The 115,343-nt window shown below is 29.0% G+C and carries 108 protein-coding genes, 3 pseudogenes and 1 riboswitch (1 of these 112 running past the window's edge); of the genes and pseudogenes, 42 read left to right on the top strand and 69 right to left on the bottom strand.

The annotated features are described in order from the left end of the window. Nucleotides 1-287: 287 nt before the first annotated feature. On the top strand, nucleotides 288-995 hold the full coding sequence (locus CXF68_RS15895; protein ID WP_101046107.1) for a hypothetical protein: 708 nt from the start codon (nucleotides 288-290) through the stop codon (nucleotides 993-995). A gap of 152 nt (nucleotides 996-1,147) precedes the next feature. Here CXF68_RS15895 and CXF68_RS15890 read toward each other — a convergent pair whose 3' ends face one another. The 7 genes from CXF68_RS15890 to CXF68_RS15870 form a co-directional block, all read right to left on the bottom strand. Next, nucleotides 1,148-1,372: a DUF3052 family protein gene (locus CXF68_RS15890; protein WP_198553836.1), complete on the bottom strand. Its 225-nt coding sequence runs from the start codon at nucleotides 1,370-1,372 to the stop codon at nucleotides 1,148-1,150. 192 nt (nucleotides 1,373-1,564) lie between these two features. Then, nucleotides 1,565-1,909, bottom strand: coding sequence for a hypothetical protein (locus CXF68_RS15885; protein ID WP_101046105.1), 345 nt, complete (start codon nucleotides 1,907-1,909; stop codon nucleotides 1,565-1,567). A gap of 566 nt (nucleotides 1,910-2,475) precedes the next feature. Next, nucleotides 2,476-2,646, bottom strand: a complete 171-nt coding sequence (locus tag CXF68_RS20665; protein ID WP_157821967.1) for a hypothetical protein — start codon at nucleotides 2,644-2,646, stop codon at nucleotides 2,476-2,478. A gap of 16 nt (nucleotides 2,647-2,662) precedes the next feature. After that, nucleotides 2,663-2,815, bottom strand: coding sequence for a hypothetical protein (locus CXF68_RS20660; RefSeq protein WP_157821966.1), 153 nt, complete (start codon nucleotides 2,813-2,815; stop codon nucleotides 2,663-2,665). Nucleotides 2,816-3,378: 563 nt separating this feature from the next. Then, complete coding sequence (locus tag CXF68_RS15880) at nucleotides 3,379-3,618, bottom strand: Imm17 family immunity protein (RefSeq protein ID WP_101046104.1); 240 nt, start codon at nucleotides 3,616-3,618, stop codon at nucleotides 3,379-3,381. A 181-nt stretch (nucleotides 3,619-3,799) separates the two neighbouring features. After that, the gene (locus CXF68_RS15875; protein WP_101046103.1) at nucleotides 3,800-4,549 is read right to left on the bottom strand and encodes a LytTR family DNA-binding domain-containing protein; all 750 of its coding nucleotides are present in this window, start codon (nucleotides 4,547-4,549) and stop codon (nucleotides 3,800-3,802) included. Then, on the bottom strand, nucleotides 4,542-6,425 hold the full coding sequence (locus tag CXF68_RS15870; RefSeq protein WP_101046102.1) for a histidine kinase: 1,884 nt from the start codon (nucleotides 6,423-6,425) through the stop codon (nucleotides 4,542-4,544). Before CXF68_RS15870 ends, CXF68_RS15875 begins: the two co-directional genes overlap by 8 nt. Before the next feature lie 235 nt (nucleotides 6,426-6,660). On the opposite strand from CXF68_RS15870, the pseudogene CXF68_RS21050 reads away from it, so the two are divergent. Continuing rightward, nucleotides 6,661-6,876, top strand: a pseudogene (locus CXF68_RS21050) (IS110 family transposase); the annotation flags it as partial. 134 nt (nucleotides 6,877-7,010) lie between these two features. Here CXF68_RS21050 and CXF68_RS15860 read toward each other — a convergent pair. The 19 genes from CXF68_RS15860 to CXF68_RS15770 all read right to left on the bottom strand — a co-directional run bounded on the left by CXF68_RS15860 (nucleotide 7,011) and on the right by CXF68_RS15770 (nucleotide 21,534). Beyond that, nucleotides 7,011-8,003, bottom strand: coding sequence for an alpha/beta hydrolase (locus CXF68_RS15860; RefSeq protein ID WP_101046101.1), 993 nt, complete (start codon nucleotides 8,001-8,003; stop codon nucleotides 7,011-7,013). A gap of 82 nt (nucleotides 8,004-8,085) precedes the next feature. Then, complete coding sequence (locus CXF68_RS15855) at nucleotides 8,086-8,667, bottom strand: Crp/Fnr family transcriptional regulator (RefSeq protein WP_101046100.1); 582 nt, start codon at nucleotides 8,665-8,667, stop codon at nucleotides 8,086-8,088. Between the two features lie 593 nt (nucleotides 8,668-9,260). After that, nucleotides 9,261-9,992: a hypothetical protein gene (locus CXF68_RS15845; RefSeq protein ID WP_101046098.1), complete on the bottom strand. Its 732-nt coding sequence runs from the start codon at nucleotides 9,990-9,992 to the stop codon at nucleotides 9,261-9,263. Nucleotides 9,993-10,080: 88 nt separating this feature from the next. Then, nucleotides 10,081-10,515: a nuclear transport factor 2 family protein gene (locus CXF68_RS15840; RefSeq protein WP_157821964.1), complete on the bottom strand. Its 435-nt coding sequence runs from the start codon at nucleotides 10,513-10,515 to the stop codon at nucleotides 10,081-10,083. A gap of 139 nt (nucleotides 10,516-10,654) precedes the next feature. Beyond that, complete coding sequence (locus CXF68_RS15835; RefSeq protein WP_101046096.1) at nucleotides 10,655-11,005, bottom strand: DoxX family protein; 351 nt, start codon at nucleotides 11,003-11,005, stop codon at nucleotides 10,655-10,657. A gap of 77 nt (nucleotides 11,006-11,082) precedes the next feature. Next, a complete protein-coding gene (locus CXF68_RS15830; protein ID WP_157821963.1) occupies nucleotides 11,083-11,649 on the bottom strand; it encodes a Crp/Fnr family transcriptional regulator in 567 nt (188 codons plus the stop codon). Nucleotides 11,650-11,861: 212 nt separating this feature from the next. Beyond that, a complete protein-coding gene (locus CXF68_RS15825; RefSeq protein WP_101046094.1) occupies nucleotides 11,862-12,629 on the bottom strand; it encodes a hypothetical protein in 768 nt (255 codons plus the stop codon). Then, the gene (locus tag CXF68_RS15820) at nucleotides 12,610-13,431 is read right to left on the bottom strand and encodes a hypothetical protein (RefSeq protein ID WP_101046093.1); all 822 of its coding nucleotides are present in this window, start codon (nucleotides 13,429-13,431) and stop codon (nucleotides 12,610-12,612) included. Before CXF68_RS15820 ends, CXF68_RS15825 begins: the two co-directional genes overlap by 20 nt. 51 nt (nucleotides 13,432-13,482) lie before the next feature. Further along, nucleotides 13,483-14,154, bottom strand: a complete 672-nt coding sequence (locus CXF68_RS15815) for a hypothetical protein (protein ID WP_101046092.1) — start codon at nucleotides 14,152-14,154, stop codon at nucleotides 13,483-13,485. 225 nt (nucleotides 14,155-14,379) lie between these two features. After that, complete coding sequence (locus tag CXF68_RS15810) at nucleotides 14,380-15,099, bottom strand: hypothetical protein (protein WP_198553835.1); 720 nt, start codon at nucleotides 15,097-15,099, stop codon at nucleotides 14,380-14,382. Between the two features lie 185 nt (nucleotides 15,100-15,284). Beyond that, the gene (locus CXF68_RS15805; protein ID WP_101046091.1) at nucleotides 15,285-16,034 is read right to left on the bottom strand and encodes an AraC family transcriptional regulator; all 750 of its coding nucleotides are present in this window, start codon (nucleotides 16,032-16,034) and stop codon (nucleotides 15,285-15,287) included. Between the two features lie 66 nt (nucleotides 16,035-16,100). Beyond that, on the bottom strand, nucleotides 16,101-17,048 hold the full coding sequence (locus CXF68_RS15800) for a hypothetical protein (RefSeq protein ID WP_101046090.1): 948 nt from the start codon (nucleotides 17,046-17,048) through the stop codon (nucleotides 16,101-16,103). Between the two features lie 221 nt (nucleotides 17,049-17,269). Then, the gene (locus tag CXF68_RS21120; RefSeq protein WP_157821962.1) at nucleotides 17,270-17,395 is read right to left on the bottom strand and encodes a hypothetical protein; all 126 of its coding nucleotides are present in this window, start codon (nucleotides 17,393-17,395) and stop codon (nucleotides 17,270-17,272) included. Nucleotides 17,396-18,017: 622 nt separating this feature from the next. Further along, nucleotides 18,018-18,167 (bottom strand): hypothetical protein, encoded by a 150-nt coding sequence (locus CXF68_RS20650; RefSeq protein WP_157821961.1) that lies wholly within the window; start codon nucleotides 18,165-18,167, stop codon nucleotides 18,018-18,020. 214 nt (nucleotides 18,168-18,381) lie between these two features. Beyond that, a complete protein-coding gene (locus tag CXF68_RS15790) occupies nucleotides 18,382-18,576 on the bottom strand; it encodes a hypothetical protein (protein ID WP_101046088.1) in 195 nt (64 codons plus the stop codon). A gap of 30 nt (nucleotides 18,577-18,606) precedes the next feature. Next, on the bottom strand, nucleotides 18,607-19,131 hold the full coding sequence (locus CXF68_RS15785) for a hypothetical protein (RefSeq protein WP_198553834.1): 525 nt from the start codon (nucleotides 19,129-19,131) through the stop codon (nucleotides 18,607-18,609). 32 nt (nucleotides 19,132-19,163) lie between these two features. Continuing rightward, nucleotides 19,164-19,880 (bottom strand): M23 family metallopeptidase, encoded by a 717-nt coding sequence (locus tag CXF68_RS15780; protein WP_101046086.1) that lies wholly within the window; start codon nucleotides 19,878-19,880, stop codon nucleotides 19,164-19,166. Between the two features lie 2 nt (nucleotides 19,881-19,882). Then, nucleotides 19,883-20,590 (bottom strand): hypothetical protein, encoded by a 708-nt coding sequence (locus CXF68_RS15775; RefSeq protein WP_157821959.1) that lies wholly within the window; start codon nucleotides 20,588-20,590, stop codon nucleotides 19,883-19,885. A 62-nt stretch (nucleotides 20,591-20,652) separates the two neighbouring features. Beyond that, the gene (locus tag CXF68_RS15770; RefSeq protein ID WP_157821958.1) at nucleotides 20,653-21,534 is read right to left on the bottom strand and encodes an alpha/beta hydrolase; all 882 of its coding nucleotides are present in this window, start codon (nucleotides 21,532-21,534) and stop codon (nucleotides 20,653-20,655) included. A 131-nt stretch (nucleotides 21,535-21,665) separates the two neighbouring features. On the opposite strand from CXF68_RS15770, the gene CXF68_RS15765 reads away from it, so the two are divergent. Together CXF68_RS15765 and CXF68_RS15760 are read left to right on the top strand one after the other, a co-directional pair. Then, complete coding sequence (locus tag CXF68_RS15765; RefSeq protein ID WP_101046083.1) at nucleotides 21,666-22,697, top strand: sensor histidine kinase; 1,032 nt, start codon at nucleotides 21,666-21,668, stop codon at nucleotides 22,695-22,697. A 7-nt stretch (nucleotides 22,698-22,704) separates the two neighbouring features. Then, nucleotides 22,705-23,379, top strand: coding sequence for a LytTR family DNA-binding domain-containing protein (locus tag CXF68_RS15760; protein ID WP_101046082.1), 675 nt, complete (start codon nucleotides 22,705-22,707; stop codon nucleotides 23,377-23,379). 149 nt (nucleotides 23,380-23,528) lie between these two features. Here CXF68_RS15760 and CXF68_RS15755 read toward each other — a convergent pair whose 3' ends face one another. The 13 genes and pseudogenes from CXF68_RS15755 to CXF68_RS15690 all read right to left on the bottom strand — a co-directional run bounded on the left by CXF68_RS15755 (nucleotide 23,529) and on the right by CXF68_RS15690 (nucleotide 36,506). Next, nucleotides 23,529-23,918, bottom strand: coding sequence for a nuclear transport factor 2 family protein (locus tag CXF68_RS15755; RefSeq protein ID WP_101046081.1), 390 nt, complete (start codon nucleotides 23,916-23,918; stop codon nucleotides 23,529-23,531). Nucleotides 23,919-23,994: 76 nt separating this feature from the next. Then, nucleotides 23,995-24,555, bottom strand: a complete 561-nt coding sequence (locus CXF68_RS15750; RefSeq protein ID WP_101046080.1) for a Crp/Fnr family transcriptional regulator — start codon at nucleotides 24,553-24,555, stop codon at nucleotides 23,995-23,997. Between the two features lie 57 nt (nucleotides 24,556-24,612). Then, a complete protein-coding gene (locus CXF68_RS15745; protein WP_101046079.1) occupies nucleotides 24,613-25,068 on the bottom strand; it encodes an IS3 family transposase in 456 nt (151 codons plus the stop codon). 395 nt (nucleotides 25,069-25,463) lie between these two features. Then, nucleotides 25,464-25,835, bottom strand: a complete 372-nt coding sequence (locus CXF68_RS15740; RefSeq protein ID WP_101046078.1) for a transposase — start codon at nucleotides 25,833-25,835, stop codon at nucleotides 25,464-25,466. Nucleotides 25,836-26,280: 445 nt separating this feature from the next. Beyond that, nucleotides 26,281-26,592 (bottom strand): hypothetical protein, encoded by a 312-nt coding sequence (locus CXF68_RS15735; protein WP_101046077.1) that lies wholly within the window; start codon nucleotides 26,590-26,592, stop codon nucleotides 26,281-26,283. 7 nt (nucleotides 26,593-26,599) lie between these two features. After that, nucleotides 26,600-27,828, bottom strand: a pseudogene (locus CXF68_RS15725) (alkaline phosphatase family protein). A 180-nt stretch (nucleotides 27,829-28,008) separates the two neighbouring features. Next, nucleotides 28,009-28,863 (bottom strand): CPBP family intramembrane glutamic endopeptidase, encoded by an 855-nt coding sequence (locus CXF68_RS15720; RefSeq protein WP_101046074.1) that lies wholly within the window; start codon nucleotides 28,861-28,863, stop codon nucleotides 28,009-28,011. 220 nt (nucleotides 28,864-29,083) lie between these two features. Further along, nucleotides 29,084-30,130: an NAD(P)-dependent alcohol dehydrogenase gene (locus CXF68_RS15715; RefSeq protein ID WP_101046073.1), complete on the bottom strand. Its 1,047-nt coding sequence runs from the start codon at nucleotides 30,128-30,130 to the stop codon at nucleotides 29,084-29,086. A 60-nt stretch (nucleotides 30,131-30,190) separates the two neighbouring features. Further along, nucleotides 30,191-31,036 carry an AraC family transcriptional regulator gene (locus CXF68_RS15710; RefSeq protein WP_101046072.1) on the bottom strand — a complete coding sequence of 282 codons (846 nt, stop codon included), beginning with the start codon at nucleotides 31,034-31,036 and terminating at the stop codon, nucleotides 30,191-30,193. Nucleotides 31,037-31,457: 421 nt separating this feature from the next. Then, nucleotides 31,458-32,009 carry a hypothetical protein gene (locus CXF68_RS15705; RefSeq protein WP_101046071.1) on the bottom strand — a complete coding sequence of 184 codons (552 nt, stop codon included), beginning with the start codon at nucleotides 32,007-32,009 and terminating at the stop codon, nucleotides 31,458-31,460. Between the two features lie 7 nt (nucleotides 32,010-32,016). Then, a complete protein-coding gene (locus CXF68_RS15700; RefSeq protein ID WP_232771671.1) occupies nucleotides 32,017-32,736 on the bottom strand; it encodes a DUF4249 domain-containing protein in 720 nt (239 codons plus the stop codon). A gap of 121 nt (nucleotides 32,737-32,857) precedes the next feature. Beyond that, a complete protein-coding gene (locus CXF68_RS15695; protein WP_101046069.1) occupies nucleotides 32,858-35,266 on the bottom strand; it encodes a TonB-dependent receptor in 2,409 nt (802 codons plus the stop codon). Between the two features lie 109 nt (nucleotides 35,267-35,375). Continuing rightward, nucleotides 35,376-36,506 (bottom strand): AraC family transcriptional regulator, encoded by a 1,131-nt coding sequence (locus CXF68_RS15690; RefSeq protein WP_101046068.1) that lies wholly within the window; start codon nucleotides 36,504-36,506, stop codon nucleotides 35,376-35,378. Nucleotides 36,507-36,879: 373 nt separating this feature from the next. Between CXF68_RS15690 and CXF68_RS21045 the strand changes: the two are divergent. Continuing rightward, nucleotides 36,880-37,101: pseudogene (locus CXF68_RS21045) on the top strand (IS110 family transposase); the annotation flags it as partial. Between the two features lie 129 nt (nucleotides 37,102-37,230). Here the strand turns inward: CXF68_RS21045 and CXF68_RS15680 are convergent. The 8 genes from CXF68_RS15680 to CXF68_RS15645 all read right to left on the bottom strand — a co-directional run bounded on the left by CXF68_RS15680 (nucleotide 37,231) and on the right by CXF68_RS15645 (nucleotide 44,512). Next, entirely contained in the window at nucleotides 37,231-38,286 is a 1,056-nt protein-coding gene (locus CXF68_RS15680; RefSeq protein ID WP_101046067.1) for a serine hydrolase, read from the bottom strand. Between the two features lie 206 nt (nucleotides 38,287-38,492). Then, nucleotides 38,493-39,401, bottom strand: coding sequence for a hypothetical protein (locus CXF68_RS15675; RefSeq protein ID WP_157821957.1), 909 nt, complete (start codon nucleotides 39,399-39,401; stop codon nucleotides 38,493-38,495). Nucleotides 39,402-39,878: 477 nt separating this feature from the next. Then, nucleotides 39,879-40,493: a hypothetical protein gene (locus CXF68_RS15670; RefSeq protein ID WP_101046065.1), complete on the bottom strand. Its 615-nt coding sequence runs from the start codon at nucleotides 40,491-40,493 to the stop codon at nucleotides 39,879-39,881. A gap of 64 nt (nucleotides 40,494-40,557) precedes the next feature. After that, nucleotides 40,558-41,676 carry an ABC transporter substrate-binding protein gene (locus CXF68_RS15665; protein WP_101046064.1) on the bottom strand — a complete coding sequence of 373 codons (1,119 nt, stop codon included), beginning with the start codon at nucleotides 41,674-41,676 and terminating at the stop codon, nucleotides 40,558-40,560. 4 nt (nucleotides 41,677-41,680) lie between these two features. Continuing rightward, nucleotides 41,681-42,208: an alpha-ribazole phosphatase gene (gene cobC, locus CXF68_RS15660; protein ID WP_101046063.1), complete on the bottom strand. Its 528-nt coding sequence runs from the start codon at nucleotides 42,206-42,208 to the stop codon at nucleotides 41,681-41,683. Then, a complete protein-coding gene (locus CXF68_RS15655) occupies nucleotides 42,193-42,960 on the bottom strand; it encodes an adenosylcobinamide-GDP ribazoletransferase (protein WP_101046062.1) in 768 nt (255 codons plus the stop codon). The genes cobC and CXF68_RS15655 overlap by 16 nt, the downstream gene beginning before the upstream one ends. A gap of 3 nt (nucleotides 42,961-42,963) precedes the next feature. Further along, entirely contained in the window at nucleotides 42,964-44,004 is a 1,041-nt protein-coding gene (gene cobT / locus CXF68_RS15650) for a nicotinate-nucleotide--dimethylbenzimidazole phosphoribosyltransferase (RefSeq protein ID WP_101046061.1), read from the bottom strand. Nucleotides 44,005-44,008: 4 nt separating this feature from the next. Next, nucleotides 44,009-44,512 carry a bifunctional adenosylcobinamide kinase/adenosylcobinamide-phosphate guanylyltransferase gene (locus CXF68_RS15645; protein ID WP_101046060.1) on the bottom strand — a complete coding sequence of 168 codons (504 nt, stop codon included), beginning with the start codon at nucleotides 44,510-44,512 and terminating at the stop codon, nucleotides 44,009-44,011. A 100-nt stretch (nucleotides 44,513-44,612) separates the two neighbouring features. Here CXF68_RS15645 and CXF68_RS15640 point away from each other — a divergent pair, with 100 nt between their 5' ends. The 3 genes from CXF68_RS15640 (at nucleotide 44,613) to CXF68_RS15630 (ending at nucleotide 48,719) form a co-directional block, all read left to right on the top strand. Continuing rightward, the gene (locus tag CXF68_RS15640) at nucleotides 44,613-45,551 is read left to right on the top strand and encodes an ABC transporter substrate-binding protein (RefSeq protein WP_232771670.1); all 939 of its coding nucleotides are present in this window, start codon (nucleotides 44,613-44,615) and stop codon (nucleotides 45,549-45,551) included. Nucleotides 45,552-45,562: 11 nt separating this feature from the next. Beyond that, a riboswitch (cobalamin riboswitch) is annotated at nucleotides 45,563-45,758 on the top strand. 29 nt (nucleotides 45,759-45,787) lie between these two features. Beyond that, complete coding sequence (locus CXF68_RS15635; protein ID WP_101046058.1) at nucleotides 45,788-47,659, top strand: TonB-dependent siderophore receptor; 1,872 nt, start codon at nucleotides 45,788-45,790, stop codon at nucleotides 47,657-47,659. A gap of 4 nt (nucleotides 47,660-47,663) precedes the next feature. After that, nucleotides 47,664-48,719 (top strand): YncE family protein, encoded by a 1,056-nt coding sequence (locus tag CXF68_RS15630; protein WP_101046057.1) that lies wholly within the window; start codon nucleotides 47,664-47,666, stop codon nucleotides 48,717-48,719. An 89-nt stretch (nucleotides 48,720-48,808) separates the two neighbouring features. On the opposite strand, the gene CXF68_RS15625 is transcribed toward CXF68_RS15630, so the two are convergent. Further along, nucleotides 48,809-49,222, bottom strand: a complete 414-nt coding sequence (locus tag CXF68_RS15625) for a thiol-disulfide oxidoreductase DCC family protein (protein ID WP_101046056.1) — start codon at nucleotides 49,220-49,222, stop codon at nucleotides 48,809-48,811. Between the two features lie 148 nt (nucleotides 49,223-49,370). Here CXF68_RS15625 and CXF68_RS15620 point away from each other — a divergent pair, with 148 nt between their 5' ends. The 6 genes from CXF68_RS15620 (at nucleotide 49,371) to CXF68_RS15595 (ending at nucleotide 55,409) form a co-directional block, all read left to right on the top strand. Further along, nucleotides 49,371-50,081 (top strand): ABC transporter ATP-binding protein, encoded by a 711-nt coding sequence (locus CXF68_RS15620; protein WP_101046055.1) that lies wholly within the window; start codon nucleotides 49,371-49,373, stop codon nucleotides 50,079-50,081. 2 nt (nucleotides 50,082-50,083) lie between these two features. Next, nucleotides 50,084-51,313, top strand: a complete 1,230-nt coding sequence (locus tag CXF68_RS15615) for an ABC transporter permease (RefSeq protein WP_101046054.1) — start codon at nucleotides 50,084-50,086, stop codon at nucleotides 51,311-51,313. A gap of 2 nt (nucleotides 51,314-51,315) precedes the next feature. Further along, on the top strand, nucleotides 51,316-52,557 hold the full coding sequence (locus CXF68_RS15610; protein WP_101046053.1) for an ABC transporter permease: 1,242 nt from the start codon (nucleotides 51,316-51,318) through the stop codon (nucleotides 52,555-52,557). A gap of 15 nt (nucleotides 52,558-52,572) precedes the next feature. Further along, complete coding sequence (locus CXF68_RS15605; RefSeq protein WP_101046052.1) at nucleotides 52,573-53,685, top strand: efflux RND transporter periplasmic adaptor subunit; 1,113 nt, start codon at nucleotides 52,573-52,575, stop codon at nucleotides 53,683-53,685. A 150-nt stretch (nucleotides 53,686-53,835) separates the two neighbouring features. Next, nucleotides 53,836-54,900: a hypothetical protein gene (locus CXF68_RS15600; RefSeq protein WP_101046051.1), complete on the top strand. Its 1,065-nt coding sequence runs from the start codon at nucleotides 53,836-53,838 to the stop codon at nucleotides 54,898-54,900. Nucleotides 54,901-54,995: 95 nt separating this feature from the next. Then, the gene (locus CXF68_RS15595; RefSeq protein ID WP_101046050.1) at nucleotides 54,996-55,409 is read left to right on the top strand and encodes a hypothetical protein; all 414 of its coding nucleotides are present in this window, start codon (nucleotides 54,996-54,998) and stop codon (nucleotides 55,407-55,409) included. Nucleotides 55,410-55,486: 77 nt separating this feature from the next. Here the strand turns inward: CXF68_RS15595 and gcvT are convergent, their stop codons facing one another. Then, a complete protein-coding gene (gcvT, locus tag CXF68_RS15590; protein WP_101046049.1) occupies nucleotides 55,487-56,569 on the bottom strand; it encodes a glycine cleavage system aminomethyltransferase GcvT in 1,083 nt (360 codons plus the stop codon). A 163-nt stretch (nucleotides 56,570-56,732) separates the two neighbouring features. On the opposite strand from gcvT, the gene CXF68_RS15585 reads away from it, so the two are divergent. The 3 genes from CXF68_RS15585 to CXF68_RS15575 are packed head-to-tail and all read left to right on the top strand — an operon-like array spanning nucleotide 56,733 to nucleotide 59,149. After that, nucleotides 56,733-58,355, top strand: a complete 1,623-nt coding sequence (locus tag CXF68_RS15585) for an aminopeptidase P family protein (RefSeq protein ID WP_101046048.1) — start codon at nucleotides 56,733-56,735, stop codon at nucleotides 58,353-58,355. Beyond that, complete coding sequence (locus CXF68_RS15580) at nucleotides 58,355-58,900, top strand: TlpA disulfide reductase family protein (protein ID WP_101046047.1); 546 nt, start codon at nucleotides 58,355-58,357, stop codon at nucleotides 58,898-58,900. Before CXF68_RS15585 ends, CXF68_RS15580 begins: the two co-directional genes overlap by 1 nt. Nucleotides 58,901-58,930: 30 nt before the next feature. Further along, nucleotides 58,931-59,149: a VF530 family DNA-binding protein gene (locus tag CXF68_RS15575; protein WP_101046046.1), complete on the top strand. Its 219-nt coding sequence runs from the start codon at nucleotides 58,931-58,933 to the stop codon at nucleotides 59,147-59,149. A 153-nt stretch (nucleotides 59,150-59,302) separates the two neighbouring features. Here the strand turns inward: CXF68_RS15575 and CXF68_RS15570 are convergent, their stop codons facing one another. Further along, on the bottom strand, nucleotides 59,303-60,157 hold the full coding sequence (locus CXF68_RS15570; RefSeq protein WP_101046045.1) for an alpha/beta fold hydrolase: 855 nt from the start codon (nucleotides 60,155-60,157) through the stop codon (nucleotides 59,303-59,305). A 144-nt stretch (nucleotides 60,158-60,301) separates the two neighbouring features. Here CXF68_RS15570 and CXF68_RS15565 point away from each other — a divergent pair, with 144 nt between their 5' ends. Next, the gene (locus CXF68_RS15565) at nucleotides 60,302-60,898 is read left to right on the top strand and encodes a hypothetical protein (RefSeq protein ID WP_198553833.1); all 597 of its coding nucleotides are present in this window, start codon (nucleotides 60,302-60,304) and stop codon (nucleotides 60,896-60,898) included. Between the two features lie 11 nt (nucleotides 60,899-60,909). Then, nucleotides 60,910-63,354, top strand: a complete 2,445-nt coding sequence (priA, locus tag CXF68_RS15560; protein ID WP_101046043.1) for a primosomal protein N' — start codon at nucleotides 60,910-60,912, stop codon at nucleotides 63,352-63,354. A gap of 127 nt (nucleotides 63,355-63,481) precedes the next feature. On the opposite strand, the gene hutI is transcribed toward priA, so the two are convergent. Beyond that, nucleotides 63,482-64,720, bottom strand: coding sequence for an imidazolonepropionase (gene hutI / locus CXF68_RS15555; protein ID WP_101046042.1), 1,239 nt, complete (start codon nucleotides 64,718-64,720; stop codon nucleotides 63,482-63,484). Nucleotides 64,721-64,768: 48 nt separating this feature from the next. Between hutI and CXF68_RS15550 the strand changes: the two genes are divergently transcribed. Continuing rightward, nucleotides 64,769-65,194, top strand: coding sequence for a DUF3995 domain-containing protein (locus CXF68_RS15550; RefSeq protein ID WP_101046041.1), 426 nt, complete (start codon nucleotides 64,769-64,771; stop codon nucleotides 65,192-65,194). Nucleotides 65,195-65,330: 136 nt separating this feature from the next. Next, nucleotides 65,331-65,765 (top strand): hypothetical protein, encoded by a 435-nt coding sequence (locus tag CXF68_RS15545; protein ID WP_101046040.1) that lies wholly within the window; start codon nucleotides 65,331-65,333, stop codon nucleotides 65,763-65,765. Nucleotides 65,766-66,175: 410 nt separating this feature from the next. On the opposite strand, the gene CXF68_RS15540 is transcribed toward CXF68_RS15545, so the two are convergent. The 4 genes from CXF68_RS15540 to CXF68_RS15525 all read right to left on the bottom strand — a co-directional run bounded on the left by CXF68_RS15540 (nucleotide 66,176) and on the right by CXF68_RS15525 (nucleotide 70,685). Continuing rightward, complete coding sequence (locus CXF68_RS15540) at nucleotides 66,176-68,413, bottom strand: M1 family metallopeptidase (protein ID WP_101046039.1); 2,238 nt, start codon at nucleotides 68,411-68,413, stop codon at nucleotides 66,176-66,178. Nucleotides 68,414-68,600: 187 nt separating this feature from the next. Further along, entirely contained in the window at nucleotides 68,601-69,146 is a 546-nt protein-coding gene (locus tag CXF68_RS15535; protein ID WP_101046038.1) for an RsmD family RNA methyltransferase, read from the bottom strand. Beyond that, complete coding sequence (locus tag CXF68_RS15530) at nucleotides 69,146-69,967, bottom strand: DUF3822 family protein (RefSeq protein ID WP_101046037.1); 822 nt, start codon at nucleotides 69,965-69,967, stop codon at nucleotides 69,146-69,148. The genes CXF68_RS15535 and CXF68_RS15530 overlap by 1 nt, the downstream gene beginning before the upstream one ends. Next, complete coding sequence (locus CXF68_RS15525) at nucleotides 69,951-70,685, bottom strand: hypothetical protein (protein ID WP_101046036.1); 735 nt, start codon at nucleotides 70,683-70,685, stop codon at nucleotides 69,951-69,953. Before CXF68_RS15525 ends, CXF68_RS15530 begins: the two co-directional genes overlap by 17 nt. 102 nt (nucleotides 70,686-70,787) lie before the next feature. On the opposite strand from CXF68_RS15525, the gene CXF68_RS15520 reads away from it, so the two are divergent. After that, complete coding sequence (locus CXF68_RS15520; protein WP_101046035.1) at nucleotides 70,788-72,215, top strand: ATP-dependent RecD-like DNA helicase; 1,428 nt, start codon at nucleotides 70,788-70,790, stop codon at nucleotides 72,213-72,215. 158 nt (nucleotides 72,216-72,373) lie between these two features. Here CXF68_RS15520 and CXF68_RS15515 read toward each other — a convergent pair whose 3' ends face one another. Then, nucleotides 72,374-72,667, bottom strand: a complete 294-nt coding sequence (locus CXF68_RS15515; protein ID WP_101046034.1) for a LytTR family DNA-binding domain-containing protein — start codon at nucleotides 72,665-72,667, stop codon at nucleotides 72,374-72,376. A gap of 7 nt (nucleotides 72,668-72,674) precedes the next feature. Then, complete coding sequence (locus CXF68_RS15510) at nucleotides 72,675-73,112, bottom strand: response regulator (RefSeq protein ID WP_101046033.1); 438 nt, start codon at nucleotides 73,110-73,112, stop codon at nucleotides 72,675-72,677. 217 nt (nucleotides 73,113-73,329) lie between these two features. On the opposite strand from CXF68_RS15510, the gene CXF68_RS15505 reads away from it, so the two are divergent. The 11 genes from CXF68_RS15505 to CXF68_RS15455 all read left to right on the top strand — a co-directional run bounded on the left by CXF68_RS15505 (nucleotide 73,330) and on the right by CXF68_RS15455 (nucleotide 86,798). After that, complete coding sequence (locus CXF68_RS15505) at nucleotides 73,330-73,986, top strand: hypothetical protein (protein WP_101046032.1); 657 nt, start codon at nucleotides 73,330-73,332, stop codon at nucleotides 73,984-73,986. Nucleotides 73,987-74,343: 357 nt separating this feature from the next. Beyond that, nucleotides 74,344-74,829: a putative adhesin gene (locus tag CXF68_RS15500; protein WP_101046031.1), complete on the top strand. Its 486-nt coding sequence runs from the start codon at nucleotides 74,344-74,346 to the stop codon at nucleotides 74,827-74,829. Nucleotides 74,830-74,938: 109 nt separating this feature from the next. After that, on the top strand, nucleotides 74,939-75,550 hold the full coding sequence (locus tag CXF68_RS15495; protein ID WP_101046030.1) for a hypothetical protein: 612 nt from the start codon (nucleotides 74,939-74,941) through the stop codon (nucleotides 75,548-75,550). A 262-nt stretch (nucleotides 75,551-75,812) separates the two neighbouring features. Then, nucleotides 75,813-76,427, top strand: coding sequence for a hypothetical protein (locus tag CXF68_RS15490; RefSeq protein WP_101046029.1), 615 nt, complete (start codon nucleotides 75,813-75,815; stop codon nucleotides 76,425-76,427). A gap of 184 nt (nucleotides 76,428-76,611) precedes the next feature. Next, entirely contained in the window at nucleotides 76,612-79,461 is a 2,850-nt protein-coding gene (locus CXF68_RS15485) for a hypothetical protein (protein WP_101046028.1), read from the top strand. Then, on the top strand, nucleotides 79,461-80,129 hold the full coding sequence (locus CXF68_RS15480) for a tail fiber protein (protein WP_101046027.1): 669 nt from the start codon (nucleotides 79,461-79,463) through the stop codon (nucleotides 80,127-80,129). Before CXF68_RS15485 ends, CXF68_RS15480 begins: the two co-directional genes overlap by 1 nt. Continuing rightward, nucleotides 80,119-82,269 (top strand): glycosyltransferase family 2 protein, encoded by a 2,151-nt coding sequence (locus CXF68_RS15475; RefSeq protein ID WP_198553832.1) that lies wholly within the window; start codon nucleotides 80,119-80,121, stop codon nucleotides 82,267-82,269. Before CXF68_RS15480 ends, CXF68_RS15475 begins: the two co-directional genes overlap by 11 nt. A 74-nt stretch (nucleotides 82,270-82,343) precedes the next feature. Next, on the top strand, nucleotides 82,344-83,018 hold the full coding sequence (locus tag CXF68_RS15470) for a hypothetical protein (RefSeq protein WP_101046025.1): 675 nt from the start codon (nucleotides 82,344-82,346) through the stop codon (nucleotides 83,016-83,018). Between the two features lie 99 nt (nucleotides 83,019-83,117). Then, nucleotides 83,118-83,405, top strand: a complete 288-nt coding sequence (locus tag CXF68_RS15465; protein WP_101046024.1) for a YciI family protein — start codon at nucleotides 83,118-83,120, stop codon at nucleotides 83,403-83,405. 186 nt (nucleotides 83,406-83,591) lie between these two features. Next, nucleotides 83,592-84,155: a hypothetical protein gene (locus tag CXF68_RS15460; protein ID WP_101046023.1), complete on the top strand. Its 564-nt coding sequence runs from the start codon at nucleotides 83,592-83,594 to the stop codon at nucleotides 84,153-84,155. Between the two features lie 141 nt (nucleotides 84,156-84,296). Then, nucleotides 84,297-86,798 carry a PIG-L family deacetylase gene (locus CXF68_RS15455; protein WP_101046022.1) on the top strand — a complete coding sequence of 834 codons (2,502 nt, stop codon included), beginning with the start codon at nucleotides 84,297-84,299 and terminating at the stop codon, nucleotides 86,796-86,798. 280 nt (nucleotides 86,799-87,078) lie between these two features. Here the strand turns inward: CXF68_RS15455 and CXF68_RS15450 are convergent, their stop codons facing one another. The 4 genes from CXF68_RS15450 to CXF68_RS15435 form a co-directional block, all read right to left on the bottom strand. After that, nucleotides 87,079-88,695, bottom strand: coding sequence for a class I SAM-dependent methyltransferase (locus CXF68_RS15450; RefSeq protein ID WP_101046021.1), 1,617 nt, complete (start codon nucleotides 88,693-88,695; stop codon nucleotides 87,079-87,081). Between the two features lie 236 nt (nucleotides 88,696-88,931). Next, complete coding sequence (locus CXF68_RS15445; RefSeq protein WP_101046020.1) at nucleotides 88,932-90,023, bottom strand: M42 family metallopeptidase; 1,092 nt, start codon at nucleotides 90,021-90,023, stop codon at nucleotides 88,932-88,934. Nucleotides 90,024-90,043: 20 nt separating this feature from the next. Beyond that, nucleotides 90,044-90,868 (bottom strand): 1-acyl-sn-glycerol-3-phosphate acyltransferase, encoded by an 825-nt coding sequence (locus CXF68_RS15440; RefSeq protein ID WP_101046019.1) that lies wholly within the window; start codon nucleotides 90,866-90,868, stop codon nucleotides 90,044-90,046. A gap of 52 nt (nucleotides 90,869-90,920) precedes the next feature. Then, on the bottom strand, nucleotides 90,921-91,550 hold the full coding sequence (locus CXF68_RS15435) for a CoA pyrophosphatase (protein ID WP_101046018.1): 630 nt from the start codon (nucleotides 91,548-91,550) through the stop codon (nucleotides 90,921-90,923). Nucleotides 91,551-91,654: 104 nt separating this feature from the next. On the opposite strand from CXF68_RS15435, the gene CXF68_RS15430 reads away from it, so the two are divergent. Beyond that, nucleotides 91,655-91,951: a hypothetical protein gene (locus CXF68_RS15430; RefSeq protein WP_101046017.1), complete on the top strand. Its 297-nt coding sequence runs from the start codon at nucleotides 91,655-91,657 to the stop codon at nucleotides 91,949-91,951. A 61-nt stretch (nucleotides 91,952-92,012) separates the two neighbouring features. On the opposite strand, the gene CXF68_RS15425 is transcribed toward CXF68_RS15430, so the two are convergent. Beyond that, nucleotides 92,013-94,580: an endonuclease gene (locus CXF68_RS15425; RefSeq protein ID WP_101046016.1), complete on the bottom strand. Its 2,568-nt coding sequence runs from the start codon at nucleotides 94,578-94,580 to the stop codon at nucleotides 92,013-92,015. Nucleotides 94,581-94,742: 162 nt separating this feature from the next. On the opposite strand from CXF68_RS15425, the gene pheT reads away from it, so the two are divergent. From pheT to CXF68_RS15400, 5 genes are all read left to right on the top strand, one after another. Then, nucleotides 94,743-97,169, top strand: a complete 2,427-nt coding sequence (gene pheT / locus CXF68_RS15420) for a phenylalanine--tRNA ligase subunit beta (protein WP_101046015.1) — start codon at nucleotides 94,743-94,745, stop codon at nucleotides 97,167-97,169. Nucleotides 97,170-97,255: 86 nt separating this feature from the next. Beyond that, nucleotides 97,256-98,293, top strand: a complete 1,038-nt coding sequence (locus CXF68_RS15415) for a quinone-dependent dihydroorotate dehydrogenase (RefSeq protein WP_101046014.1) — start codon at nucleotides 97,256-97,258, stop codon at nucleotides 98,291-98,293. A gap of 72 nt (nucleotides 98,294-98,365) precedes the next feature. After that, the gene (locus tag CXF68_RS15410) at nucleotides 98,366-98,980 is read left to right on the top strand and encodes a LysE family translocator (protein WP_101046013.1); all 615 of its coding nucleotides are present in this window, start codon (nucleotides 98,366-98,368) and stop codon (nucleotides 98,978-98,980) included. Nucleotides 98,981-99,150: 170 nt separating this feature from the next. Then, entirely contained in the window at nucleotides 99,151-100,464 is a 1,314-nt protein-coding gene (locus CXF68_RS15405) for a DEAD/DEAH box helicase (protein ID WP_101046012.1), read from the top strand. 46 nt (nucleotides 100,465-100,510) lie between these two features. Further along, nucleotides 100,511-101,821 carry a short-chain dehydrogenase gene (locus CXF68_RS15400; RefSeq protein WP_101046011.1) on the top strand — a complete coding sequence of 437 codons (1,311 nt, stop codon included), beginning with the start codon at nucleotides 100,511-100,513 and terminating at the stop codon, nucleotides 101,819-101,821. 73 nt (nucleotides 101,822-101,894) lie between these two features. Here CXF68_RS15400 and CXF68_RS15395 read toward each other — a convergent pair whose 3' ends face one another. After that, nucleotides 101,895-102,842: a tRNA-dihydrouridine synthase gene (locus CXF68_RS15395; RefSeq protein WP_101046010.1), complete on the bottom strand. Its 948-nt coding sequence runs from the start codon at nucleotides 102,840-102,842 to the stop codon at nucleotides 101,895-101,897. A 326-nt stretch (nucleotides 102,843-103,168) separates the two neighbouring features. On the opposite strand from CXF68_RS15395, the gene CXF68_RS15390 reads away from it, so the two are divergent. Both CXF68_RS15390 and pbpC read left to right on the top strand, forming a co-directional pair. Then, nucleotides 103,169-104,266, top strand: coding sequence for a hypothetical protein (locus tag CXF68_RS15390; RefSeq protein WP_101046009.1), 1,098 nt, complete (start codon nucleotides 103,169-103,171; stop codon nucleotides 104,264-104,266). A 236-nt stretch (nucleotides 104,267-104,502) separates the two neighbouring features. Further along, on the top strand, nucleotides 104,503-106,851 hold the full coding sequence (gene pbpC, locus CXF68_RS15385; RefSeq protein ID WP_101046008.1) for a penicillin-binding protein 1C: 2,349 nt from the start codon (nucleotides 104,503-104,505) through the stop codon (nucleotides 106,849-106,851). 54 nt (nucleotides 106,852-106,905) lie between these two features. Here pbpC and CXF68_RS15380 read toward each other — a convergent pair whose 3' ends face one another. The 6 genes from CXF68_RS15380 to dnaX all read right to left on the bottom strand — a co-directional run bounded on the left by CXF68_RS15380 (nucleotide 106,906) and on the right by dnaX (nucleotide 114,279). Beyond that, nucleotides 106,906-107,394: a GDYXXLXY domain-containing protein gene (locus tag CXF68_RS15380; protein WP_101046007.1), complete on the bottom strand. Its 489-nt coding sequence runs from the start codon at nucleotides 107,392-107,394 to the stop codon at nucleotides 106,906-106,908. Continuing rightward, nucleotides 107,381-108,457, bottom strand: a complete 1,077-nt coding sequence (locus tag CXF68_RS15375) for a DUF4401 domain-containing protein (RefSeq protein WP_101046006.1) — start codon at nucleotides 108,455-108,457, stop codon at nucleotides 107,381-107,383. The genes CXF68_RS15380 and CXF68_RS15375 overlap by 14 nt, the downstream gene beginning before the upstream one ends. Then, a complete protein-coding gene (locus CXF68_RS15370) occupies nucleotides 108,445-109,395 on the bottom strand; it encodes a DUF2157 domain-containing protein (RefSeq protein ID WP_101046005.1) in 951 nt (316 codons plus the stop codon). The genes CXF68_RS15375 and CXF68_RS15370 overlap by 13 nt, the downstream gene beginning before the upstream one ends. Before the next feature lie 61 nt (nucleotides 109,396-109,456). Next, the gene (locus CXF68_RS15365; RefSeq protein WP_101046004.1) at nucleotides 109,457-111,661 is read right to left on the bottom strand and encodes a SulP family inorganic anion transporter; all 2,205 of its coding nucleotides are present in this window, start codon (nucleotides 111,659-111,661) and stop codon (nucleotides 109,457-109,459) included. Next, entirely contained in the window at nucleotides 111,662-112,495 is an 834-nt protein-coding gene (locus CXF68_RS15360) for a universal stress protein (protein WP_101046003.1), read from the bottom strand. 74 nt (nucleotides 112,496-112,569) lie between these two features. Then, nucleotides 112,570-114,279 carry a DNA polymerase III subunit gamma/tau gene (gene dnaX, locus CXF68_RS15355; RefSeq protein ID WP_101046002.1) on the bottom strand — a complete coding sequence of 570 codons (1,710 nt, stop codon included), beginning with the start codon at nucleotides 114,277-114,279 and terminating at the stop codon, nucleotides 112,570-112,572. A 124-nt stretch (nucleotides 114,280-114,403) separates the two neighbouring features. Here dnaX and CXF68_RS15350 point away from each other — a divergent pair, with 124 nt between their 5' ends. Beyond that, a protein-coding gene (locus CXF68_RS15350) for a hypothetical protein (protein WP_101046001.1) crosses the window boundary here: on the top strand, nucleotides 114,404-115,343 show its 5' portion. The gene runs 173 nt beyond the window's last position; only the first 940 of its 1,113 coding nucleotides appear in the window; it begins with the start codon at nucleotides 114,404-114,406; its stop codon lies beyond the right edge, outside the window.

Below are 115,343 nucleotides of genomic sequence, written 5' to 3'. Positions count from 1 at the left end.
TCTTTTTTATTACGCAATTTTATTAATGCATAAAGTTTTAATTCTTTATAGCAACGAAAGAATTAGTTAAGCTAATTTATAAAAATAATCAAGCTAAATTTTAAGTGCAACAAAATAACTGCCTAAAATATGATTAAAAAAATATTTAGCAAGAGTAAAGTAGGGGGAGATATAATGAAATATCTGTTTTAAGTTTAACTAAAATAATTAGTAACTCTGAAAAATGACTAGTAATATTTTTTTATATTAGTGTTGTAATTTTCTAACCTTAATGTCTTAAAAATAAAATGCCTATAACTAGATCAGAAAGTGGTGCAAACTTAAATAATTGGGTAGTTAATTTAGGTGATGGTAATTATGCTGCTCCAAGTGAAAATCCTGTAAGTATAGCAGACATTAAAACTGTTAATCGCACTAAAAAATCTACTCTTAAGGCAAATGTTCTTAATAGAATAATTATGGCACATAATATTACTTATCATAAAATAGTTGATCCTATAGCTATGACGAATACTCATGTGGCTATTTATAAAATGAAAATTCCTTATGTAATTAGTACATCAAATGTTGATTTTAATGGGCAAACAGTTGAAGGTGGTCTTTTTGTATGGGATGGACTTTCGACTCAATTAGATTATGGTTTGGCTTTTCAATGGGTTATTAATCCGTTTGATGTTGATTATAAGAAAATCAGGTATTGGGATGGTAGTAGTTGGCAGTCTTTAGGTGTTAGTTTAGCACCAGATAATAAATATCATACGATTGAGTTTTATTTGGATATTCCAAATTCAGAGGCGTATTTGAAAATAGATAATATTACTTATCCTCAAAATGTATTTTCAGAAACTCCAAAAATTGGGTTTGGTATTACTGTAGATGCGCGGTTTCAAGCAGAAACGATAAGTATATTTCCTCCTGAAACAGGAACAATTCCTTCTCAAAAAGTAAATTTTAAAGATTGGAGTTGGGAGTGGTCTAATGATATTATAATTTAATTAACCAACATCTATTAATGTATTACAAAAATAAGTAATGATTACATAAAAGGTTTAAGCTAAAAGTACTGCATGAGATTACTTTGAGCTTATGATAATAATGAAATAAATAATTGTTTGGTTTTTACTTCAGTTCTTTGTTATTCGCTTTTTTACCTATCTTTTAATCTATAAACAAATTTATGCCCACTCCAATTTTTATCAATTGACGTAACTTTTGTGTCTACTAATCCATTGTTAAGCCCATATTTCATAATCATAAACTTGTCTAATTCAGTCTCTATTTTAGAGGGTTTTTTAGGCCAACTAATCCATAATACTCCGTTCTTTTTCAAGTTTGATTTTGCAATTTTATACAAACTATCTAACTCCTTCACTGTTTTAACAAATATGTGAATAAACTCAAATTGCTGCTTATTTATTATTTCGTATATCACAACATTTGACGGAAAATCAAAAAAAAATCAAGATATTTTTTAGGTTGATTTAACACCATAATTTTAGAATCGTTCCTAATTCCAAGTTTTTTATAAAGAGGCGTTGGGGTTTTATTCTCACTCATTATAAACTTAATTACTGTTTAAAATTAATAATAATACGATTGTAATAACTGAGATAAATGTACCAACTTTAATATACCAAAGCGTAAATATTGAAATTAGAAGTCCAAAAACAAAAGCCCAATTTTGATAACTCCATAATACGTAAACAAAAATGAACCAACTTACACCTAAAAGGATAAATAAGGGACCTAATTTAAATACATTAATTTTAAGTTTATAAAAGGTATTTGCCCAAGGACCAGGTTTTTCAGGGCCAATATATTTTCCTTTTATTATTACGTGAAAACCATCCATCATCATAAATAAACCATTTGCAAAGGCAATAATTGTTATTATTATTTTTAGTGTCATATTTATTTTGTTATTTTCATTCTAAAGTCAAGTCTACCATAATCTCTGTTTTCACCTCGTATTAAATACGATGCAAGGGTATTTTTCTTCTTTTTTGGAAGTTATCACAGTACCCGTTACAATCAACGTATCACTTACCTTTTTTTTAATAGGTAAACGTTGTATACGTTTCTAAAACCGTATTGGTTTGAATTTGATTGTTAATACTGTGTTGATACCAAACCATTAAACCAATCAAGAGTCCTACAAAGAGGGAAAGGACTATTGTAAATTTAAAAAAAATATTTAATTAGTTTCATTTTTTAATATTTATTGATAAATTGGTATTACAACTTTTTGAGTGATTTATTTAGTTCATCTTTCTTTCCCGAAAACTTATGATTTGTTTCAAATTCGGTTGGTTTAAAATCATAATGAATGTCGGTCAATTTTCTTGCAATTTTTTTTGCTTGCTCTGGATTTACCCTCTGGTATTTTGTACCACATAAAATTAAAAGGCTGCTTTTTTTGTTTAATTCATTTACCCTATAAATAACAGAACGTTTTTTTTATTCTTGGTTTTTATTTTATTTATAATCAGGTATTAGTTTGGCACACATATTTGTTTCCATCTCTGGTCTATCTTTAATTAATGAAAATAGATCTGTGAGGCCATTTCCAATAACAGCTGTGGTTATTAAAATTGATTTTTGAAGTGCTAAATATGTCATCATTCCACCTCTAGACCAATCAAGCATTCCTATTCTAGTAGGGTCAGCTTTTTTTAACTTCTTTAACGGTTTGGATTAAATACAGTACATCATTAATATCTTTGGCTCCAAATTCATCATTTTCTCTGTAGCAACGGGCAATTACTACATATCCTTCTTTTACTAATTTTAAAAAATCTAGTAAACTATAAAGCATTTTAGCTTTTGCTATTTTTCCAACTTCTTTATTTTCAACTCTGTTAAAAATGATGACAGGGAATTCACCTTTTTTTTAGGTTCTGCAATAATTCCATTTATAAACTATTAAATAAAAATTTACGTTGTTTAAATGTATTTATTAATCGTTCTTAGATATTTTTTCCAAATTGAGGGTGTTTCTGAAAACTGAAATAACTTTTTAGATGAATCTGTCCGTTTTTTAATTTTTTTGTCTAAAACGGTATTGGTAAAGGATTCTTTAAATTGATATAAGGGGTGTAATTCGTTTAAACGTTTTCATAAATTCTTATATATTTTATATAAGACGGTTAAGTTTCTTTTTATTTTAAACACTAAGATTAAACATTTTATTCCAAATAGCATAAAAGTATCATATTTACTTGTTGAAATATGATGTTTTATATATAAATTTAATTACTTTTTTTAGGCTTAAATGTTTTTTAAGAGCATACTATGGTAGTTATACCATAGTATTTATTGTGAATGCTCTTAATCACTACTTATAATAGTTGTATATACTTAGTGAAATTTGTATAATAATTAATGTCTTCTTCCTAATTTTAGTGGAATATCGATAATACCTAACATATTAAGTAAGCCAATACTAAAAAGAGCTACAGCAATAATAATGTATATTATTTTTGTTGTTTTAATACCAAAAATATTCACTAGTCTTTTGGCTTTTCTGCTATTAAAGAAAAAATCCCACTCAAAATGAACTCCACAATAGGTAAATACACCTATGAGCATAAAAATAATGTTAATGGTTGTGTCTGACATAATTCGATTGTTATAAAAGTTGCATTTCAACAACTTTAATTTAGTTTGACTGCAAACTACAACCTTCATTTTTTATTAATAGAAACCAATTAATAAGTGCAGGATATAAATTGATATTCGTTAAAAATGGGATGATTAAAAGTAAGAAAAGTATGTGTTAAAAGACAAGGTTCTGTTCTTATTAAGAAGTCGAAATGTTTTTAATTTTATTGATCTGTTCTATTACTTTTTTATACTTACGTGTTGCAATAATGGCTTCTATATTATTAGTTAATATAATTGTTGCTTTATTAATACTCTGTATGTGGGTCTTATTTATTAGATACGATTGGTGTGTTCTAATAAAGCCAAATGTTAGCAATATTTTCTCGTAATATTTTAGATGTTTAGAAGCTAATATTGTTTTATCTGTACTAAGTATTTTGGTGTAAGCTCCATTAGATTCTAGTAAAATAATGTTGTTTACATTTAAATAGTAAATATTATTATGGGTTTTAACAATTATTGTTTTTTCTTCATTTTTTTTGTACTTATCAACTAATGAAAGTAAAGAATTATTCGTTTTATTTTCATCGATTTTCTGAATTGCATGCTTAATTGCTATTTCTAGTTCTATTGGGTCAATAGGCTTTAATATATAATCTACGGCACTAAATTTAATAGCATCAATGGCATATTGACTATTTCCGGTGGTAAAGATTACTTGAAATTTTATCTCTTGTAATTCTCTTAATAAATCTAAACTAATACCATCTTCAAGTTCAATATCAAGAAAAATTAAATCGACTGAATTACGTTCTAAAAATTCTTTAGTTTCTTTTATGGTTGAGAATATAGCAATGACTTTAAAATTAGGAAACAATAACTTTAATAGTTTCTGTAAAACTTGCTGTGCGTTAAATTCATCTTCTATAATTACTATTTTATACATAATTACTTAATCTTAATGAGAACCCAACTTGAGTTCCCCCTTTAGCGTTTGTTTTTTTTATAAAAAATGTTTTCTCTTCACCATAGCCACGTAATGTTAGTCGTGCACGCAATATATCTAAAGCATGTTCTTTTCCATCATTATTTATAGGGGTATAACCAACCCCATTATCGTCAACAATAAAATGAATTTGTTTATTGGTTTGTTGTATTGATATTTGTACAAATCCGTTATTTTTACTTTTCAAACCGTGTTCAATTGCATTTTCTATAAGTGGCTGCAATAGCATTGGAGGTATTAAAGTTTCTTTTTGTTTAATCTCTTTGGCAATATGAACATCATAATTTAATTTATCTCCAAAGCGCACTTTTTGCATTTCTAAATAATTAATTAAAGAACTGATGTCATCACTAAGGTTTATAGTCTCTTTATTTGTAAAATTAAAATTTTCTCTTATCAACTTTGAAAATCGAGAAATATAACTAGCTGTTTTTAAAGGCGTATTATCTAATACTGTGTTTTGTATAGCTGTTAGCACATTAGATATAAAGTGAGGGTTCATTTGTGAGCGTAAAATGGTCAGCTTTAATCTTTCTCTTTCTTTTTCTGTTTTAAGTAGCGTTTTTTTATGATACTGTATAAATAATAATATAGCTAATAGTAAAATAGCTAATATGCTAAATAAAATTACTTTGAAACGATAATGTAAACCCTCAGACTTTAATCGTTTATTATGCTCTTGTTCAAGGCGAAGTTCCTTCTCGTTTTGATTCTTTTTTGATTCAAAAAGTTCTTCTTGGTTTTTTAGCATTTGTTTAAAATCAAGGATTTTAGCTTTGTGAATCTTCTTTTGCACTGAATCTAATTGTAATGCGTAATAATGTGCTTTAGTTATGTTTTTTTTAGCAAAAGCTTCCATCATTTGTTGGCGAGAAAGATTTTCCATCTTTTTATATTGCTCTTTATTATAGTTGTTATTACTTATTTCTATATAATAACTATTAGCTAAATCGTGTTTACCTATAGATGTATAAATGCGAGCAAGATTTTCTAAAGCGCTATTCCAATTATTAGGATACAATCTTTTAATTTTCGCTGATTTTTTATAATAGAGAATGGCTTTTTCAAAGTGCAATATACTATCAGTCTTATTATATAAACCTTCGTAATTTCGAGCCAAATTGTTATAAGATTGAGAAATAGCTAGTTGGTCATTTAAATTTTCACTTAAAAGTAGTGCCTTATTATTGAAACGACTTGCCTTTCTGTAGAGTGTATTCTTTTGGTAAATTACGGCCAAATTATTATATAATCTAGATAATACTATTGTGTCTTTCAACTTTTCGTATGTTTCTATAGATTTTTCTAATTGATTTAAGGCCATTACTTTGTCGCCTTGTTTAAAATAAATGTAAGAAAAGTATTCTTGTGCTTCAGCCAATAGTACCAAGTCATGTTTTTTGTTAGCTATTTCTTTTACCTTGAGTAATTGTGTAGTGGCTTTTGTATATTGTTCTTTATCGCAATATGCTGTAGATAAATTTAAACGAGATTTTACTTCCCATTTATAGTTGTCCTTAAATAAAGGTATCGCTTTCAAATGCATAATAATTGAAGTGTCATAGATATGGTTATGACTATTATAAATTCCTTTTAGGAGGAATTTTCTTCCTTTATCAAAAGAACTAAAAACTTTGATTTTAAGTAAACTATCTAGTTTTTGATTCGTATATTCTGAAGGTTGCTCGTTTATTAATTTTATAACTTCTTCATAGGTGTCATCTGAAAAACTCTGACAGTATAATGGAGATATTACCATGAATATAGATAGGAATATTATATTTTTTTTTAAGTTGTTTAATGTGGCTAACCTCATGCTTGTAAATAAATAGATGTGTTTTATTTTAGATTTTGTATAATTTGGTTCTATTTTTTGTAATGGTATTGAGATAAGAATTTGGTTAAATAAGTATTCAATTTTCTTCAGGAAGGTAGAGATGCTACATTGTACATAATACCTTATGTTCGCAATTTAATAAAAATGTTAAATTTAAGAGATATAAATCAGAAAGAATAAAAGAGAGAATTAAGGTTAATGTATATGGTGAAGTATTGGTAATAGAAAGTTACGGAGTCTCTTATGTTCATTTAATGCATGCAAACATAATAAAGCATATAGAGATATTTATGAGCGTATTGTAAAAAAAGGAAAGAGTAAAAAACTAGCTTTAATAGCCGTTTCAAACAAGTTAATCAAACAAAGTTTTGCTATTTCAAAACCGGGTTTTCCTTATGATGAAAAGTATGTTTCCGTTTTGTCAAAATAAGTAGTGTTTATCTAAAAAATAAAAGCTCAAAGTACCAAGTAGTAGCATTTTGAGCCTAGAATAATATTGTATAAATTTAATTAATAATTTGTTTGGTTTTTATCTCAGTTCTTTGGTATGCGTCCGTTTTTATGTTAATTATTGATAAGTGAAGTTATTTGTGAAATTGCAAATTTTGCTTCCTTTAAGTTTTGTAACAAAATCCAAATATGAAACATCTTTGGGTACTCAAAGTAATTTAGTGAGAAATTAGATTCCTTAGCCTTGCTTTTTAATTTCCTGACATCTGCACAGAGTATATCATGTGTTCCTACAAAAATCGAAACTTTTGGCAAGCCTGTCAGATCACCATAGATAGGACTTACTTTGTAATCATCTAATTCCACCTGCCCTGCATATCCTGCTCCAGCTAATTGAAGTCCTTTTATTCCAAGTATTTTATCATTTTCATCAACGGCTAAAATGTCTGGATTACTCATAGTTACATCCAACCATGGTGCAAGTAAGATTAACTGCTCAGGTTGTGGTTTGTTTTCTTCTTGCAATGACATTGCAAAACCTAATGCTAAACCACCTCCTGCTGATTCTCCCAACAGAATTATATTTTTTGAACTATACTTCTCGATTAATTCGTTATAAATCTCAGTAACGTATTCAAAAACTTGATAGCATGTTGCCGCTGGTGCTAATGGGTAATTCGGTATAACAATGGTTGCATTCGTATTGTTTATTATTGTTTCCGCAAACGACCAATTGTATTTGGAAATATTATAATAATATGCACCGCCATGTAAATAGAGAATAACCTTTTCTGAAACATTTTCTTTTGGTTTTAAAGTCCAAATTTGCCTTCCTTTTTTGTTAGTCTCATCGATCTCAAAATTCTTTTGTATTGATTTAGGTATCTTGACTGGCTCTTGATTTAACTTATTCTTTCTAATATTTTTTTCAATAATTTTTTTTACACCAAAAATCCCTGCCATTTTTTGGAAAAACTGAGATTTGAAACTTACTTTTTCTGAATGAATATATGTCTTTGAAGAGTCTGTCATTTGTTGGCTATTTACTATTGAAGAGAAACTTAAATTGATTGATAAAATGATTAATAATAGAGTAAAATTTTTCATGATTCTTGAATTATTTTTTAGTTGATACCACAATAGTAATCACAATGAATTTTTTAAACGTTCACTAAAGTTAACGCCAGCATTATTTTTTATGGTCTAATAATCTTTTCCGAATTCTACTTAAAGATTGTGGTTTCATACCTAGATAGCTGGCAATTTGATGATGAGGAACTCTGCTAAAAAGGTCAGGCTTTGATTTACATAAATTCAAGTACCTTTTTTCGGGTGAGGAAGAAATAAATTGACTCCATTCTTCTTTGGATTGGTTTAATTTACCGATTGCAATGTTTTGAAAAACATCATCAAGTCGGGGCATTAATAGTCGTAATTCCTCTTCAAATACTTGTCCACTTATTGTTAATACACAATCTTCTGCGCATTCCAAATAATATTTCGAAGGAGTACCATCTTTAGAAGGTGGGGTTAATGTTTCTCTTTCTGTGTAGAAGCCTATCGATTTTTCGTTTCCATCTTTTAATAAATATTCTCTTATACAACCTTCAACCACCATGTAACAATTCTTAGGAATTTGCCCTTCCTTCAATAATATTTCACATTTTTTAAATTCCTTAACTACCGTTTTTTCAACAATTAATGTAACCTCATCTTTGGTGAGAATTGGGAATTTGCTAATGAGGATTCTTATTTTTTCTTTTGGATTCAAGGTGTTGTTTTTTTATGGCGCACAACTAATGTATATGATGCACTCTTTCAAAATGGCATTAGATGCTTGTTGGTAGTAACTCATATGCTATACTTCAAGTTTGTGTTAATTTATGAGACAAATAGCTTTTAGTGTACTATGTATCTTTTACCGTGTTGTGTTTTTACGTAGAATTATCCAAATTAAAATTAAAAAAAATAACGTCAATAGAGCAAAAAATTTCTCAAAATAGGTTTTAGCAAAAATATTTCCAACAGTATTCAATACAAATAATACAAAGAAAATCCATAAAGTAATATTCACAATTTTCATTGATATATACTCTCTTAAATACTTTCCTTTTATCAAAAGGATCAAAAATAAAAATAGATTGATTATGATTGAAATAGTTTCAAAAACATACATTTCAGAATCATTTTTTAATCTTCCTCCCCAAGAAATTTCATAGGGAACTATTTTTATCATAATACATAAGTGAAAAAGTATTACCGCTACCAATAGATGGAGCATAGTTTTAATTGCATATTTTGGATTCAATTTTTGTGTTATTTAAAAATAAATTATACTCTTTCGTACATAATATCCTGTCAGTATTAATTAATTAACTCCATAATCATCTTTCGTCCTTGCATATCCACTTCTTGCCTAATTATTTGCCTATTATTAATATCAATGTAAAATGTCATAATGGCTTTATTATCCGTAATGTCATCAGTCACTTTCACTATCCATACATCTCTATCTCTATTTCTACGCACTTTACCTTTTTTAATATTTTTAATAAAGGCTTTTATTACTCCTGTTTTAGCACTTGGGTTATAATCAAAAATTGAAATAGTTTTGTGGTATTCGTTATTTAAAGGCAGCCACCTAATCAATTGCGGATAAATATTGCTATCGAAATAACTACCAGATGTAGTTTCTGCTATTTCGTTTTTAGTATTTGTCTTTTTGTCAAAATAATAACCAGTTACTTTTTTATCAAAATGAAGTACCATATCTCTTTGTTGATTATATGAAGAATGGTAAATAGGTTTAAGATTATTTATGTGTGCAAGAGTAGTGTCAACCCATTTTGTTTGTGCTTGATTCAATTTAACAGAGGTTATTATTAAAACGTTATTTTTAATTCTTTTTATCTCTGTTTTAATTTTTCCTATTTCTATTTTGGAAGTGTCAATTTCCATAGACCAAGTCATTTCATAATTTTCGTTTTTGATCAATTCTGAATCAAAAGAATTGTTTAATGGAGTGATCGTAGAATCTTGTGCAAATAAACTCAGAGAGATAAATACTGAAAGGATCGTTAAAAGAATATTTTTCATTTTTTTTTGGATTAGTTACGATAGGAATAAGCTCATCTAAACTTTACATTGTTTGAACCTTTACATTTATCAATCTAATAAGGACTTATTATTTAGACTTTGCGTATTCTGGCAAAGGTCCCCAAGTTTTAATTCCTATTTTTTTTAAAGTATCTTCAGTATTCCAATATTCATTATAACGAATGATCTTCCCATCAGATAGGCGTACTTTAAAAAAAGCAACGAAAGGCCAATCAACTGTTATATTGTTTTCTCGCCAAGTAAATTTTAAACGAGAATGTATTGCAAAACAATCTTCACCATGTAAATAAGGTCCCTCAAACATAGTTGCACCCCAAGCTGTGGTTTCAGATAACAAATGAGTATAATAGGATTCAATCGTATTTTCACCTTTTAATAAAGGATATCGTGGATCATAGAAAGTAGCATCTTTAGAAAATAAGTTAGTAAGTTGTTCGACATCTTCTTTATGAAAGCCAGAAATCCAAGTTTCGATAACTTGTTTTGAAATTTTTTGTATCATCATATTTTATTTTAATTGTTTAAAATGAAGCCAGTGTTTGAAATCTTCTGCTTGGATTGCGTTTCGAACATTCCATTAGGGATGTCTTGATAGGGTATATGTTCAATATTAATTTTTGTTTTTATAGGTTAATAAACAATTAGAATTTAAAGAATTGGGGGTTTCTAAGATAGAAAACAAGCCAAACTAAAATTAAAACTATGACAGGCATTAATATAGGTATCGACCAAATCATATGAGTTACTATCGCTCCACCCATATAGGAACTAAGTAATAATGTTCCGATTTTATTAGTTTTTGGAAAAAGAAATATGAAAGTAATAATAATCTCACTAATAGCAATAATAACTCTCCAATTTGCTAGTTGCATTTGGTTCATTTGTTCAGGTTGAAATAGTTTTGCCCCTGCACTTCCTAAGTATAGCAATAATAATAGGCTAGCTAAGAGCCAAATAATAATTTTTTTAGTCTTTGAAATTTGAATATCCATAAATATTTATCGTTTATAAATCCAAAATTAAACTGAATAACCAACATAAAAATTAAGGTATCTTAAGAAATGGAAAATCACTTTTTTCTTAATTCACTTAAATATTCCGGTGTGATTTCTAAATATGAGGCTATCATATATTGAGGAACTCTTTGGATAAAATTCGGAAAGTGATTTATTAAACTAGCGTACCTATCTTTACTTTTCATTTGTAGATATATGTCGTTTCTGCGTTGAATAGCAATTAACATGTTTTCGGTAATTATTCTAAAAAATCTTTCAAGTTTTGGAATAGATTTAAATAGCCTTTCTAATTCTACTTTGTCAACTATTAGAACTGTAGTTTTTTCAATTGCTTGAATGGATGAGTAAGAAGGAATATTTTTTATATAGCTTTCCATATTAGTTACCCACCAATTTTCAAGAGCAAATTGAGTTATTTTTTCATTCCCTTTGTCGTCGATATAAAAAGAACGAACTAATCCATTTATTATGAAATAATTGCTTTTACATATTTGCCCTTCACGAAGAATGTAATCTTTCTTTTGAAATATCTTTGATATTAATATCGAATAAATCTCATCTATTTCAGTGTCACTAAATTCAACATATCGATTGAAATATGTTTTGATTTGTTCTTTCATTTTGAGTGGTTTTCTATATGTCTCGTATCTGAAATGTAACGTGTAAAAAGACGTTAATCTTTCGAATAAACACATATCAAAATTTTTATGTTTTGTTCTCTCTTTTTCTATTTTAAAACCCAAATTTAAAAATTTGACGGCCTTCGTAAATAAACCATAAACCTCTCGTAAAGCAATTATGAGTTATGTTTTATTAACGTTGTTAGCAAAAGTTACTTCCATGGGTTAGTATGGTAATTTTCTAAATGTAATTTAATTTCACCACTATCATAAAATTGATATATAATTGTTGTTCCATAGTAACTACCCGCGTCATTTTTGTGTTTTTTCCTAAATCTTTTGATTTCTTTTGATTTCTTATATGGCCTTAAATCTATAGTTTTAGTGAACTTTAAGGAGTCAATAGGCGTTTGTGTTTTACATTTAGATTTGTTGTAATATACTTTGGCAACTTTGAGTTCTTTTTCATATTTTTTTAAAAGATTTTCCTTTGAAATTTTCTTATTTATCATTGAAGCTAAAGTGGCTATATGTGAATCCCTTTTAATATAAGAATTAGCTTTATCTTCGCTCATTTCTATAATATTCCCTTTCTCTGTTGGAGAATAGTCTTTGAGAAAAATTAATTTGACCATTTTTTCTTTACGTACATTATTACAATCAGATAGTTTTATATATTGATACTCAAATGTTAAATAATTAGGAAGTTTTGATTTTGGGATTTGTTTAGATTTTCGCAATGAAGTACTATAATTATAATATCCAGGAATTGAAGGGTTCATATAAATACTATCTGTAACGATATTAACAGGTACTTCTAATTTATTGTGTTGAGTTATTTTAGAAACTATAACGCCATACCCTTTTTCTGAAACAACCATCATTTGTGAATCAAATTCACTAGGTATAGCACAAGAGTTTAAAAGACATATAGCTATTAATAAAATGTAGATTAAGGCTCTATTTTGAAAATATTTCATATTTAGTAAAAATTAAATTTATAGGAAACTCTTTAGGGTAATCAAATCTAAACCCAGTGATTTCTTTAATTGATCTATGATGCAATTCATAAAACAATTGGGACCAACTTATAAGCAGCCCTTTTTCATATGAATTTTTATCAATAACAAAAGGTTTCCCCCTTTTATGACCCTGTGGTGCTAGCTCCTGAAAAGTGATTTTCAAAGGATTTACTTTAGTCATTCCTTTTCCATAAACCCATTGTTGTTTTATAGGATGGAAAAATAGAGAAGACATTCCTTTTCGAGGCAGTGACATTTTAAGTAACCTGAGTAACTCCAGGGGTATTTTCTTTTCTTTAGAAAATGCATTTAATGCATTTTCTCGATGAATAGATTGAGGTAATTTTACCCCATTATCTTGAATCCAATTTTTGGAAAAAAAATCATAATTTTCTCCAAAACAAATTTCGTGCGTACATAAATTACCCTTGAAATAATATTTATAACCATATTCTTCACTTTTTCCATGTTGAGTAAAGTGAAACAAGGTTCTTTTCGCTTGTATAACAACTCCTAAATAATCTTCATTAATGAGAAAATATAGAGAATGCCCTAAAATTAAAAATTTACCTTCTATTTCGGTAGTAAGTATTTCATTCTCTTTTAATTCATTATGTACTAAATAGTCTTCTAGTTTATAAACTTGTGAGCTTTTTGTTAGTATTTTTAGCCCTATATGTGAAACTGATTTTGAAATTCTATTCTTAAAGAGAAGTTTATTCTCTTTTTGTATAATTATACATCCAAAAGTTTGATTCATTTTAGTGTTTAATTTGTGTTAAAGTTGTTAGTAAAAGTGTTTTTTAGATCATTACATTCTTAATCTAATGTCATTAATTAAACTAAAATCTAATCGTATAGAAAAAATTTCATTAGAATTTATTTCCATTAAATAAATTAGCGCATATCCTTCTAATAACTGAGAACCGATTTTATAATTACCAGTAGCGTCATTTTCAAGTTCTTTCCTATCTTCTACTTTTTCAATAATTAATTTATTATCAGAATTCGGATGGAAAACAAATTTATCTTTGAGCTCTTCCAGTTTATCTAAAGATTTTAAGATTTGATACTCTTTTATACTTATGGAATTAATGACTGCAAACGTTGTGTTTTTAGGAGATATAAAAGCATTTATTATGATCTCGGGACCAGCTAAACTAAAAGAACCAACTTCAAATTTCGGTTTCTTAGTTTGTCTTGTAATTTGTAAATTTAAATCCAATTTTTTCGCTTCTTCGAATTTACCTAGACGAGAAGTTAGCTTAGAAGTTATAAAACCTTCTTTAAGGGTAATGGTGTTAAAACTAGCATTTTTGACTTGTTCAGGTGTTGTGCTAAAAACATTACTATTTGATATTTGATAAGTTAATAAATTTTGATTTACACCATCATCAATAACAGTCTTAGGGGTGTTATCATTATTATTTGAACAAGTAATTATCCCTAAAATAATTAGTGTTAATAAAATAGTTTTTTTCATTTTCGTCGTTTTATATTTTTGAGAAACCAGCATTACATACTGCGTTCACATTCCGAAGTGCGCACATGCATTATACAAATTGATATGCTCTTTTATTTTTATTAGTTCAATATTTCTTTTAAGAACTTATTATAGCGGTCAAGATCAATAATCTTCAGTATCTGCATTAATTAGGAATTTAGAAATTATTTTTTTATCTAATTTCATAAAATCATTATACAAAATTTAGATTACTTCTTTCTTTGTTTTATTTGCTTTCATCATTTTTGCTATTTCATTAATAACACCGTATGAATCAGTTTTAATTCTTGATTTACCAGTCTCGAAATTAATATGTAGCGTTGCATAACCTTTGGTATTAATTTTATCTAAAATATCATCGGCTGTAACTTTCTCTATAGTTTGTTTAAAATTTTCGTTTTCCACAACTCCTATAGTTTTATATTTTGAAGAAATTTGAAAACCTATTTTCCTATCGACTGTTTTAAGTACGTACATACTTATTGGTCCATTAACCACATCTCCAACGTAAAATTCTTGCATGTATTTGTAAACTGCATTAGGCGTATCTTCCCATTTTTGTGTTAGTTCATAAGGTATTTGGCGATCAAAAATCAATTTTTCGCCTATTGATTTTAAATATTCTGATACGCTTTTGTCAAATAAATATTGTTGCCACTCTTTGTCTCCATCCATTATTATCCGTAATCTTTCTACTTTACCATTAAGAACAAAAAGTGTGTTTCCATCAAACACATATGATTTAGATTCATTTTTATCAACAACCATTCCTTTTGACGGAGTAATATAAGGGTACGCTCTTATATCAACTTTTGATTCAGAAACATTCTCCCAAGAGGATTTTGATTCTTTTTTTTTCTGAGATTGTACTAAAGTACCTGACAAAACAATTGCAATTAGTAAGATGTAATTTACTGTTTTCATAATGTTTAATTTTTGATTCATTCATACTGTCTGAGCTCTCCTTTTTTAAAATTAATTCTATTAACTTAATACCAATGGTTTCATAAAATCACTCAACAAAACTGTTTTTCTTTAAATTACTTAAGTTTTCGTATCTGTTTAATACTCTTATATTTTTTATTTTAGAAACAATGAATACTACAAAATTACTTATTAGGGATGATAGAAATTTGTAAAAATCGGTCGTTTTCGTTATTTGATATATTTTTTGGAGTGCGGTTGGTATATTTTTTTATTTCTTTATTAAAATGAGATCTGTCGAAGTAGTTTTGATTTGACAATAAATCTCCTTTTTTGATGTCTTTGAATGATGCTGAACATCGTAATATATTACAATAGTTTTTTAGTGAAAGCCCGAACATTTTATTAAAATACCTATTGATTTGCCTACTAGACCAAAATACGTTATCAGCAAAATAGCTCACGCTTTGATTGCCTTTGGTTTGGCTCAATAACCTGAATAGATGAAATTTTCGACCGTCTAGGTTATCCTCTTTATTGATTTCTTGACTTATTATTGTGTTTAACTTATCAATGGTATCTGATTTTTCGGAAAAGTCAAATGAATTTAGATTCCAAAAAGCATCTGGTAACTTTTTTTCAGAGTTTAATAACGGAGCAATACTTTCGTAGAATATATATTCTACAGCTGGTAATTTGAATTGTATTCCAAAAAGTTGATGATTTGGAGGGATTACCACTTCCATCTCTTTTGTATATAACCCTGTTATTTCGGTACTTTTGTATTTGTAATTATCAAAGCGAACGATAATATCAAAAAAACCGTCAGGTAAAATGGTGTAATTAAGATTTTTTGAAGAATCGTTGTCTAACCACCAAAAGCATCTGATGTACGGTTTCAAAATGGCATTAACTGCTTGTTGGTAGTAGTTCATGTTATATAATATTTTAAGTTTATGTAAAGATGTTGGTTAGGGGATTTAGCATTTTGTTTAATTTTTTTATTCTTCACATCTAATTTCTATAACATCTAAGAGACGGTCTTGGAAGTCAGACAGAATTATGTCTCCCCAAAATTTGCCATAAAAATTAATAGTTGAAGTTAGTTGATAACTAGAAGTAAGTATTAATTTAATTTGTCCGTTTTCAATTGTTTCAAGTTCATAAGTTGCATCTACAAAATTGAAGTAATTTCCATTGAGAACGTGCTGGTCGAATACTTTTTGTCTTACAGTATTTGAGTCAATTCTGATATTAAACGTTATTTCTTTATTTTCTTTATATTCTGTTATTGTCTCGATAAATTTTAAACCACCTTCGAAATTCCCAATTCGATGTCCGTTGACAGCCTTGATGTCAACAGTCGCATTTATTGGTCTAGGAATACCAAGTGTATTAAAAAATCCAGAATTATATTCATTATTGTTAATAGTCTTAACTTCTACAATATTGTTCCAAATAGTCTCAGGAGTTGAAGAAATAATAACTTCACTTTTGATATTAAAAACTTCCGAAGGACTTTGAATATACTCTTCAATAGGAGCAAATAAGAAAGGCAGAAGCACCAAAGAAAATAATTTCCCTTTACTTTTTCTTTTATTAATTTGAACAAATCGATAAATCAAAGCACCTAATGTTCCAAGAATAAAAAATGGAGCAGCAATTACTAACAAACATAAAAAGTCTTCAATACCAAAAAGAAGCATTGTCAAAAAGAATGTCGCAATTGTTAGCCAAGGAATGAAAATAATGTTTCTATATGATTTTAGTTTTTCATTATTAGAAAACATTAATGGTATAATTCCTAAAATAGCAGGAATAATAAAGAGGTAAGTTACTGAAGCCAAAGTTGCATTTTGTCCAAAAACAAGACGAGACAAAATTCCGTAAGCCACTCCTAATGTAATTCCAGTTATTAACAGTCCGTATTTTTCTTTTATTCTCGTCATTTTTAAAATTGTTAGTTATACTTTAAATGTCTTGTCCTGAAATACGGCTACAGGCTAAAATTAATTTTACGTAACTAATTTAGCAAAAGGAAACCGAACGTTAGGGAAATCTGTAGGGTTTTCCGAGTATAAATAGACCCCAGAAATTAATTATACACGTTGTTGCCAAACGTATGTTAAGTTAGTTTTAAAATTATGTGTTCAAAATTTATTGTTACTTCTTAAAAATCAACTGGTCTTAACTTATCAATAATTTCTGTGCTCACCCAATACAAATTTCCTGTCCCGTCTTCTTGGTCTCTTCCAAAAAACATATATTTATCATTTGGCGTGATACTCGGACTCACTTCGTTAAAATTAGAATTTATTTCATTTCCTAAGCTAATTGGTTTTGTCTATATCCCGTCTTTTTCCTTAAAGCAGACATAAATATCGAGGCCTTTTTTCATTTTCTTTGTTTCGATCCTGTACCAGTAAATACTCTTAAGATGGGGAAATAAACCCGTGATGACCAAATTCAAGTTCAACTTCCTGTACTTCGGGAAATTCACCATTTTTATTTTGAGCATAGTACGTTTTTCCATTTGAAATATTTGTATAAAAAAATCTCCGTTTTTAGCTTGATTAAGATAAACACTATGTCATCATTAATAGGTGAATCAAGTTGTATAGCATCACTCCAGGAATCCTCTAAACGGTTTACGTACCAAATTTTATCATTCGAAAAAATAGAATCCAAAGCTGTGAAGTAAATCCTTTTGTCAATAAGGCTAACGAATGGATATAATTCCTCATTTTTACCTCCATTGGTGAAATTTGTTCTTTTAACGGGAGTCCATTTATTACCTTTAAATTTTGAGAAATAGATATATTTTTTTTCATCTTTTTTACCAGCCGAAAAATATACTTCATCAAAATCAGGAGAAAACGAAATATTCGATGCATTCCTAATAATTTCAGAAGCAAAATTTATGGAATTAAACCTGGTGGTTTTTGTCCAAAATAGAGGTTTTCTGTAGTTGATGAATCACTAGTTATTGAGTGCTGTTTTTTATTTTTACAGGCATTTAAAAATAAAGTTAATACAAGTACTAAAAATATAAAGTTGTAATTTTTCATTGTTTAAATTTTCTACGATGTTTAGATTTTCACGAGTAAGCTCTAATAAGTCTTGCAATAAATTGTTTGATGTTGATACCATAATTTTTTATTACAAGTTTCAATATATAATCTGATTAAAATCTTGAAAGGATTTCGTTTCGTATTTCAACAACTAAATTCGCAAATAAGCTTGTACTAGCAATTAATTATGCACGGTGTTACCTGTATTTTATTATTGTTTCATTTCTTTTATTTCCATAACTTTTGTCCATTCTTTCACTTCAAGTGGTTTCCTTTGTTTGTTAATATAAGTGTTGTAGAAGTATCTGTAAAGTTCATCATTTAAGAAAATCAACTCACCGTCATTGCCTCCATTTATCAAGTAAATTTTCTCGTCAATTTTTTGTTTCTCAAACTCGGTATTCAATATTTCAGCTAGTCTTTGAACCGCTTCTCCTCAACCGTAACCTTTGAAGTTTTTAAAAATCACATAGTCGGTTCCGTTTAATGTTATTGTATGGTTTATCCAATCATTTTTACTATCCCATTCATCAAAATGACTATCAATACTTAAATTAAACCCGATTTTATTAAAAGTTGAATTCATCTCTTCTAGCATTCCTGTAAAGCCACCATGTTCAAACACAGATTCTCCATCACAGAAGTAGTGCCTTAAGCCGAGCGGTAAATTAGTTTCATCATCCCATATTCCACCCCAAGAACCTCCGTGTCGAAAACTTTCTAAATGATCCTGCTTTAACTTCTCAATATTCCTTTGATCAGCATATTTAAAATACCCTAATGAATCAATTGTTTTTACAAACTGCTCAGCTGATACTTTAGAGTGTTTTATTGATTCAAATTCTTCTTTTTTTGACTCACTTTTTATCTTTGAGAGAATCAATTTTATTTTTGAGATCATCAAAAAGACCGCAAGCCCAATAAGCCCAATAATCAATATGCTCATAACTATTCTGCTCATTTTTTCATAGGTAGATTGTTAGCACACGTTTTTTAGTTTCTTCTAACTTCTTGGTTTCTTACTGGATCCCCTCGTTCTACAAGTATATCGTCTTCATAATAATTCAAAAATTGAGCAGGAAGGCCTAATCCTCCTAATTGACCTGATGTCCCTTGTAACTGATAATGTAAGTGTGGCCTATCGGAAGAACCACTATTCCCAGTCTGACCGACTTCTTGACCTTTAACTACAGTATCACCTTGAGTAACTATAATAGATCCTTTTTTTAAGTGTGCAAATATTGATGTTTCGCCGTTTAAATGGTCTATAATAATATAATTACCACCAGGTTGATTATTATTAGTAGTGCCAACTTGATTATCATCAATAGTATTTACAACTTTTATTATTTTTCCATCAGCAGGCGCATTTAAGCGTTTTCCAAAACAATAATGATTTTCTTTTTGCCTCCAATCTCCTGTGTAATTTTTCTTTCTTACGGTTCCATCAGGTAATATTGTATCCTGTACGATAAGAAAATCAATTGCATATCGTTCGCCTCCACCGCGACTAGTAAAATGATGAGCACCTTCAAAATGCGTTTTTCCACCATTAACCACAAACCATTCGTCTTCAAAAGGCAATTCTAAGTCTGTTACAGTTTGGTAATTTAGATAAATGTCTTCGTCTAGTTTTCCTTCATCACCCATTAAAGTATCTGTGCAAGATGTTATAACTAAAATATAGGCTACTATTTTTAGATGTTTCATAATTAAAATTTATAGTTAATTCCTATGTTAATTTGATGTTGTAATTCTCTGAAAGCATTAGATATTTGAAGCCTATCATAATTGAAGTTATAATCTGCTTTTACATCTAAGTTTTTTGACAGCGTGTATTTGTATTCCGTACTCCATAAAACACTTTGGTATTTCCCTATTGAGTAAAAATTTTCTTCGAAAGTTGAAGTTCTCCACATAACCAATGGAATTGTTAATTTAGATGATAATGATTGTTTGTCATCTATCTGAAAAGTAAAGCGACCAGCTATTCCAAGTTTTTGTTGAAAATCATATTGTTTCCAGTCGTTAAAAGAAGATACATTAGTTTGAGTCTGTAAGCCTAAATGTATTTTAAGCTTCTCATTTTTATAAACTTGTTTCAATGAAGAAAAATTTAGTACAATTTTTGAATATTGAGGATTAGGCTCTGGAATTATATTGGTTTCTAATTCAGAATTTAAATAATCTAGTTGCACTTCAAAAAGCTTTTCTCTTTTAGTAATACGCGTATATTTTAATTGATAGTTTAATGCATTGTAGTCATAACGTGAAATAGGTGCAAATGTTAAATTTTTTAAATAGCCAATAGTGTAACCCGTTGAAAATTCTATACTACTTTTTTTAGTTTGAGAAACTTCTTGAGCCAAGGTATTTGTAATTGACAATAGAAAAATTAAAGATAGAATGATTTTATTCATGAGGATTATGGTAATAAATTTAGAAATAGATGTTTTTTTAAATTTTACTTTTTTTAAGCGTATTATTCTATTCCAAAGATTTCTTTTAATAGACCTGCACCTTCACCTATTGCATCATCATGACCTGCACCTTCAACCAGAATTACATTCGCACCTTTATCATTTAAAAATTGAACTTCTTGTTTTGAAAGTGGTCCAGCTACCTCGTCTCTATCACCATAAACATAGGTTACTTTTGAAAGGCTTGAAATGCTGTTGAGTTTATCAGTATACCGGTTAAATGCTAATCCTGCAAGTAATTTCCCCATATTTCTTTCTTCTATGTTATCATTATTAGGATCATTGTCTAATTCAATTGTATAATTGCCATCATTGTCATAGACATGATATGGAAATTCACCTTCACTAAGAGCTTGCCAAGCAGCGTCATCCACATTTAGGCGATTACCTAGTATAAGATAGCCATCAGCAATATCAACTCCATATGTAGCTATCAATTCTTGGACAATTAAACAACCATACGAAACCCCAAGGACATAGACTGTTTTTCCTTGTTGATTATTGAAGAAATCAACAACACGTTTTATATTAGAGACACTTTGTAAATCATACTCTTTTGCTTGCTCAAAAGTAATATCAGAACCTGTGAATAGCATTGGGTTTTTTGTTTGTACCTGATGCACCATGACATACAATGCTGATTGAATTCCTAGTTCAGTTACTATTTGATTTGAAGCTTCATCGTCATCAAGTTCAAGTCCAGGGCCTCCCTGAGCATGAATGACTACAATGTCTCCTTCTAAATTTCCATAAAATTTAGCAATATCTAAAACTTCATCAAATGTGTTTGAAGATTTAGGAGTGTCATCATCATTATTACAAGACAAAAAGGAGGTGAATAAAATAGTGCAAATAATTAAATTTAATCTGTTTGTATTTTTCATGTTATTTTGTTTTGAGACAAAAAAAGAGAAAAAGACACTTAAAAAAATAATAATTTGATAACCGTTGGATAGTTAGTGATGAACGTAGAAAATTAACATAGCATTAATAAATTATATGTTTCTTTGTTAATATGCGTAAATTAAATACAACTAAAACAACTTTATTCGCTGGACATATTCTGTTTTGGCTATTTAACTATTGGTTAATAGCTTTTGCTACTAAGCTTAATTGGAATGGGTTTACTTATGATTCAGGTAGTTTTCAATATGCATATCTCTACGGACTTTTTTTTAATGCTCTTTTGTTTTACTTACAAATTTTTTGGTTGTTTCCAAAAATATATATTCAAGATAAAAAAAGGATGTTTTATGTAGTTTCGATTTTTATAATTCTTTTAGTTTCTTTAACTGAAGCTTATTTTGATTATTTGCTTCTTAATTTTTACGGTGTAAATGACCAGCCAATAGATGCAAATTTTAACACTAATACAATCGTTCATATACTATACAGTATTGCGGGGTTTTACTATATTCTGAAATTTGAATACAAAAAATCAGAAAAATTAAACCAGGCTTTGTTAGAAGAAAACTATAAAACAGAATTAAAATATTTAAAAGCACAATTAAACCCTCATTTTTTATTTAATGGTATTAATAGTGTTTATCATTTAATTGGTAAAAACGATACCTTAGCGAAAGAGACTTTACACCAGTTTTCTGACTTATTAAGGTATCAACTCTACGAAAGTAACACTCATATTTTGTTAGAAAAAGAATTAGACTTCGTAATGAAGTATATAAAAATTGAAAAAACTCGAAGGGGTTCAGATATTCAATTGAATTATGATATTAAATCAGGAAACTCGAAATTAAAAATAGCTCCCTTATTACTTATTCCTTTTATTGAAAATGCTTTTAAACATTGTAGTAATCATATAGATAGTAATGCAAATATCATTAGAATTAAAATTGAAGAAGCAGAAAGGAAGATTCACCTCAATGTAGTAAATAGTTATGATGAATCAATATATGAGAATAGAATTGGTGGAATAGGGCTGGTCAATGTAAAAAAACGGTTATCATTATTATACCCAGATAAACACCAATTGGACATTAAAAAAAACAAATGTAATCATATAGTAAACCTATATATTAGTTTATAATATTAATATGAAACAACTCAATTGTTTAATTATCGATGATGAGCCTATTGCTAGAGAAGGCATTGCAGACTATTGTAAAGAGATTTCGTTTTTAAATGTTATTGCTTTATGTAAGAATGTGTTGCAAGCAAACCATTATCTAGAAGAGAATCAAATCGATTTAGTTTTTCTAGATATCAATATGCCCATAGTTTCAGGTATTGATTGGTTAAAAGGCTTAAAAAACTCCCCTTCAGTTATTATGACAACTGCATATGAGGAGTATGCTCTGGAAAGTTTCACATATAACGTTTTAGATTATTTAGTAAAGCCAATTTCATTTGAGCGTTTTTTACTGGCAGTTAATAAAGTTAATAACTATTACAGTCATAAAACTGAAGCCAAAGTACTGTTTTTGAAAAGTGAAAAACAGCTTAAAAAGGTAAACTTAAACGATATTTTATTTGTGGAAGGAATGCAAAATTATATTAAAGTAGTAACACCAGAAGAAACCATTATTACACATATGTCTTTAAAGAGTTTTAAAGACCAATTACCAGAAGGTAGTTTTATTCAAACGCATAAGTCATATATAGTTTCAAAATTCAAAGTAGATAAAATTATAGAAAATCAAATTATTATTGGTGATTATGAAATCCCTATAAGCATTCGTTTAAGGAAAATAGTTTTAAATAGTTTTTAAATCATGGAAGAGGCATTCGATGGAGTTCTTAAATGTTTTACAACGGTTTTGTATATGAAAAGTAGCAAATTAATGTATACTATTTTTCAATTTAAAACAAAGATAACAGTTAAGAACTAACTTTAGATTTAGCTCTTAACTGCTATTCTTTATATACGTTGGTGGCAATAGTTTTTTTTTTTTTTTGCAAACACTTTCCTCCATTCAGTAGCATCATACACAAGTTGTGATTCTTTAATTAATCCGTTTTCTATTCTGAACCATTCTGAACCAAAATTATTTTCTAACCCTTTTACGTCGGATTTGAAATTATAGAGAACAGCGACTGATTCACCATTTTCTGCCACTTTAATAATTTCAACTCCAGTTAAAACTTTTCCTAATTCTTGTGCTGTTACTAAAAATTCCGCCTTCGAATTATTTTCTTTCGTTGGGTCTTTAAATCTATAATCGTCAGCTAATAGTGCAATTGATTCAGATAGTTTTTCAGGGGAATTAAATCCACTTAAGAATGTCTCTACAATTTTCGTGTTTGTCATAATGATAATTTTCATATTAAATAATAGGACAAATTTCCGAAAAATAAACTTTTTAAATCTTGGTTTTTACCAAGATTTAAATTTGAACAGAATTGTACAGTTTACTAAAATTGGTAGCATCGATTCGTAAATAGGAGGCAATATCCTTTTGTGCTACTAGTTGAAATAAGTGAGGACTTCTTTTTGCGAATGTTTTAAATCTGGTTTCAATATTGTGAGCTAATAATTGATGGTGTCTTTCCATTAGTCCTACTAAAATTTTTTCTATAAAAATTCTGAAAAGAGTTTCTAGCTCTCTATGTTTTCGTATTTGTTTTTCGTGGTTTTTGTAAGATATCCGAAGGAACCTACTAGACGTAATAGTTTCTAGGTGATATTTAGATGGGTTTTGTGTGAGAAATGACTCCATTAAACCGCTAAATGATGGGGCATATGAAAAAAAGAGAATGTGTTGTTTTTCGTCATTTAGAAAATAAGCCTTTTGAATTCCTTCTTGCACAAAATAAAGATAAGATTCCGTTTTATCCTTTTCCGATAATACTGTTTTTTTTGGTACGGTATATTCTTGCCAATAAGAGAGGTATTCATCCAATATATTGTCGGGTACTTGGTGTATTTCTAAAAGGAATTTTTTCAATGCTTACTAGTTTTTTAATGTCTTGTCCTGAAATACGGCTACAGGTTAAAATTGATTTTACGCTGATAATTTGTATACCATATTCGGTGTTTTATAGTTTAAAGATAAGTGTAATCTTATTTCATTGTATAAATTAATTGCACTTTTTGCAGCCCTCTTTGCATGTGCTACGTTTTCAAAGGTTTGATCGAGATAAAATTCGTCTTTTAATATTCCGTTTACGCGTTCAGCCATGGCATTTTCGTAACAATGATTTTGTTCAGTCATACTAATATCTATCTTTTTTCTTTTAAGTATTTGTGTATAAATATTGCTACAATACTGTATTCCTCTGTCAGAATGATGAATGAGCTGTTTAATGTTCTTAGCTTGATAAATGGCTTTATTAAGTGCTCTCACGCATCCTTTTAATTCTAAGCTGTCACTAAGATCATAACCTACTATTTTCCTAGAATACATATCCGTTATTAAAGCCAAATAGCAAAACCCTTTTATGGTTTTAATGTATGTGATATCAGATACCTAAACTTGATTAGGTCTATTAATTTTCATGTCTTTAATAATGTTATTGTACTTATAAAAACGATGATACGAATTGGTTGTTCTAGCACTAGTTTTCTTTCTAAGAGTAAGCATTTTATACTTTCTAAGTACTTTAAATAACGTGTCCCTACCAATTTTAATATTGGCATTAATGAACTCTTTATCTAGAGACCTAATAAGTTTACGTACAACTTCTCTAGGAAGAGATTTGCGTCTTTTTCTAACAATATTTATAATCTGTTGTTCTAGGATTAAACGTTTATCAGTTCTTTTTTTATACTTGTAATAAGCATTACGTTTAAGTCCAAAACAATTAGATATGGTAGTTAAAGAAGCAAACCCCTTAGATTTCTCTTTGGTTTTTATTAAGGCTTTATACTTAGCTTTTTTTTTAGTTCATTAACAGATTTATAACCTAGATCTTCTGCTGCTACTTCTAGATAAGAATCTTGTACCATAGCATCCAGATCCTTTTTAAGGAGTAGTTTTTTAAGTTGTTCCACCTCTTTTTGAAGTGCTTTAATTCTAGATATTTCGTCTTTAGTTTCCAATTTTACTCTGGTATTCATTAAGTCTTTACGGTTGTATTTTTTAATCCACAGATTTACTGTTGTAGGTGCGATAGAGTAGAGTTTACAAAGTTCGCTCTTTGTGTGTTTACCGATAGTAAGTTCGGCTAAAATTTTTAATTTAAAAAGTTCACTGTAACGTCTAATTACTTTGTCATTTCTGTACATAATGTTTAAAATTATGTAGCCTCATTTCAGGACGGGTCATAATTATTGCCAACGTGCTTGTGTATGGTTAGTTGCGTGTTTAAGCAACTAATTTAGTAAACAAATACGAACCAGAGAAAATTCCGAAGGAATTTTCCAAATAAGCACTTGTCAAAGAAATTAATTATACACGTTAGGCACTGTGTTTTATATTTCTATTTTATAAATTTCTTTAACTGCTTTTCTCAAAAGGTATATTCCAAAGACAAAGGTTACAATCGTAAATATAATTGCGCTTTCTCAATTCCAAGTTTGGAGAAGAAATAGACCTTCCTTTCAATTTCAACGTTATTATATCAACTAACATTGAACACTACATAAATTCGTCGATAAATATTTGAAAAGGATATAAGTTAACTATTGTTTCTCTTAATTGTATTTCATTTTAATTAAAAGACTTATTGAGTTAATACTTAAATAATTCTCTTAATGGATTTCCAGTATTTCCACTTGGCAATTGAAGATTGAGCATCATTGTAAGGGTTGATGAGATGTCTATAGGTGAAACTTGCTTTACTGATTCCCCAGAAGATATTCCGTTTCCAAACCAAAGTAAAGGCACATGGGGATCATAACCATATCCCGAACCATGAATGGTTCCCTTTACTGAAGACACGTCGATTTCAGAATCATCATCTTGAACGAAACCAGTATTAAAAGTTAAAATTACATCTCCAGATCTTTTTTGATTATAACCATTTTGAGCATGCTTTTTCAAGCCCGAATTATATTGACTGGTTTGCGTGATATGCAGTTAAAGCACTATTAATTCCTTCAATATTTACCAAGAAATCAACTGCATCTTGCTGGATATTCTTTAGTTGAACTCCCTTTTCTAAAATAGCATCTCTATTTAAATATAATTGTTCATCATCAAAATTTTGAATCCACGTGTCTTCTCCGTATTTAGTGTTTAAATGTTTTTCTAATTGGTCTTTATATCTAGTCATTCTTACTACTCCTGTTGGTATGTTGATATCATTTAGATAAGACGCAATAGGAATCACTCCGTGATCTGAAGTCAGAAATAGAGTATACTCTCCCTTGCCAATATTCTTATCTAAATATTTTAAAAGCTTACTTATTTCATGATCTAATAGTATATAAATATCTTCAACATCTATTGAATTTGGGCCAAAACATGTCCAGCTTTGTCGGTTACAAAATAGCTAATAGTTAGCATATCGGTATCTTCATGATTGCCTAAGTCTTCATTTTTAATGGCATCTATAGCAAATTCAGTGAGCAATTTATTTCCTGCTGGAGAAAACCCTAACATCAAATATTCTATATTTCTTTTTCTGTATTTTACGCGAAGTTTTCTAAAGTCATAAGGAAAAGTAGGGTTGTCTTCTCGAAGAACAAGCTCATATTTATTGTTATCTCCATAACTTTTAATATAACTCTCTATTGGGTAAAACGTATTCCAAACCGTATCTAAATATTTACTTGATTTTTCTAATTTATTAAACTTACTAACCCATTTGGGTAACTTATCCATATAGTAAGAACTAGAAACAAAATATCCGGGACTTGTTTCAATATCATGCCAATATGCTGCATTAGCGAGATGACCTCCAGGTAAAACTGCTCCTCTGTCCTTTAATGAAACACTAATTACTTTTGATCTAAAATTAGTATTCATACGAAGTTGGTCAGAAATTGTAGTCGTTAATAACTGTTTGGGAGAGGATCCAATATTATTTTTAATTTTACTACCAATCAATACAACAGTAGTGTTTTCAACACTTTTTGCATATTTATTTTTATAACGATTGAACCAGCTATTGGCTATAACACCATGTGTAGATGGTGTGGTATCCGTATATATTGAAGAATGCCCTGCTGCAGTAACCGTAGGCGTATAGTTATATTGGGTGTTTTTAAAATTGAATCCATCTCGTAAAATTCTTTTAAAACCATCTTCGCTATATTTAGCTGCATATCGATACATTTGTTCAGACCTCATTTGATCTACTACACAATCCCAACAACCAATTTTGGTTTCTTTAAGCCATCAGATTGCCCATAAGAAAAATTAAAATTAATTATATATAGTATTAAAATTGAGATTATTGTTTTTATTAGGGTACTCATCAAATTTTATTGATTATTAAGTCAGTTTATTTATATGTTATAATTTTTCTTTAATTGCTTTTCTCCAAAAGTATATTCCAATGATAAAGGTTACAATCGCAAACATAATTCCGTTCTCCCCAAGCCAGTGTTCAGTTCCTTCAATTTTTTCTATTAAAGGAGGAAATATTTTCTGAATGTATACATTACTTACTGAGTGAAAGATTACTGCTGGCCATATACTTTTAGATTTAAAAGTATAGTAGGTCATAATAAATGACATCGAAATTACAAAAACAAAAAAAGTTATAAATTCTAAAGTGACATTTTCACTGTAATACACTAATATTGGCCAATGCCAGAATGCCCAGATAAATCCAACAAAAAGGGAAACACCGGTAAAAGAAAGAACCTTTCTTGATTCATATATTAAAAAACCTCGCCACCCTATTTCTTCTCCTAAAACCGTTGCCATTGCCCTTGTAACGCCTACAGTTCCTAGTAAAATAGCACCTATGATTACGGCAAACGTTGGTTTTAATGTCCCAATTCCAACTAATCCAAGTTCTGTAGCCCATTCCATAATGTTCTCTTCATTCGACAATCCTCCTAATCCAAAAATCCAGATGAGTATATAAGTAATTAAAACATAAATAGCAGGAATAAAGTAAGACATGCGAATATATTTCCAATCTGCCCATTTCCAATGTATGGAAGAAATAGGTTGTCCTTTTAGTTTTATTGTGATTATTGCAGCTATTGCTGGACACCACATGAGTGCACCAACGTATATTCGAGAAGGATATAAATTAACAATTGCAAGATAAAATGGGGTGCTTACAATTGTAACAATAATTAGGAAAATAAAGATTGTTTTCCAAGTCTCTTTGCGTTCTGATTTTTTTTCTAGCATTTTGGTCTATAGGTCGATTTACTCTTGGAAGAGGATTGGGTATAAGTTTTGTTACATTGTGCCTAACGGCAGTCTGTCTAATAACTTAAAATAACCCCTCAGAGAATCCTGTATTTGTTTTTTTTAAAGATAGCCCTCCGAATATTAAAGTTACAAAAATAGGTTTTTAGACAGTCTGACAGTTAGTGTAAAATGCGTTTTAATGCATTTTTACACAGTGTTAGCACTGGTTTTTCTTATAAATAGGCTGATCCTTATTTAGATTTACAACTATTTTACCAACCACAGTACGTTGTTCAAGGCTATGAATAGCATTTGGTACGTCTTTTAAGGAAATAACTTTTTGTATAGCGGGATTTATCTTTTTATCAGCAATCATTTCAAGCACTGTTTTTATATTTTTTGTAACTTCAACCTCTTGAGTTAAAGCCATAAATTTCTGACTACCACGGTCGAAGCGGCCAAAAAGTTTTAGCTTAAGCATATTGTAAAAATCACCTCCAACTAATACATATTTACCATCTTTCTTTAAAATTTGTTTGTATCTGCCTGGACATTCGAAAGATGCCGTATCAAAAACAGCATCAAACTCATTTCCTTTTAACGCTTTGATTGAGTCCTTTTTTTTATAGTCAACAATCTCATCTGCTCCCCAACCCCTTACTGCGTTAACTTTTTTGGTTGAACATATTGCAGTTACATAGGCTCCCTGAGCTTTTGCTATCTGAACACCAAAAGATCCAACTCCACCAGAGGCACCATTAATCAACACTTTATCTCCTGGATTAATTGAGCAAAGTGTTATTCCCATCATTGCAGCCTGGCCAGATATAGGCACAGTTGCGGCTTGCTCAAAAGAAACGGTTTCTGGCTTCTTGACCAAGTGTTTAGCATTTACGATTGCATACTCTGCAAAACCTCCTCCAAAGGATTTGCGAATATCAGCTACGATTGCATCACCTACTTGATAACCCTTAACATTTTTACCGATGAGTTGAATCGTTCCAGCAATGTCCATTCCTAAGATCCTTTTTTTCTTAGAAGGTCTGAACAGTCCAAAAACCATCCGAATAATAAAATAATTTGCTCGGACAATATATCTATCGGCAGCATTAATAGAGGCACATTCAATTTTCACTAAAACTTGATTCTTGTTGGGCTTAGGTATTTCCCTATCATCGACAAGTTCCATTACTTCTTGAGGGGCACCATAGTTTCGGAAAACAATAGCGCGCATCAATTTGGGTACATATTTTAAAGATTGCATGTTTTTTTATTGCAATTTATAGGGAAATGATGATTCAGCCTTTGCCTGTGAGCTCAATCATTATTCACAGAGGTTCTTTCTAAATTTAGTAGGCGAATAGCCATATTGATCTTTGAACATTCGCGAAAAACTGGAAGGGTTAGTGAATCCACATTCATAGCAAACCTCTTTTATCGAGCTTAGAGAAAAAGCTAAAATTCTTTGTGCCTTCTCTAACTTTTTTTGAGTGATGTATTTAGCTGGTGTGCTGTCATATATTTTGTTGAATTTTCTTTTGAAGGAGGCCATACTGTTGTTTGTCATAGCCGCCAAACGCTGAAGGTCTAATGGCTCATACAGATTAGAATCTATGACTTCCCTAAATGAAAAAGTTTTATCAGAAAATAAACTTCTTATGATTATATTCAAGTTTGAAGGTTCGTCAGTTTGCAGGAGAAGTAGAATAATTTCTTTTAACTTGAGTACCAAAATTTCTTCGCTAAGTACATTTTTGTGTTCGAAAAATTTAGCGATATAAGAAAAATAAGCCTTTACAAGGGCTGTAGCATCTTCTTGGGATGTATCCTTTTTTAATGGATGATCCAATTCTTTCCAAAATTTCGGCTTTTGACCATCAAAAACTTTTTGTAGCACCTCTCGATTAAAATGAACTACAATAGCACTCAACCTTCCAGATTCAATTGTTGAGAGGCTACGATCGACTGTTTTACCACATAACGAAAGGATAACTGTGCCCTTTGTAGCTAAAAACCCTGATTTTGTTAAGTCTTGCTCATCACCTTCTAGAATATAAGCAAAACAAGATTCAGCTGGTAAATCAAATCCTCCCTCTATAGGCGTTAGTAATTCATACCATGTAAATAACGGTTTTTCATAAAGTAGGATTTGATTAAATTTATTCACCATAAAGTTTATCTCTTATTCTCAGTAAAATTCTTTTTTTTTGCTGTATTCAAGGTTCTAACGCAACAAATGGTTTTGTGTATGAGTAGTAGCAATTTTAAAGGCACTACTTTTCGGGAAGTAAAATACAAAATAAAAAGTAATAGCGATTTGAGTTATAAACCAAATCGCTACTACTCATACACGTTGTTATACAACGTTTTTACTGCTAAAATTGATAGCCAATACGTAAGTGCAAATTTATAGCAGTTTCTCCTTTGTTCTTTGTAAATTCAGCATTTTAGAAAAATAATGAATATAACCAACCAATTCCAGGTTCATAGTTAAAACACTCCATTTTAATTCTTTAAACTAAATCATCAGCTTTTAATAAAGAATTAGATCATACTCTTAAAAATATTGAGTTAAGTCGTTAATCTTGCCGTTAAAATTTATATTTACCGCTCAACGAAAATAGACTAGGAGTTCCATATGCACCAATAACAGACTTATTAAAATGCAGATCATGGTCAAATTGTATAAAGAAATTTTTTTCAACATCATAACCCATCCCGTTTTTAAATTTTAATTGTGGTGGCGGAAGATTTAATTGTAAATTATCACTTTCTGATTCTAATTCTATTCCTGAAAAAAGATAAAGTTTATTTGTAATATAAAGTTTAGTTATAATTGGTGTTTTAAAAACATTTGCCAACAAATAAGTATCGTAAAACCCATGCAGTTCTACTGAAAACTTTGACTTTATTTTATAACGGAATACAAAATTTGAATGTTGTTCCTTGCTAAATAAATCTATAGGATATGCAAAATCATGGAGTGTCAACTGGGGTTTAGGAGTGGTAATATTATTTCTATCTACCCTTTCTTCTTGTGCATTTATTCTAATTGTTGATAAAAGAATTAAGCATAAAACAATAGTTCTAATCATAAAAAGATTGAGTCTCATTTTTAACTTTAAACAATTTTTATTTTTCATAATTATCTTATTGAAAGGTATAACTTGTACGAACTACTTGGGTTAATCTAAAGTATCCATGAGCATAATTACCAGCGTTATCTATATTTACACAATTTCCTTTTACGATGGCAGGAGTTTGTCCAAAAACACCATTACCTTCTGATTGCAGAATAAGTAAATTTATATAATTGAAATAATCTCTAGAGATACCAAAAAAATCAATATATATAATATCACCGGGAACAAATTCCTCTTCATCTGAATCCTCATCTTTTTCATAAAATACTTTAATTCTATTCCCGTCCCTGAATTCATCATCAATATCAAATAGCCTTGGTAATAAATCTCCTTGCTCTTTAAATTTAAGGAGGTAATAATTATTTACATCTACCGGGTCATCAAATAAAACATTAACATCTAGCGCATTATTATCAAAACCTCCTTCATTAGATTGGATAACTTCAGCTATATCCACAACTGGTATTAAAGTTTCTGTAGCTGAGTAACGTTCCTCATTATATATAACTTCCAATGTATAGGATTGGTTAAGCACAGGGACAAAATTTGAACTGGTATACTTCCCATTATTTTGGTTTATAAAAACAAATTTGTCCAAACTATTATTATTTATAACAATAACAGAAGCATTGTTAACACTTGCATTTGATGTTGTATCAAAATAAGGTATTGAAGTGCTTAATTTAATGGTTTGTTCATTTCCTATAGTTCCTTTTTCCCAATCCAAAGAGGCTTCAATTGTTAGCCTGGGAGATACTGTTTGTAAATTCACGTCTATAACGTCTTCACAAGCTATAATTAGTATAGCTGAAATGAATATTACAATTCTTAAATATTTATTCATTTTCTTAAAATTTAAAGTTATATGTTACTGAGGGTATAATACCGAATATAGAAGTTCTAGTTGCTTCGTTTATACTTGTTTCTAAATTCTGCCCAAAAGAAACTGCTGCTGCGTTTTTACGATTATAGATATTGTAAATACCAAAAACCCATTCCCCTTTCCATTTTTTGTTTAGTTTTCTATTCGGCTTATAAGTCGCAGAAAAATCCAGTCTATGGTAAGCTGTCAATCTATTCGAATTTCTATTGGAGAAGTTGGCTATTGAAAGTTCTTCATATTCGTATTGACTATCTGGATAGGTTACAGGCCTGCCTGTTTGGAAAACGAAATTAGCACCAAAACTCCATTTATCATTTAATTGATAATTTCCTGTTAGAGAAAAGTCGTGGGGTCTGTCATTAGAAGCATTATACCATTTTCCATTATTGATTCCAGGGCCTCCTGCGGTACCTCCAAGTGTTTTTTGTTCTGATTTTGAAAGTGTATAAGCGAACCACCCCGTGAATTTACCTTTATTTTTACGCAGTAATAATTCAAGACCATACGCTCTTGATTCTCCATTTAAAACTTCTGTTTCAATAGTATTTGTAATCAAGTTTGACCCGTCTATATAGTCTAATCTATTATCTACCGTTTTATAATATCCTTCAACCTCTAGTGAATATGATTTCTTTTTGAAATTTTTAAAATAGCCAAAAGCGAATTGGTTTGATATTTGTGGTTTTATGTACTTTCCACTTGGTGTCCATACATCTAATGGCGAAACTGCATTGGTATTGGATATTAAATGAACATACTGAGCCGCCTTTGTATATTGCATTTTTACGGAAGATGATTCATTTAACTGATACGCTAATGATACTCTGGGCTCTAGGTTGCCAAAACTTTTTATGTTTTTATTTTTATCATGGTAAGTCACCCCAATATCTGTACCACTTTGATAAACACCCAACGCATCGTTGTAAATTACGGGCTGGTTGTTTGTGTAATTTGTAATTTCTTGACCTCCTAATCGATTAAACATACTGTATCTTAACCCATATTGAGCGGTAAGCTTATCTGTTAGTTTATGTTCAGCATTGATATACAAAGCGCTTTCAATTGCTTTTTTATCATCAAATTTTAAAGGGTTAATCGAAGAACTTTCAGATGTAGGCGTAATCTGTCCAGGATTAAAATCGTAATAAATACCACTTGCTCCAAAGTTTAATTTAAACGCATTACTCAAATAGTATTTAAGGTCGTATTTTAAGTTGACGTTATTTATTGAAGAAACCCATTCAAATTCACCAATATTAAAATCAATGTTATAGTCGTATTTACTATAAATCAGCGATAGGTTTGAGAATAGCTTATTGTTAAAAATATGATTCCATCTTAGGTTTCCTGATGTATTTCCATAGCCTACTCCAAAATTATCTCCAAAGCCTAGTTTATCCCTACCAAAATAGCCTGAAAGAAAGAGTTTGTTATTTTCATCTAAACTATAATTGGTTTTAAGGTTTAAATCGTAAAAACCAATATCAGTATCGGATTTTGCTGCTTTTAAAAACAAAGTAGCGTACGAGCCTCTACCTGCAATCAAAAATGAGCCTTTATCTCCAAATAATGGCCCCTCTACGGCAAGTCTACTAGAAATTAATCCTATTCCACCAGTAAGTGCTATCCGTTCACTATTTCCATCTTTTTGGCGAACATCTAAAACAGAAGAAACTCTCCCTCCAAAACGTGCGGGAATCCCTCCTTTATATAGTTTAATATCTTTAATAGCATCTGCATTGAATACAGAAATATATCCTAACAAGTGTGAAGTATTATATATTATGGCCTCGTCTAACAAAACCAAATTTTGGTCTACAGCACCACCTCTTACATGAAAACCACTTGTACCCTCAGCGCTACTAGTTACACCAGGCAACATTTGGATGGACTTAACAATATCAACCTCTCCTAGTACCACAGGCATTTTTTTAATCGTTTTGATATTCAATTTAGAAACGCTCATTTCAGGATTTCTGAGATTTACGTGTTTTGTTTCCTCTCCAGCAAGAACTACTTCGTCCAGTTTTGTGGAAGATTCGATTATTTTAAAATCTAATTTCTGATTTCTATCAAGTAGAATTTCTCTGATAATTTCTCCATATCCTAAATAGGAAACGATTAATGTATAATTTCCTTTTGGAGCTGTGATTGAATAAAAACCATATTCGTTAGTAACCACACCATTTGTTGTACCTTTTAAAAAAATGGAAGCACCGAAAAGCGTTTCTCCACTGCCTTTGTCCAAAATTACGCCACTCAAGGTAAATTTTGTTTGTGCTACTATTGGAGAGCTAAGTAGTAAAAATATAAAGTAGGTTAGTAGAGTAAATAAACTACATGGGTAGCTTTTTATTTGGCGATTTTCATTCATTTTTAATAAATTTAGAATTTGACCACAAATCAATAAATTTATAATGATTTAGATTGACCAATAGAAGCATTGGTGCGTTATTATATGTTAAAAAAAACATTGAATAACTTTAAGAAATACTTTTTTTGAAGTCAGAAGGTGAGAGTCCAGTTTCTTTTTTAAAAATTCTATTGAAACTGGTTCTTGATTTAAAACCGCATTCGGACGCAATTCCAAATAGGTTATAATTTTTATAGCTATCCAAGTTTATCTTGACTTTTACAGCTTCTACACGATACTTATTTATTAAATCATAAAATGTAGTGTTCAAGTATTGATTTAACATTGTGGACAGTTTTTTGTCTGTTGTAGAAAGTTGTTCTGCTAATTTTCCTAATGTCAAATCTTCATCCAAATATGGCTGTTCAGTTTTTATAATAAGTTCAAGTTTGTTTTTCAAATTTTCAAACGCTTCTTTTTTATCAGAAGATAATGTCTTCTTTTTTTTCTTATTAATTTCAGGTTCAATTTCATTATCTAACAAAAAGGTTGGTAATAATACTTTAGATTGATTTACACCATAATATGCCAAATATGAAACTAAAACAATCATAGCTAATACAGAAATATTGTCGATATTCCATTGAAAATTACCAAAAAAGGACTCATATGTTTTAAGGATTAAATCAACACTTATAATACCCAATGTGGACAAAAGCATAATCTTTATCCAATTAAAATCAAACTTCGTCAAGTTCGAATATTTGTATTTGGTTAATTTTTGATATTTTGATAACAATTGTAATGAAATAATCAAATATAGGATGAAATAGAAACTTTCAATTCTAAAAAAAATGAATATAAAATCTTTTAATGCATACGAAAAGACATCAATTTTAAAACTCGTATATAGAAGCGTTGGAATTGTAATACCGAAAGCAAACAATAAAGTAGGAATAAATTGTGGTAGCATATTCCTAACCAAATTATCTTCTTTTAAAAACAAAGACTTTACATATAGAAATAATAAAGGACCTAAAGTAATTTTTGTTATATCATTTGGAAAAAAACAGAGTTTTATTAACCAATTTATATTATGTAACAAAGCATAAAAGTATATAGCTACAAATAACAGAAGTAAAAAAAGTAGTATTAATACTTTTTGAGGTAGTTCTTTAGATTTAATTCTTAATAGTCGCAATAAAATTATTGCAATAATTACGATGCCACCCACCAAAAAGAAATCTAAAATTAAATCCATTAATTAAAATTTAGTTTTTTTCAATGTTTGAAACGTTCATTTGCATAGTTTTCTAATGTATAAAGTTTGTGTTGAGGACTGTTTTTTTATACTGTACAACGTTTATTATAAGAAACATAGGGCAGGTGATAAGCACTACGTTTCAGGTTTGGCACTTAGCCAAATATAATATTTTGTATTTATCTTTTTATTGAAAGTGTCAAATTTTATATTTGGTGGACTTCATAAAAAAAACACAGAACTTTGGAGTTAAAACAAAAGCCCTATGTTTTTTATACATCTTAAGTTAGCAATTTAATAAAAAGATTAAATTTAAGAGTTATAAATCAGAAAGAATAAAAGAGAGAATTAAGGTTAATGTATATGGAGAAGTATTGGTAATAAAAAGTTACGAAATCTCTTGTTTTTATGTTCCTTTAATGCATGCAAACATAATAAAGCATGTAGAGATATTTATGAGCGTATTGTAAACAAAGGAAAGAGTAAAAAACTAGCCTTAATAGCAGCTTCAAATAAGCTAATAAAACAAAGTTTTACAATCGAAAAATCAGGTTTGCCTTATGATGAAAAATATGTTTCCGTTTTGTCAAAATAAGTAGTGTTTATTAAAAAAATAAAAGCTCAAAATACCAAGTAGTAGCATTTTGAATCTAGAATAATATTGCATAAAATTAATGAAGAAAAGATTTGTTTTCTACCTCAGTTCTTTGTTAGCAAATGTTTTTTATTCTAATGCTTGTTCATAAATCGTATTAATTAACTCTCTTATCAAATCGGAATTTTTGTGGTTTATCATTATCACTATTCCCCAATTTGATTTCTTGTCGTAAGCAAAAATCGAGGAACAAGAAAACGTGTCACCTGCTTTATAAAAGAAAGTGTCATTTCCGTTTCGTTCTATTTCTTGTCCGAAACCTATTTCCATTTGGGTGTTTTTATAGAACGTTTTTTCTGTTACTGAAGTTGCTTTTCCAATTTTTCCTTTATTTGACAAAAGTGTTTTTAACAATTTTGTCATATCAAATGTGTTCGACTTTAGCAAACCTGCTGGTGCAAATAATGAATTCCAAACAAAATAATCTTGCTGTACTCCATTTATATCGTGTCCAACAACTTTGTTCTTAACATTGAAATCCGTTGTCAAAGTATTATTCATTTTTGAAGGAACAAGTATTTTTTCCTTTACCAATTTGTCAAAACTTTTTGAGTAGATATTTTCTAACATAATGCCCATTAAAACATAGCTTATATTTGAGTATCTATAATTACCATAATTTGATAATTTCGTACTGTCGTTGACGATGAAATGAATAGCCTCTTTGCTTATGTCTAAAGGCTGTTTAGGATTCAATTTTATAAGTTTACCAAAATCAAAATCCGGCAGACCTGATTGATGGGAAGCTAAATCGGAAATTTTAAGTTTACCTTTTATTTTTTCGGACAATATGTATTCTTTCGGTAAGTAGTTACCTATAAAGTCGTCAATTTTCAATTTCCCTTCGCCTTGGGCTTGTGCTACTAAGTTAGCAGTCAACAATTTTGTAATAGAACCGATTTCATAAACTGTATTTTCGTCCACTTTGAAATCACCTTCCTGACTGATTCTTCCATAATTGAAGAAATACTCCTTTCCATTGTCTATAAACCCTAAACTCATTCCGACTTTTGGATTTTTATTATGGATAGCCTGACAAATTGAATCAATTTTTTTCTCTCGGGATTGCCCAAACGCAAGTTGATCTGATATTAATAAAATTATTACACTAAAGATTATCTTCATATATTATTGTTTTCCTATAAGTCTGGCAATGTTTATTAATGTTACCGAAATGTTGATTTTAATATTTGCTAACGTTGTTGTGTATGATTAGTGGCGTTTTCAAACACATAATTTAGTAAATAAAAACTGAATAGAAAATCCGCGAGGGTTTTCATAAATAGGCGATAACTAGCCATTAATTATACACGGTGTTAGCAAATCGTATTTTATTCTTTTTCAAAACATTGTTGTCCAATTGCACCACCTCCAAATTCTAAAACAATATTTCTCTCATAATAAACATATAAACAACCATCATTATATTCAGATTGTTCTTCTTTACTCAAATCGTTTTTAAAGAACTTATATGAATATTTTCCCATTCCGCTTCTTGCAAAACCAACTGTAGTTATATTTCCGTTTTTAATTGAGTTACAATTAGCATTGTCAAGTAAATTTTTAATATTCATTAAAGTCTTTTTATTCCAGCCCAAAGTGTTTATTTGTTCCAATAAAACTTCTGAATTATACGGTAAATTTGATTCTCTGAATTTTTGGTCAATTCCGCCATTTTTGTTTTTCCGATTTGAGTAAATTCGTAAGTCTATACTTTTGTCTGTATTGAAAACAATATCTTTCGGATTAAACTCAATATAGACAATAAGGCTATCGGGAACTAATACAGAATATTCTTTGATAAGTGTTTTTATATTACTCTCGTTTGCTTTTAGGTTGTTTATTTGTTCTTCTTTACTACTTTTATTCATAGAAAGTATCATCAATAAAAATTCCCTTTCTTGATTGTTTCCTTCATTAAATGCTTTTGTTAATCCTTCTACTTTAGTTGGATGAACTTTTTTTATAACAATTTTAAATAAAGAATCTTTATTAATATTCGGGTTAAATTTAGGTTCATCTTTTTTAATAACTTTCTTTTTAGGTATTGAGTCATTATCTGTTTTTCCAACAAATAGAAAATCTCCAACAAGAATAGATTTTTCTAATTCCTTTTCAGTATAAGATTTTCCTTGTGTGTTTTTTTGCGATGAACAACTTAAAATCAAAAGGCTAATTAATATGTAGAGAATGTCTTTCGTCATATGTTTGCCAACAACGGGATATATGTACCAGTACATATATTTCTATTATGTTTTAAAACAAATTTAATGAAATTTGATAGAGTTTATGATAATAATTACTGAATTTTAAACATGCAAAATAATGTTTGCAACTCTTTGTTTTAAAGGGGAGGGGGGAAGCAAGTAAATGTTTTAGAGATAAATAGGATATGTGTAGAATTAAACGTTTAATAGACGTTTAATTCTACACATAAAAAAAAGATTTTAAGAGGCGATTGGTATAAAAGGAAATTTTGAGCGCCTTTATCGATACTAAATATATTAAAATTGATAAACCTTTTTAGACCAATCTGTAACATCTTTATAATTAATAAGAAAATTTGTACAGTTTTTAATAGTATAGAAAAAACTGTACAAAAATATTATAATATTAAATATAGTTGTTGGTTTAAACAATAGTATTAATGTGTTACTTAAATAAAGTTTTGATATTTAAGAATAGTTATATAAATATTTTAATTGGTTTCCTTTTGCTTATTCAGACCATTGCGCAATAACTTCCTTTTGCCATTTTCTATTTTTTTTAATAAAAACAAAGTATTCTCCAGAATTTGGTCTATTTAGACTCAAACAGACTCTGTTCATTTCTTTATTAAAAATAGGTTTGTCAATTAGAATATATGGTTCATTGTATAACTCCTTAGTATATATCTGCTTATTTAAAGCAATAGTTGATAAAGAATCAACTGAAACGCCATTTTTAAATAATTTAGAGGTGTTTAATATTTGGTAATTATATTTTGATAAAATTTTTAAATCGAATGTTTTATTTTGCTTTATTTGTTTTTTTATAAAAACAGTGTCTTTTTCCTTTAAATGATGTGATAAATATTTAATATAACTAACCCTTTTAAATTCATTGTCGTTTAAAATAGAGTGTGGTAATTTAGGAAGGAAGTTAAAATCTGAAATCATTATTTTCTGGCTTGATAATAATTTTAAATTTATGGTATCAGATAATATTTCATTTAAAAATTCTACTTTTTCATTGTTTCCAATAACAAATTCAGTTTGCTTTAAATCTTTTTTATCAGAGCAATTCCATAAAATTATTATTAATATTATTGGATAGAAGAGTGTTTTTTTCATATAATTAACAATGTATTTTAAGAATATTAAATATTAATGAAAAGTAAATACGCTTAGATTAAAACTACTTCATCTTCTCAAAAAAGGTTAACTCATAATTTGGTAACAATTTAGGATGTGTAATTTTAATAAAATCTTTTAATACTAAATCGGGCCTAATAGGAGCCAATTCAAAAAATAAAAGTCCGCCAGTAGCTCCTTTTTTTGTTCCCATAGTATATATGTTCCCATTATTTAAAGCATCAAACTCCTTATAAAGTTTGTTAGCACTTTTTAATTGCTCTTTAGTTTCGTACAAACCGCAACCAATCCAATAATCAGCGCTTTTTCCTTTATCTAAAACACTCTCGAAACTTAACTGTAAGCTACCAGTTCCTTTTGTTTCTTTCCATAAATAATTAAGGTTAGCATCTTTTAAATAAGTAGCCATAAAACTTTCACCGGCAGGTACATTCCAAATATCTTTAAACATACTACCAGATATAACAGTAGCAGGTTTTTTTGTAGTGCTTTTAGCTATTTTAGTAGCTTCTATATAGTTTTTTTCAATACTTTTAAAAATGCTATCAGCTTCTTTTTCTTTGTTTAGAAGTACGCCAAAAAGTTTAATCCATTCCGCTCTTCCTAAAGGCGTTTCCTCTAGCCAATCACCATTAAATATAACAGGAATCGCAGCTTTTTTTATGTTTTCGTATAGTTTGCTGTTTGGGTGTAATGAAAAACCAATTACTAACTCGGGCTGTAAACCCATTAAAATTTCGGTATTCATGCTTTGTTCCGATCCAAGTTCTACTATTTTGTTTTCTTCAATCCTTTTTCTGGTTCTTTTAGATGAAATATATTTTGTGTGCGGAAAACCAACTAATTTATCTTCACTATTTAAAAGTTCTAACATTGGTATGTGTGTGGTACTTGTAACAACCAATTCGTTTACAGGAACTTTAATTTCGTTTTTAGCAATGTTCGTTTTATTAGTTAATGTAAATTCAAATTGCTTTTTAGAGTTTTGAAATACTTTTTTGATGATTAATTTTTTCTCACCATTTTTAGTAATAATATCAAAACCCTTTGCGTATTTAATAGGGCTAAGGGTATCAACAATTGTTGTTATATTTTTATTTTCACTGTTTTTACATTGAATTAAAAACAGAGAGATTATAATAAGTAATATAAAATGTTTCATTTTTTTATAGTGTAAATTTTATGATAGCCCCGTAATTTAGTTTTAAATCGAAAGACTTATCTAAAGGTGTTTTGTTTATATATGCCCACAAACTTCTAATAACACCAGCATGGGTAACAATAACAACTTGCTTTTTTTTCAGGGGTTTAAGCTCGTTTAAAAACTGAACAGTTCTGGTATGTAAATCGATATAAGACTCTCCATTAGTAACAGTAACGTTTACAAAATCATTCATCCAAACATCCAATTCAGGTTTGTTAATATCGTCCCATTTTTGCAGCTCCCAATCACCAAAATCGAGTTCTTTTAAACGATCATCAAAAATAATAGTGTCAGAAAGTTTTTCAGCTAAGAGTTTACAACGTTGTAACGGACTTGAATAATAAGCGGTATTAGCATCATTAACTTTAATCGTTTTTAATATCGGTTTAATTTCTTCTGTAAAAGTATCAACAACACCAAGATCGGCCTGTCCGTAGCAAATACCTTTTTCAATATTCGGAGTTGTATGTCTAACTAAAATAATTTCCATAGGGCAAGTATTGATAAATAAAAAACAACTTCACTAACTTGTTGTAATGCTCCAGCGCAATCTCCTGTTTGCCCTCCAATCCATTTTTTGAATAGGCGTGACATATATAAATATGTTAAAAACAACGGAATTAAAACTAAGAATACGCTAATGTCTTTAAAAAATAACAAAGGTAGCATTCCAAAAAAGCCCGAGATAATAAGTGCTTTTGTACTCATTTTTTTAGTTGTAGGCTTCACTTTAGCAGTATCAGCATCTCTAACATATTCGTGCGTGTATAATAAAACGGTAGCGATAAATCGACTAATTGCATGCCCTGATATAAGTAGTAAAGGAATATTTTTTAATACGTTGTTTAATTCGTGTAGGCTTAAAAACTTTATAGCTAACATTGAAATGATTCCTACAACACCATAAGTTCCTAATCGAGAATCTTTCATTATCATTAGAATCTTTTCTTTAGTCCAACCACCACCAAAGCCATCACACACATCAGCAAAACCATCTTCATGAAAGGCACCCGTTGTCCATACCGAAGCAACAATGCTAAGTACAATAGCAATACTGGGATTAAAAAGGAAAGAAGCGCCAGTATAAACAATTGCTGATATTGTACCAACAAGTATACCTACTAATGAGAAATAGCGGCTACTTTTATTTAAAATTTCAGGAGAATGATTTACCCATTTTGGGCAAGGTATTCTCGTAAAAAACAAAACAGCTGTTAAAAAATAATGAATTTGATTTTTCATAAACTAAGCTTCAGATACGTTTGCGCTTTTAAAAGTAGCCATTTCGTTTAAAAAACTAACGGCAGCTTTTACAATAGGAAAAGCAATGGCACTACCAGTACCTTCACCTAATCGTAAACCTATATTTAGTAATGGTTTTGCATTTAAAAAAGACAACATTTGTTCATGACCTTGCTCACCAGAAGTATGGCAGAATAAGCAATAATCTACAATGTTTTTATTGATGGCTTGGGCAGCTAATAACGCGGCAGTAACAATAAAACCATCAATTAAAATGGTCATTTTTAAAGATGCAGCTTCTAACATGGCTCCGCACATCATTACAATTTCAAAACCACCAAAAGCTGTTAAAGCATCCATCGAATTTTGAATATTTTTTTCATGTAAATCTAGTACACCTCTAAGAATTTGTCCTTTTTTAGTAACGCCATCATCATTTAAACCAGTTCCTTTACCAACACAATCTTCAATAGGTGTATTGGTAAAATAACTCATTAATAAAGCAGCAGATGAAGTGTTACCAATTCCCATTTCGCCAAAACCAATGGTATTTGTACCTTCTTTAAATAATTTAGTAACTATTTGTTTCCCTTTATTTAAAGCTAACAAACAATCATTTGTTGTCATGGCTTGTGTAATACTATAATCTTTTGTGCCTTTTGCTATTTTAGCATGTATTAAATTATCATTTTCTTCAAAATTGGCGTTAACGCCTGCATCTACAATGGTTAAATCAATATTATTTTGATTACAAAATACGTTAATAGCAGCTCCGTTATTCAAAAAATTTAATACCATTTGTTGGGTTACCTCTTGTGGATAAGGACTAACTGGTTTTGAATTTACAATACCATGATCGCCAGCAAAAACAACAATACTAGGTTTTGATAAAATAGGAGTGAGGGTATTTTGAATTTGCCCAATTTGTAACGCAATCGTTTCTAAAACACCTAAAGCACCCAAAGGTTTTGTTTTAAAATCAATCTTATCTTTTAGCGCTTCTTTTAGCGTAGTTGAAATTGGTGTTATATTAGTAGGATACATGATTTTATTTTAAAGTTAATGGTAATCCAGATACCATAAAAGTAGCTTTATCAGCTTTTTTTGCAATGTATTGATTTACCCAACCTTGTAGTTCGGTAAATTTTCTGCCAATTTTAGTATCGGCATGTAAACCCATTCCTATTTCATTAGAAATAATAATAATAGTAGCGTCTATTTCAATCAATTTATCTATTTCTTGGGTAGCTAAACGTAAACTTTCTTCTACATTATTTTTAGTATCTACATAAAAATTAGTAAGCCATAATGTAACACAATCAATAACTACCGTGGTGTTTTTAGGAATTACAGTACTTATATTTTTTTCTTCCTCAATAGTTGTCCAACGTTCATCTCTATCAGAAATATGTCTATCCACTCGTTTTTTAAAATCAGCATCCCAAATTCTTGAAGTTGCTAAGTAATAAGGAGTATTAGATAGTGACTCTGCTAATTGTTGAGCGTAACCACTCTTTCCAGAGCGTTCTCCGCCAGTAATATAATATATCATGTGTAAAGAAATAAATTGAAAGCAAAGATTGTAAAGATTTTTTAGAAAAAGAGAATAATACTAGAGAACTATGTAATTTAGCCGCTTAAAATCTATTTTTATGAAAGTTTCTTCATTTATGCCAGCTGTAACCCAAATGATTTATGATATGGGGTTACAAGAATATTTAGAAGGTATTACTTTTGAATGTCCTGCAATTGCACTTAAAGAAAAACAGGTTGCCGTGCGTTACAAATTAGAGGGACAAACGTTAACGAGTGAAGAAATAAATACTATTTTTTCTAAAACTAAAGCAGAAGGCGGTACACTATATTATGTAGATGAACCTGTTTTAGAAAGCATCGCACCAGATATTATTTTTACACAAGATGTATGTGATGTTTGCCAGATAGATACAGAATCGGTTGCAAAATCTGCCTATAAGTTAAATAAGGTTCCTGAGTTAATATCAATAACACCAAATTCTTTAGAGGATGTTTTTGACAATGCTTTAACTATTGCAAAAGCGATGGGTAAAGAAACAGTAGGTATTAATTATGTTAAAAAACTTAAAGAGCGTATTTATACTATTGTAGATACGCAAAGGGCTAACAGAATACAATCTAAAAGTTTAATGTTATTAGAATGGATAGATCCGCTATTTAACTGTGGACATTGGATTCCTCATCAAATAGGCTATGCAGGTGGTATTGATTTATTAGCGCATCCATCAGGAGATAGTATTGTTATTTCTTGGGATAAAATTGTAAAATACAATCCTGAAATTTTAATTATAGCGCCATGTGGTTATGGTATTGAGAGGACAATGGAAGACATGCATTTCTTAGAAGAAAAACCAGAATGGAGTTCTTTACGCGCTGTAAAAAACAAACAAGTCTTTATTGCTGATTTTGCCATGTTTACGCAATCGTCTGCAAGTACCTTAGTTGACGGAATAGCGTGTTTAGCTGCAATGATTCATCCGAATTATTTTTCGGTATCAGAAGAGCTTACTGCTAAGTTTTCTAACTATAATGATTTATTGATGCTAGATTCTTAATAAAATAGCATAAGTTTGCAAAAAATTTGGGTTTTGATGTTTAAAATAGCATCAAATTAAAAGGGAATTTGGTTAAATACCAAAGCTGTTCCCGCAACTGTAAGCTACTAAGCTTGTAATTATTCTTTAAGTCACTGTTTATTTATAAATGGGAAGGCCAATTACAAGACGCAAGCCAGGAGACCTGCCTAAATATTAAATAATTCAAACTTTCGGGATAAGGGTTTTAATATATTATGAAGAAATACACACTTTTTACAATATTTTTTACTGTTACTCTTTTCTCTTTCGCTCAAGAGAAGTCTAAAATGAGTGTTTTAGAAGAAGTTATTGTTTTAGCTGATAAAAAGTTAGTAAAGAACTCTAACGGTTACAAAATACATAGGTTAAGTGATTCTGTAATAACAAGAAACATAAAGTCGTTTAGCTCTTTATTACGATTTAATTCACCAATATATCTTAGAGAATACGGAGCAGGCGGAACGAGTACTGCAAGTTTTAGAGGAACAAGCGCTTCTAATACCGCAGTTATTTGGAATGGAATTAATATAAATTCGGTAAACAACGGTCAAACAGGGTTTAATTCTTTAACAGTTAACCTAGTTGATGCTATAGATGTAAGAAGTGGTGGTGGAAGTATAGAGTACGGTTCTGGAGCAATAGGAGGTACGGTACATTTAAATGATTATTTAAATTTTAAACCTAAAGAAACTATAAAACACCAAGTTGTAGCAAATGCTGGTAGTTTTAGTACATACAATAGTTTGTATAAGTTTAACCTATCTAACGAAAAGTTGTCTTTAAAATTTGGAATTTCTTATAATGAATCAGAAAATAATTATAAATTATTAGGTACAAAACTTAAAAATGCAAATGGAGCTTATGATAATTTAAGTTTAAATGTAGGTTTTGCTTATAAGTTTTCTAATAAATCACAGCTAAAATTTTATAGTACGAACTATTCAGGAAAACGTTCGTTATCAGGAGAATTACCAAATCCGAGGTCAGCAAATGATAAGTATAAAGATTTTAATAACAGAAATTTAGTTATATATAATTATAAAAAAGAAATTCTTAATCATGAATTAAAATTAGCTTTTTTAACACAGGAGTATCAGTATTTTGATAATAAAAACGTAGAAGATTATAGTTTTGGTAAATCGAAACGTTACTTAATTAATTATACATTAGGTTATAAAATACCTTCTATAAAAGCTAAAGTAACATCGTATTCTGAATATGAAACAATCTTTGGTAAAACAGATATGATACAAGAGAAAAATAGAAAACAGTTTTCTCAATCGATAATATATCATCAGAATATTTATAATAAAGTTTTTTTTGATGCAAAAATTAGAAAAGATTTTAATTCAGATTATAATGTTCCGTATAGTTTTGCCTTTGGACTTAAAGCTAACACGTTTAAGAACTTTAATGTAAGGTTAAATAGTTCTAAAAATTATAGAGTACCCACTTACAACGATTTATACTGGCCTGGGCAAGGAAACTTAAACCTTGTAGCTGAAACAGCTATGCAAGGAGAGCTAGGTATTGGTTTTAAAAACAGTAAAATAAAAGCCGATTTAGGTGTGTTTTATATTTCAGCGAAAAATAAAATAGTTTGGACACCAAATGGAAATCCTGATAAACCAGGAGTTTGGTCGCCAATAAACTTATCTAATGTAAATAACAAAGGAGTAGAGTTTGTTTTTTCTTACAGCAATAATTTTGATAAAAATTTTGTCGATTTTAATTTTAATTATAGTTATACAGAAGCTAAAAATAAAAGAACAGACACTTTTTTAATTTTTGTACCTAAGCATCTTTTAAACGGAAATTTAAGTTATTCATATAAAAGGTTTGGTTTGTTTTTTCAGCAAGTATTTACAGGAATGACATATACAACAGAAAGTAATTCTAAAGATTTTGTAATACCTCATTTTTTCGTTTCTAATATAGGTGGGGATTTTAAAATTTTAAAACAACATCAAAAACAGTTATCAATTGGTTTTAAGGTAAATAATGTGTTTAATAAGTTATATATAACACAACCAAGAAGACCAATGCCAAATAGAAATTTTAATATTAACATAAACTATAAATTTTAAAACAATGAAAATTAATAAATTATTTACGCTTATACTAGTATTAGGGGCTATTATATTTACTTCTTGTAGCGATGATAATACACCAGATTTACCAAAAGGAGATTACGACAAAGGTATTTTAATAAGTGGTGAAGGTAGTGGAAGTACTGGTTCAATTTCTTATGTATCTAATGATCTTACTACTAACGAAAATTTAATATATAAAAAAGTTAATAATAGTGAGTTAGGAACATTTTTACAGTCAATTGCTTTTGATGATGATAGTGCTTATATTATTGTAGATAATCAAAATACAATTACAGCAGTTGATAGGTATTCTTTTACAAAAAAGGGAGAGATAACTTCTAACTTAGAAACTCCTAGATATATGGTTGTTTCTAACGATAAAGGTTATGTAACAAACTGGGGAACAACAGAAGGTTTTGTAGCTGTTTTTGATATGAATAGTTATAGTTTCATAAAAAAAATAACTATTTCTACAGGTCCAGAGAGAATTTTAGAAAAAAATGGAAAATTATATGTTTCTCATAAAGGAGGTAATGGAAGTAACAATGTTATTTCTGTAATAGATATTTTAACAGATGATGTACAAGAGATTATCGTTAATGATAAACCAGATGAAATGTTTTTTAACAATTCAGGAAATTTAGTTGTTTTATCTGAAGGTAAAGCTGCTTGGACAAAAGATGAAACCCTTGCATCTATTTCTAAAATTGATTTAAATGATAATTCAGTAACGAAAATGGAGTTTAAAGACGGAGAACATCCTTCTTTAATGGTATTTGATAATAATATAATTTATTACAATTTAGGTAGTAAGGTTTATAAAATGAATACATCTGAGACTAGTTTATCTAGTATAGAATTTTTAACAATTGAGCTATTTACAACTGGATATTCTGAATTTTATGGAATGGAAGTTAAAGATAATAAGCTTTATGCTTTAAGTACTAGATTTTCTGACTTAAGTGAATTAAAAGTATTTAATTTAATAGATAACAGTGAAATTAAAACAATAGAAGCACCTATCGGGGCATCAAAAATTTATTTTAATAATTAAAAGAATAATAATTCCCCCTCTTTATAAACTTTTAATCACATTAAGTTTATGAAAATAAGCCCACTTACATAGTTAAGTGGGTTTATTGTTTATAAAAATTTCTTTTGAATTTCTTTTGAAGGAATCATACAAACTTCTTTTTTACCAAACCATTTGTATCTGTTTTTAGCAATAAAATCGTAACTATAATTTCTAATAGTTTCAGGTATCAAATTAAAAACAGTCGCTAAATTCCAAATACCACCAAAATTGATCATAATTTTTAAGGCTGCGGTTGATTTAATGTAGTAAGCAATTTTAGGTTCATACAAAATAATAGAATCTATTTTAGTAATATCTATACCTAAATGATTTGTAATTTCTTTTCCAATATAAGATTGTAATGAAGCAAAAACGAACTGGTTTTTAGTGTCGTATTTAATAACTTTTAAAACAGCATCATTACAAAAATTACACACTCCATCAAACAAAATTATTTTTTTATTAGTAGGTAAATCAACCATTGTATATACTTATTATTAAAAAGGCAAAATTATTTTGTAACATAAATCAAAATTAAGCGTCTTGTAAGAAAGTAAATAGTGATTTAACATATAATTGGTAACAAAAGTATGTTTGAGTATTTATTTTAGTATAAAATTAACTAAAGCGATGATTAAAATAGAAAACCTACACAAATCCTATCCAATAGGAAAAGACAAACTTCATGTTTTAAAAGGACTTGACTTGCATATTAAAGAAGGTGAATTCGTATCTATTATGGGATCTTCAGGATCTGGGAAATCTACTTTATTAAATATAGTTGGCTTGTTAGATTCACATGATGAAGGGAAGTATTATTTAAATGGTGAGTTAATTGAAGATTTAAACGAGAAAAAAGCTGCAATTTTACGTAACAAATTTTTAGGTTTTGTTTTTCAGTCTTTCAACTTAATATCTTACAAAACAGCTTTAGAAAACGTAGCATTACCTTTATATTATAAAGGAGTTAATAGAAAAGAAAGATCAAAAATTGCTTTAGATTACCTTGAAAAAGTTGGTTTAAAAGACTGGGCTAATCATTTACCAAATGAACTTTCTGGAGGGCAAAAACAACGTGTTGCAATAGCAAGAGCTTTAGTTACTAAACCTAAAGTTGTGTTAGCAGATGAGCCAACAGGAGCATTAGATTCTACTACTACAGATTCGGTTATGGATTTATTAAAAGAAATTAATGATGAAGGTATGACTGTTTTTGTAATTACGCATGAAGAAGAGGTAGCAGAGCAAACAAATAGAATTGTTCGTTTAAAAGATGGGGTTATTATAAGTGATGAATATACTTCAGTAAACAATACTAAAGAAAAAATTAAAGCAGTTTAATTATGTTTGATTTAGATCGTTGGAGAGAAATATTTCAAAGCATTAGTAAAAATAAATTACGTTCAGTAATGTCTGGTTTTACAGTTGCTTTTGCAATATTATTATTTACCTTACTTTTTGGTATTGTAAGCGGATTGAGTAACTCATTTAAAGGTGCTTTTGTTGATGATGCAATGAATACAATGAGGGTTAGAGTTTGGAAAACTTCAAAACCTTATAAAGGATTACAAACTGGTAGAACAATTCAGTTAAAAAATAAAGATTATAATTTTATTAAAGAAACTTACGAAGATAAAATTCAACACCAAACGGCTAGAATTTATAAAAACGTAACTATTTCTTATAAAAGTAAATCTGACAGTTATCGATTACGAGCAGTACATCCAGATCATCAGTTTTTAGAAAAAACAATTATAGATGAAGGTAGGTATATTAACGAAAGAGATTTAAAAGAAAAATCGAAGGTTATTGTTATTGGTCGTTTAGTAAAACAAGATTTATTTGGAGAAAAACCTGCATTAGGTAAACGTGTAAGCGTAAACGGAATTTCGTATCTAATTATTGGAATATTTTCTGATGCTGGAGGAGATAATGAAGAGCGTCAAACTTACATGCCGGTTACTACAGCACAAATGATATATGGTAATAATGATCATCTAAGTCAAATTATTGTAGGTTATGATCCTAAATTAAGTTTAGATGAAGCGATTGCATTTGGTAATAAAATGGAGCGTGACTTACGTAAGAATTTAGGAATACATCCAGACGATCAAAGTGCACTTTCTGTACGAAACATGGCAGAAGCAAATAAAGGGGTGGGAACATTTATGTTAGCACTATATTTTATTGTGATATTCGTTGGGTCTGGTACTTTAATAGCAGGTATTATAGGTATTAGTAATATTATGATTTTTGTTATTAAAGAAAGAACGAAAGAATTTGGTATTAGAAAAGCATTAGGAGCAAAACCATCATCAATTGTTGGTATGGTAGTACAAGAATCCGTTTTAATAACCACTATAGCTGGGTACTTAGGTTTATCTTTAGGAACTTATATTTTAAGTTTAATAGGAGATAGCTTAGAAAAATACTTTATAAAAGATCCAAGTGTAAGTCCTGGTATTGTAATAGGAGCAACCATCGTTTTAATTTTATCAGGATTAATTGCTGGATATATACCAGCAAAAAGAGCCGCGAATATTAAACCAATTGTAGCATTAAGAGCAGATTAATTATGAAATTTTTATTTGATTCAGACACTTGGCAAGAAATTTACGGAAGTATTCGTAAAAATAAAGTTAGAACAGTTATTACCATTATAGGTGTTCTTTGGGGAATTTTTTTATTAGTTGTTCTTTTGGGAGCTTCAAGGGGAATGGAAAATAACTTCAAGAAAATTTTTGGAAATTTTGCAACGAATAGTGTATTTATTTGGACTCAGTCTACTGATACACCATTTAAAGGTTTTCAAAAAGGAAGGCGATTTTTACCTACACTAACTGATGTTAAAATTTTAAAAAAAGAGTTTAAAGAAATAAAGTTATTGGCTCCAAGAAGTCAGACAAATGGACAAATAGTAAAAGGATTTAAATCAGGAAGTTTTCAAGTAAGTGGAGACTACCCCGTTTTAGATCAGGTTCAAAAGAAAAATTTAATTTATGGGCGTTTTTTAAACGAAAATGATATTTTATCAAAAGCGAAAGTAGTTGTAATAGCTGAAGATATATACAAACAATTGTTTGAGAAAAATGAAAAACCTATAGGCCAATATATTAAGATTAATAGTATCAATTATAAAGTAATCGGTGTTTATAAAGAATCTACAAGTATTAATTTTGATGGTGAATGTGCTTACATTCCTTTTACAACCTATCAACAGGTTTATAATATGGGTGATAAGATACATTGGATGATGATTACAGCTAATGAAGGTGTAGATATCAAACAAATGGAAAAAGATATTTTGTTAACTTTAAAAAGTTTACATAAAGTTCACCCAGATGATAAAAGAGCCTTTGGTAGTGTTAATTTAGGTGTTGAAATTGCTAAGTTTACAGGGTTTTTAACAGGAATGCAGTTTTTAACTTGGTTTGTAGGCATAGCAACTTTAATTGCTGGGGTATTTGCTATTGGTAATATTTTATTAATTACAGTAAAAGAAAGAACCAAAGAAATTGGTATAAGAAGAGCATTAGGAGCAACCCCAAAAAGTATAAGACAGCAAATTGTATTAGAATCTGTTTTCTTAACAACTATAGCAGGAATGTTAGGTATTATATTAGGAGCATTAGTACTCTTTTTAATAGATGCAGCATTTGGTCAAGGCCCTGACGCTACATTAATAAATCCAACAGTAAATATTCCAATTATTTTAATAGCATTTACAACTTTAGTAATATTAGGTACTTTAATAGGCTTAATACCCGCCCACATGGCAACAGTAATAAAACCAATCGAAGCATTAAGAGAAGAATAAATCAATTAACATATTATGAGTAAAAGAGCAAAAATTATTTTAGGTATTGTAGCAGTATTATTTGCAATAGCGTTAATCTGGTTCGCAAAAAAGAACAAAAAAAATATTGTTGAATATGAAACCGAAAAAGCGTTTAGAACGACAATAGTTAAAAAAACAGTAGCAACAGGTAAAGTAGTACCTTTAGAAGAAGTTGAAATTAAGCCTCAAATAGCAGGTATTGTTGATAAAATTTTAGTTGAAGAAGGAGCTATTGTAAAGGCAGGTGATTTAATCGCAACCGTAAGAGTGGTGCCAAATGTAGCTTCTTTAAACAGAGCTAATGGTAGCGTTAAAAATGCACGACTATCGTTTAATAATGCAAAAGTGCAATTTGATAGAAATAAAAAATTGTTTGATAAAGGTGTAATCTCGCTTCAGGCATTTGAAAACTCTGAATTAAACTATAACAATGCAAGATTATCTTTATCGAATGCGAGATCAGATATGGATATTATTAAAAGAGGTACAACATCTGGTTTAGGTAGTGCTGCTAATACTAGTATTAGAGCTACGACGTCAGGTATGGTTGTTGAAATCCCTGTGAAAAGAGGGTATCAAGTTACACAAACAAACGACTTTAATGCAGGTACTACGATTGCTCGTATCGCAGATATGACAAAGATGATTTTTGAAGGAAAAGTTGATGAGTCAGAAGTAGGTAAATTAATAAAAGGAACGAAAATTGAAATTGCTTTGGGAGCAATTGAAAATAAGAAATTTCCAGCAGTATTAAATTTTATTGCTCCAAAAGGAACTGATGAAGGAGGTGCCGTTCAATTTAAAATTAAAGCAGACGTATCTTTAGATGATAAATATTTTATTAGAGCTGGTTACAGTGCAAATGCAGATATTGTTTTAGTAAAGAAAGACTCAGTTTTATCAATAAAAGAAGCACTATTAAGATTTGATAAAAAAACTGAAAAACCATATGTAGAGATTAAAACAGCAGATGGTAAATTTGAAAAGAAAGATGTCGAATTAGGAACTTCAGATGGAGTAAATGTTGAACTTTTAGGTGGAATTACAAAAGATGATGAAATCAAAATTTGGAACAAAGCTTCAAAAGATAAAAAGAAAGATGATTAATAATTTTTGTTCTTAATTTTATAAAAAAGAAGAAGAAATTCAATGTTGAATTTCTTCTTCTTTTTTTGAATAATTAAATCAATAGTTTGCCTTTTAAAAATAACATTGTAAACAATTAAAGTATATATATTATACTTAATTTAAAGAATAATGACAAAAAAAAATAAGAAAATGATTTTAGGATGCTTTTTACTTCTGGTTTTTATTCAAAAATGTACTCCAATAAATATTACTTCAGCATCACTATTTAAGAAAAAAGAATATGAAAATTACAATTATTTAAAAGATGGAGTAAACAGTGAAAATTTTAAAATAGAAAGAATATCAGAAAACGGCTATAATTTGATAGGCTATGATGAAATAGGGAATTATTTTATTGTTTATGGAGATGAGAAAATAACAAAAATTAATAATGTAGGGGAAGAGCAATTTAAAATTGATAGATTAGGTAATGTTAGTTACGCTAATTTTGGTTCTTATGTTTTTACAGACTCCGAAATATATGATTTAACACAAGAAAAAATTAAAGTAACACCGCTTAATAAAATAATAGACTTCTCAAATAAAGAATTAAATAAAGAAGGGTTCTTTAAGTTGATGGAAACGTATTATAACAAAGCAAGTCATGTAGTCTATGCATTCAATACTAAGAATTATAAAGTCTATTTAAAAATAGAAAATGAATGGTTAGGTATTTATATATCACGATTTAAATCTAGCGGAATAAACTTTTACCCAACTGGAGAAATAGTTAAAAAGTATCCTGAAAAATTTAAAAAATTACTATTTCTTAAAAACACTGTAGATAATGTATACTCAACACGATCGTCAGGGAATGAAGGATTCTCTTCTGTACCAGATCCTGTTATTCTTACGGATGAAATGAATTTAGAATATCCTAAATATAAAGAAATAAAAACTTCATTTTATCACAAAGATAATACTTACGGAACAATTGCTTATACAAGTATACCAGTATCATTTATAGGAACCTCTTACCTTAAATTAGAAATAAATAAAGAAGTGTTTAAGTTTAAAGAAAAAGGGATTAAAAGTGTTGGGTTTTTATCTAGTCCAAAAAATTATTTGTCTTATTATGTTTTGCCAAAAAGGTATACAAATAAATCTAAAGTAAGTTTTTTAAAACTCTTTTACCCTACAAATATAGGCGCAAGCGGAAGCAAAGGTTTATATATTATAAAACCTAAAAAGTAAGTACTACATTTATAAAAAGTTTGTAATTTGGCTAAATTATATAATTTAAAAAAGAGGAGTATAAGATTTAATAATTCTTATTTAAAAAACGATATATGGAAGCTACAGATGAAAAAGTAACATTTGAAATTATAGAAAAAGTACCTAAAGAGAAACTTCAAATCCCTTTAAAATTATATGGAGAATCTGCTGCCATGGAAAGCTATGTAAAACTACCTTTCTTACTTGTTGGAGTTCTTTTTTTAATACATAATGTTTTTATAGCAGGAAATAGTTACAGCTATAGTACATATAAAAATATAAAAAATATTGAAATATCAATTATCGCAATTATAGTATTAGCTATTTTAATAATGGCTGGAATAGCGATGAATAAAAACTCAAAAACAAAGAAAGCTTTAAAAGAAATTTCTAAACGTTATACGATTAAAACAGCAACTGTTCAAGAGGAGTTTAGTGCTTTAGCAATTCATATGTATGGAGGAAGAGGTGTTGTTTTAAAGAAATAAAAACCGTTAACTTATTTATTATGTTATAATAAAAAAGCAACTCATACGAGTTGCTTTTTTATTTATAAAATATTTAATTATCCTTTATAAAAAGGTAATTTAACAACCTTTGCAGGTATTTGTTTTTTACGAACTTGAATAAAAATTTCAGAAGCTACTTTAGAGTTTTCTTTAGTAACATATCCTAAACCAATACCTTTACCTAAAGATGGACTCATCGTTCCAGAAGTAACACGACCAATTACAGTTCCTTCAGCATCAACTATTTCATAATCATGACGAGGTATACCACGTTCTGTTAATTCGAAAGCGACTAATTTTTTAGTAACACCAGCTTCTTTTTGAGCTTTTAACGCTTCAGCATTTACAAAGTCTTTAGTAAACTTAGTAATCCAACCTAAACCAGCTTCTAGAGGAGAAGTAGTATCGTCAATATCATTACCATATAAACAATACCCCATTTCTAAACGTAATGTATCACGAGCAGCTAAACCGATAGGTTTAATTCCCCAATCAGCACCTGCTTCAAAAACTTTTTTCCAAAGAGCTTCAACATCTTTGTTTTTTACATATATTTCAAAACCACCAGAACCTGTGTAACCAGTAGCAGAAACAACAACGTTTGGTATTCCTGCAAAATCAGTAATTTCAAATGTATAAAACTTAATTGTAGATAAGTTAACAGAGGTTAACGATTGCATTGCTTCAACAGCTTTTGGCCCTTGAATAGCTAATAAAGACCAATCGTCAGAACGATCTTCCATTTCTACTTTTAAATCATTGTGCTTAGAAATCCAATTCCAATCTTTTTCTATATTAGAAGCATTTACAACTAACATATACTCATTTTCGGCAATCATATAAATGATTAAATCATCTACGATTCCACCATCAGCATTAGGCATACAACTATACTGCGCCTTACCGGGGATTAATTTAGAAGCGTCGTTTGTAGCAATTTTTTGAATTAAAGCCAATGCGTTTTCTCCTTTTAAGAAAAACTCACCCATATGACTTACATCAAAAACACCAACTCCTTTTCTAACGGTTTCGTGTTCTATATTTATACCTTCATATTGTACAGGCATGTTATAACCAGCAAAAGGAACTAATTTAGCACCTAAAGCTTCGTGAATATGTGTTAATGCAGTATTTTTCATTTTAAAATTGTTTGTTTAAAAGTATTGCTAAAATATTGAAAAAAAGACAAACAATTAGCTTGAATATGTTTAATATTTTAATAGATTATTACCTAATGTTATGTTAATATTTTCTTGTTACACTTTAAGAATATTACATTTGAGTATCTGTAAAAACAATGAAATGTTAAAAAAAACACTATTAGTTTGCTTGTTATCAATATTAAATACAGCTATAGCACAAACACCAACTGATTATTTATCAGCAGATTTTCATAAAAATAGAAGGGATCTTTTACGAGCTAAAATGCCTGAAAATTCAGTAGCAGTACTTTTTGCGAATTCTATAAGAAATAGATCGAACGATGTTGACTATATTTTTCATCAAGATCCTAGTTTTTATTATTTAACAGGCTATAGAGAACCAAATGCAGTTTTAGTATTGTTTTCAGACAATCAAAAAGATAGTTCAGGTACTTCATATAATGAAGTTTTATATGTTCAAAAAAACGATCCAAGAGCAGAAATGTGGAATGGAAAGCGTTTAGGTATTGAAGGAGCAAAAGCTGAGTTAGGTTTTAAAGTTGCTAAAAATGCGGAAGATTTTATTTCTGATAAATTAAATTTTAAAAAATTCGATAAAATTTTTATTGATAAATTTAAAGATGATTATAGAAATTCAGAAAGAAACACAGCAGAAGTTTATGATTTAGTAAAAGAATTTAAAAACCAATCAGATTACAATCCATCATCATTTTTATCAAAGGAAAAAAAATATGTATATGAGCTTATAAAATCTACGCCAATAGAAAATACAGCAAATGTAGCTCAGGTTATAGGCAAAGCAATTACATATTATCCAAGTTTAAAAGAGGATAAGTTATTAATGGATTATAAGAATGCTACAAGTGATAATCTTAAAAAAGAAATAAAAGAAAAAGTAGTAGTAAAGCTTACGGGAGAGTCGAATATAGATTTAACTTTTTTATCATTAAAATTAGCAGAAATGCGTGAGGTTAAAACAGCCGAAGAGTTAAAATTATTAACCAAAGCAATTCGTATTTCAGCAATTGGTCAAGTAGAAATGATGAAAGCAATGAAATCTGAGATGTCTGAAACAGAAATTCAAGGAATTCATGAGTTTGTATATAAAAAATATGGGGCTGAATATGAAGGGTATCCATCAATAGTAGGAGCAGGAAATAATGGTTGTATTTTACATTATATAGAAAACAATAAAACCAAAGTAAATGATGAGTTAGTATTAATGGATTTAGGAGCTGAATATAGAGGGTATACTGCCGATGTAACACGTACAATTCCTGCTAATGGTAAATTTTCTCCAGCACAAAAAGCGATTTATGAAATTGTGTTAAAAGCGCAAAATGAAGGTATAAAGGTATGTACTATCGAAAATATGTTTTGGGCACCAGGACAAGCTACTAAAAAAGTAATTAACCAAGGATTGTTAGATTTAGGGATTATTAAAACATTAGATGAAGAACACAAATACTTTCCTCATGGTACTTCACACCATATTGGGTTAGATGTACATGATCCAGGGACTTATGGTAAGTTTCAGAAAAACATGGTTATTACTGTAGAACCAGGTATTTATATTCCTGAAGGAAGTAATTGTGATAAAAAATGGTGGGGAATTGCAGTTCGCATTGAAGATGATATTTTAATTACCGATGGAGCTCCGTTTAATTTATCAAACGAAGCACCAAGAACAGTGATTGCTATTGAGAAAATGATGGCTAAGAAAAGTGTATTAGACGATTTTGTATTACCTAATTTAGATTAATGAAATTTACAAGAAAAACGATATCAAATATTGTATTTATAGTTATAATAGGTTTGTTAATATACCCGCCTACCAAAGTTTATTTTATTCGATTAATCTCTTTTTCACCTAGTACAATTAAGGTTGAAGAAAGAGAAGAATTAAAAAAATATGATTGGAACTTACAAGGTTTAAATACTGAAAGTATTGATTTTAATAAGACAAAAGGAAAAGTAGTTTTTGTGAATTTTTGGGCAACATGGTGTCCGCCTTGTAGAGCAGAAATGCCAAGTATTCAACGTTTATATGATGATTATAAAGATCGTATAGCATTTATTTTTGTAAGTAATGAAAATTGGAAAACGATTGGTAATTTTTATAAAAAGAACAGTTATGATTTGCCTACTTATAATACAACAAGCAACATACCAACTCAATTAAAAAGTAAATCGATACCTGCTACTTTTATTTTAGATAAGAAAGGTGCTATTGTTATGCAGAAAAAAGGGGCAGCAGATTGGAATAGTACGAAAGTTAGAGCATTATTAGATGAATTAATCAAGTAGAAGCTTTATTTTTGCTGTTTTAAATAAAATATGAGCCAAGAACAACCAAATAACCCACTTCACGGAATAAAGTTAGCAACCATGCTAGAAGAATTGTATTTAGAATATGGTTGGGAAGAATTAGGTGAAATTTTAAAGATTAATGCTTTTAAAAATAACCCGACCTATAAATCAGGTTTAAAGTTTTTAAGAACAACACCTTGGGCTAGAACAAAATTAGAAGCGTTGTATTTAAAATTTATAAGTTAAAACTTATAATGTATATCCGTTTTCTGTCAAATGATTATCTCGTCACCCTGAATTCATTTCAGGGGCTCATCTTATTTACTCATTTATAGTATTATGTGATTCTGAAACAAGTTCAGAATGACACATTTTATATTTTTAAAAATATAAAAAAACTTATTCTTTTAACACCAATTCACTCCATTCTTTCGGCTTTTCTAACATCGGGAAATGTCCTGTGCTTTCTAACCAATGCAATTCGTTATTCGGTATTTCTTTATGCAATTGTTCGGCGATGGCTTTTACAGCAATGGGGTCGTGAGTAGCCCAAATAATGTTAGTTTCAATTTTAGTTTGTGTTAAAGCACCAATCCAACGATACCAAAAGAAGTAACGTTCGTTTATATAATTACTTAATAAATGAATAACATTTCTTCCGTTGTTGTAATTAATTTGAAACCACATTTCATTAAGTTCTTCTTGTGATATTTTTGATGCATCAAAATAAATATTTTGGATATTTCTATTGAAAATTGCTTGATTTGCCAATTTAGCAACCCATTTTCCTGTAATTTTATTCTTTAATAATTTTTGAATAGTTCTCAATTTAGCTAATTCAATGTGCATACTTCCGTTGCTAAGAATCAGTTTTTCGATATTAATATTTAACTGATTCTGATTATGTCTTGCAATAATTTCAGTAGCAACACTTGTACCATAATCGTGCGCCAATAATGTTACGTTTTGTAGTGCTAATTTTTTCCATAAAAGTAAAGCCATATCGGCTTGTTCAATTAAAGAGTAAGAATAGTCTAAAGGCTTGTCAGAAAAACCAAAACCTAAATGATCATGAATAATTACTCGGTATTTTTTAGCTAAATAGGGTAGGGCTTTATAATAGTCAAATGAAGAAGTAGGATATCCGTGTAAAATAACCAAGGTGTTTTCAGAATTTCCTTCATCAATAACAAAAAGAGTATGCTTATTAATTTTAATAAATACTCCTTTCGATTTCCATTCTAATGACTTCATAAATATAGTGGTTTATCTATTTACAATGTAGTGATTTTTGTGTAGTTTTGATATTAGATGAAAAAGTTAAAAACGTATATAATACCTATCTTACTATTACTGATAGTTTCTTGTGTCAAAACTCCAAAAGAAAGAGTTTTAACAATGAAAGACGTTTTTCCTACTCAAAAAAATACGGATTCTACTTTTGTTTTTTCAATTGATACAATTGAAAAAATAAGGAATAATAAATATTGTAAAGAGATAGAATATAAGAATCAATTTATTAGAACAAATCTAAATGACTTGCCTATCAACTTGTTTTTTGTTGTTTTTTGTAGAAGTTTAACTTTTTGTCCCAAATCGAAAAATATAATTGATATAAAATATAATTTTAAACGTGACACAACATATTTTAATCATAACTATGATTTGAGTAGAGTACTTGAGGTTACTAATTTTAGTGAATTATTAAATAAACAATTTTTAAATAGAGGTAAAAAACTAGAGTATGCGGATAGCCCTGATAAGTGTATAATTTATCTTGACTATCATGATTTAACAAAAAAGTCAACAGAAAAATTATCTAACAGCTTAGATACAATTTCAATATCATATTTTAATTTTATCAAAAAGTTTCAAAAACAGAATATAGATTCTTTAAAAAATGAATATCCACTACAAATATTATTGCTAACCGATTATAAGCCTTTTGAAAATTTTATATTTCCAAAACTACCACCTCCACCAGCACCTTTATAAATAGTAGAATAATGATATATTTCATCGACGTCATATTACCCATTCCACTGCAAAAAACGTTTACATACGCTGTAAACGAAGCAGAATATTCATTCCTTAAAAAAGGAATGCGTGTTGCTGTTTCTTTCGGTAAAAGTAAAATTTATACAGCGTTGGTGTTTAATATTCATCAAAATGCTCCAGAATTATACAAAGCGAAAGATATTCATCAAATTTTAGATGAAAAACCTATTGTAGCTGAGCGTCAATTAAAACATTGGGAATGGATTTCTAGCTATTATATGTGTTCTTTAGGTGATGTATATAGAGCGGCATTACCATCCGCTTTTTTATTAGAAAGTGAAACGATTATCTATAAAAATGAGACTTTTACAGATGAAACTACTTTAACCGACGAAGAATTTTTAATATTTGAAGCGTTACATAACCATTCTCAAATAACCATTCACCAAGTATCAGATATTTTAGGAAAGAAAACGGTGTTACCTATTATTGATGGTTTAATAAACAAAGAAGCAGCTTTTATTAAAGAAGAAATTTACGAAACTTACAAACCAAAATTGGTAAAGTATGTTCGTTTAAATGCAACATATGAATCTAATGAAGCACTCCAAGGATTATTAGAAGCGCTTTCTAGAGCTAAAAAACAACGAGAAGCAGTACTTGCATATTTTCAATTAGCAGCTTCTAAAAAGCCTATAAAAGCAAAAGAATTAGAAGATAAATCAGGCGCTTCTTCAGCAGTAATAAAAGCGTTGGTTGACAAAGATATTTTTGAGCTTTATCAAATACAAACAGATAGAATTAATTTTAAAGGTGAAACGAATCAAATAAAAGAATTGAATGAGTTTCAGCAACAGTCTTTTAAAGAGATAAAAACTACTTTTGAAACCCAAAATGTAACTTTACTTCATGGGGTTACTGGTTCTGGTAAAACAGAAATTTATGTAAAATTAATTAAAGAGGTTATTGCTGAAGGAAAACAAGTATTATTTTTATTACCAGAAATAGCCTTAACAACACAAATAATTACCCGTTTACAACGTTATTTCGGAAACTTTATATCGGTATTTCACTCAAAATATTCAATGAATGAACGTGTTGAAGTGTGGAATAACGTATTAGAAAATAAACCGAAAGCGCAAATTATTTTAGGAGCTCGTTCATCAGGATTTTTACCATTTTCAAACTTAGGTTTGATTGTGGTTGATGAAGAACATGAAACGTCTTACAAACAGTTTGAGCCTTCACCAAGGTACAATGCACGTGATGCAGCGGTAGTTTTAGGGCATTTACATAAGGCTAAAGTGTTACTAGGTTCAGCAACTCCATCATTAGAAAGCTATTTTAATGCAAAACAAAATAAATATGGTTTTGTAGAATTAACAAAACGTTTTGGGAATATTCAATTACCAAAAATTGAGTTGATTGATGTGAAAGAAAAACATCGAAAAAAGGAGATGAAAGGACTCTTTTCTGATCGTTTGTTATTAATGATAAATGAAGCTTTAGAACAAAAAGAGCAAGTAATTTTATTCCAAAATCGTCGTGGTTTTTCTCCGGTAGTTGAATGTACAACTTGTGGTGTTTCTCCACAATGCCCCAATTGTGATGTGAGTTTAACTTTTCATAAATTTAGAAGAGAATTAAAATGCCATTATTGTCATTATCAAAGATCAATGCCTAATAGTTGCGGAGCTTGTGGAAGCGCAACACTCGATACTAAAGGTTTTGGTACAGAACAGATAGAATTAGAATTAAAAGAATTGTTCCCGAAGCATAATATCGGAAGAATGGATTTAGATACGACTCGTGGTAAATATGGATATCAAAAAATAATAGGCGCTTTTGAAGCACAAGAAATTGATGTTTTGGTAGGTACACAAATGTTATCTAAAGGATTAGATTTTGAAAACGTATCATTAGTAGGTGTTTTAAATGCCGACTCAATGTTAAATTTCCCTGATTTTAGAGCACATGAACGTGCATATCAATTGATGGTACAAGTATCGGGTAGGGCAGGACGTACTAAAAAACAAGGTAAAGTAGCCATACAAACATTTAACCCGTACCATCAAATTTTGCAACAAGTTTCTACAACAAACTATGCAGAAATGTATAAAGAACAGTTACAAGATCGCTGGCAGTTTCAATATCCACCATATTATAAAGTAATTAAAATTACGCTAAAGCATAAAGATTATGCAAGAGTAGATAGTGGTATAAACTGGTTAACAAAAGCGTTACAAAACGTTTTTAAAGATAATGTACTAGGGCCAACAGCACCAGCCGTTTCTCGTGTTCGAAATTTATATATTAAAAATTTGGTAATTAAAATTCCGCCAAAACAATCGTTAGGGAAAACGAAAGAACAAGTACTTAAAGTTAAAAACACTTTTGAAGCGGTTAAAGATTTTAGACCTATCCGTTTTATTATTGATGTAGATGCTTATTAAAAATGGATTTTTAGTTAAAAATTTTAACTAAAAAACAAGCCCTTGTTAGGGCTTATTTAATTTTTATATTTTTTTTAAAACAAACATAAAATCATTTTTTATCTTTTAGTCTTAAATATATATTAGATTATTTGTCTATTTCTTTTCCATTAATAAAAATAGAATCAATTAATACCGAACCAAAGTTATAAGGTATTGCGCCATAACTTAAAATTTCTTTTGTAATAATAAAGTTTGCTTTTTTACCTTTGGTAATACTACCAACTTCATCTGCTAAGTTCATTGCATAAGCTCCGTTTATAGTTGCAGCATTAATAGCTTCTTCAGGTGTCATGTTCATTTTAATACAAGCAGTAGCAACTACAAAATTCATATTTCCAGAAGGAGTAGATCCAGGGTTAAAATCAGTAGCTAAAGCTAATGGTAAGCCTGCTGAAATAATAGCTCTTGCAGGCGTATATGGTATACTTAAAAAATAAGAACAAGATGGCAGAGCAACTGGCATTGTTCTAGTACCTTTTAAAGCATCAATATCATCAGAATTCATTATCTCTAAATGATCTACAGATAAAGCATCATGTTTTACACTTACTTGAACTCCACCAATTGTTGTAAATTGATTTACATGTACTTTGGGTGTTAATCCATGTTTTTTTCCTGCTTCTAAAATTCGATCGGTATCTTTAACTGAAAAATAACCTGTTTCACAAAAAGCATCAATAAAGTCAGCTAATTTTTCTTCAGCTATTTTAGGTAACATTTCATTAATAATTAAATTAATATATCCCTCTTTATTATCTTTATATTCTTTAGGAAAAGCATGTGCTCCTAAAAAAGTAGCTTTGATTGGTAATTTATAGTTATCGCGTAATTTTTTTATAACACGTAACATTTTTAATTCAGCATTAACAGTTAAACCATAACCCGATTTAATTTCTACAGCACCAGTACCAAGTTTCATAACCTCTTCTAAACGAACAGCTGATTGGTTGTATAAATCATCTTCTGATGTTTCTTGTAGTTTTTTTGCTGAATTTAGAATTCCACCTCCGTTATTCGCAATTTCTTCATAGGTTAATCCGTTAATTCTATCAACAAATTCTTGTTCTCTATTTCCTGCATATACAATGTGTGTATGTGAATCACACCAAGTAGGAAGAATCATTTTACCTGTACAATCAATAATATTATCAGAAGAAACAGATAAATTATTCATAGTACCAAAATCAATAATTATATCATTTTCAATTAATAGAAAAGCATTCTTTATAGTAGGTAGAATATTCATTTCTTTCCCTGAAACCTTTTTTACTGAAATTTCTCTTACTTGTATTAATTCCTTGATATTTATTAATAAAGTTGTCATGTTGTTTTCTTAAATTTGTAACACAAAACTACGTAAAAACTATAAAAGATGGTTTATTTTTTAGGTTGGATAGCTTTTTTTATACTTATATTTTTATCAGTAATTCATTTTTTATGGTCAGCTGGGGTAAAATGGGGATATAAAGCGGTTTTGCCAACTGATGAAGAAAATAATTTGAAATTAAAACCTAGTAAAATAATTACTATTATTGTTGCATTTTTATTAGCGTTTGCAGCAATTTTATATGCCGTAAAAGCAAAAATTGTAACTGTTCATTTTGTACCCAATTCGATTATTAATACAGGGTTGTATATAATAGGAATAGTTTTCTTTTTAAGGGCCATTGGCGATTTTAAATATGTTGGTTTTTTTAAGAAAACAAAAGGTACGTTGTTTGCTAAAAATGATACAAAGTATTTCTCTCCTTTATGTCTGTTTTTAAGTATAATAAGTGTAGTAATTTTGTATATGTAACCATTCAATGAATGATATTTTAAATAAATTGCTCATATAAGTTTATATTTGAACTATAATTTTTTTTATTTTAAAACGTTATAATTTCTAATTATAATTAAATACATTTATATCAAACTTTTAAACCCTTAAATTTATGAAGAAACTATTTTTTTTAGCAGCATTATTTTTTTCACTTGTATCGTATTCTCAAATTGAATTCATTGAAACAGCAAAAGTTGAAATTGTTGGGCGAGTAGAATTTGTTTACTTGGAGAAAATAGGTGATGAAGCTTATAATTTATTTTATAAAAACATTAATAATCCGATAAATGAATATGTGTCTTTTACTTTTAAAAACCTTGATAATGATGCAGATAAGCTACACGGAATTATGGTTAGAGGTTTTGATGAAGCTGCAGGAAGTAAATACCAAATAAAAGCAAATGGAGATGTGGTTTATTTAAAGTATGAAAGAGAAGATGGTATAATTAAATTGCAAATAGAACAATATGTAAGCCGTGAACCAGATGTTCTTACCGAATCTAGATTATTAACTTTAGACGAGGTTAATAAGTTATTTAGAAAGTAAATAAAGTATTGTGCTATTTTGACAATAGCATTACAAATTAACAAATAAAAAAAGGTAGTGATATACAAATCACTACCTTTTTTATTTGATAAAAGAGTATCGTAATTATTTATATAATTACATCTTGATAAGATGCTATTATTTATACCAAATATAATATTGTTTTTAAAGCTATTGGCACTTATTATGACTGAATATCCTTTAATAAAATAGGATTAATAATAGAATTGGTTTATTACTGTAATTTCTATATTAAAAGCCATTTAAATCATAATATTACTTACTTGTATATTCTATTCAATTTAAACTCATTTTATATTATTTGGTATAACGCTATTTTAGAACGAAACATATTGATAAATAAAAAACCCGCTTTAAAAGCGGGTTTTTGTATATATAAGAAAAAAATATTAGTTTTTAACTTTACCTTTAAATTTATCAAACTTACTATTTGTTTTCTTTGGCCAACTGTTATTTGAAGTATCAATATCAGCTGTTTCTAAATCAGGATCAACTACAATACTTTTTACCTCTTTATCAGAAGTAAAAACTCTGTACACTTTTTTATCATTTTTCATCCAAATTTGTGCAGGAAAAATATCACGTTTCTTACTACCGTCAGTATATGTTAATTCAACTATAAGTGGCATTGGCAAACCTCCTGGTTTTTCAAATTCAACTTGATAGATATATTTAGGCAACACTTTTAAAGTAGCTTTTTTGTCAGCTGATAAAGAATTAATATAGCTTTTTACTTTATCTGTATTTGCATCTTCTTTTTTATCTGTTAAGAAAACTAAATCACCTAATGATTCAAAATAAGCTTTTGCACGTGGGTTTGTTTTTATTAACTCTTTCACTCTATCAGTTTGTTTATCTGTTACGTAAAGTGTTTTTACCTCTTTAAGACCAATGTCAGAATAATCAGTAGAATAGAACCAACCTCTCCAGAACCAATCTAAATCCATTCCAGAAGCATCTTCCATTGTTCTAAAGAAATCAGCAGGAGTAGGGTGCTTAAACATCCATCTTTTTGCGTAAGTTCTAAAAGCATAATCGAATAATTCAGGTCCCATAATTGTTTGACGTAACATATATAAACCAGCTGCTGGTTTTGTATATGCATTAGGCCCGAAGTTTTTTACATAATCACCTTGCGCCATAATTGGAGTTAATCTTTTTTGATCTAAACTCATATAACGAACAATATCTTTTGGCAAATTACCTGTATTGAATTTTGGATCATAATCTAATTCTGCTAAAATCTCAACAAAAGAGTTTAAACCTTCGTCCATCCATGTCCATTGACGTTCATCAGAATTTACAATCATAGGAAAAAAATTATGACCTACTTCATGAGTAATTACTCCAATCATTCCGTTCTTAACTCTATCAGAATAGGTACCATCTGCATTAGGGCGACCATAGTTAAAACAAATCATAGGATATTCCATTCCTTGATCTTTTGCGTGTACAGAAATCGCTTTTGAATAAGGATAATCAAAAGTCATTTTAGAATATTCTTCTAAAGTATTAGCAACGACTCTTGTAGAATGTTCTTCCCATAAAGGGTTTCCTTCTTTAGGATATAATGAAACAGCCATAATGTTTTTACCATTAATTTTTACTGCCATAGCATCCCATATATATTTTCTAGATGAAGCAAATGCGTAATCACGTACGTTATTTGCTTTAAAGTGCCATGTTTTAGTTTTAGTACTTCTTTTCTTTTCGTTAGCTTCAGCTTCTTTTTGAGTAACAATAAAAACAGGGTTTTTATATGATTTTCTAGCTTTTTCCCAACGATTACGTTGCTCTTTAGTTAATACATCTTTCTCATTTTGTAATTCACCAGTAGCATCTACAATATGGTCGGCAGGTACAGTTAGTTTTACATCATAATCACCAAATTCTAAAGCCCATTCACTACGACCCCAAAATTGCATATTTTGCCATCCTTCAACATTGTTGTAAACAGCTAAACGAGGAAAAAATTGAGCGATAGTATAGTTTTTGTTTCCATCAGGAAATGATTCAAAGCCAGAACGACCTCCATCTTTAACAGAATTATTGATTAAATAATTCCATTTTATTTTAAATTTAAAAACTTCACCAGAAGCTAATGCTTTTGGTAAATTAATACGCATCATCGTATGATTAATAGTATATGATAAATCGACACCATCTGCATTTTTTACAGCTTCTATTTTATAACCAAAATCTTTTGGTTTATCCATGTTTTCAGAAATAAACTTTTCTGGAGTCATAAAACCATTGGCACTTTTAGATTCTGCTAATGGTGTTTTAGAGTCAGGAGCACGCATGTTCTGATCTAGTTGAACCCATAAATAGTCTAATTGATCTCTAGAATTATTATGGTAAGTAATAGTTTCATCTCCATACAATTTATTTGAAGATTCATCTAAACGTAAATCCATTACATAGTCAACCTTTTGTTGTGTATATGCATGTCCAGGAGCGCCAGAAGCTGTACGTTGGTCATTAGGTGTAGCTAAAACATCTTTCAATTGACGAAATTTGTTTTGATCTGTATGACCTTTTTGTGGCTCCTTTTTAATTGTTTCTTGCGCAAATATTGAAGCGGATACAAAAAGAGCTGAAAATAGTAATGTAGAATATTTTTTCATTTTCTGTTTTTGATTATTTTTAAAAATAAGCGGAAAGTTACTGAATTTTGATTAGTAGAAAAGATGTTTTATTAAAACTTTAACAAAATCAATTAAAATGATTATATATAAAAAGAAAAAATGAAGCAATAGTATATTACTTCATTTAATCTATTAATTTTATTTTGCGTGTCGAAAATATATGAATTTATGTTGTTTCTAAACTGAAAAAACTAAATACATTACCACCATAGCGTTTATCATAACTATGGTTTGGGTGTTTTGTTAAATCAGTATGTTTAGAATGTTCTATGATTAAAGTACCTTCTTCGTTTAGAAGTTCACGTTCAAAAACAAGATCAGCAATTTTTAAAAATTGAGCTTCATCAAAATCATAAGGAGGGTCAGCAAAAATAACATCTGATTTTAAAGATGTTTTTTCTAAAAACTTATATACGTCACTTTTATAAGTGTTAATATCTAAATCAAGGTCTTTAGCTGTTTCGTTTATAAATTTTATACATCCAAAATGGGCATCAACAGCATGTACTGTTAAGGTTCCTCTAGAAGCAAATTCGTAACTGATGTTACCTGTTCCTGCAAATAAGTCTAAGACAGCAATACTATCAAAATAATAATCGTTATTTAAAATATTAAATAGCGATTCTTTTGCCATATCTGTTGTTGGTCGTACGGGTAATTTCTTTGGTGCAGAAAGGCGCCTGCTTTTATGTTTTCCTGAAATAATTCTCATTAGGATACTAAAATAAAGTTAGAATGATTTAAAAACTCTTCACTATCTGTAAAAAAGTTTAAGATAGGTTTAAAAAAACAAATGTTACGTATGTAATTGTAGGTTATAGTATAAAGTTCAGATTCTTTGTTAATATTTCCAATAAAAGTTAATTGAAATTCATTCGGATTCATTTGCAATTGTTCGGCAGTGAATAGAATATAATAAATAAAATCTTCTTTTGTTGTATAAGAAAATGAATTGTAAAAAATTAAACTATCTTGTTTACATACAACAATATCTAATTGATTTGAAGCTACATTAATATAAAATTGTGATTCTGCATTTCCTTTTGAAAAAATTAAAAGTTTGTCTATTAAAATAGATGAATGGTGTTTAAATTCAAACTCTCCAAAGTTCTGAAACAAATAATTATTAATATTTACATAAGGAATATATACTGTACTCGCATTTATTGTTTCTAAAGAATCATAAGTAATAAAATCTGTTGTTAATGTTTTAATGGTATATTTTAAATAAGCATCTAAATTACTTCTGTCAAAATATTCGTTTGGTACGAGTGTAGATAAATTATTTTGATGAACAGCAAATATTGACGTAAATTCTTGTTGTAAATCTTTATCATCACCAAAAATAGTTATAATTTTTTGGAGTAATAATTGAGGAGAGTCTAGTTCTTTTTCAAAAAAATACTCTGTAAATACGATTATTTCTTTTGTATCAGAATTAGAGATACAAAAAGAAAATCCACCCAAACTAAATTGGATGGATAGATTTTTATTTTGCGCAATAACGCTGATTTTTTTACTCTTTTTTAGCAATTGCTTGAGCTTTATCGTAAGAAGGAGGCCAGTTTCCACCAGTTGTTACTTCAATTAAAGAACCTACAGAAACAAATGCACCTTTAATTTGATCCGTTTCTAAAGCTTCTAATTCTTGTTTTACTAAAGAAGTACTCATTCCTTTTAAAATAGAAGTTTTATCAGCTTTAGCTTCAAAAACAGGAACTAATAAACCAGCTACTTTTTCTACTTTATCTATAGCTAATTCGAATTGCTTGTCAGTACCAGGAACACTAAACATTCCTTTATAATCCTTACCTTCAAAGTATTTTGATACAGGTTCAAAACCAGTAGTATCAACTTTCTTTTTAGAAATGGTAACGAAAATACCACCACCTTTATCTACTTTTTCTTCAACATTACTAGTTTCAATTAATGCTAATTTACCGTTTTCAATAAAGTTTATTAAAGAGTCTTTGTTATCCGTATACGTTCTATAAACCTCTTTATATTTAACTTCAGCATCACGAATTAATTTTAAATTCTTAATAACCTTAGCATATCGTACTTGTTTGTCTTTAGCGAAATGGATAGGTTCCATAATCCCTCCGTAAATTTTATATACTAAAAATACAGTGGCTCCTAAAAGCAAGATAGATATTAACCATCTCATTTTTAGTGGTATAAACTTAACAATTAGTATTGCTAAAAGAATTGCAACTACTACAGCCGCTAAAATCATTAATAATAAATTCATTTTTTTTGTTTTTAATATATGATATACGCAAATCTACAATTTTTTTTCAATCATGAAAATTTTTCTGTATAAATAGGTATATCTTTGTTAATTATTTGAAATATGATAGAATCAGCGCCTAAGTTTTATAAAGAAATTCTTCAAAAATTTCCATACCAGCCTACTCAAAAGCAAAATGAGTTATTAGATAAATTAACCGATTTTATATTTGATGATAATAGTGATGCACTGTTTTTATTAAAAGGATATGCGGGTACAGGTAAAACAACTATAATAAGTACAGTCGTTAATAATTTGTGGAAAGCTGGTAAAAAAGCTGTTTTATTGGCACCGACAGGGCGTGCAGCTAAAGTTATTTCAGTGTATTCTAAAAAACAAGCATTTACAATACATAAGAAAATTTATTTTCCTAAAAAGGAAGGTAATGGGGGAGTAAGCTTTGTAATGCAGCCAAATAAACATGTAAATACGATATTTATAATTGATGAGGCTTCAATGATATCTGATGCACGACAGAATTCAAAACTGTTTGAAAATGGTTCTTTATTAGATGATTTAATTTCATATGTATATTCAGGTAAAAATTGCAAAATTGTTTTTATAGGTGATACAGCGCAATTACCACCTGTTAAATTAACGATTAGTCCTGCTTTAGAGGCAGATAGGCTTTCTTTTGATTTTAATAAAAATGTTACTGAAATTGAATTAGATGAAGTAGTACGTCAGCAACAAGATTCAGGAATTTTAGCAAATGCGACTGATTTACGTTTGTTAATACAAAATGATATTATCGATTTTCAATTTAATGTAAATTTTCCTGATATTATTCGTTTAGAAGATGGTTATGATATTCAAGACGCAATTACCACTGCTTATGATGGAAATATTGGAGTAGAAGATACAGCTATTATTGTACGATCAAACAAAAGAGCGAATCAATATAACGAACAGATTAGAACAACAATACGTGGACAAGAGAATGAAATTTCTACAGGTGATTACGTTATGGTTGTAAAGAATAATTATTTTTGGTTAAAAGATTCTTCTTCTGCTGGTTTTATTGCTAATGGTGATATTTGCGAAGTAATGCGTATTAATTCTATAAAAGAATTATATGGTTTTAAATTTGCTGAAGTTGAAGTTAGAATGATTGATTACCCTGATATGCATCCTTTTGAAACAGTATTGTTATTAGATACATTATCTAGTGAAAGTCCGTCATTAACGTATGAAGAATCTAATAAGTTATATGAAGCTGTAAGGGAAGATTTTTCAAATGAAAAATCGAAGTATAAGCAGTTTATGGGGGTTAAAAAGAATAAATACTTTAATGCACTTCAAGTAAAATTTTCATATGCTATGACTTGTCATAAATCTCAAGGAGGGCAATGGAATACTATTTTTATTGAACAGCCTTATTTACCAGATGGTCCAAGTGTAGAGTATTTACGTTGGTTGTACACTGCAATTACTAGAGCTCAAGAAAAATTATATTTAATAGGATTTAAAGATGAGTGTTTCTTAGAATAATTTTTTCTTATATGTTTTTTATGTTAAAAATTGTTTGAATATATGCTATAACTTTAGAAAGAGAGTTAAGTGTTATTTGTAAAAAGATATAGCATATATTGTAAAATAAGTCTGCATAATTTTAAAATAGAAAAACATAGTTAAGTTTTTGTTGATACTTAACTTAAAACTTCATACTTATTAACAAGCTCTTGTTTGTATTGTCTGCTAATTGTAATGTTTGTATTGTCTTCTAAAAGTATAAGATTATCTAATAAAAAAACTTTTTCAATTTTATTGAAATTGATAATATAATTTCTATGAACCTTTATAAAATCAGATGATGGAATTTTCAATAAAAATTGTTTTAAAGATAATTGGACTGTAAAATTTTCTTTTACTGTAACTATATCACAATACCTTTCTTCTACTTTAATATATAGTATGTCTTTTATATTTATTTTAACAAGCATGTTGTTTTTAATAAAAACTTTTATTGTAATATTTTGAAGAAGATTCTTTGAATATATTAATACTTTCAGTAAAGTTCTCGATAGCCAATTCTAAAGAATATTTTAATTCTAATTCATTAAAGGGTTTTAATAAATAGCTATATGGGTTTGTTAATTTGGCAGTTTCAAAAATAGTTTTAGAAATAGCACTTGTTAGAAATAGAAAAGGTCTTAATTTTTCGTTTTTACTTATAATTGTTTTGGCAAAAGTAATTCCTTCGGGTTTATTGTTTAGAAAAATATCAATAATAATAATATCTACATTTATTGAATAATATACTTCTAAGGCATCTTTTAAATTTGTCGCGGTGCCCACAATTTTAAAATTATATTTTTCTAAGGACAGTTTTATTTTATTTAATTCGAAGGGGTCGTCTTCTATAATTAATACTCTAATTTTTGACATTTTTAGTATGGTTTGGGGGTTGTTTTTAGGTATCTATTCTTTAGTAAGCTTAATAGTTATTGAAGAATAACTTTATTAATGAGGTTGATTTATAGCTTAATATCTATTAAACTACCACTTAAGACAATCATTTAACCACTCATGTCATTTAGCCAATAAAAAAAAGAATTTCAAAGCTAATTTAGCAGTATTAATAACAAATAAAACACAAAGTATTATGAATTCTGGAATAGAAAATATTGGATATTGGAATTGGACATGGGAAACTAGTAATCCATCACCTGATGGAACAACATTAAGTATCGCCTTTAGTGGTTATTCTGATGCACAAGAAGCTATAAATAATAGTATTAGTAAAAAAGATAAGTTATCTGGTGAAAAATACATTTCTATTGGAGGTGGAAATGCAGCAGGAGCATTCACGCAAAATATATTAGAGAGTTTAACTTTATCTATACAGAATGGAGATTTTGAAGGTTATGATGGAATAGCTTATGATGTGGAGGAAGGAGACACTAATTTAGAAAATTATTTTGCAGCTTCTTTTCAGGCAGCAAAGAATAAAGGATTAAAAGTACTTGTTACAGTAAGTCATTCTGCTCCTTATGGAATTTCTGATGCAAGAGAATTAATGTATTCTTTCTTCTCAAATGAAAATATTGATATTATATCGCCTCAATTATATACTACAGGACAAGAGTCTGCAAACGACTATGATACTTCACAAGGTGTACTATGGAACGACTATGAAAATTGCAAAGCAGCTATAGTACCTAGTATTGTAAAAGCTTCAATGTATGAAAGTGCTCAAGAGTATTTTGCCAGATTAGGTCTTACACTACAAGGCTACATTCAATGGAGTCAAAATAATTAATAAAATAAAAACAACTAAACGTAGTAATACGTAAAAATTCACATTAGTTTCTAAGTCTGCAGTTAGGAGAATAGTGTTGAAATAAATTTCAAATGCATAAAGCCCAAAGAAAGTACCTAGCATACAATATGTCTATTTTATAAAAACGATACTAAGCTATTGCGTTAGTGCATTTGAAATTTAATCATCTTTAGTATAAAAATATGTTCATAGTGTATCAGTGAACTTTTATTCCTTTATGATTGAATAATAAATAATCATTAATATCTAAAGAAAAAGCTCACGAAAAAGTTTGGTGAGAGGTTATAGTATATAAAAACTATTAACAAAAATTAAATTAATTTAAACTTTAAAAATATGCCTAATCAAATTATTGACTTTGGTGACTTTGTTGTGTGGAGAGCATCAGGGAATCATTATGCAACAAGTGTGTTTATTTGTTCTCATGGAGGATATGATGATCAAGATGGAATGTTTAATATTCCTGATTATGGAAGTGGTAAACCTAATATGTACTTTTATGGAGCTCATGGAGAGAGTATAATAGAAGGAAAGTGCAATCGTATTATTGAATCAGAAAATCCAATTAATGAGGCTATTTCCATTGTTGGAGCAGGTAGTTCAACTTGGAATTATAAACTTTCAGAATATCCTAGAGATTGGTTTGAAGCAGCAACTCAATCTGCGGTAAAAGCTAAAGAAGATTATAATGTACTACATGATTGTTTAATGATTAAAGGATCAAGTGGAATAGTAACCTTAAGATCTGTTATTGATAAATTAGAAAAAGAAGGAGTTAAATATTTAGATTTTAACTATATGGCTTGTCGAAGCTTAATATAAATACCCTGTGTATTTATAACTACTAAAAATACAAAACAAGTTAATAATAAAATAAGGACAAGCTCTGGCTCCTTTTTAAAGATCAGACACTAACCAAACTTAATATAAAATGGATATCGAAATCACATTTATCAACAATTCAAACGACTCAAATAACTCAGACATTGTTATTTTTCAAAAAAATGTAGCAACTAACTTTGATTCAACAGCAATTGCGTGGAAAGTAATTAAAAATTGTGGACGTAATTGGACACATCAGTTTACATACCCAATGAATTTTCAAGTGGCAGCTTCAGATTCTTATGGAAACATATCAGATCAACAGGATGCTGTAAACGGCCAAAAATGGGATGTAATTAGATCAAACTCAGGAGATGTACTTAATTTAGATTCAGAGAGTGCCTCTAGTCAAAACGAAGTTGAAGTAAAAAATACACTTCCAACAAGTTCTATTGATGCTCGTATTTATAAAGCAGGTAGCCTTTTAGCTTCTAAAACAGGTGTTTCTCCTAGTGAAAAAGCAGTGTTTGAATTTAAGCCTTACATTTATGTAGGTGTAAATGCACAAGTAGAAGAAGGAGAGGTTATAAACTCAGCTATTTTAAGTGATATTAATCAAAAATTCTCTTTACTAGGATTAACTACAGCTAATTTAGTTATGACAGGCGGAGGTACAGGAGCAAATGCAACTCCTTTTAAATTTGATTTAGTACCTACATAATAATCAATTTAATTATTAAAAATAGAAAAGGGAAAGAATTTCCTTTCCCTTTTCTTATTATCATTTAACTTCAAAAAACTAGAGTAAAATGGTTTCTTTTCTTCTTAAAAATTAAATTAAAGTTGTGAAATCATTACTACAATATACTTAGCTTTTTTTGCCTTTGTAAGGAGAAAATTAATGAATATTATAAGAACATTTTCAAAGATAAATAGGTGTTAATTTAATAATTAAGTATATAAACTTTTAAATAAATAGTACAATGGATATTGAAATAACATTTATTAATAAATCATTTGATAAAAACAACTCTAGCGTCGTTATTTTTCAAAAAAATGCAATACCTAATTATGCAGAAACAGTTGTGGCTTGGCATGTTATAAAAAACTGTGGTTATGATTGGAAACATAAATTTGTGTATCCTATGGATTTTTATGCTGGAGCAAAAGATTCTTATGGAAACGTTTCTGATTTAAAATTAGCGACAAATGGTCAAAAATGGGAAGTTAACTATTCCGATTCAGGAAATACACTTCAATTATCTACTGTTAATGCAGCTAGTACAAATGAAGTAGAAATTAAAAATAACCTAACAAAAGGGGCAATAGATACTCAAATTTATAGAGGAGGCAAATTAATAGCTAGTAAAACTGGTGTATCTCCTAAAGAAAAAGCTGCTTTTGAGTTTCAACCTTATATTTATATAGGTGTTAGTTCTAAAGCAGAAGAAGGATTAGCGATGAACTCAGCTATTTTAAGTGCTCCCTTTACTAAAATTTCTCTTCATGGAATTACTCGCGCTAATTTAGTTATGACTGGTGGAGGTATAGGTGTAAATGCCACTCCTTATAAATTTGAATTAGTTCCTGTAATTTAATAACAGGAGATATAGATAGGTAGTAATTACTTAAATTTTTCCCTTGATTTAAAAAATAAATATTCTTATAGGTGTTTTATGTACCTATACTTGAGATTATTTATTGAGATAATAGTTCTCATATTTTCTATGAAATAACCTAAAGATTTTTAATAACCTAAAATCTTCACAAACTAAAAATACAATGTATACATATCAATTAGAAACATGTAATAGAAAACAATTTCTTTTCGAATTTTCATTTGAAGAAAAAGAATCAAAATCATCAGAATGTGAAGATTTTGGATGTCGTTATGTTAGCTACAAATTATTAAGAAAAGATAAACCTAAAGACACCTTTATTTGGGAAGGTTGTTTATGTACAGATTCAAACGAAATATTTGAACTTTCATTTCCTGATAATATTAATATTAAGGGGGAGATGAAACTTTATAAAGTTAATAATGAATGTTATATATTTATTAATGCTCATTACTGTTACAACTTAGAGAATCATTTTGAAGGAAACATTTTGAAGGTGCCTAGTAATATTGAGCCTAGACCTGACCCAATACCAGTACCTATTCCCGTACCTCCAATGCCAGTACCAAAACCAATACCTACGGCAGATCCTGTTTTATCTAATGATTATAACGATTTATTTCCTTATTTATATTTAAAAAAATGGCCTAATTTAACCAAAATGGAGGAGGCGTATTTTATGAATTATAACCCTATTACTAGCAGTCCTGTTGTACCTAATTTATACAATAGTTTTTTATCTAATTTTAATAGTAATGGTATTCCAGCCCCTAATGCATATGGAAAAATAACAGAAGAGGCTTTTAATTTTATTAATGGAGTTCCTCCGTATACTGATCAATATATTACCAGTACTGCTACTCTTCCAATACCTTATAAAATTTTTCCTGATGTTTATGATACTATTCAGAAAGGTAGCGTATTAGGCTTAGAAGAATTAGAAATATTAATGCATGAAAAACTGACCTTAAGTTTAGTTGAATTAAAAGATCTGATTAATAGTAAAAAGTATCTTGAATTAAAGGATAGAATATGGCAAAATGTATTTGCGCTTTCTGTACTTAATTTTTACAATGCTAAAGGATTGGAAAATGAAATTAAAATTTTGTTAGTATGTAATATTTTAGAGAACATTTTAAATTCAGAAACAAGCTCATTAACAACAATTGAACATTTAATAAAAGCATCAATAGTTTTACCAACACCTGTATTTCCTCTTCTAGCAGTTGATTATAATCAAAATGTATCATCCATTAATAAAACTATTATTCCTTATGCTATTGGAGATTTACATATGATTCAACATAAATTAATAGGGTATAAACCAGGAGAAATTGCGCATATAGAAAACGTGCTTTCTGGAGAAATTAAAGAACGTAGTAATGCTTTATTACAAGAAATAAGTGAAACTACCACGAACTCTAATGACGTGTTTTTAAGAAACGGTAGTCAGCAATTAGGTAGTTTAGATGGATTAAATATTGAAATTGGTAATACACTTTCAGGAACCGATACTACTATTGATGATTATAATAAATTAGAAACTTCTTATGGACCACCTACAACAGGAACTTATAATGGATCAATTTCACACATAAGAACACCAGATTTAACCGAAAACACGAATGATGCTCATTTTGCTAAAAAGGTATTGAATAAAACAATAGCTAGAATGGGGAAAAATATAAAGCAAGTTTTTACACGAAATCAAGTTAATAAAACGAAAGAAACGATAGTACATACTTTAGATAATAGAAACAATGAGCAAAATGTAAGAGGTATATATAATTGGGTAAATAAAGTATACAATGCCCAAGTAATTAATTATGGTAATCGTTTTATTTTAGAGTTCCTTATAGATAAACCTTTCCCGAAACTTGAATCAACTTTTAGAAATATTGAAAACGGATTGATTGCGCCTGTAAATAGGCTAAAACCAATTACTTCTTTTAAATCAATTACTCGTGAAAATTACAATGTCTTAGCGGCTGATTATGGGGTAACAAATGTTGTTTTACCACCTGATGAGTTAAAAACATTTTACACTTTTTTTAATGAAGATAAAGTACTTACCGCACAGATGTTAACTATAGAAGAGGGGTATATACCTTCTCAAATAGAGGTGAATGCAGTTATAAATGCAGATATGACATTACTTGTTGGTACTAATAAAATAGATCTTAATTCGAGTAAAAATAAATATGTAGAAGCTGCTAATACGATAGGTATACCTCAAAATAACAGCATTTCGATTCCAATAGTATTAAATGAAACTGTTTCTTATTCACCACCTAATGCACTTAGTTTTTATGTAAATGTAAGTGTATCAAATACTCCTTCAAGTAGGTTAATGAATGCGTGGAAAATTAAAGTATATGACGCTATAATGAAGGCGTACAAAGAAAATATAGCAAATGTAAAAGAAGAGGTAAATGATATTAAGAGCCGAAACAAAGCAAGAAGAAAAGATTTAATGAATAAATCAATTATTAAGTCTTGTAAAAAAATGCTCTATGAATTAAATATCAAAAAAACAGATAGTTCATCGCCACCATCTAGTTATTTAACCGATGTAAATGAACCAGCATATTATCAATTTTTTGAAACAGCTATGGAATGGGGAGAAAGTACCTATGAGTTTTACGAAGAAAATGATGTTTTACAAAAAGGTAAAATAAGTACTGCTATAAGCAATTTTCATAATAACGAACTAACAGATGATTCTTTAAGTACCAAACATATTCGCGTTATGGTACCTGTTACCCCTGGTTTTAATACTAAAATGTTATATTATTTAAGTACCGGATTAGTTTCTTGGATATCTAATATCGTTACACCAGTAATTGAGCAAGACAAACCTGTAACAGTAGCAATTAAAAAAGCAAGTAAAACGAATAATATTGATAGAAACATAGTTTATGAACCTTGGGAAATATTAGTACCAACAAATATGCAATGGCTACAAGAAGGAAAAGAATTGCCTTATAATACAAATGAAATACCTTCAATATAATGATACCTACATTTACAAATTTTAATAGCGATACACCTGTAGGGGCAATTATATCTTATGCAGGTATTATAAGTACACCTGTTTCATCTCCGCCAGATACAGCGCAAGTATATACAGCTGCTAAATCAGAAACAGGAATAACTAATAATATAGAAGGATATGGTTGGATGGTTTGTGATGGACGACTATTGTATTGTAGGGCTTATCCTGAACTTTTTCAAGCACTGGGTTTTTTATATAGTCTCGAAGGCGAACCGACAGATGTTAACGATAATTTACCAGCTGATCAACAATTTCGTATCCCCGATTATAGGGGGTACTTTCTTAGAGGCTCTTCAGGAAGTTCAGAAAATGATCCAGATTTTGATAAGCGAACTTTAGTAAATCAAAAAGAACCAACAGCTACTAATTTAAATAAAATCGGTTCAGTACAAGAAGATACGCTGCAAGAACATAAACATCAATACTCAAAAGCATCTAAACCTACGAGTCCAGTTCAACCAGGATCCACTCCAGTTCCTTTGGCTGTAGATACCCCTGATTTAACAGGAGGGGCTACAAGTGCTATTGATGCTAATCCGATTAACGGAAATGTAAGAATAAGTTTAGAAACTAGGCCTAAGAATATGTATGTTAATTATCTTATAAAATATGCATATGTTAGGTAATAAGCTAATTCAAAAAATAAATATAGGAATAATTATTCCTAAACAAATAAGTGCGTCTGTTGTTAAAAAAACATTAGAATTTATTAATTATGGGAATCCGTTTTTTATCAATCAAGTTTTTTTACAAGAAAGTGAGATTGCTAATAATTTTTCATTTATTTCAACACTTCCGAGTAGTGGTTTTACTTCAAATGTAACTTTTTTTAATCAACTAATTAATACAAAAGGAGCAGATGCTTTTTTGTTATTAGAAGCAGGAGTAGAAGTAACTATACCTAAACTTCTTAAAATGATTATTCACCTTAATCATTTTCCAGAACACGGTAGTGTATCACCAAACCTTATTTACCAACAGCAATTAAAAAATAACCATTTTACCGATTGTTTGGAAGAAGAAAGTGTACGATGGAAAGAAAAATCATTAGAAAATAATACCTCTAATTGTTGTTATCTCGTAAAAAAAGAAATTGTAGATGAAATTGGACTTGCTGATGTGACTTATAATACAGAAGATTATTGGGTGTTAGATTACAATGTAAGAGTTAGTTTAAAAGGTAAAAAAACAGTTTTCTTAGCAAATGTTGATGTAACAAGATTGTTAATAGATAGTTATTGTAATCAAGAAATAGACGCACATGCTTTAAGAATAAAAGTTAGGAAATTAGATTTAGAGAACTTAATAAATATAAAAACACTTAAAGCTAATTATTTATCTGAAACTAAAAATGTAAAAAAGAAAGCGCATGGAACTACTAATTTTTTTTTAAATAAAAAAAAAATAGACAAAACACCTTTAGTAAGTTGTATTATGCCTACTGCTAATCGTGCAACGTACATAACACAAGCGATACTGTATTTTTTACAACAAGACTACCCTAATAAAGAACTGGTTATTGTTTATAATGAAGCAACAGATCTTCCTGAAAATTTACCAGAAGATAAAAATATTCATTTTATAAAAGTTACAGAGTTAAGTATAGGAGGGAAACGAAATATTGCATGTACACATTCAAAAGGAGAAATTATTGTTCAATGGGATGATGATGATTTGTATGGGGCAAAGAGAATTACCGAACAGGTGCAACCTATAATAGATGGTAAATGTGATATTACTGCATTTGAAAATACAACCTTTTTTGGATTAGATGATTGGAGTTTTTGGAAATGTACGAGTGAATTATATCAACAATTGTTTGTTAAAGGTGTGTGTGGGGGAACACTTGTTTTTCTAAAAAAGGTATGGGAAATTGCAGGGCCATATCCTAATACATCACTAAGAGAAGATGCCGATTTTTTAATGCAAGCAATTTATAAGAATGCAACACTTAAAAAAATAGCACCAAAAAATGAATACACTTATTTAAGACACAAAGCTAATACATGGAAATTTAAGTTAGGACTAACTCCAAACCCTGATGGTTGGATTAAATGTGAAGAGTTTGAATTGGTTAAACAGCATAAACTATTTTATACCAAAAAACGACAATCAATAAAAAAAGTGAGTTGTATTATGCCAACCAGTAATCGCTCACAATTTATTGAACAAGCTATTCAAAATTTCAGGAATCAAAATTATGCTAATAAAGAATTGATTATTGCAGATGATGGCAGTAATTCAATTGAACATTTAGTTCCAGATCAAGAAAATATAAAATACTTTAGATTACGTAAGGGAATGTCTTTAGGAGCAAAACGTAATTTCTGTTGTAGTAAGTCAACGGGTGAAATTATAGTGCATTGGGATGATGATGATTGGTATGCAGCTGATTGGTTAGCGTATCAAGTAAGTACTTTACAGTCTAATAATGCCGATGTTTGTGGCTTATCTAAATTATATTTTTACGATTCAAAAAAGCAAGAAGCTTGGTTGTATCAATACCCAAAAGAAGAAAAAGCATGGGTCGCAGGTGCTACGATGGCCTACACTAAAAATACTTGGCAAAAAAGACCTTTTAAAAACATTACAATTGGTGAGGATAATGCTTTTGTATGGCAAGAAGGAGTAAGTGTTATAGCGCACAATTACCAAAAAGGATTTGTAGCTAGTATTCACCATGAAAATACGAGTACTAAAAATACTTTAGATAAAAGGTGGCACTCAATAGATACTCATCAGATTCATTCAATAATTAAAGCTTAAAAATATTTAAGTTTGTATTGTTTATAAAGTGGGATATATAACATTGAATATAATTGTTATTTAAAAGTATAAATATGACTATAGATATTAAAAAGCCTCTAGAAATTAAAAAAGTAAAGAATCTTTTAGTTGAAAACGAGACTTTGTTATTTGTTTTGACTGAACAGAGTTTTAGTAGAAACTATATAGCTAATCTTCAAGAAGAATTAGCTAAGTATGTCGTTAGTGAAATTAAGTGGATGAATAAACTTTATATTGTTCCGAGTATCTCTACGAAAACAGTATTGGAAAATCTAAATGGATTTTATAAGTGTATTGAACTGTTTGATAAAAAAGCTCATTACCTTATGAACCTTATGGCTGATACTTTTAATATTAATCTGAGTAATTCAGGTGAAATATATGATTTAAAAATAAATAGAAGTGATAAGCAAAGAGGGAGTATAAATGGTGAATGGAAATACCATTTTCATGGTAAAGGCTGTTCATTTATTAGTTCATCTACTAAACAGTTCTTAGATGTACAGATTATTAATAACCTTGAATATGGAGAACTAGATACATATTCTTTAATGAAGTTTATTCAAACAACAGAGTCGTTAAGAGAAATGAGTTCTATTTTAAATAATGAATCAAATAATATGCAAAAGGTGATTGAAATATTACGAATAAATGAGTATTTAATTGAATTACCTGGAGCATTTATTGATGGTTTAATAATAAATCGGAATAAAAAGCCAGTAGCTTAAACTATATAATCGAAAGTACTTATTTTTTAGGTTTTACTTTTTTTTATTTAATATTGCATAACATATACCAATAAAAATAAACAATAAAATTTAAGAAGAATGTTCATTATAAATATAACTTACAAAACGGAATTGGAAAAAGTTGACCAATTTTTAAATGAGCATGTTAAATTTCTTGATGAGCAATATAAATTGGGTAATTTTTTAGTTTCTGGTCGTAAAACACCAAGAACAGGAGGAATTATATTATCTAAAATAAAGAGCAAAACAGCATTGGAAAGAATTATTAAAAAAGATCCTTTTAATATAAATGGGTTAGCTAACTATGAATTAACAGAGTTTGTACCTAGTAAAACTTGTAGTGAATTGAGGTTCTTAATAGAATAATAAATAAGGACACGCTGTTAAGAGCTATTATAATTAATACCGATTTTTAATGGCTAATTTAAACTTTAGTAAGTAGTTCTTTAGAGAAAAAAATAAGACTATAAATTAGTTTTTAGCAATTAACTTTATATATTTATTTTAAATGTTATTCTACGTAATTTGAAAAACTTATCTAAAATAGTAATTATGGTTCTGATTTTGGTTTCTTGTAAAAAAGAAACTAAAAAGAAAATAGAATTGGTGAAGTCTGAATTTATTTTAAAATCTGATTATTGTGATTTTAAACATAAAATGACTGAAATAGATACGCTGAATATTTTTATAGAACATTCTGTTTGTACCTCAAGCGCACAAGAAAGAATAGTAGTAACTAAAAAAAATGATTCTTTAACAATCAAATCAGAGTATTATAGTGCGACTTACCAAGGTATCCCTAATTGGGAATTAGTTTATAATAAAACTATTTCAAAAAATGATACGGTCTGGGATTTTGAAAGTTTTCTTGTTAGGAACGAAAAGCGAATGTCATCCGAGAAAAGAAAAAAAGGAAGAATCCAAATCAGATATAAAAAAGAAATAATTCATCTTTTCACTGAAGGGGTAATTGATGTATTTAATTTTATGGATGACTATGTAAAAACAGCAAATAGAATTTGTCCAGATTATTTAAATAGAATTTATTTAACTGCTGAGGTAGATAAAATTATTAATGAAAATAGAATAAAAGAGACAACATTAAAAATGGAATAAAAAAGGTGATAATGGTAACTCTTTTAAAGCTCTTTAATGCTAAGTAAATAATTTATTTACTATGAAATGTTAGCATTTTGTTAATGTCGTAAAAGCACAAGTTAAAAAAGGTACATTTGTTAATCAACCAAAATATTGAAAATGTACAAAAAAACGCTTTTTTGTTTCTCTTTTTTATTGATTTCTCTATCAATAATAGCTCAAAAACCTCAAAAATTAACTTCAAATCAAATTTATGAGCAGCTTCAAAAATTAAATTTTTTAGGATCAGCATTATATATAGCTGCACATCCCGATGATGAAAATACACGTTTAATTGCTTATCTATCAAATCATGAAAAAGCGAGAACAGGTTATTTATCGTTAACTCGTGGAGATGGTGGACAAAATTTAATTGGCTCAGAAATGAGAGAATTACTAGGTGTAATTCGTACCCAAGAATTGTTAGCTGCAAGAAGATTAGATGGTGGTGAGCAGCGTTTTTCTAGAGCGAATGATTTTGGTTATTCGAAGCATCCAGATGAAACATTAAAAATTTGGAATAAAGATAAAGTCTTATCAGATGTAGTTTGGGCTATTCGTACATTTAAACCAGATGTAATTATTAACCGTTTTAATCATAGAACGCCGGGTACTACGCATGGGCATCATACCTCTTCTGCGATGTTGAGTGTTGAGGCTTTTGACTTGGCTAATGACAAAACAAAATACGCTAATCAATTAAAAAATACAAGTGTATGGAAACCACAACGTTTATTCTTTAATACTTCTTGGTGGTTTTACGGAAGTAGAGAAAAGTTTGAAAAGGCAGATAAAAGTAAGATGTTAAGTTTTGATATTGGAGCTTATTATCCTTTAAAAGGATTGTCTAATAACGAACTAGCTTCTATGGCGAGTAGTCAGCATTTATGTCAAGGTTTTGGACGGTTAACAACTAGAGGAAGTCAAACAGAATATGTTGAGTTTTTAAAAGGAGATTTTCCTAAGGATAAAAATGATATTTTTTCAGGAATTAATACTACTTGGAATAGGGTAGAAGGAGGTGGAGAAATTGGCGCTATTTTATATGAAGTTGAAAAGAATTTTAATTTTGTAAATCCATCAAAGCATCTTGGTGAATTAATGAAAGCTTATAAGTTAGTTCAAAACTTAAAAGATGCCCATTGGAAAAAAATAAAATCAAAAGAACTTAAACAAATTATAAAGTCTTGTGCAGGTTTATATTTAGAAGCATCAGCAAATGCATCAAGTACAACTCCTAATAGTACATTTAATGTAAACTTTGAAGTATTAAATAGAAGTAACCTATTAATCGAATTATCTAGTATTGAGATTCTTCCAACAGGAAAAAAAATATTAAAAGAATTAGAGTTAGCACCTAATTCAAAGCAAAACTTTAAAGAAAGTGTAACTATTAAAAATGTAGATTATTCTTCACCATATTGGTTAAATAAACCTTGGGATTTGGGTATGTATACTGTTAAAAATAAAAAGTTAATCGGAAACCCAGAAAGTACAAGACCTTTACATATATCTTATAATTTGGTTATAGAAAACGAACCAATTAAATTTAAAATACCTGTTATTTATAGATATTCTAAAAGGGATGAAGGAGAGGTTTATGAACCTTTTGAAGTTTTACCTAAAGTTACAACAAGGTTAAAAAGTAAAGTACTTATTTTTTCTAATAATGAAGCAAAAAAAGTTTCTTTAGAGGTTCGTTCTGGTGATAAGAATGTAAATGGTTTAGTTTCTTTAGAGGTTCCTAAAGGATGGAGCGTTTCACCTAAAACGGCTAAATTTAGTATAGCGCAAAAAGGAGATAAGCAGCTTGTCGATTTTAAAATAACACCATCAAATAATCAATCGGAAGGAATTTTAAAGGCAGTAGCTACTATTGATAATAAAAAATACGATAAAGAATTAGTTGAAATTAATTACAAGCATATTCCTAAACAGTCTATTTTATTACCATCACAAGCGAAAGTAGTTCGTTTAAATATTAAGAAAAGAGGTGATAAGATAGCATATATACAAGGGTCTGGAGATGCTATTCCTGAAAGTTTACGACAAATAGGTTATAGTGTAGTAGAAATAAAGCCAAAGGACATAAATGAAAAGAACTTACAAAACTACGATGCTGTAGTGGTAGGTATTCGTGCTTATAATACTTTAACAGAATTACAATTTAAACAAAAGTATCTGTTAGCATATGTAAAGAATGGTGGTAATATGATAGTTCAGTATAATACCAATAGAAGGGTTGATATAAAAGCACCGTTTGAGTTAAAATTATCAAGAGATAGAGTAACAGATGAAAATGCTAAAGTTACCTTATTATCTAAAAATCATTCTATTCTAAATTACCCTAATAAAATTACTGAAGCTGATTTTAAAGGTTGGGTTCAAGAACGAGGATTGTATTTTCCTAATAAATGGAGTAAAGAATATACACCAATTTTATCGATGCATGATAAAGGAGAAACAGCCAAAAAAGGTAGTTTGTTAATCGCTAAATATGGAAAAGGAAATTATATATATACCGGTTTAAGTTTTTTTAGAGAGTTACCTGTTGGTGTTTCTGGGGCTTATAAATTATTTGCGAATATGTTGTCGGTAAAGGGAGATAAAACGAATGAATAACTTTAGTTAATTTATAGAAATGAAAAAGCTTCGAAAATATATTGTTTTCGAGGCTTTCTATTTAGTGTTTGAACAAGTGAATGACCGTATTTAATTAAAGCAATTTCGGACTCACAAGATTAATATTTAATAATAATGGTATTATAAAGAAGTACTTACGAAAAAAGGAAATACTTGTTGCATGGTAATCTAATAAATTAGAAGGTTATACTCCAAAATAATACAAAATCCATTTTCTATGTAATCCCATTATGAGTAAATTTAGTCATAATGGGACTTACTATTTAGATTTAAAGAGATTAATAGAAACCGTTGCCAAATCGGAATTAGGGAATTTTCTAAAGGTATTTTTATCAGGTACTAGTCCAATATCTTCCATTGCTTTCATATAGCTATCAAGTTCAATAATATATTGATCAGAGTACCCGTGAGTAGCGTCGTATGCTGTTGCAGCAGTTTTTCCAATACTTTGTGATACCAATTCTGGTTTTGAAGTATGTAATTCTATCAATAACAATCCGAATTTACTAATGTAGGGAGTCCATTTATTAAAGTGTTGTTTTAAGGACTCTATCACAAAATTATTATTCAACCGTTTTCCTTTATAGGCATAGGAACCAGAAGAAGTAGAAATGCTAAGGTTGGCAGTAGGTTTTGGTGCTTCCCAAATTCTATTATGGTCTAAAAACGTACGAACATTTAATAAATCAGATAAGTTAATTCCATATTTTTCTTGTAAATCTTCAGACATGGCTTTTGGGTTTCCAATATCTCCCCAAATTACTTTTGCCCAAATATCAGCCTGTACTAAATTTTTTCTGGTGATTTTTAGAGCTGCTTGGTTATAATCAACCCCAATAAGTAATAATGGGTGGTCTTCTAAAACCTTTCCTCGGTTAGTTTGATGCTCAATAACATTAAATAAATGCTTTAAAAAAGCGCCATTACCACAACCTACATCTAAAATACCTTTTGGTTGTTCGTGTATTGGTTTATTAAATAAGTTTATAATAATTTCATCTATCACTCTAAAATAAGCAGCATGTGCACCTCCGCTTCCCCAAACATTCATTTCTCTATCCACATGGATCTCCTCATTACTAATCTTCGATGTTTTGAAAATTCTAGGATTTCCAAAAATGAGTTTATCCAATTTTCTAAGTGTAGGTATATAAGAAATCGTTACTCCATAGGCACTTGCTCTTCTTGCAAAGAATAATCCCTTATCAGTAAATTCATAAGAATCTTTTGTTTTGTAAAACCATTCTAGGCTAGTAAGTATATTTAGTAAACGCCCAAAATTATCAGCGTCTTTGTGAAATTCTTCAGCTTTAAATTTTGTTTGCATAAAGTATTTATGAAACATTCCACTCATTCCTAATAACACAACAGTAGGCCCAATAATAATTCCTTCAATATGGGCTATAATTTGGTCAAAAATTTCTTTACCCTTAGTGTCAGTTGGAACTGCAACTCCGAAGTTATTTTTAAAATTATTGTACAAACTTTCAAGTTTTAAAAAAGCAGCTGTTTCAAATTTTCTAGGACTATAATCTTCAGAAAATTTTAATAATAAAAAGGCTTCTTTATACAAATGGAAATAAGAAAAGGCTATGGCAGATAGTTCATTCGTTTTAAAAAGTACTGTATTGTTAGTGTTATTAACATGCTGTGTGAGCCAGCCTTGTGAGCAAAAAGTTCTTAAAGCTACATTTAAATACCCATCATTAGCCTTAAATTTAGTTGAGATATCAGCTAAACTCACCGAATTTTTTTCTAATAAATAGTTGGTGACTCCTTTTTCTTGTAAAACATGCGCGGAAGGACATGTTACAATACCGTCTAGATGACGGAATAGTTTATCTCTTAATACGGCCTTTTCTGGTTTTGATAGCATGTTTGATAGTTTCTTGGAAAGATAACTATTTGATTTATAAACTGAAATGCTATTGACTTTTTTTTATTGAAGGGTTTAGCTGTAATAAATTTAATGAAGAAGGTGAATTAATTCACTTATAACTCACACTAAAAATAAAAAAAAGAACGTCATTCAAAGGAAGTGAAGTAATCTGAATGAAAAGATTTCCTCGTTATATTTCCTTGGAATGACGCTCTATATTTTAAAAAAGTTTTTTACTTAAAATAAGAAAAATCTTCTCCGTTTTCTATTTTTAATAAACTTTCGTAAATCATTTTAATTACATTCTCAACATCATCTCTGTGTACCATTTCAACAGTAGTATGCATGTAGCGTAATGGTAAAGAAATTAACGCAGAAGCAACACCTCCGTTACTGTACGCAAAAGCATCAGTATCGGTACCTGTAGCTCTTGATAAAGCTGAGCGCTGAAAAGGAATTTTGTTAGCTTCAGCAGCATCAATAATTAAATCACGTAGTTTTTGTTGTACTGCAGGTGCATAAGCAATTACAGGACCTTTACCTAACTCTAAAAGACCTTCTTTTTTCTTGTCTATCATTGGTGTAGTTGTATCGTGAGTTACATCAGTAACGATAGCTACATTAGGTTTTATGGTTTGAGCAATCATTTCAGCACCACGCAAACCAATTTCTTCTTGTACAGAGTTGGTAATATATAATCCGAAAGGAAGTTCCTTTTTGTTTTCTTTTAATAAACGAGCAACTTCGGCAATCATAAATCCACCCATTCTATTATCTAGGGCACGACATACAAATTTATCTCCGTTTAAAATATGAAATTCATCCGGATACGTAATAACACAACCAACATGAACTCCTAATTTTTCAACTTCTTCTTTGGTTGCACAACCAGTGTCAATAAAAATATTATCAGGTTTCGGAGCTTCTTCTTTAGCTTTGTTACGTGTATGAATTGCTGGCCAACCAAAAACACCTTTTACAATACCGTTTTTAGTGTGGATATTTACAATTTTACTTGGTGCAATTTGATGATCTGAACCACCATTACGAATAACATAAATTAATCCATCATCAGAAATATAGTTTACATACCATGAAATTTCATCAGCATGTCCTTCAATAACTACTTTATATTTTGCATCAGGATTAATAACTCCAACTGCCGAACCATAAGTGTCGGTAATAAACTCATCAACATAAGGTTTAAGATAGTCCATCCAAATCCTTTGACCTTCCCACTCGTATCCTGTAGGTGCTGCGTTATTTAAGTATTTAGCTAAGAAATCGATTGATTTCTCATTTAAAATTGATTTATTATTAGCCATAATTATATATTATTTCTTTTTTATTCTTCACTTTGATGTTCTGAACCCCAAAAACGTCTTTTTTCTCTATATTCCTGTTCTTCTTTTATTTGCTTTGGTGTTAGCACCTTTAAAAACGAAGGATGTTGCTCTATTGCGTATTCTATTTTTTCAATAATACTTGATACTTCTTCGTTTTCATAATCAATTTCTAAAGGCTCTTTAATAACCATTGATTGTAAAACATTACGTTTTTTAATCATCAACCCTTTTTTATCAAAAGAACGTCTAAATCCATCAATAACAATAGGTACTACGATAGGTTTACATGTTTTTATAATGTGTGCTGTACCACGACGAATTGGTTTAAATGGTGTAGTAGTTCCTTGTGGGAAAGTAATAACCCATCCATCATTTAAAGCCATACGGATATTAGAAATATCAGACATTTTTACTTTTCTTTTTATGTCTTTACCTTCACTTCTCCAAGTTCTTTCAACAGAAACAGAGCCAACATAAGCAAATATTTTAGGTAATAAACCAGCTCTCATAGTCTCTCCAGCAGCAATGTAATAAATATTTAGCTTAGGATTCCATAAATAGCCGATGTTTCTAATGTTGTCATCACGTCCTTTTAAAGCAGCGTTAAAAACATGAAACATAGAGGCTACATCAGCAAAATATGTTTGATGATTTGAAATAAACAAAACGTTTTTGTCAGGTAGATTACGTAAAATATCCATACCCTCAATTTGTAAATCGTTAAATTTACGATAGCGTCCGTGTGAAATAACACCCAGCACTTGTATTAGAAAACGTTTTAGTAGTAAAATATGTCCGAATGGATTCCTTTTGAATAAAGGCATTTGTAATTGTTTTTTTAATGTAAAAGCTAAATTACAAAAGAAATAGAAATTATTACTCTTTAAATAAATCTTTAATTTCTGATAACATCATAGCAGTTGCCCCCCAAACGATATAATTGTTTAGTTTAAAGCATGGTACGTTAGTGTTTTTCATATAAGAAGTTTCCATTTCTACTGATGTTAAATTATTGTCATTTAATAAATCAGTAATTAAAACTTCTATAATATTAGCAACTTCATAGTTTGGGCTAAAATTCGGTTTTTCTTTAAGCATACCTATAAACGGTGCAACTAAAAAATTGCTAGGAGGAATGTAAGAATCTGAAAGTTGACGAATAATTTTAATTTCTTCAGATATAACACCAACTTCTTCAAAAGTTTCTCTTAATGCTGTTATTTCAAAAGAACTATCTTTTTTTTCTGTTTTACCTCCTGGAAAGCTAATTTGTGCCGAATGAGCTCCTTTATAGCTAGCTCTTTCTGTTAGTAAAAAACATGTTTGATTGTTTTTGTTAGGATAAAATAATGCTAAAACGGCAGCTCTTCTTGGATTTTTACTATCAATTAACTCTTGAGAAAACTGAGTTCTTAGTTTAGGAGCTAATTTCATTTGTGAAGTTAACCCACCTAAAGATTTGTTTTGTAATTTCTCTATTTGATTTATAAAATCAGAAAAAATCATACGTTTTTAGTATTTTAGAGCAAAAATATTAATTTAAGAAGTTGAAAATTGAATAATTTGGCTTGAATTTTGATTTGTTATCAATATAAATAATTTTATTATAAATGAATATAAAAAATAAATATAAAAAATTAGCACTTAGTTTATTGTTTGATGCTATGGGTTTAGCATCGTACGCTATACCAGGTGTAGGAGAGTTCTTTGATGTGATTTGGGCTCCTGCAGCAGCTTATTTAATGACAAAAATGTATAAAGGAAATAAAGGTAAAATTGCAGCAGCTATTACTTTTATTGAAGAAGCTATGCCAGGGTTAGATATAGTACCAACATTCACACTTATGTGGTTATATACACATGTGTTTACTTCTTCTAAAGAACCAAAAACAACAATTGAAGTTTAGATACTATTTTAAATAAAAGGGCAATCATTAATGATTGCCCTTTTATTTAAAATTAGGTTGTTTAGTTTTTAATAAACTTTTTAGTAAATGATCTTTGCTTGTCATTTACTTCAAGAATATACACTCCTTTTTTTAGATTAGATACATTAATATTAGCATGATTTACCTTTCCTTTTAAAACTTCTTGACCAATGGTGTTTGTAATTTTAAAATTAGCTGTTCTATCATCAGCCATTTCAATTTTTATAAAATCGGCAGTAGGGTTAGGGAAAATAGAAGCGTTAAATATTGGAGCTTCATCTCCTAATTTTCCATCAATTATAGTTTTGTAATTATTACTTCCTTTAGCACTAACACCTATGTTAACAGAATAATCTTCAACTTCACCATAAGAAAATGCTTCACAAGCAGTAGGCGCTGCATTCCATTTCATAGAAACACGCATTCTTGTTTTTCCTGTTAAAGCAGCGTTAGGAATAGAAAAATTATAAGATAAATTACCTGCGCTAGATGAAGATCCGCTAACAACCTCTTCGTTGTTTTCAAAAATTCCGTTTTTATTAAAATCAATCCATACTTTCCAAAATTCGGTATATGATGAGCTTGAAAAACCAGCACTTACAATAATTGTATTGTTTCCGTAACTTAAATTACCTGTTTGAGAAGTAAAATTACCATAACCACCGTTTGAAGTAGTTGTATTAGAAATTCCACCAATAACAATATTATCAATATACTCAAAATTAGCGTTGTTACCATTCGAATTACAGTAAGCAACAGCCGTGTTTAGAGTAGTAACATTAACTATATTACTTGAGTTTGAAACATTATTAGCAGCATCTTTTGCCTTTACAGAAAAACTATAGTTTGTTGCAGCTGTTAAATTAGTTACAGTATAATTTGTGCTTGTAACTGTAGCTATTTTGGTTGTTCCTTTGTAAACATCGTACGCTGTTACAGCAATATTATCAGTCGCAGCTGTCCAGTTTAAAGCTAATGAGGTTTCTGTAGTTGACTTGGCTGCCATGTTAGTAGGAGCAGTTGGAACTGTGGTATCTACTGATGAGCCGCCACCATTAATTGCATGATCTCCTAAGCCACTAAAAGTATCTTTTGAAAGAATGTTCCATTCAGAAGTTGTGTAAGTTGTATTTGGAGATTTAATAGCAGCTTTTCTCTGCAAGGTTTTGTCTTTTGCAAATGTTGAAGAGCTATTTGGGTTTCCAATAACATCAATAATAGCACTCCCTTTAAATAAACCGATAGCATCATTTCCATTAAAAGAAGAGATACTACTTTCGGTTAATTGAGCCTTATTTTTAATTGTAGCAGAAGCACTAGTATTTGCGATCACATATACCTTTCCGTTTTGTAATGAGCCAGTTAAATTTAATGCGTTAGTCCATCCACCACCATTAGAAGCTTTCTTTAAAGAATATCCAGATAAATTAATCGTAGTACCTGTAAAGTTAGCAATTTCTAAAGCCTTATTATTAGAAGAGCCTTCTACATATTCAGAAATAAACAATTCTGTAGCAGCACCAGAAGAAGGAGCATCTTTTGTTATTATTGTAGCGGTATTACTAGTTATGGAGATGTTATTAGCAGCATCTTTTGCTTTTATAGAAAAAGTATAGTTTGTTGCAGCTGTTAAACCTGTTACTGTATAATAATTTGTAACTGTTGTAGCTATTTTAGTAATTCCTTTATATATCTCATACCCGGTTACGGCAACATTATCAGTAGCATTAACCCAAGATAAATTTACAGAAGTTTCTGTAATGCTAGCGGTAGTTAAATTAGTAGGAGCAGTTGGAGCCTGAGTATCTGAAGTACCACCTCCATTACCAAATAAATCTTCTGCTTGTGGGCCTCCCCAAATTTGCGTAGCAAAAGCAGGATTATCGATAAAAGGATTTCTATTACCTTGAATTCCTCCTAAAATAGGATTGCGTTGTGCTTCGAAACTAGATACAGGGTCTTCTGCATTCCATTGTAATAATAAATTAATCATATTATTATCAGAAGAATTAGTTGTGCCAATAATAACATTACTAGGTAAACACTGATTGTTATAACGCAAGTACATGTACAGCATCATACGAGCAACATCACCTTTCCATTCATCACCAGGATACCATCCGCCAGAACGACTACCTGCATTACCCGAACCTGAAACAAATTTCTTACTACCTCTTTGTCCGTTAAAAGAAATATCAGCAGGTCTTAAATGATGAACATCTGCTCCAGGACCAGAGGTGCCTAAATTAGGATTCCCTAAAGATTTAGGATACACATGCTCTCTATTCCATTGTGATCCAGCAGAACCACCATTAGCGTTTTTACTACGAGTTCTGTCTGTTATATAATTCCCATCAGAATCATTATAGCCATAAATTAAAATAACTTTAGTATTATCAGTAGGGTCTAAGTCAGATTGTTTTAAAGCATCCCATACTTCAGGAGAGTACGATAAATTTACAGCATGCGTACTAATTATTTTAGTAGCTAAAGCGTTTTTTAATGCTGTGCTAGTTTGGTTTAGATTTACATCATTATAATAAGATGGTATTTGAGAGAATAATGAAAATGAAATAAAAAGAGCGATGAAGAGTAATGATTTTTTCATGTTAATTGAAGGTCTATTTAGATTTAACACAAAAAAACAATTATTAGATACAATAAATGTTACTAAATAGTTAATAATCAGTGTGATTAATACTATAAGAAAAGTAGTGTAGTTTATTCTTTTATTTTCCGTAAATTTGCGGGCTAAAATCAGAGATTGATTATGAAGATATCATACAATTGGTTACGACAATTTTTACAAACAGACTGGGAAGCAGAGAAAACTGGTGAGTTATTAACAGATCTAGGTCTTGAAGTTGAAGGTATAGAAACTGTTGAAAGTATTAAAGGTAGCTTAAAAGGTATAGTAGTAGGAGAGGTTAAAACATGTGTGAAACATCCGAATGCTGATAAACTAAAAGTTACTACGGTAGATTTAGGTGACGGTAATCCCATACAAATTGTTTGTGGAGCACCTAATGTAGCTGCTGGTCAGAAAGTACCTGTAGCAACTGTTGGAACAATCTTATATGACGAAAAAGGTGAATCTTTTAAAATTAAGAAAGGAAAAATAAGAGGTGAGGAAAGCCATGGAATGATTTGTGCCGAAGATGAATTAGGTTTAGGTAATGGTCATGATGGAATTATGGTTTTAGATGAAAGCTTAATTTCAGGAACTCCTTGTTCTGAGGTTTTTAATATCGAAACAGATTATGTTTTCGAAATAGGTTTAACACCTAACCGTGCAGATGGAATGAGCCATTTTGGTGTAGCTCGTGATTTGCGTGCAGGATTAATTCAGCAAGGAATTAATTTAGAATTAATTTCTCCTTCAGTATCTAATTTTCATGTAGATGAACGTACGCAAAAAATAGATATTGAAATTGAAGATAAAAATTTAGTACCACGTTATTGTGGAATTACAATTACAGATATTAAGATTAAAGAATCTCCGGAGTGGATAAAAAATAGATTAAAAGCTATTGGGGTAACCCCCAAAAATAATATTGTAGATATTACAAATTATGTTTTACATGAGCTAGGGCAACCATTACATGCTTTTGATGCAAATAAAATTGCAGGTGGTAAAGTAATCGTAAAAACTTTAGAAGAAGGAACAAAGTTTACAACTTTAGATGAAGTAGAAAGAGAGTTATCTGCTGATGATATTATGATTTGTGATGCTGATAATAACCCATTATGTATTGGTGGTGTTTTTGGAGGTTTAGAATCGGGAGTTAAAGAACATACAACTACAATTTTCTTAGAAAGCGCTTATTTTAATCCAGTTTCAGTTCGTAAAACAGCAAAACGACATGCGTTAAATACTGATGCTTCTTTTCGTTTTGAAAGAGGAATTGATATTAATCTAACAAAATATGCTTTAAAACGTGCTGCTTTGTTAATTGAAGAATATGCTGGAGGAAAGATGTCTTCAGATGTTTTAGATTTTTACCCAAAGAAAATTGAAGACTTTCAAGTATTTTTATCTTATGAAGGTGCATATAGATTAATTGGTCAAGAAATACCTAAAGAAACTATAAAAAATATTTTAGCTTCTTTAGAGATAAAAATAAACAGTGAAACAGAAGGTGGTTTAGGATTAACAATACCTTCTTATAGAGTTGATGTACAACGTGAAGCTGATATTATTGAAGAGATTTTAAGAGTTTACGGTTATAATAACATTGAGTTTTCACATAAATTAAATACTTCAATTTCTTTTGATAGTAATAAAGATGTTAAGATAGAAAACATTGTTGCAGATCAATTAACTGCTTTAGGTTTTAATGAAACAATGGCAAACTCTTTAACAAAGGCTGAGTATGTAGCTTTATCAGAAGATTTAAATGAAGAGTACAACGTTGAGATGTTAAACCCTTTAAGTAATGACTTAAAGGTAATGCGTCAATCATTATTATTTAGTGGTTTAGAGTCTGTAGCATACAATATTAATAGAAAAAACAATGCTTTAAAACTTTATGAATTTGGTAAAACATATCATAAATACGAAAGCGGTTACCAAGAAGATAAACATTTAACATTATTTATTACTGGTAATAGAACCAAAGATAGTTGGAAAACTGAAACTCAAACATCAGACTTCTTTTACTTAAAAGGAATTGTAACTAGCTTATTAACTCGTTTAGGGTTAGGGAACTTAAAAACATCTCCAATAAAATCAGATATGTTTTCTGAAGGAATTATATTTAGCTTAGGTAAAACAAAGTTAGTTGAATTTGGAGTGATTAGAAACACTATTTTAAAAGAATTTTCTATTAAGCAAGAAGTATTATTTGCTGATTTTAATTGGCAAAATATTTTAACATTTACAGGTAATAAAAAAATAAAAGTAGCTGATTTAGCTAAGTTTCCTGCTGTGAAACGTGATTTAGCTTTGTTGATAGATAATAAAGTTGAATTTAAAGAAGTTTATAACTTGGCTTTTCAATCAGAGAAAAAATTATTAAAAGAAGTTGATTTGTTTGATGTTTATGAAGGTGATAAATTACCTGATGGTAAGAAGTCATATGCAGTAAGTTTCGTTTTACAAGATGAAAACAAAACGTTGGCAGATAAACAGATTGATAAAATAATGCAAAAGTTACAGCAAACATTCGAAAAGAATTTAGAAGCTGTTTTAAGATAATTTTTAAGCTCCAATTTATTGGAGCTTTTTTTATAGTTAATTAACATACTATATAAGTTTAGCATAATTACAAAAAACATTAATAAATGTACAAATTAATAATACGACCAATTTTCTTTCTTTTCGATCCAGAAAAAATTCATTATTTTACTTTTTCTTTGGTGAAATTTTTATCGAAAATTCCTTTTGTATCAGCAATTTTTAGAAGTTTGTACCAAGTAAATGATAAACGTTTAGAGCGTAATTTATTTGGATTAACATTTAAAAATCCTGTAGGTTTAGCTGCTGGTTTTGATAAAAATGCAGTATTATATAATGAGTTAGCAAACTTTGGTTTCGGTTTTGTTGAGATAGGTACTGTTACACCTAAAGCTCAAGTTGGAAATCCTAAAAAACGTTTATTTCGCTTAAAAGATGATCAAGGAATTATTAACCGAATGGGGTTTAATAATGAAGGATTAGAAACAGCAATAACGCAATTAAAAAAGAATAAAGGGAAAATTATTATTGGCGGTAATATTGGTAAAAACACAAATATAGCGCCAGAAAATTACACTGATGATTATTTAGAATGTTTTAAAGGTTTACACCCATATGTAGATTATTTCGTTTTAAATGTAAGTTGTCCAAATGTAGGAAGTCACGCAAAATTAGATGATGTAGATTATTTAAAAGAATTAATTACAGCAGTTAAAAAAGCGAACGATAAAGAAGTAAATAAGAAACCAATACTTTTAAAAATAGCACCAGATTTAAACAATCAGCAATTAGATGAAATTATTGAGCTGGTTATTGAAACTAAAATTGCTGGTGTAATTGCTTCTAATACATCTGTAAATAGAGATAATTTAAAGGTTTCAGAAGAACGATTAAAAGAAATTGGTAATGGAGGTGTAAGTGGACAGCCAGTGAAAGAAAGGAGTACAAAAGTAATTAAGTATTTGGCTGATAATTCTAACAAAGCATTTCCTATAATTGGGGTAGGAGGTATTCATTCTGAAAAAGATGCTTTAGATAAAATTGAGGCTGGTGCAGATTTAGTACAAATTTATACAGGTTTTATTTATGAAGGGCCAAGTTTGGTAAAGAGAATAAATAAAGCGATTTTAAAAAACAATAAATAAATATATGTAACAAACTAACTGATTTAATTTATATTAAATAATTATTTCAGTTAGTTTACAATAACGTTTAAAATGCTAGAAACCCTCATTTCTTTTGTATTAGCAACAGCTACTTTGGCTTTTTCACCAGGACCAGATAATATTTTTGTACTTACACAAAGTATTGTAAATGGTAAGAAATATGGTTTAGCAACTGTTGTTGGTTTAATGAGTGGTTGTATAATTCATACGACTTTAGTTGCTTTTGGTGTTTCTGAAATTATAAATCAGAACCCGAATTTGTTTTTTATAATTAAGTTATTTGGAGCTGCGTATTTATTGTATTTAGCGTATCAAGTGTATAAGAGTGATGCAAAAATTGCATTTTCAACTGAAAATGTAGCTAAAAAATCTACACTCGAGTTGTTTAAAAAAGGGTTTTTAATGAATGTATTAAACCCGAAAGTAACAATTTTCTTTTTAGCATTCTTTCCGCAGTTTTTATTTTCAGAAACAATATCAACGGTTGTTCAGTTTTATGTTTTAGGTGGTTTGTTTATTATAACGTCTTTTATTATCTTTTCTTCTATTGCTATTTTAGCAGGAACTATATCAGCTTCTATAAAAAAGAATGCCAAGATAGGTGTGTTTTTAAAATGGGCTCAAATTGTAGTTTTCATAGCAATAGCAATACTTATTTTGCTATAAACTATTTTTTTATAGCATTTTGCCCTTTTTTTACCCTGTTTAATTGTTTTTAAGAAAAGTTAGGTATTTTACAATCGATTTTAAAGAACTTCATAGTTATTATTATTAATAAGCTGTAAAAGACTACCTATCTTTGCAGTCAATAAAAATTTCATAGATATTTAAATATTATGGCAATTACAGTGAAAACACAAGAGGATATTTTAGCAAAATTAAATATCTATGAATTAAATGAAATGCAAAAAAAAGCCATTTCAGTAATAGAAACAACAGCAAATACAGTAATACTTTCACCAACAGGAACAGGTAAAACACTAGGTTTTTTATTGCCAGCATTAAAATTGATTGAACCAGATAATAAAGAAATTCAAACTTTAATTTTGGTGCCATCAAGAGAATTAGCGATTCAAATAGAACAAGTAATTCGCGAAATGGGAACTGGTTTAAAAGTAAACGCTGTATATGGAGGGCGTTCAATGACGAAAGACAAAACTGAATTAAAACATATACCAAGTATTTTAATTGGTACACCAGGTAGAATTTTAGACCACTTTGCAAACGATCGTTTTTCTAAAGATAGTATTAAAACTTTAATTTTAGATGAGTTTGATAAATCGTTAGAGGTAGGTTTTGAGTATGAAATGAGAGGTATTATTAATCAATTACCAAACATTAGCAAGCGAATTTTAACATCTGCAACACAAGAGACCGAAATTCCTGAATTTGTACGTTTAAATAATCCAACAGTATTAAACTATCTAACAGGAAAAAAATCTAGACAATTAACTTTAAAAACGGTTGTTTCTCCTATAAAAAATAAAAATCAAACCTTAATTGATTTATTAAAACACATAGGAAATGAGCAGGGAATTATATTTTGTAATTTAAAAGATAGTATAAACCATGTAAGTGAGTTTTTATCTAAGAATAAAATAGCACACAGTTGTTTTTCTGGAGGAATGGAGCAAAGAGATCGTGAACGTTCATTAATAAAATTCAGAAATGGTACAAGTCAGGTATTAATTGCAACCGACTTGGCAGCAAGAGGAATTGATATTCCTGAAATGAAATACATTATTCATTACGAATTACCAGAAAGAATAGAAGAATTTACGCATAGAAACGGTAGAACAGCAAGAGTAAATGCAAAAGGAACTGCTTATATTTTAAAATGGCAAAAAGAAAATTTACCAGAGTTTCTTAAAAATATACCTAATGAGGATATTTCTCATAAAGAAAAATTAAAACCTCAATACTGGGAAACTTTATTTATTTCGGGAGGAAGAAAAGATAAAATATCAAAAGGAGATATTGCTGGATTATTCTTTAAAAAAGGGAATTTAGCAAAAGATCAATTAGGAGCTATTGAGTTAAAACAAGATTGTGCTTTTATATCTGTACCTGTATCAGAGGCTAAAAAGTTAATAGAGAATTTAAATAATACTCGTTTAAAGAACAAGAAAGTGCGTATTACTTTAGCGTAATTATTTAAATTTAAGTAACTCTTGGTGTTAATTATTGTTGGAAACTATGAAAAGATTTTTTTTACTATTATTTATTATTAATGTATTTATTAGTTGTTCTAATAAAGAGAAAACAGATGCTGAATTATTAGAAATAGATAAGAAAACACTAAATGAAAGTTTAGATTCATATAAAGTTATGCCTTATAAATTTGGTAAAATTTTAATAAGATCTGCAATTACTAAGGACACTATCTCTACAGAGTTTAAATCTTTTAAAACGGATATAGATAGAATATCTAAGCGGTTAATGAGTCATGATTTTAAAAATGCTGACAACATATCATTGTTTGAATATATTTCTATTTATCGAGATTATAGAAAAATGGAGGAATTTATCATGAAAACTGATGAAGATATATTTCCTCCATTATTAGATGCTTTTAACGTAATCTATGGAGATTCTATTAGTAAAAAAAGACCTTATTATTCTGGAAACGAAAAAGAAGTAGTTCAGAATTTAGAACATACTGTTTTAAGTGCTATTGTTCTTTTAAGTAAAGATTTGGGTAAAGAAGTTTCTTTATATGAATGTTCTAAAACCAAGCCAGAATTATTACCTGATACAGAAATAAAAACATTATTACAGTATTTTAGAGGTTTTTTGTTTTTTGAAAAAGGATTGTATTACCTATCTGAAGATGAAATATCAAGAAATATAAATTGGTTAGACAATAACAAAAATATTGACTTGCCATACACTAGGTCTATGTTTCAATGGGGGGATCTAAATAACGAGAAAACACATTTAGCTATTCATTCATTAAATCATTTATTTAGAGCTTTTGATAGGTTAATGATGGACAGAAAAGTTGATGAAGAAAGAGCTTTAGAAGATTTTGAAGTATTTTTAAAAGATTCAAAAGAAATTGGGTTAGATAATGAAGTTATTTGGTCTATAGAAACTTATTTGTATTTAAAGAATAACAAGAGTGAAAAAGCAATAACATCATTAGTTAAATTGAAAACAAGTAATTTGTTATCATCAGATGATAAAGGTAAAATAGACGATGCTATTGTATATTTAAAAAATAGAAAACCAGAGAGTGTATTAAATGGTTTTTATGACAAGTATTTTTTAAGTAAAATAGCAACAAAGTACATGTTTTCTATCTTAGCTAAAGTAGATTGGGAAAAGATAATGAAAGAACAAAATGTGCCACATACTGAAGAAATGTTTATTGTTATAGATCGGTTTAAAGAAATGACAAATAATTTAAACAAATACACATCTGTAGATAAATTAAAAGAAGTAGGAAATGATATTAAAGATACAGGTGTAAACCTTTTAGATAAAGCTAAAGAATTGGTAGAATAAGTTTTTAATTACTTCTATAAATTAAAAAAACTCCTATTTCTAATAACTAGAAATAGGAGTTTTTTTAATGAAATTATCGCTCACTACTTAATATTTCCTTAACAGCAGCTTGATACTTCTTAGGGTTTCCAGCCTTTTTAATTTTCTTATATGTTTTCTGCGGGTTTGCAAATGACTTAGAAAAATACTCCCAAAAACCTAACATTTTCATTTTTATAGGAGTTGGTCCAGATAAAGCAGCGTCGTATTGGTTATAAATTTCGTCATGAAAAGCTTCAAAACGTTTCCATCTATCTTTTGGATATTCGGTTGTGTTATCTTTTATCATTTGTGGTAAAAAGGGATCCGCAATTAAGCCACGACCAATCATAAAATGAGTAATGCTTGGAAAACGTTCTTGCATCGCTTTAAAACTAGCTATGCTAGTAATATCTCCGTTATAATATAGTTGATGTTTAGCAGTATCTATACATTTTTGAAAAGCATCTAAATCTACGCCACCTTTGTATAGTTGCTTGCCTATTCGAGCATGAATAGCTATGTTTTTTAATGGATACTTATCTAAAATAGGGAAGGAGTGCAATATCTCTTCACTATTCTCATAACCCATTCGCATTTTCATAGAAACTAAAATATCAGTTTCATTATGTGCTTTGTGTAATATTTCATCAATTCTTGCAGGGTTGCAAATTAATCCTGAGCCCATTCCTGATTTTGTAACCATTGGATACGGACAGCCTAAATTCCAATTCAATTCTTTATAACCTAAACTCTGTACATATTTTGCTACAAACAAAAACTCATCAGCATCGTTCGTAATTACTTGTGGTATAACTGTTAAAGTATCATTATTTTCAGGTAATAAATCACGTTCATAACTCGATTTAATTTTCATTTTTCCATTCAACCGAATATATGGAGCATAATAAGTATCAATACCTCCAAAGTATTTATGTTGTGCGTTTCTAAAACGAAAATCAGTAAAGCCTTGTAAGGGTGATGAAAGTAAAGTAAAACTCATAGTATTTTATAAGCTGCAAATATAACTTACTTATGGTTTATAATTAACGGTAAATTTTATACTTTTAAAATACACAGCTACATACTAACTACTATCAATTTTTAATGTAAAAAGAGAAAAACAAGGAGATAGAGAGAGAATGCCTAGGGTTATTTATAATAAAGAATATTTATGGGTAAATTTTAATATAAAAGCATGGTTTTGAATCAACTAATTTAATTATTATTTTATATATTCACCAAAAAAAAATTGTCTACTAAAAATGCTATGAACTATTACTGTACTTTTTTTAGGCAAAATACTAAAAAACCTAAAATTTAATTATTATGAAAACAGTAAAACTTTTTGTCTTGGGGATTATTTCTCTCACAATTTTTAATTCGTGTAACTCAAATGATCTTGATGATCTTCAAAATCAAGTTTCCTCTTTAGAAACGAGAACTACGTTGTTAGAAGCAGATGTTGCAAAATTAAAGGAATTAATAGAAAAAGTAAACACAATTAAACAATCACTTGAAAATCTTGATGGTTTGGTTGAAACAAATACGCAATTACTTAATTCATTTAAAGATAAAATTGATAGTATTGAAGAAGCTATGGTTAATTCTGATAAAGATATAAACGATCTTGAAACAGAATTATCGGAAGTAAAAATAGGGTTGGATAATTTTATGTCGGAAAATAAAATTTTTCCAGGCGATTTAATTATACACTCAAGTGTACATGCTGATATTGTTAAACTATTTGAAGAAAGAGAATACGAGATTATTATGGGTGATTTGTTGATATCTGATGTATCAGCAAGTAGTATCGAATATTTAAATAATTTGATTGTAGTAGGAGGAGATTTTATCATTAAAGACACAGATTTAATAAACTTAGAGACTTTTAGTGATTTAACAGCTGCTGGAGAAATAAGGATTGAAAATAATACTTTATTAGAAAGCTTAAAAGGTCTAGAAAATTTAACAAAAATTGGAGGATATTTTACTATTGAGCATAATGTTTCACTAAAAAGCTTAACAAGCTTAGAAAATTTAATAAAAATTGGAGGATATTTTAATATTGAGGATAATACTTTATTAGAAAGCTTAACAGGCTTAGAAAATTTAACAGAAATTGAGAGGGGCTTTGGTATTTGGTCTAATAATTCACTAGAAAGCTTAATAGGCTTAGATAATTTAACAGAAATTGGAGGATATTTTAATATTGGGAATAATGCTTCACTAAAAAGTTTAACAGGCTTAGAAAATTTAACTAAAATTGAAGAACAGTTTAAAATTAATAATAATAATAATTTAGTTTCATTTTGTTCCTTACAAAATTATTTGAATACTGATGCTTCATTAGATTTAGATATTAATGGAAACGTTTATAACCCATCTATTGAAGAAATTAAAGATAATAATACCTGTGAACAATAGGTTAATTATTTTTTAAAACAAAATACTCGTAAAAAACACCTTAAAAAAGGTGTTTTTTTATGTGTAAAATTTAAATAAACAAAAGCAGGTTTGTTTGTAATATTCTTTTAGTAAAAAAGGAATGCCTATTGATGAAAATAGTGTAAAATATATAATATTTAATAAGCTGAAAATATAACTTACTTATGGTTTATAATTAACTGTAAACTTATATTTTTGAAATAGAAAAATTGCAAATGAAAATAACCCTGTTTTTATTAAAAAAACATAAATTAAAAGCAATCATTATAAGTATGTTAATGATTGCTTATTATTTGTGTTTACCCGAGAAATTATTTTTAACACCGACATCAACCGTTGTTACAGCAAAAAACAATGAACTATTAGGAGCTGTTATAGCAACAGACGGTCAATGGCGTTTTCCTGAGTTAGATTCGGTTCCAAAAAAGTTTGAAGCGTGTATTTTACAGTTTGAAGATGTTCATTTTTATCATCATTTTGGTTTTAATCCAATTTCTATAGGAAAAGCATTTGTTGAAAATATAAAAGCAAAAAGAGTTGTTCGTGGAGGAAGTACGCTTACACAACAGGTAATTAGATTATCACGAAAGAATAAAAAACGTTCTTATTTAGAAAAAATAAAAGAGTTGGTATTGGCTACTCGATTGGAATTTCGGTTATCAAAAGAAAGTATAATAAAATTATATGCTTCTCATGCTCCTTTTGGAGGAAATGTCGTAGGGTTAGAAATGGCATCTTGGAGGTATTTCGGCTTACAACCATATCAGTTATCTTGGGCTGAAACAGCAACATTGGCGGTATTACCAAATGCTCCTTCGTTAATTTATCCAGGGAAAAATCAACAAAAATTAAAAGAAAAACGAAATAGGCTACTTAAAAAGTTACATATAGAAAAAGTGATTGATAAAATTACTTACGAATTGGCTTTAGAAGAAGAATTACCAAAAAAACCATATGTATTACCACAAATAGCATCTCATTTTGTGCAAGAAATTGCGAAAAAACATCAAGGAAAATATATACAAAGCTCTTTAGATATACATATACAAAAACAAGTAAATAATTTGGTAAAACAACATTATGAACGTCAAAAACAAAACGAGGTTTATAATATGGCAGTGTTGGTATTAGATATTGAAACTAGGAAAGTAATTAGTTATGTAGGGAATTCACCAACAGATAAAGCACATCAAAAAAATGTAAATAATGTTGTTTCAGCAAGAAGTACAGGAAGTACTTTAAAACCATTCTTATTTGCACAAATGTTGCAATCGGGAGCTATATTACCTACGCAATTAGTTGCAGATGTACCTACTGAAATAGCAGGTTATACTCCTAAAAATTTCGATTTAACTTTTGATGGAGCTGTACCTGTAAATCAAGCTTTAACTCGCTCTTTGAATATTCCAGCAGTTCGTATGTTACAATCATATGGATTAGAGAAATTTAGAGCAGATTTAAAAGACTACAAGATTTATGATATAGATAAATCGGCTGATTATTATGGGTTATCATTAATTTTAGGAGGAGCTGAGGCTAGTTTATGGGATTTATGTAAAACTTTTGCAGGCTATGCAGGTATTATAAATCACTTTGAAATTACAAAACATAAGTATTATTCAAATGAATTTATTGAACCTAGTTATATCAATTCCTCAAATTTAAATTATGGAACTCTTCATAAAGGTTATAAATATATTGATGCTGGTGTTGCTTATACAACGTTAAATACGTTAACGGAAGTTAATAGACCATATACCGATCAGGCATGGAAATACTTTGATTCTTCTCAGAAAATAGGGTGGAAGACAGGTACTAGTTTTGGTTACAAAGATGCTTGGGCAATTGGAGTAACTCCAAAATATGTGGTTGGTGTTTGGGTTGGTAATTCTGATGGAGAAGGGAGACCTGATTTAACAGGGGTAGGTAGTGCAGCTCCTTTATTATTTAACATTTTTGATGTTTTGCCAAAATCAGATTGGTTTTTAGAACCTTTTGAAGCACTAATAGAAGAAAGTGTTTGTGAAAAAAGTGGCTATTTGGCATTGCCTATTTGTAAATCGATCATAAAAAAGATTCCTAAAAATGGCGTAAGAGCAAAATCGTGTCCTTATCATAAACAAATAACTGTTGATGTTACTGAAAAATTTCAAGTAAATTCTAATTGTGAGTCAGTAACTAATATGAAAACAAAAACATGGTTTGTTTTACCTCCGTTAATGGCTCATTATTATAAACAAAAAAATGCTAATTATAGTGTATTGCCTAGTTATAGAAGTGATTGTAGTTTGTTAGGGAATAATACAATGGATTTTGTGTTTCCAACAAAATACCGATCTAAAATATCTTTAACAAAAGGAGTAGATAATAAAGTAAATGCTATTATATTAAAAGTAACACATGCCAGTGCAGACGCTACTTTATACTGGTACTTAAATGATGTTTTTATAGGGAATACAAGTCAATATCATGAACAAGCAATTGTGCCCGTAAAAGGGAAACATAAAATTACAGTAATTGATAATTTGGGCAATGAAAAAATACGACTTATAGAAATATTGTAATACTATTTAGCTTCAAAAAACTAAAACACTTTTTATTGAATATTTAAAGTACTTTTATTGTATTTTTTTTAGTTTCCCATCATATAACCCAACCAATAGACTATTACCTTTATTATCTATTTTTATTCCGCCATACTCAGCTGTTTCATAGTTTTTTCCTTTACCTTCTTGAAAAAAGAAAGATTCAGCTCCTATATTTATACCTCTCCACTGTTTTAATGTATATTTTATAAGATATTCATTATTATTAATAGGTTTTTTATTGTCTTGTAGTCTTACTTTGTGAGCAATACCATTTTCGTCTAACTTAACAACACAAAATCCTCTTTTAGAAATACTATCGTAATTGACATTTCTTGAAATAGCATAATTTAAAGTCATATAATCACCTTGCATTAATGATCTAGGGTCTACAGGAGCTAATTCTAATAAAATTAACTTGCCTTCAGATAATAATGTTTCTTTCTTAAGCAATGAGTTATTAAATAGCCAAAGTAAAACGATAAGGTTAATAAGAACAATCGTCCATTTATACTTTTTCATCTGAAAGAAGGTATTTATTCGTGAATATATATAATAATAAAAATAGGACACCTGATGAAAATAAGATTATTGATTTTGTTAATAACGTGAAATTTAAATCATAATAATATTGAGATATAAAATATATAAATGAAATTATACCTATTGCTAACCCTGTTTTATATTGTACAAGAAAGCTTAACAATATAATTGTAATAGCTCCTAATATAGTTGGAGCTAAAACTAAAGATATCAGAATTAAACTAGTAAGTGTATATATAACTAATTTATTTGTGAGAGTTTTTACTTCAATAATTTTTAAAATGATGTAAACTAAATATATATTAACAATTATAAGTGTTATGGACGATAACCATATATTATTTTGTGATATAAAAAATAAATTTTCTCTGTCAAAAGCTATAAGCCCAATTAGTAAAGAAATTATGAAGCCTATTCTACAAGGAGCATATAATTTAGATATTTTTATATTTGTAGCTATTAGTTTCGCTTCATTTAAAAATAAATATGTAAGAATTAAAATAGAAAGTCCAATATATAAATGTATAATATCATATACATGATAAAAGGTAATTAAGTAAAGAAAACAGCAGTTAACGGTTAATATCGCAATAAATGATAGAATATAATTTTGTGTGATAAATAAAGAGGATATAGCTATAAGGCAAATTAAACCTGAAATAATATTTTCATCAAAATTCATTTCTGTTAATCCGAAAACCAGTAATATATTACCAATAACATATGAAGAAACGCTAAAAGTATCTATAATAAGTTTATCATAAATTTTATTAAGTAAAATAGCAGATACTATAAATATGAATCCAAATAATACTAATCCTATTTCAGAATTGTATAATCCAGCGATTAACAGAAAGGCTATAAAGGCAATAGTAGCTAAAATACCACCAAAAATAGAAAGTATTTTAATCGCTAAACTAGAGTTGTTATCTTCTTGTATTTTAAATTCTTTAAGAATAGCTTCTTCATCATATTGGAAATTTTCTCCTTCAGAGAAACGAACTCTATCTAATATTTCTTTTTTATTAATTAATTTCTCCATTTTTTCTGTAGATTAATTAGAGTTTTAATAACTAATGTTATACTTGAAACAACGAACAAACTGATTAAAAGAAACATACTTGCATCATTTGATAATTTTATAAGAAAAGAAGAAGTAATAATGATAATACTAAAAGGTATTATTGAGAGATAAAAACCACTTTTTACTTTTAAACCATATTTAACTCCAATAGCATATATTATTGATGTAATTATTATTAATAAGATGAAATTTGTTTGTTGTTTTTCAAAAACTCCATTACAAATACCTATTGTACTAAAAGTAACAGCAACCAATGCTATTAAGTTTGTAAACCAAATTGGTGGTTCAATTTCTTTGATGTTCTTTTTACAAAATAAAGCAAATAGTAAGAATACAACATTGATTATAAAGAGTAATAAAAGCACAGAAATTTCTGAGTAATCTTGTGCTACTTGCTCTGTGTATAATATTATTGTTGTGTTTATTAAAGTGATAAACAGTAACCATAATGGGGCAAAGTTAGAAATTATGGCCCAAATTGTAATTGCCATAGTCCAACCTAAGAAAAAGTCGTAAGCATTAGCACCTGTTTGATATATTTGTCCGAAAACAGCAAATAAAACACCTACGAGCATTGAGGTTCCTGTTAGGATTATGTTTTTAATATTTAAGCTGATTTTAGAAAAAACTACAATTAAAGTTGTAATTATAATTAAACCTTCAATTAAACTTATTTTTACGAACTTGTGTAAGTCACCCCAATTATAAGCAAAGAAAAAAATTACTCCAGCAGTTGTAAAACCAATGCCTAAACTAATAAAAAGTATTTTTATAAATTTTAGCCAAGAAGCTTTATTATTATAAACATCCTTTTTTAATACTATTTCAATATTTTTTTCTGACCAATTACTATGCCTACCTATTATTTGAATATCTTCTCTCTCAATATTAGTCATTTATTACATTTTTTTTACTTTAAGATATTTTCATATTTATAAATAATATTAAGAGGTATAATTAGATATTTTCAACACAAATAATTTTTTTCAATCGAACTCCGAAATCGGCTAATGTTTTAATTTCTTTAATACCAGCTAATCGTTCTCTACCAATTACTAACAATCCTTTTTGGTTTCCTTCAATATGGTAATATTTATTACTTTCAAAGAATAAAACAAGCTCATCAGTAAAGAATTTTTTTATTTCAGAAGCATTTTTTCCAGAAAGGTAAAATCGTTTAGAGAAGTCAGGATGGTTTTCAATATCAATATCTTTAAAGCCAGCAAAATGATAAATATATTCGAAAATACCCTCTTTATCTAAAGTAAATTCAGGAGTGTATTTAGCAATATCAATGTACATCATTGTTACTTTAATAATTTGTTTTGCAATTAATTCACCTTCAGAAAATTCAACATCAAACAATGTACAGTTTTCATTTGATAAGATATTTGATACTTTGCTTATCTGTCGTGTTTTAAAATAACCAAAATGAGGAATTTCGGTAACAGCTTCTTTAGGTAAAGCATCATAGTTCCATTTTAATTCATTACAAATGTTTTGTAATGATTTTTGTCTTTTTGTTAAACTATTGGAATCAGTGTTTTCTTCAGATTGAACAGGAATGTTCTTACGCAATGCAAATGGGTGCTCGCTTCCAGTTTTATAACCATCTAAGCCTATTACTTCAAAATGACCTCCTTTACGTTTAAATGTTTCAGCGTAATTATTAAGGTTTTCCATTACTGAATGGTCTATAAAATCACACAAAGAAAAATCAATTATTGCTTCTTCGTTTTCAGGTATCTGATCTAATTTAGATTTTAGTTTTGTATAGTTTAAAAAGCTAGAGAAATTTTTCACAGAAACATAATATTTTTCATCTTCTTTAAACATTAAAACATTTGGTTTTAATAGATTTCTAATAAAAAGCATCAGGTTTTTATTGATGAAAACATGAATAATGAATGTGATAAATATTCCAGCTAAGATACCTGTAATTAAACTGGTTGCTATGGTTGTTAATAAGGTGACAAAAAATATAATTAGTTGCTCTTTTCCTATTTTAAATACTTTTCTAATATTTTCAGGAGAAGCCAATTTATAGCCAGTATACACCAGAATAGCAGCTAATGCAGGTAAAGGTATTTTACGAAGTTCTGTTGCAAAAAGCAAAATAAATATAACTAAGAAAGTTGCATGAAAAAAGTTTGCAGAACGATTACTACCTTTATTATTTACGTTTACTGAGCTACGAGCAATTACCGTCACAACATTTAAACCTCCTAAAAAGGCGCTGATTACAGTTGCTAACCCTAAAGCTCTAATATCTTTATTAACATTAGAACGTCTTTTTAAAGTATCTAATTTATCTACAGCTTTAATACTAAGTAAACTTTCAATACTTGCAATTAAAGTAATGGCAATTACTGCGTTGATAAATTCAAAACTATAAGCTTTACTAAAATTTGGAAAAGCAAAACTAGATAATACATCATTAGGTAAATTTATTAATAAAGCCTTATCAATAGGATAAACATCTGTTGAGAATAAGTCGTAATAATAATACATACCAATACTTAAAACAACAATCCACATAGGAGCCGGGATAAGCTGAAAATATTTATTACGTATTTTACTATAAAATATCATTATTAATAAACTAATAATACCTACCAAGCCTGCATATAGAACACTAGTGTCAGGAGTTTTTATAAAGTTTATTATAGCTTCAGGAACTTGTATTAATAAATTAATTATGCTTCCTTTAGCGTTTAAGTTACCTAGCATTACATGAAATTGCTTTGCAAAAATACCAATACCAATAGCAGCTAACATTCCTTGAATAGCAGAGGATGGAAAGTAATCTCCCAAAGCACCCATTCTAAGAAAACCAAGAATTATCATTATTATTCCCGAAATAACAATAGCAGCTAGGGTATATAAATAACCTTGGTGCATATCTCCAGCACCTAAAGTGGTTATAGCGGCTAGTAGAACAACTACTAAACCATTACCTGGTCCAGTAATAGTTACATTAGAACCTCCTAAAATTGCAACGACGGTACCTCCAACTATTGCAGCAATAACTCCCGAAATAGGAGGTGCCCCAGAAGCTAATGCTAAACCAAAACCTAATGGAAGTGCTATTAGCGAAACAACGAAACCTGCAAAAATATTTTGAGGTATTTCACTTAAAAATGTTTTAAACCCTTTTCCCATCTACTTAACTATTAAAACATCGGTTGGTAATTCTGATAATATATATTCTAAATCGTGAGGAAATATTCGATCTAATATTCCTGTTTTTTTAGGAGCACTTATAACTAATAAATCAGCTCTTTTAATTTTTGCATAATGACCTATAGAATAACCTCTACGTCCAAAAATACTTTGTGTTTTTATAATAATATCACTTGTATCTATATGTTGAAGCATTTTTTTTACACGAGCATCTTCGCGTTTCTGCATGCGTTCTTTTTCTAATGTTGCTTTACGTAATGATATGTCATCATTAACCTTTACATTTAATTCAGTTTGACTAATTTCTTCAACTATTGTAACTCTTTTACAATCTAATTTTTGTGATAAATTAAAAGCTGTCTTAATGGTTTCTTCTGTTTTGTGATCTTGCAAACCACTAACTACAATGTGTTTACAAGGTACTCTTTCTATAGCGGGTCTTATAAGTAATAATACTGAGCAGGGAGCTTTTCTAGTAAGTTCTCTAGCTATTGAGCCTACATAATATTTATATAATTTTTCTTTTTGTAGTGCACCGAGAATTAGTAAATTAACATTTTCTTGTTTTGACGTTTGTAGAATAACGTCAACAGGTTTACCTTCTTGCCAAATTGTTTTTAAAGGAAGTTCTAATTTTGGGGCTTCATTTAATAATTCTTGTAATTGGTTTTCTTTTTCAATAGATTTTTTACCGACATGTACACCAACTAATTGAGCGTTAAACATATTAGATAGCCTTATTGTTTCAAATAAGTTTGCTTTTAAGTTAGGAGAAAAAGCAATACCAATTAAAATTTTATGTATTTCTTGCAATAGATCTGTTTTTATCTGAAAGGCTTAAAAATAAACAAATAATCGAAAATAAAGAGAATTAAATGAAGAGATTATTATAAGTCTAAGCCAAAAGTATTTTTAAGCTTTTCAATTAACGGATTTTTTTCCTTTAGTTTATTGTATTTCTCTTGCGGAGTGTATGCAAACTTCTTTTCTGCAATTGCATTAACAGCAACCTCAATTTGAATACCGTAATTATTTAATTTTTCACGTAAAAAACCAGTAAGTTTTGGTTTACCTCGTTCTAATTGTGTTTTCATTAAATCATTAGGTAAAGAAAAAATTATTACATAATTTTTTCCTAACTGAGGTTCATTAGAGGCTAAGATAGCAGCAATACTACGTTCACCAAGCTCTTGTAATTTAAAGTAGTATTTTTTCCATGCATCCTTAAGTTCTTCATGGGTAAAAGGAGTTCTTGGGTGATTTTCAAAATTTTCATCTTCATTAAAACTCGTTTTTACATCTTTTTTCTGATGAATACTTTTTAAAGATAAAGAAGAGGCACGACGTTTTATGTTCTTTAATAAAGGTTTTGTTGATTCAGCAACAACTTTAGTTAAAGGAGCCTGAATTTTTGCTTTAACTTCAGCTGTCTCAGTGGGTTTTACAATAGGAGGTACTGTTTTCTTTTTTACAGATGGAGATAAAGAAGTAAAAAATGTAGCAGGAATTATGTAGTTGTTAGATTTTTTTTTTGCTCCATCAAAATTGATAGAGGCTATTTGCATTAAGGTTAATTCTACCAGTAATCGTTGGTTTTTACTGCCTCGGTATTTTAAATCGCAATCATTAGCTTTATCAATAGCAGGGAGTAGAAATTGCATATTAGCCTTTTTGGCTTGCTCTAAATATTTCTTTTTAGTATTGTCTCCTACTTCTAGTAAAGATATGGTTGCTTCATCTTTTGCTACTAATAAGTCTCTAAAGTGTGATGCTAAGCCATTAATAAAATGGTGCCCTTCAAATCCTTTACCTAAAACATCACTAAATGCCATTAATACTTGTGGTATTTTATGGTCAACTAATAAATCAGTAATATTAAAATATACATCGTAATCTAATACGTTTAAGTTTTGAGTAACAGCTTCACGAGTTAAATTACTACCAGAAAAACTAACAACTCTATCAAAAATAGATAAAGCATCACGCATAGCTCCATCAGCCTTTTGGGCAATAACATGTAATGCATCGTCATCGGCAGTAATATTCTCTTTAGCGCAAATAGTTTTTAAATACTCTTTAGCATCTAAAACACCAATTCGCTTAAAATCGAATATTTGACAACGAGATAAAATAGTAGGTATAATTTTATGCTTCTCTGTAGTAGCCAAAATAAAAATGGCATGTGCAGGTGGTTCTTCTAACGTCTTTAAAAAAGCATTAAAAGCTGCTTGAGAAAGCATGTGTACTTCATCAATAATATAAACTTTGTATTTTCCTGTTTGAGGAGGAATACGAACTTGATCAGTTAAGCTACGAATGTCATCGACTGAATTGTTTGAAGCAGCATCTAATTCAAAAATATTAAAGGCAAAGTCTTCATCAATATTTGTATCAGCGTCTTCTTGATTTATTCGTTTTGCAAGTATACGAGCACAAGATGTTTTACCAACACCTCTTGGTCCTGTAAAAAGTAAAGCTTGTGCTAAATGGTTATTTTTTATAGCATTTTCTAACGTATTTGTTATGGCTTGTTGCCCAACTACATCTTCAAAAACTTGAGGACGATATTTACGTGCCGATACTATAAAATGCTCCATTGATTTATACTATTTTAGGTATAACAAAAATAGAAAAAAAGAATTCATAAAAAAATAAAAAATTAATATAAACAAGAATAATTTATTATAAATTCGCAGTTGAATTTAAAAAAAAAATTATACTATGAAAAAAATTAATTATTTATTAATGTTGTTTGTTGCTGTATTTTTAACTGTTGTATCATGTACAGAAAATAATGAGCCAGACATAGCAACTCTTACTACAGTTGAAGAAGATAAAAAGAATATAAAAGCTAATATGGATAGTTTTTATAGCTGTTTGGAAACCTTAGCAGATGGAGGTTTTTCTGATTTCTTTTACAAAGCTATTATAAAAGAAGATGTAGAAACAACCCATACTTATTCATGGGGTTCATATACTGAATCAGAATCGTGGATTAATTTTACAATGGAACAGTTTGATAAACAGTTTGGTCCTTTTAATAAAGATAATGGGTTTAATTACAATGGATTAAAAGGTAAATATTCTTGGGGTATTGTTGAGAAAAAATGGACAAAAGTTGCTGATGCTTCAATTATAGAATTAAATTTCCCATCGGTTCATACAGGTACATTAAATAATGCAGTACTAGTTGTTGACAGTTATGAAGATATAGAGGTTAGTTATACAAATGAAATTGTAAAATTACCTACAAAAGGACATTTATTAGTAACTGTAGATAATGTTAAAACTTTTGAAATAGATATAAAAGAAGTAATATATGATGTGAATACTAATTTTTCTATGCCTTTAAAAGCAGATATTCATATTTTTACAAGCCCTTTTACAAATTCTTTTAAATTTAATAGAGTATCTCCAACTGAATTTAACTTCACTTATTCATTATCATCAGGAGGTGATTGTGGATATACATTTAACACTGATTTAGAGTTAAATACTTCAGATTATGGTAATGTTTCAAGTATTGAGAATGATATTAAGAAGATAAAAGGTTATTTTTCTCACAATAACTTAAAAGTTACATATAGTTTTGATGTTACCAAAGTAAAAGCTTTAGGGAAAAAAATAAAAGAATTATCAACAAATGAAATTAATACGATTT

The sequence above is a fragment of the Tenacibaculum sp. Bg11-29 genome (genome assembly GCF_002836595.1).
GTDB lineage: Bacteria > Bacteroidota > Bacteroidia > Flavobacteriales > Flavobacteriaceae > Polaribacter.
Note: the sequence above shows the minus strand (reverse complement) of the source record. Positions and strands in the feature narration are given on the sequence as shown.

Excerpts from the sequence above, each read along its gene's own strand:
- CXF68_RS15375 (WP_101046006.1), bottom strand. The coding sequence starts at position 108,457 with ATGGAGAAATTAATTAATAAAAAAGAAATATTAGATAGAGTTCGTTTC.
- CXF68_RS15640 (WP_232771670.1), top strand. The coding sequence starts at position 44,613 with ATGAAAGTTTCTTCATTTATGCCAGCTGTAACCCAAATGATTTATGAT.
- CXF68_RS15595 (WP_101046050.1), top strand. The coding sequence starts at position 54,996 with ATGGAAGCTACAGATGAAAAAGTAACATTTGAAATTATAGAAAAAGTA.
- CXF68_RS15845 (WP_101046098.1), bottom strand. The coding sequence starts at position 9,992 with ATGAAAAATATTCTTTTAACGATCCTTTCAGTATTTATCTCTCTGAGT.
- CXF68_RS15870 (WP_101046102.1), bottom strand. The coding sequence starts at position 6,425 with ATGAGGTTAGCCACATTAAACAACTTAAAAAAAAATATAATATTCCTA.
- CXF68_RS15475 (WP_198553832.1), top strand. The coding sequence starts at position 80,119 with ATGTTAGGTAATAAGCTAATTCAAAAAATAAATATAGGAATAATTATT.
- CXF68_RS15680 (WP_101046067.1), bottom strand. The coding sequence starts at position 38,286 with ATGAAGATAATCTTTAGTGTAATAATTTTATTAATATCAGATCAACTT.
- CXF68_RS15460 (WP_101046023.1), top strand. The coding sequence starts at position 83,592 with ATGGTTCTGATTTTGGTTTCTTGTAAAAAAGAAACTAAAAAGAAAATA.
- CXF68_RS15755 (WP_101046081.1), bottom strand. The coding sequence starts at position 23,918 with ATGACAAACACGAAAATTGTAGAGACATTCTTAAGTGGATTTAATTCC.
- CXF68_RS15895 (WP_101046107.1), top strand. The coding sequence starts at position 288 with ATGCCTATAACTAGATCAGAAAGTGGTGCAAACTTAAATAATTGGGTA.
- CXF68_RS15535 (WP_101046038.1), bottom strand. The coding sequence starts at position 69,146 with ATGAGAATTATTTCAGGAAAACATAAAAGCAGGCGCCTTTCTGCACCA.
- pheT (WP_101046015.1), top strand. The coding sequence starts at position 94,743 with ATGAAGATATCATACAATTGGTTACGACAATTTTTACAAACAGACTGG.
- CXF68_RS15665 (WP_101046064.1), bottom strand. The coding sequence starts at position 41,676 with ATGAAACATTTTATATTACTTATTATAATCTCTCTGTTTTTAATTCAA.
- CXF68_RS15820 (WP_101046093.1), bottom strand. The coding sequence starts at position 13,431 with ATGAATCAAACTTTTGGATGTATAATTATACAAAAAGAGAATAAACTT.
- CXF68_RS15405 (WP_101046012.1), top strand. The coding sequence starts at position 99,151 with ATGGCAATTACAGTGAAAACACAAGAGGATATTTTAGCAAAATTAAAT.
- CXF68_RS15440 (WP_101046019.1), bottom strand. The coding sequence starts at position 90,868 with ATGCCTTTATTCAAAAGGAATCCATTCGGACATATTTTACTACTAAAA.
- CXF68_RS15815 (WP_101046092.1), bottom strand. The coding sequence starts at position 14,154 with ATGAAAAAAACTATTTTATTAACACTAATTATTTTAGGGATAATTACT.
- pbpC (WP_101046008.1), top strand. The coding sequence starts at position 104,503 with ATGAAAATAACCCTGTTTTTATTAAAAAAACATAAATTAAAAGCAATC.
- CXF68_RS15465 (WP_101046024.1), top strand. The coding sequence starts at position 83,118 with ATGTTCATTATAAATATAACTTACAAAACGGAATTGGAAAAAGTTGAC.
- CXF68_RS15805 (WP_101046091.1), bottom strand. The coding sequence starts at position 16,034 with ATGAACTACTACCAACAAGCAGTTAATGCCATTTTGAAACCGTACATC.
- CXF68_RS15495 (WP_101046030.1), top strand. The coding sequence starts at position 74,939 with ATGGATATCGAAATCACATTTATCAACAATTCAAACGACTCAAATAAC.
- CXF68_RS15760 (WP_101046082.1), top strand. The coding sequence starts at position 22,705 with ATGAAACAACTCAATTGTTTAATTATCGATGATGAGCCTATTGCTAGA.
- CXF68_RS15765 (WP_101046083.1), top strand. The coding sequence starts at position 21,666 with ATGCGTAAATTAAATACAACTAAAACAACTTTATTCGCTGGACATATT.
- CXF68_RS15695 (WP_101046069.1), bottom strand. The coding sequence starts at position 35,266 with ATGAATGAAAATCGCCAAATAAAAAGCTACCCATGTAGTTTATTTACT.
- CXF68_RS15860 (WP_101046101.1), bottom strand. The coding sequence starts at position 8,003 with ATGAAAAATTTTACTCTATTATTAATCATTTTATCAATCAATTTAAGT.
- CXF68_RS15635 (WP_101046058.1), top strand. The coding sequence starts at position 45,788 with ATGAAGAAATACACACTTTTTACAATATTTTTTACTGTTACTCTTTTC.
- CXF68_RS15470 (WP_101046025.1), top strand. The coding sequence starts at position 82,344 with ATGACTATAGATATTAAAAAGCCTCTAGAAATTAAAAAAGTAAAGAAT.
- CXF68_RS15365 (WP_101046004.1), bottom strand. The coding sequence starts at position 111,661 with ATGGGAAAAGGGTTTAAAACATTTTTAAGTGAAATACCTCAAAATATT.
- CXF68_RS15630 (WP_101046057.1), top strand. The coding sequence starts at position 47,664 with ATGAAAATTAATAAATTATTTACGCTTATACTAGTATTAGGGGCTATT.
- CXF68_RS15425 (WP_101046016.1), bottom strand. The coding sequence starts at position 94,580 with ATGAAAAAATCATTACTCTTCATCGCTCTTTTTATTTCATTTTCATTA.
- CXF68_RS15605 (WP_101046052.1), top strand. The coding sequence starts at position 52,573 with ATGAGTAAAAGAGCAAAAATTATTTTAGGTATTGTAGCAGTATTATTT.
- cobT (WP_101046061.1), bottom strand. The coding sequence starts at position 44,004 with ATGTATCCTACTAATATAACACCAATTTCAACTACGCTAAAAGAAGCG.
- CXF68_RS20650 (WP_157821961.1), bottom strand. The coding sequence starts at position 18,167 with ATGAAAAATTACAACTTTATATTTTTAGTACTTGTATTAACTTTATTT.
- CXF68_RS15675 (WP_157821957.1), bottom strand. The coding sequence starts at position 39,401 with ATGTACTGGTACATATATCCCGTTGTTGGCAAACATATGACGAAAGAC.
- CXF68_RS15565 (WP_198553833.1), top strand. The coding sequence starts at position 60,302 with ATGAAAGACGTTTTTCCTACTCAAAAAAATACGGATTCTACTTTTGTT.
- CXF68_RS15455 (WP_101046022.1), top strand. The coding sequence starts at position 84,297 with ATGTACAAAAAAACGCTTTTTTGTTTCTCTTTTTTATTGATTTCTCTA.
- CXF68_RS15575 (WP_101046046.1), top strand. The coding sequence starts at position 58,931 with ATGAGCCAAGAACAACCAAATAACCCACTTCACGGAATAAAGTTAGCA.
- CXF68_RS15370 (WP_101046005.1), bottom strand. The coding sequence starts at position 109,395 with ATGACTAATATTGAGAGAGAAGATATTCAAATAATAGGTAGGCATAGT.
- CXF68_RS15525 (WP_101046036.1), bottom strand. The coding sequence starts at position 70,685 with ATGAATTTATTATTAATGATTTTAGCGGCTGTAGTAGTTGCAATTCTT.
- CXF68_RS15610 (WP_101046053.1), top strand. The coding sequence starts at position 51,316 with ATGAAATTTTTATTTGATTCAGACACTTGGCAAGAAATTTACGGAAGT.
- CXF68_RS15645 (WP_101046060.1), bottom strand. The coding sequence starts at position 44,512 with ATGATATATTATATTACTGGCGGAGAACGCTCTGGAAAGAGTGGTTAC.
- CXF68_RS15705 (WP_101046071.1), bottom strand. The coding sequence starts at position 32,009 with ATGAAAAATAAAAATTGTTTAAAGTTAAAAATGAGACTCAATCTTTTT.
- cobC (WP_101046063.1), bottom strand. The coding sequence starts at position 42,208 with ATGGAAATTATTTTAGTTAGACATACAACTCCGAATATTGAAAAAGGT.
- CXF68_RS15670 (WP_101046065.1), bottom strand. The coding sequence starts at position 40,493 with ATGAAAAAAACACTCTTCTATCCAATAATATTAATAATAATTTTATGG.
- CXF68_RS15415 (WP_101046014.1), top strand. The coding sequence starts at position 97,256 with ATGTACAAATTAATAATACGACCAATTTTCTTTCTTTTCGATCCAGAA.
- CXF68_RS15825 (WP_101046094.1), bottom strand. The coding sequence starts at position 12,629 with ATGAAATATTTTCAAAATAGAGCCTTAATCTACATTTTATTAATAGCT.
- CXF68_RS15655 (WP_101046062.1), bottom strand. The coding sequence starts at position 42,960 with ATGAAAAATCAAATTCATTATTTTTTAACAGCTGTTTTGTTTTTTACG.
- CXF68_RS15400 (WP_101046011.1), top strand. The coding sequence starts at position 100,511 with ATGAAAAGATTTTTTTTACTATTATTTATTATTAATGTATTTATTAGT.
- CXF68_RS15485 (WP_101046028.1), top strand. The coding sequence starts at position 76,612 with ATGTATACATATCAATTAGAAACATGTAATAGAAAACAATTTCTTTTC.
- CXF68_RS15430 (WP_101046017.1), top strand. The coding sequence starts at position 91,655 with ATGAATATAAAAAATAAATATAAAAAATTAGCACTTAGTTTATTGTTT.
- CXF68_RS20665 (WP_157821967.1), bottom strand. The coding sequence starts at position 2,646 with ATGCTTGATTGGTCTAGAGGTGGAATGATGACATATTTAGCACTTCAA.
- CXF68_RS15810 (WP_198553835.1), bottom strand. The coding sequence starts at position 15,099 with ATGAAAACAGTAAATTACATCTTACTAATTGCAATTGTTTTGTCAGGT.
- hutI (WP_101046042.1), bottom strand. The coding sequence starts at position 64,720 with ATGACAACTTTATTAATAAATATCAAGGAATTAATACAAGTAAGAGAA.
- CXF68_RS15615 (WP_101046054.1), top strand. The coding sequence starts at position 50,084 with ATGTTTGATTTAGATCGTTGGAGAGAAATATTTCAAAGCATTAGTAAA.
- CXF68_RS15395 (WP_101046010.1), bottom strand. The coding sequence starts at position 102,842 with ATGAGTTTTACTTTACTTTCATCACCCTTACAAGGCTTTACTGATTTT.
- CXF68_RS15380 (WP_101046007.1), bottom strand. The coding sequence starts at position 107,394 with ATGAAAAAGTATAAATGGACGATTGTTCTTATTAACCTTATCGTTTTA.
- CXF68_RS15835 (WP_101046096.1), bottom strand. The coding sequence starts at position 11,005 with ATGGATATTCAAATTTCAAAGACTAAAAAAATTATTATTTGGCTCTTA.
- CXF68_RS15505 (WP_101046032.1), top strand. The coding sequence starts at position 73,330 with ATGAATTCTGGAATAGAAAATATTGGATATTGGAATTGGACATGGGAA.
- CXF68_RS15390 (WP_101046009.1), top strand. The coding sequence starts at position 103,169 with ATGAAAACAGTAAAACTTTTTGTCTTGGGGATTATTTCTCTCACAATT.
- CXF68_RS15830 (WP_157821963.1), bottom strand. The coding sequence starts at position 11,649 with ATGAAAGAACAAATCAAAACATATTTCAATCGATATGTTGAATTTAGT.
- CXF68_RS15445 (WP_101046020.1), bottom strand. The coding sequence starts at position 90,023 with ATGGCTAATAATAAATCAATTTTAAATGAGAAATCAATCGATTTCTTA.
- CXF68_RS15510 (WP_101046033.1), bottom strand. The coding sequence starts at position 73,112 with ATGTCAAAAATTAGAGTATTAATTATAGAAGACGACCCCTTCGAATTA.
- CXF68_RS15490 (WP_101046029.1), top strand. The coding sequence starts at position 75,813 with ATGGATATTGAAATAACATTTATTAATAAATCATTTGATAAAAACAAC.
- CXF68_RS15540 (WP_101046039.1), bottom strand. The coding sequence starts at position 68,413 with ATGAAAAAATATTCTACATTACTATTTTCAGCTCTTTTTGTATCCGCT.
- gcvT (WP_101046049.1), bottom strand. The coding sequence starts at position 56,569 with ATGAAAAATACTGCATTAACACATATTCACGAAGCTTTAGGTGCTAAA.
- priA (WP_101046043.1), top strand. The coding sequence starts at position 60,910 with ATGATATATTTCATCGACGTCATATTACCCATTCCACTGCAAAAAACG.
- CXF68_RS15785 (WP_198553834.1), bottom strand. The coding sequence starts at position 19,131 with ATGAGCAGAATAGTTATGAGCATATTGATTATTGGGCTTATTGGGCTT.
- CXF68_RS15500 (WP_101046031.1), top strand. The coding sequence starts at position 74,344 with ATGCCTAATCAAATTATTGACTTTGGTGACTTTGTTGTGTGGAGAGCA.
- CXF68_RS15435 (WP_101046018.1), bottom strand. The coding sequence starts at position 91,550 with ATGATTTTTTCTGATTTTATAAATCAAATAGAGAAATTACAAAACAAA.
- CXF68_RS15550 (WP_101046041.1), top strand. The coding sequence starts at position 64,769 with ATGGTTTATTTTTTAGGTTGGATAGCTTTTTTTATACTTATATTTTTA.
- dnaX (WP_101046002.1), bottom strand. The coding sequence starts at position 114,279 with ATGGAGCATTTTATAGTATCGGCACGTAAATATCGTCCTCAAGTTTTT.
- CXF68_RS15780 (WP_101046086.1), bottom strand. The coding sequence starts at position 19,880 with ATGAAACATCTAAAAATAGTAGCCTATATTTTAGTTATAACATCTTGC.
- CXF68_RS15710 (WP_101046072.1), bottom strand. The coding sequence starts at position 31,036 with ATGGTGAATAAATTTAATCAAATCCTACTTTATGAAAAACCGTTATTT.
- CXF68_RS15740 (WP_101046078.1), bottom strand. The coding sequence starts at position 25,835 with ATGTACAGAAATGACAAAGTAATTAGACGTTACAGTGAACTTTTTAAA.
- CXF68_RS15545 (WP_101046040.1), top strand. The coding sequence starts at position 65,331 with ATGAAGAAACTATTTTTTTTAGCAGCATTATTTTTTTCACTTGTATCG.
- CXF68_RS15450 (WP_101046021.1), bottom strand. The coding sequence starts at position 88,695 with ATGCTATCAAAACCAGAAAAGGCCGTATTAAGAGATAAACTATTCCGT.
- CXF68_RS15880 (WP_101046104.1), bottom strand. The coding sequence starts at position 3,618 with ATGTCAGACACAACCATTAACATTATTTTTATGCTCATAGGTGTATTT.
- CXF68_RS15620 (WP_101046055.1), top strand. The coding sequence starts at position 49,371 with ATGATTAAAATAGAAAACCTACACAAATCCTATCCAATAGGAAAAGAC.
- CXF68_RS15885 (WP_101046105.1), bottom strand. The coding sequence starts at position 1,909 with ATGACACTAAAAATAATAATAACAATTATTGCCTTTGCAAATGGTTTA.
- CXF68_RS15410 (WP_101046013.1), top strand. The coding sequence starts at position 98,366 with ATGCTAGAAACCCTCATTTCTTTTGTATTAGCAACAGCTACTTTGGCT.
- CXF68_RS15720 (WP_101046074.1), bottom strand. The coding sequence starts at position 28,863 with ATGCTAGAAAAAAAATCAGAACGCAAAGAGACTTGGAAAACAATCTTT.
- CXF68_RS15625 (WP_101046056.1), bottom strand. The coding sequence starts at position 49,222 with ATGGTTGATTTACCTACTAATAAAAAAATAATTTTGTTTGATGGAGTG.
- CXF68_RS15775 (WP_157821959.1), bottom strand. The coding sequence starts at position 20,590 with ATGAATAAAATCATTCTATCTTTAATTTTTCTATTGTCAATTACAAAT.
- CXF68_RS15690 (WP_101046068.1), bottom strand. The coding sequence starts at position 36,506 with ATGGATTTAATTTTAGATTTCTTTTTGGTGGGTGGCATCGTAATTATT.
- CXF68_RS15480 (WP_101046027.1), top strand. The coding sequence starts at position 79,461 with ATGATACCTACATTTACAAATTTTAATAGCGATACACCTGTAGGGGCA.
- CXF68_RS15770 (WP_157821958.1), bottom strand. The coding sequence starts at position 21,534 with ATGAAAAATACAAACAGATTAAATTTAATTATTTGCACTATTTTATTC.
- CXF68_RS15585 (WP_101046048.1), top strand. The coding sequence starts at position 56,733 with ATGTTAAAAAAAACACTATTAGTTTGCTTGTTATCAATATTAAATACA.
- CXF68_RS15520 (WP_101046035.1), top strand. The coding sequence starts at position 70,788 with ATGATAGAATCAGCGCCTAAGTTTTATAAAGAAATTCTTCAAAAATTT.
- CXF68_RS15600 (WP_101046051.1), top strand. The coding sequence starts at position 53,836 with ATGACAAAAAAAAATAAGAAAATGATTTTAGGATGCTTTTTACTTCTG.
- CXF68_RS15570 (WP_101046045.1), bottom strand. The coding sequence starts at position 60,157 with ATGAAGTCATTAGAATGGAAATCGAAAGGAGTATTTATTAAAATTAAT.
- CXF68_RS15840 (WP_157821964.1), bottom strand. The coding sequence starts at position 10,515 with ATGATACAAAAAATTTCAAAACAAGTTATCGAAACTTGGATTTCTGGC.
- CXF68_RS15515 (WP_101046034.1), bottom strand. The coding sequence starts at position 72,667 with ATGCTTGTTAAAATAAATATAAAAGACATACTATATATTAAAGTAGAA.
- CXF68_RS15715 (WP_101046073.1), bottom strand. The coding sequence starts at position 30,130 with ATGCAATCTTTAAAATATGTACCCAAATTGATGCGCGCTATTGTTTTC.
- CXF68_RS20660 (WP_157821966.1), bottom strand. The coding sequence starts at position 2,815 with ATGCTTTATAGTTTACTAGATTTTTTAAAATTAGTAAAAGAAGGATAT.
- CXF68_RS15580 (WP_101046047.1), top strand. The coding sequence starts at position 58,355 with ATGAAATTTACAAGAAAAACGATATCAAATATTGTATTTATAGTTATA.
- CXF68_RS15800 (WP_101046090.1), bottom strand. The coding sequence starts at position 17,048 with ATGACGAGAATAAAAGAAAAATACGGACTGTTAATAACTGGAATTACA.
- CXF68_RS15875 (WP_101046103.1), bottom strand. The coding sequence starts at position 4,549 with ATGTATAAAATAGTAATTATAGAAGATGAATTTAACGCACAGCAAGTT.